Consider the following 111,316-nt stretch of genomic DNA (forward strand, 5'->3'; position numbering starts at 1 on the left):
TAGGGTTCAGTCGGACACGCCTTTCCGACTCCTCCATTCGGCGGGTGCTGTTAAGGGAAGAACGCTTAATGGTGGCTGTGCATTCAAGTCATCAAGTGGCTTCAATGCAGAGCGGTGTCTCGCTGGAGCAACTGGTCAATGAAAGTGTGTTTTTATATCCACGAACCAACGGTCCTGGTTATTCCTCTCAGATCAAAGCATTATTTACAGAATACGGTCTGGAACCGAGGCACTTACGTGAAGTCAGGGAAATACAGTTGGCCTTGGGTCTTGCAGCTGCAGGAGAGGGAATCTGCATTGTGCCGGAAAGTGCTCAGATGATGCATTTCAGGCATTTAAGCTATGTGCCGTTGCTTGAAGATGCAGCGGTCAGCCCTATTTTTCTGACCATGAGAGACATGGATGAAAGTGAAGATATCCGTGCGCTGCTGGATTGTGTATATCAGGTATATGATCTTGAGGCGATCAGATATGATCGTGTGATTTTATAAGTGATCTTTAAACTGAATTAAAGATCACCTTCTGTCTTGATGGATTAGGCAATTGACTTTAAGAACCTGGAGATTTCAGAACGGAATTTTACCGGTTCAGTAATCAAAGGTGTATGTCCTGATTTTTTAAAGATCACCTGTCGTGCATTCAGCATACTGTCAGCAATAATTTTCTGTCCTTTTGCTGGATATAAAACCGATTCCTGTCCTGTAAAAAACGTTGTTGGACAGGTCAGAGTGGAAATGGCACTCCGATAATCTTCATTGTGATGTAAATAATTGTTTACATACCACTTTAAATAATCCAGTCGCTGAACAGGCAGAATGTAAGGCTGAAGTTTCGGACGGTTCAATGCAATACCAAACAGATAAGGAGCAACTTTATTGCTCGCCTGAAGTTTAATAAAATCGAGCCATAATTCAACCAGACTTCTGCGGTCAGTGTCATCCAGTTCCTTCAGCAGTTTTTTGTCTGTGTGTGCGTTGAGCAGCTGAGATATTTCTTTAAGCAAGTGACGGAATTCAAACTGCTTTTTACCAAAAAGACCATAATTCCAGGTTTCATCGACACGAATTTTTGGGGTCTGGTCAATATGCAGATAATGGGAGATTTTATCGCCAAAATCACCATACTGCATGCCGTGCATGGCAGTTGTCGCACCCATTGAATAAGCAATGACGGCAAAAGATGGCAGTTCCAGCTGTGTGATCAGGCTGTCAATATCACGCCAGTGACTGGAAATTGCATCCATTTCAGGAATGGCGCAGCGGTTTGATCCGCCAAAACCACGCCAGTCAGGAATAATAAATTTATATTTCTGGTTAGGCAGTAAAAATGGAATCCATTGCCAGCTCTGCATACCTAAACCTGAAAGTACAAGTACGGGCTCTCCCTGTCCAATTTCACGGACAAATAATTTTTCACCATCAGGCATGTTGTAATATGGCATAGCTTACCTATTTCGGGTCATTTTCAGCGAATTTCTGAAGCGGAGGAATAAGTTGTTCAAGCCAGTGAATCCAGCCTTTCTCCAGATCAATTCCCAATTGTAAGATCATTTTATGAATAAATAATGTTCTATTTTGTTCATCTGCATGAGCAAAGTCTTTGGCAAAAATCTGTTCATAGACAATTAAATTGTCACGATGAATTTTCAGGTGTCTGTGCAGTTCAGGCAAAATACTGTTTCCACCCAGTTGTGCCTCAGCACGCAGGCGCACCATAATTTCTTCACGTAACTGGGCAGGCTGTCCCTGTTTGCTCATCCATTCGGTCAGTTCGATACGACCAGGTTGTTCCACCTGATATGTTTTTTTACGTCCGGTATCGGCTTCATCTTCCAGTGTGGAAATCCATCCTTTTTTTTGCATGCCATTCAGTTCACGATAAATCTGCTGATGGGTTGCATTCCAGAAGAAACCCATGGAACGGTCAAAACGTCGTGCAAGTTCAAAACCTGTACTTGGTTTTTCCATCAGACTGGTCAGTAAAACATGGGCTAAAGACATGGCTGTAATATTTCACAAAAAATGAAGCTTGAGTCATTATGCAACATGTTGCATAAAAATCAAATCTCGCTTATAAATAACACATGAATTTATGCAACAAGTTGCATTAAGCAAAAATACAATTGAACATGAGCAAGCGTATCGCAAGCCAAGGGAGTACACATGTCAAATTATCCACATTTACTTGCGCCTTTAGATTTAGGCTTTACTACATTAAAAAACAGAGTGTTAATGGGTTCTATGCACGTAGGACTTGAAGAAGTGGATGGTGGTTATGACCGTATGGCTGCTTTCTATGCAGAGCGTACAGCAGGCGGTGTAGGGCTGATCGTAACAGGTGGTATTTCACCGAATGATCATGGGGTGACATTTTTCGGTGGTTCGAAACTGGATACTGTAGAAGAAGCAGAAAAACATAAAGTCATTACCCAGGCGGTACACGATGCAGGCGGGAAAATTGCATTACAGATTTTGCATACAGGGCGTTATTCTTATCAGCCTGAAAATGTTGCACCATCAGCAATTCAGGCACCAATCAATCCAACTAAACCACATGCTTTAACGTCTGCGGAAGTACAGCAAACGATTGCTGACTTTGCCAATTGCGCAAAAATGTCACAGATTGCAGGCTATGATGGCGTGGAAATCATGGGTTCAGAAGGTTATCTGATCAATGAATTTATCGCAGCGCGTACCAACCATCGTGATGATGAATGGGGCGGTAGCTATGAAAACCGTATTCGTTTCCCGATTGAAATTGTGCGCCGTACCCGTGAAGAAGTGGGTGAAAACTTCATCATTATCTATCGTTTATCTATGCTTGATCTGGTTGAAGGTGGTTCAACCCTTGAAGAAGTGATTCAGCTTGCTAAAGAAATCGAAAAAGCAGGCGCAACCATTATCAATACAGGGATTGGTTGGCATGAAGCACGTATTCCAACGATTGCGACCAAAGTGCCTCGTGCAGCATTTACATGGGTCACTAAGAAGTTAAAAGGTTCGGTGAATGTGCCTTTAATTACCTCAAACCGTATCAATACCCCTGAAATGGCTGAACATGTTCTTGCTCAGGGCGATGCGGATATGATCTCAATGGCTCGTCCAATGCTTGCAGATTCGCACTTTGTCGCAAAAGCTGAACAAGGTCGTGCAGATGAAATCAATACCTGTATCGGTTGTAATCAGGCGTGTCTGGATCATATTTTCTCTATGAAAATTGCCACTTGTTTAGTGAATCCACGTGCATGTTATGAAACTGAACTGATTTTTAAAGATTCAGCGAATGTTAAAAATATTGCGGTGATTGGCGCGGGTCCTGCGGGTTTAAGTTTTGCAACCTATGCGGCTGATCGTGGTCACAAAGTCACGATTTTTGAAGCATCAAATCAGATTGGTGGTCAGTTCAATATTGCGAAAACCATTCCAGGTAAAGAAGAGTTCTACGAAACTTTACGTTATTTCAAACGTAAAATTGAACTGCAACCGAACATCAAGCTGGTATTGAATCATACTGCGACTTACGAAGAACTCAGTGCGGAAAACTTTGATGACATCGTGGTCGCAACAGGTGTAACACCACGTCATTTAAATATCGAAGGCATTGATCATCCAAAAGTATTGTCATATGTCGAAGTGTTGCGTGACCGTAAGCCAGTTGGTAAAAAAGTCGCGATCATTGGTGCGGGCGGTATTGGTTTTGATACTGCAGAATATTTATCGCATGAAGGCGAAAGTGGCAGTCTGAATCCTCAAAAATTCTATGATGAATGGGGTATTGATACCACTTATGAGCATGTCGGTGGTTTGAAAGCACCTGAAGTTGAACAGTCTCCACGTGAAATTTATTTACTACAACGTAAAACCAATTCTGTTGGTGCAGGCTTAGGTAAGACCACAGGTTGGATTCACCGTACAGGTTTAAAACACCGTCATGTCAATATGATTTCAGGTGCAAGCTACGACAAAATCGATGATCAAGGTCTACATATCACAGTGGGTGAAAAAACCATGATTTTAGATGTAGACAATGTGGTGATCTGTGCAGGACAGGAACCGTTTACTGCAATGTTTGATCAGCTTCAAGCCGATGGTAAGTCTGTGCATCTGATTGGTGGTGCGAAAGAAGCGGGCGAGCTGGATGCAAAACGTGCCATTCGTCAGGGTGCTGAACTGGCGATGGTGATTTAACGGTAAGCTCCCTCTCCCTTTGGGAGAGGGTTGGGGTGAGGGAGTTAAGGGTTTTAAAGTCATGATTTTAGTTGTTTTAAATTAAAGATTGAAATAGAAACTTTTATCTTCTTTTAAAAGCACCTCTCCCTTGCGAAGTACACTTCTCATCTCCTGAAAGGAGAGGGAATATCACGTATTTTTAATGTGAGATTCTCCCTCTCTTGCGCCATATATGGCTCAGGGAGAGGGACGGGGTGAGGGGAAAATCAATTTAAAAGGACATAAAATGAGTTACAAAAACACCAAACCAGCCATTCAAAAATGGCACGAAATGATCAAAACACGTGACATGAGCATCCTCAGTGATTTACTCGCTGATGATGTGGTGTTCCGTTCACCTGTGGCGTTTAAGCCTTATGAAGGGAAACAGGTGGTTTATTTTATTTTGACCAATGTGATTCAGGTCTTTGAAAACTTTACCTATCACCGTGAATTTTTTACTGAAGATGAGCAAAGTGCGGTACTTGAGTTTTCAGCGGTTGTTTCAGAAAAACAACTGAAAGGCATTGATATGATTCGTTTCAATGAACAGGGTCAGATTGTTGAATTTGAAGTCATGATTCGTCCGCTCAGTGGCTTACAGGCACTTGGGGCTCAGATGGGCGAACGTATAACAAAGTATCAGCCCTAACAGTGCTGTTATTGAATAAATAGCCTAAGTTAAGTCCAGGCTGAACAGTTCACCTGTATCATCCTGATATGTACATCATGTCAGGGTGAAGCGTTGTAAACCAAGTTAAAACCGTGCGTTTGTGTACAAAGTCAGAGATATTGTTATGCCTATTTTGAATAAATTTAATCAATTTACCCAGGCGGTACTGGATCAAATCACAGGAGCAGAGCAACCCAAACTTTATTACAACACGCATGGACAGATTAAGCATGTACTGGATCATCTGCCACAATTGCACCAGAAATATCGACCTACACCGTGGTTAAGCAACTCTCATGTACATTTGCTGTATTTTGATGTGATTAAAAAGAAAACCATCAAACTGAAGTATGACCGCACAGACCAGCTGACCATGCAGGATGGTGGTGTTACGGCAGTCACCTGGCTGGGTTATGATTTACCGCAGAATGTCCCGACAGTTGTGATTATGCATACCATTACAGGTACACCTGAAAGTATGCGTGAACTGGTAAGAGATCTGCACGAATATACAGGATGGAGAATTGCGCTTTGTCTGCGCCGTGGGCATGCAGGTTTGCCGATGCCTGTGCCGCAGATGTCGATTTTTGGTTCAGTGTCAGATTTACGGGAACAACTTGATTTTATTCAGCAGACATTCCCTCAGTCAGAACTTTATGCTGTTGGTTCATCGGCAGGTACGGGATTACTGGTGCGTTATCTTGGTGAGGAGGGACTCGATACTCCGTTTAAAGCTGCTTTTGCCATGTGCCCAGGTTATGACACAGAGCTTGGCTTTAAAAATGTTCATCCTTTTTATACCAAAATTATGACTAAAAAACTGGTCAAGGCATTTATTCAACCCTATGAGCAGACCTGGAAAAAGGTCAGTTCCGTTCAGGCTGTGCTGAAAACAACAACGCTTGAAGAATTTCAGAATGAATATTATGAAATGGCAGGTTTCACTGATTATCAGCAGTATTCTCAGGCAACCAACCCCATTTATGTTTTTGAAAATGTAAAAATTCCTTTAATGGTTTTAAATGCTGAAGATGATCCTGTCTGTTCGATCAAAAATTTTGAGCCATTTAAGCAGACCGTACAGCAGATGGAAAATATTGTCGTTGTTACCACCCGTAAAGGCAGTCATTGTGGTTTTTACGAGGGCTTACATACCCGTTCGTGGGCATCGAAGTTAATGGCAGATTTTTTAAAGTTATATTGATTTAAAATTGATTTAAAATTGATTCAAAAGTGTTAAAAATAAAGTCTGTTTCTACAGACTTTATTTTTTAGGATAAATATTCAGTGGTGTTTTTATGATTCAGTACATTTTTGTAATGAAGTTGTACTTACATTATCATGCTGCATCTGAATAAAAACGAGGATCAATGCAGCCAGGCTGAGTCCTGCACCAGTAAATGAAACAATATGATAGCCAAAGCCCTGATTCAGCACGTATGCGCCTGCCACAGCACCTAAAGCATTTCCAAGATTAAATGCGCCGATATTGACTGATGAGGCAAGACCTGGAGCATCGTGGGCAACCGCCATTACCCGAATCTGCAATGGTGGAACCACAGCAAATGCCGCTGTACCCCATAAGATCAGTGCAATTGCAGCTCCTGTTGCTGTCGTTGCCAGTAAGGGAAACAGCAGCATCATCGCAGTGAGCATCAACAGAAAACCGATCAGGGTTTTATTGACAGACAGATCTGCAAACTTACCACCCAGGTGATTACCCACACTGAAACCTATACCGATCAATACCAGCATCAGGGTTATCAGCAAAGGAGAGGCATGTGTAAAGGTTTTCAGACTGGGTGCAATGTAGGTGTACAAAGTAAACATCGCACCCGCACTCATGACCGTAGTCAGCAGTGCCAGCAGAACAGGTTTACGTCCCAGTACTTTTAACTCGGACAGAATATCTGTTTTTTCGGTGTTTTTACCTTCGGGAATGGCTTTCCATACTGAAAACATGGTCAGTACGCCCAACAGGGAAATAGCTGTAAATGATATGCGCCATCCAATATTCTGACCTATCCAGGTCGCAAGTGGAACACCACCAATATTGGCAATCGTCAGTCCCATAAACATTGTCGCAACAGCCGATGCCTGTTTGTCTTTAGGAACGACACTTGCTGCTACAACGGAGCCAATTCCAAAAAATGCACCATGATTCAGACTGGTCAGGATACGTGCTGCCATCAGACTTAAAAAGTCAGGTGCAAACGTCGCATAGATATTGCCGACGGTAAAAATACTCATCAGTAATATCAGAGCAGTACGTTTGGAGTACCTGTTCAGTAATAACGTCATGACAGGTGCAGCAATCATCACACCTATGGCGTATGCGCTGATCAGCAGTCCTGCCTGAGGAATGGAAATGGAAAGATCTGAAGCTATTTCAGGTAAAAAGCCCATCGGTGAAAATTCAGTGGTCCCAATGGCAAATGCACCAATGGCAAGCGCGAGAAGTGGATAATTGATTTTCATATCAGTCCCACTGCTCAGGTGCCAGTTCGGAAGGATTGACTTCCCGGCCATTACGCTCCAGTTGCGTAATTAACTGCATTTCTTCGGTACTCAGCTGAATGTCCACAGCTTTGAGATTTGCAGCCAGGTGTTCGCGTCTGGTTGAAGAAGGAATAACGGCATAACCTTTCTGTAAGGCCCAGGCGAGGGCAATCTGTGCTGTGGATGCCTCATGCTGTTGTGCAATACTGTGAAGCACAGGATCGTTCAGTACTTTTCCATACGCCAGTGTCATATAGGAAGTTACATCAATCTGCTGTGATTTCAGGAACTGACTCAGTTTTTCATTCTGAAGATAAGGGCTCAGTTCAATCTGACTGGTGGCAATATTTTCTGCTCCAACACTGTCTATTGCCTGTTGTGTCAGTTCAATATTGAAATTCGAAATACCAATATATTCAGTCAGTCCCAGTTTTTTTGCCTCAAGCAGATTCTGCATCATGTCATGAACAGAAATTCCAGACTTAGGTGCCGGCCAGTGGATTAAGGTCAGATTGACTGCATCTGTACGCAGTTTTTGCAGGCTGTCTTTTAAACTCGGAATCAGTTTTTCAGCTGAGAGATTTTCCGTCCATATTTTTGTGGTGATAAAGAGCTTTTCACGGGATATATGGCTTTGCTGAATGGCTTGTCCAACTTCAGCTTCATTGCAATAAATCTGAGCGGTATCAATGGCGTTATAACCCATTTCAAGTGCCATTTTTACAGAATCAATGACAGTCTGTCCTGTGAGTCTGAAGGTGCCAACGCCAGTTTTTGGAAGAATCATGTTTTAAACTCAGTACAAATTTTCAATGACGCAATTCTGCATTTTCTTAACTTGATTAAAAATGGGTTAATCTGCAAAATATTATTGACTAAAATTCAATAATGAATCAATGAAATCAACATTTGAAGAATTACAGGCTTTCGTAACTATCGTGGACAGTGGTTCGATTGTTGCTGCTGCGGAGCATCTGAGCCAGACAACTTCCGGTGTAAGTCGTGCTTTAAGCCGACTGGAAACCAAACTGAAAGTGACTCTGATTGAGCGTACAACCCGAAAACTGAAACTGACTCAGGAAGGGCAGCTGTTTCTTGAAAAAGCACGTAAAATTTTACATGATCTGGCAGAAGCTGAAGATTCATTGCTGAAATCGGATGAGGATATTTCAGGTTTGATTCGGGTGGATTCTGCCACGCCATTCATTCTGCATGTCATTGTGCCGCTGATGCATGAATTTATGCAGAAATATCCAAAAATTGAAATTGAACTGAATAATCATGATCAGATCATTGATTTACTGGAACATAAAACAGACGTTGCGATTCGTTTTGGTGAACTGAATGATTCAAGTTTACATGCAAAACTGTTGTGCAGAAGCAGACTTTATCTGGTTGCAAGTGCTGAATATATAGAGCGACATGGGCGTCCTTTAAAAACAGAAGAGCTTGTTGAGCATTCTCTGATTGGTTTCAGTCAGTCTCTGCATCTGAATACCTGGCCTGTTGAGTTAAACGGTATGCCATATACAGCACGACCCGTCATCAAAGCATCAAATGGTGAAACAGTACGTCAGCTTGCCCTGGAGGGTCTGGGAATTACATGTCTGTCACGCTTTCTGGTACAGGATGACTTAAACTCGGGCAGACTGGTCGCATTGCTTGAAGATCAGATCAAAATTGAATATCAAAAAATACATGCTGTGTATTATCAGCGTGAACATTTACCGAAAAGAGTGCGGTTGTTTATTGAATTTCTCGCTGAAAAACTGAAATTCTATCTGTAACACAAGGGGCTGTTATTTTTATGACCAATAAAAAAACCGACAGTTGTCGGTCTTTTTACAGGATATATAAAGATCAGTTATCCAGTGCAGGTGTTGCAGCAGCAATTGCAGCAGCGACAGCATCATCCTCAGTCTGAGCACCTGAATTGTTTGGTTTAGGTTGTATCGCCTGAGTGGGTTTGTCTTCTGCTTTAACAGCTTCAGCTTTTACAGTAGGTCTTGTCTGCTCAGCTGCATTGGCTTCTGTTTGTGCAGGTCGTGTTTCACGACGGATTTCAGTTGTCGTGTTTTCAGTTTCATGACGTTCCACTTCTACATGCTCAGGAATCTCAGCAGCAGGCTCCGGGTCTACAGATTCAAGCGGTTCAAACTGAGCAGGTTCAGAAGCAGCAGCCTGTTGATTTTCAACCTGTTCCTGTTCGTCATCCTTAGGTGTCTCTTTCTTAACACATGCTGTAAAAAGAAGAGCCGTGGCAATTGCGCCACAAATTAAAAGTTTTTTATTCATAATTGCACTTAAACTAAAGCTGTAAAACGATGTCCGTAGTATAACAGCAAAATAGAATATGAAAATCATCACAGCTTGTGCAGTTTTTTTATCGGAAATGCTGATAGAATAACCAATTGTTTATTGTTCTATGAATTGATGTGAATTGACTTTGCTTTCCTGGTACAAGGTAAAGTAAAATCGCACAACATTGTAGGCCAATTTAGGCTCCATTGTACGAGAAACTTAATGACCCATTTTATATTCGTGACTGGTGGTGTTGTATCATCGCTGGGTAAAGGTATTTCAGCTGCTTCTGTTGCTGCACTTTTAGAAGCCCGTGGTTTAAAAGTAACCATGGTCAAAATGGATCCATACATTAATGTCGATCCTGGGACTATGAGCCCATTCCAGCATGGTGAAGTATTCGTCACTGAAGATGGCGCTGAAACAGATCTTGACCTGGGTTATTACGAACGTTTCTTACGTCGTGCGAAAATGACCAAACTGAACAACTTCACATCAGGTCGTGTGTACCAGGATGTTCTGAACAAAGAACGTCGTGGTGACTATCTGGGTGGTACAGTTCAGGTTATTCCCCATATTACGGATAATATTAAAGAACGTGTTCTTCGCGCAGGCGAAGGCTATGACGTGGCTATCGTGGAAATCGGTGGTACTGTAGGTGACATTGAATCTCTCCCATTCATGGAATCTGTACGTCAGCTCATGGTTGAACTGGGTCATAAGCGCACTATGCTTATGCATCTGACCCTTCTTCCATACATCAAATCTGCTGCGGAACTTAAAACCAAGCCAACTCAGCACTCTGTAAAAGAACTGCTGTCTATTGGTATTCAGCCAGATATTCTGATCTGTCGTACTGAACACGATGTTGATGCTGACACAACCCGTAAAATTGCACTGTTCACCAATGTTGAAGCGCGTGCAGTTGTCGTCTGTAAAGATGCCCGTTCAATCTACCAGATTCCACGTACATTCTATGAGCAGAATGTTGACGATTTAATCTGTGAGCGTTTCGGCTATAACGATTTACCAGAAGCTGATCTTACAGACTGGGACAATGTTGTAGAAGCACTGTTGAATCCTGAATATACCGTTCGTGTTGCGATGGTCGGTAAATATGTGGAACTGCCAGATGCATATAAATCTGTCAATGAAGCACTTTTACACGCAGGCGTTAAAAACCGTGTAAAAGTTCAGATTGATTATGTCAACGCTGAAGAACTTGAAAGCCAGAACCCTGCTGAAGTATTGAAAGATGCTGATGCGATTCTTGTACCTGGTGGCTTTGGTGAACGTGGTACAGAAGGTAAAATGCAGGCAATCCAGTATGCACGTGAAAACAAAATACCGTTTTTAGGTATCTGTTTGGGTATGCAGCTGGCTGTGATCGAATATGCACGTAATGTTGCAGGTATCAAAGATGCAACTTCAACGGAATTCAACCGTTCAACTAAATCACCATTGATTGGTCTGATTACAGAATGGCTGGATGAACGTGGTGAAGTACAGCAGCGCTCTGTAGAATCTGACCTTGGTGGAACCATGCGTCTGGGTGCTCAGAAGTCTGAACTGGTTGCAGGTACAAAAACTGCTGAAGTTTACGGCAAAGCGGAAATTGTTGAACGCCATCGCCATCGCTATGAAATGAACAACCGTTTCATTCCTGCGCTTGAAGCTGTGGGTATGAAAATTTCAGGTTATTCTCCTGTACAGCATCTTGTTGAAACAGTAGAAATTCCTGACCATCCATGGTTTATTGCTGTACAATTCCATCCGGAATTTACAAGTTCACCTCGTGATGGACATCCATTATTTGCAGGCTTTATTGATGCTGCGAAAAAACAGTATCAGAAAGGCAAATAAGCTTTTAGCCCATTAAACCAGGAAGTTTAAATGTCACAATTAAAAGCACAGGAAATTGTACGTTTAGGCGATATACAGATGGCAAATCACTTGCCATTTGTATTATTCGGCGGAATGAATGTACTCGAGTCAAAAGATTTAGCTTTTGAAATTGCAGAAACTTATGTAGATATCTGCACACGTTTAGGAATTCCTTATGTGTTCAAAGCAAGCTTTGATAAAGCCAACCGTTCAAGCCTGCATTCTTTTCGGGGTCCAGGTCTTGAAAAAGGTGTAGAGTGGCTGGCGGACATTAAAAAACATTTTAATGTCCCGATCATTACGGATGTACATGAGCCATATCAGGCAGCTCCTGTTGCTGAAGTTGCTGACATTATTCAGCTTCCTGCTTTTTTAAGCCGTCAGACTGACCTTGTTGAAGCAATGGCAAAAACGCAAGCCATTATTAACATCAAAAAAGCACAGTTTCTTGCACCACATGAAATGCGTCATATTCTGCATAAGTGTCTGGAAGCAGGCAATGACAAGCTGATTCTTTGTGAGCGTGGTTCTGCATTTGGCTACAACAATCTTGTTGTGGACATGCTGGGCTTTGACATCATGAAAGAAATGGAAGTACCGGTTTTCTTTGATGTAACACATGCTTTACAGACACCAGGTGGTCGTGCAGATTCTGCCGGTGGCCGTCGTGCGCAGATTACAACATTGGCACGTGCAGGAATGGCAACAGGACTTGCGGGTCTGTTCCTTGAAGCACATCCAGATCCTGAGCATGCGAAATGTGATGGTCCTTGTGCTTTACGCCTGTCTCAGCTTGAACCGTTCCTGGCACAGATCAAGGAACTGGATACGCTGGTCAAAGGCTTTAAAAAACTGGATACACACTAAAAATTTAACCTTGTGCTGCGTACTGCGCAGTCTATATTAATCAACCGAGGAATTGTTCATGAGCCAAATCGTTGACATTCGTGCACGTGAAATTTTGGACTCTCGTGGTAACCCAACCATCGAAGCAGACGTAATCTTAGACTCTGGCGTTGTTGGCCGTGCATGTGCACCATCTGGTGCTTCAACTGGTTCTCGTGAAGCTTTGGAACTTCGTGACGGCGACAAATCACGTTACTTAGGTAAAGGTGTCCGTACTGCTGTTCAAAACGTAAATGGTTCAATCAAAGACCTGTTAAAAGGTCAGAACGTATTTGAACAGAAAGCGCTTGATGACAAAATGATCGCGCTTGATGGTACTGAAAATAAAGAAAAATTAGGTGCTAACGCAACTTTAGCAGTTTCTCTGGCTGCTGCACGTGCTGCTGCAACTGAAAAGAAAACTGAACTGTTCCAGTATATCGCTGACTTACGTGGTCAGACGACTCTGTCTATGCCTGTACCAATGATGAACATCATCAATGGTGGTTCGCATGCGGACAATAACGTTGATATTCAGGAATTCATGATTGAGCCAGTAGGTTTTACATCATTTGCTGAAGCTTTACGTGCAGGTGCTGAAATTTTCCATTCATTAAAATCAGTTTTAAACAAAAAAGGTTTAAATACTGCTGTTGGTGATGAAGGCGGTTTTGCTCCGAACTTACGTTCAAACGAAGAAGCAATCACTGTAATTCTTGAAGCGATTTCACAGACTGGCTATAAAGCTGGTTCTGATATCATGCTGGCACTGGACTGTGCATCTTCAGAATTCTACAAAAATGGTCAGTACATTCTTGCAGGTGAAGGCAACAAAGCATTCACAAGCAACCAGTTTGCAGACTATCTTGCAGGTCTGGTAAATCAGTATCCAATCATCTCGATTGAAGATGGTCTGGATGAATCTGACTGGGAAGGATGGTCTTATCTGACATCTGTTCTTGGTGACAAAATCCAGCTGGTTGGTGATGATCTGTTCGTTACAAATCCTAAGATTTTACAGCGCGGTATTGATGAGAAAGTGGGTAACTCCATCCTGATCAAATACAACCAGATCGGTACATTGACTGAAACTCTGGATGCAATCTATCTTGCGAAAGCAAATGGTTACTCTACTGTTATTTCTCACCGTTCAGGTGAAACTGAAGATTCTACGATTGCGGATCTTGCAGTAGGTACAGCAGCAGGTCAGATCAAAACTGGTTCACTTTGCCGTTCTGACCGTGTAGCAAAATATAACCAATTACTTCGTATTGAAGAATTGACTCATGCTGCTTATCGCGGTAAAGCTGAGTTCAAAGGTTTGAACTAAGCGATTGAATGCCATTTATGTTAAATGTCTTCGGCTCCACAGCGAGCAAAATGTTACTGGGCCTTGCGATCATTCTGATCGCAGGGTTTCAGTACCTTTTTTGGTTTGGTGAAGGTGGTTACCGTGAACACCAGCAACTTTCTCAAAAAATACAACAACAGACAGAATTAAATAATGAGCTTAAGGAGCGTAACCGCGTTCTGGCGGCAGAAGTGTATGATCTGAAAAATGGCGTGGAAGCCATTGAGGAACATGCCCGTTTAGATCTCGGCTTGATTAAGCCACATGAAACATTTATTCAGATGAGTACGATCAGTACACAGTATCGACCGATATATATAGATCCAAATTCCAAAGTTGATTTAAGAACCAATGAAGATGGTTCAGCAGAACTGGCGGCACCACTGGATGAGTGGTAATCTTTGGGGCATTGTCCCTGCCGCAGGGTCTGGAAGCCGTTTCTCTGCTACAGCGTTAAAACAATATCAGAAGATTCAGGACAAGACTGTTCTTGAACATACGATTGATCGTTTAAATACTCTGGAACTCACGGGTTATGTGATTGCAATATCTGAAAATGATGTGCTCGCAAAGACACTGGCATTCAGTCATCAGGAGCGCGCCCATTTTTGTTCAGGTGGACAGGAAAGAGTTCATTCAGTACTGAATGCCTTGAATTATCTGAGTCAGTTTGCATCCGACGATGATCTGGTTTTTGTTCATGATGCTGCTCGTCCCTGTGTGACCGAGAGCTGTCTCAGAGAGCTGGTTCAGACAGCACAGCATGAGCAGAGCAGTGCAATTCTTGCGATTCCTGTCCGTGATACACTTAAACTTGCCAGTCAGAATGAAATTCAGCAGACTGTGAGTCGTGATCATTTATGGCAGGCACAAACGCCTCAGATTTCTAAAATTGGTATTTTAAAAGCTGCGATTGAGCATGCATTGCAGAATGGTTTAAATATTACTGATGAAGCCAGTGCGCTTGAGTTTTCAGGTCATCCTGTAAAAATTGTACATGGTCGGTCAGACAATATTAAAATTACTTATCCAGATGATCTGGAACTCGCGGATCTGATTCTCAGTGCACAGCACTGAGGTTGTATGACTCAGATTCTTCCTGTTTGATGACACAAAATTATCAAGCTTTGTGATTTTCAGTCCGTAATTTTAATTTTATAATTTCGGATTGGTTTTTGTTGAAATATTTCAGATGATCCCTTCACAGCAGTATCGTTTTTTGCGTCAGGCTTTGCGTGACGGAAGAAGCATAAAGACAGACTCTTCCCGGTGGACAAAACTGCACCTGGACCCGTGGTTATTGTGCTTTCTGATTTTGAACTCGATACTGGGATTGATGGTGATCTACAGTGCAACTGCTGCTGACACTGCAATGGTCATGCGTCAGGCAATCAGCTTTGGTGTTGGTTTTACACTGCTGTTTATCTGCGCTCAGATACCTCCCAAGGTCTATCAGACCATCTGCCCTTATCTGTACATGATTGCGATATTTTTATTGCTCGTGGTTCTTGCTGTCGGTGAAACCCGAATGGGGGCAAAACGCTGGATTTCATTGCCCGGCATAGGCAGTATGCAGCCCAGTGAGTTTATGAAATTTGCATTGCCCTTAATGATGGCATGGTATTTTTCCAAATATGCTTTTCCACCAAAGTTTGTCAATATTGTTGTTGCTTTGGTCATGATGCTGGTACCGTTTATACTGGTTGCTTTACAGCCTGACTTAAATATCGGTTTGATTATTCCCGGTATTTTTGTACTGTTTTTAAGTGGTATGTCATGGTCACTGATTCTGGGTTCGCTCTCTGCTCTTGCGGTAGCAGCACCATTTTTATGGATTTTCTTTTTACAGGAATATCAGAAAAAGCGTGTGCTGACACTGTTTGATCCTGAGTCTGATGCACTTGGTGCGGGCTGGAACATTATTCAGTCCAAAATCGCGATTGGTTCTGGTGGTATTTCGGGCAAAGGATATCTGTCCGGTACACAGTCACATTTGGGGTACTTACCTGAACATCATACTGACTTCATCATGTCGACCTATGCTGAAGAGTTCGGATTTATTGGTGTTTTTATTTTATTCAGCCTGTTTGCAGCTATTATTATCCGTTGTCTGATGATTGGATTGAACTGTTTTCATAATTTTGGACGTCTGTATGCTGGTGCAGTTGGTCTGACATTTTTCTTCTTTGTATTTTTAAACTCAGGTATGGTCAGTGGGATTTTACCTGTGACTGGTGACCCATTGCCTTTGATGAGCTATGGGGGGACAGCGGTGATAACCATGCTGGCGAGTATGGGGATTGTGATGTCCATACATACACATAAGTAGCAGACTGTTATATTTTAAAGCCTCATTCTGATGAGGCTTTTTTATTTGTAGTATTGAATTCAGATCAGAATATTCTGTTCAAATCAGATCAATACATTCCGTTATTTCAAAATATGAAAAGGATAAAAGATGCAGGGCTTAAGAACTGATCAGATGAATTATCTGCATTTCGGAAAATAACACTTCACTTTGTACAAAATATGGCATATACATTGCTATACAACAAGGAAGAATTATTGCAGGAGAGAAGTCTTCTGTAGACTCGCCGAAGGAGCAACGACCCCGGAAACTCTCAGGCAAAAGGACTGTAATAATTACAAAAAATCTGGAGAGAAGTCACTGTAAATCATACAGATGGCTCACCGAAGGGGATGGGGTTATTCAAAATCAGTTGAATAACATCCGAAGCTCTCAGGTACCAATGACAGATGGGGCATGCTTGAAAAATTGCATAAAAACCATGCATTTCAAAGGAGTGTGCGTATGTGTCATGTGGTCGTTATTGGTTCAGGAATTACAGGTGTAACTTCTGCTTATGAGCTTGCCCAGCTGGGTTATCAGGTTACGGTTATTGATAAACATCTGTTTCCTGCAATGGAGACTTCTTTTGCCAATGGCGGGCAGTTATCTGCCTGTAATGCAGAAGTCTGGAATCAGAAATCCACGGTGCTCAAAGGCATAAAATGGATGTCGCGCAAAGATGCCCCACTTTTGCTCAACCCATCTTTTGATCTGCATAAATATGCATGGTTAATGGAATTTCTTGGAAATATTAAACATTATCAGTCCAACACACATGAAACTGTGCGTCTGGCGCTGTTGGCGCGTGAGCGTCTGTTCAGTATTGCTGAACAGGAAGGGATTGATTTTAATCTGGAAAAAAAAGGTATTCTGCATTTTTATCATACCGAGCAGGATTATGCAGTAGCGACCAGTGTCAACAATATGCTCTGTGATGGTGGGCTTGAGCGATATGCCGTGACTCCTGAAGAAATGAAATCGATCGAACCGACCCTGACAGGGGAATATTATGGTGGATTTTATTGTCCAGGAGATGCCACTGGTGATATCCATAAATTTACAACGGGACTTGCAAAAGCCACCGAAAAATATGGTGTGAAATATTTATTTGGTATGGAAGTGGTTGATGTGCAGCACCATTCAAAGGGTGTCACCATTCAGTATCGGGCAAGTATGGAAAATATGCAGGGTGGAGCTGCTGCTTTTGAAGAATTACAGGCAGATGCTGTTGTCGTCTGTGGTGGTGTGGGGAGCTATGAACTGGCAAATAAACTTGGAGATCGGGTGAATGTATATCCCGTGAAAGGGTATTCAATCACTGTCCAGCTTGATGATGAGCGAAGTATAAAAGGTGCTCCGTGGGTGAGTCTGCTGGATGAAAGTGCCAAAATTGTTACTTCACGACTCGGTGAAAACCGTTTCCGTGTCGCAGGTACTGCTGAATTTAATGGTTATAACAGAGATATCCGTTCTGACCGTATCCAGCCTTTGATTGACTGGGTGAATAAAAACTTTGATATTTCGACTGAGCACAGCGTTCCCTGGGCAGGTTTAAGACCGATGATGCCCAATATGATGCCAGTGGTCAGACGAGGAAAGCGGGAGCGGGTTTTTTATAATACAGGACACGGTCATCTGGGATGGACACTTTCAGCAGCAACAGCGGTGATGATCAGTCAGGAAGTCGCCAGTTATCATCCTGTCTGATTTCAGCTGATATGCAGAAAACAGCGATTTACGTATGTTTTCTGCAAAATCGGATCATGTTTTTCAGGATTTATTTGTGATGGCAATACGCATCAGACTTTCCTGAGTACAGCTGCATACAAGGAGACCATTCTGCCAGAACTGCCCTGAATTCATTCCCCGTGCGTTTGAACTGATTGTGGACTCAATACTGTATTTCAGCCATTGATCAGCAGCGACTGGATGATGGAAATACAGACTGTGATCCAGGCTTGCACTGATCAGTCCAGGAGACAGGTAGCTCATTGCATGTGGTTTCAGTGCGGCAGTGAGTAATTCATAGTCAGACATATAGGCAACAATAGCCTGATGGAACATGGTCTGGTTATATTCTGGCGGTATATCTTCGAGTGTTTTTAAGTACTCGATATGCCCTGTAACCGCATGTGGAAGAATAACAAAACCGGCTGTACTGACAGGTCTGATTTCAATGTTGAATGGTGTCAGAAATGTTTTACGATAAGGCTCTGGAACCTGATCTGCATATTCTGCTTTCCATTCTTCTTCTGTTTTTAAAGCCTTGGGAGTAACGGCTTCTGGTTCAGCCTGTTGATAATGTGGTGCATCCTCAGGATCACAGTGGGAAATAAAAGCTGAGAAAATGATTTCGCCATGCTGAAATGCTCTGATTTGCGCAGTATAAAAAGCCGGACTTTTTCTGAGCTGCTGAACCTCATAAAGGACTGTACTGTCTGCATCTCCTGCTTTGAGGAAGTATGCATGCAGTGAGTGTACCGGTTTATTACAGAGACTGGATGAGGCAATAATAGACTGGGCTAAGAGCTGTCCTCCAAAAATACGGGAACCGAATAAGGGCAGGCTTGGTGCTTTAAAAAGATAGCTGTCTATTTTTTCAAGTTTCAGTAAATGGAAAAGTTCATGTGTTAAAGCATCCATAGAGAACGGCATCCCCAAAAGTTGACCAATGATTTGCAGTCTCCCAGGGGCTTAGTCATACAGACGGTAGACTCCTGCAAATCTCTCGCATCCTTTCTGTTCTGTTTTTATTGATAATATCGCTTTACTGTAATTGAACTGATAAGCGCAGTCATGTTCATTGTCTGTAATATTGTTCTTTTTTTCCGGTGTGGTGTAAGCAAGAAAGGAAACAGTCTGTGTTTCCAGTTTGTTGTTGGGACTGCGATAAGCCAGTCCTTCGATTTTAATGCTGTCTTTACTGAGCTGATGTACCTGTATATGAACAGGTGAGGGCGCGAGCTGTCCGTGTTCAAACTTTAAATAGTGTGAAGTCAGTGTCTGATTGAGTGAGGTATAAAAATTCAGATCATCGGTACGGATTTCAAACTGATTTTTAAAGCAGGTCATACTTTTACATTGCTGAAGCCGTTTGAACCACAGAGTGTGAGTGTCCTGCAAAAGTTGCAATGGCGCATCGCTGACATACAGTGCAGTCTGATAATGGGTTGCAAGTTTTTCACGGATTTCATCAAACTCTGAAGAACAGATTTTTTTAAGTGCAGAAGATGTTTTATCTGTGCAGTCAATTTCCTGACTGTACGCCTGGCTGGTACATAAAAAGCCCAGAAAGAACAAAGTACCTAAAGATTTGATGATTTTAAAGTCGGTTTTCAACAGCATGATCGCTTATACTTTCACTACGTTGTACTGAGCTAACTATAGCGAATCAGCGAGCTTGAATACAAGATTTCAATCATATATTTCTGAGGGAAATAACAGTGGTCGCACAGATAAGAATAGGTCAGGGACTTGATGTTCATGCTTTTGAGGAAGGAGATTTCGTCACACTTGCGGGCGTGAAAATTCCGCATACCCATGGTTTAAAAGCACATTCTGATGGTGATGTGGTGCTGCATGCACTGTGTGATGCTTTACTGGGGGCTTTGGCACTGGGAGATATCGGGCAGCATTTTCCAGATACAGATGCTGCTTTTAAGGGGGCAGACAGCCGGGTATTGCTGAAACATGTGTATCAGCTGATTCTGGACAGAGGTTATGTGTTGAATAATGCTGATATTACTGTGGCTTGTGAACGCCCAAAGCTGGCAAAGCATAATGCTGAAATGAGACAGAGTATTGCGGATGTACTGAATGTAAATATCAATCAGATCAGTATAAAAGCAACGACGACAGAACAGCTTGGCTTTACAGGACGCCAGGAGGGAATCCTCTCCACAGCAACCGTTCTGATCTCGCATGCATGAGAGTCACTTTCGGGCTGTGCTGGATTGATGATAAAAACCCTTTTAAGTAAAGGGTTTTTTATTGAACGGATATATCTGGCTGGGAAATCTGTTCGGATCGTCTGGAGTTCTCAGGAAAAATGATCCGCATGCATTAAGGAATGCTGAAGTTCACGTGTGGCTTTACGACCCTGTAGCTGTAAGGATACGGCATGGATTAATCCCGTCCAGGTCTCGTTGGGTTCCCATATTTTATGCAGTTGCTCCTGAGCATCCGGCATTTCTATATCCATGTAATACTGTCGGTACAGATACATGAGGCTGGCAACGCGATGATTTTCTGTACAGTGCAGCCAGACGGTCTGCTCCTGAACCAGATGGTCTATCATATCCAGTACAAGCAGGCACTGGTCATCTGATGGGGTATCCCATGAAATTGGTACCTGAATATAGTGCAGTCCAACTTCAAGGCAATTACGGTCTTCGTGGAGCAGATGGTTTTCATCATCGGTTAATGCCAGATTAATGATGGTATTTACACCATATTCTTTAATCAGTTTCAGCTGTTCCGCTGTTGGCTGACCGGATGTAAACAGGTGTTCGTGTATAAACTGGAATTTTTTAATCTGGCAAAGACTGTTTTCAATCTCATTCATGGCATGTTGTTCTAAAGTAATAGCCTCCACTATAAAATAAAAACGCCATCATGACGATGGCGTTTTTCACTGTTTAGCGATTTGGCAGTATGTCTTTTAAGGCATCATGCATTTCAAGCAGGGCTTTTTCAGTGGTTTCCCAGTCAATGCATCCATCAGTCACGGATTTTCCGTATTCGAGGTCACACAGATTTTCAGGAATATCCTGACGACCACCTTTTAAGTGGCTTTCAACCATAATACCAACAATGGATTTGTTACCTTCCAAGATCTGTTCTGTAATATTTTTCAGTACCAGAGGCTGTAGGTATGGATCTTTGTTTGAGTTGGCATGACTGGTGTCAATCATGATTTTAGTGCTGACTTTTGCTTTAGCTAAAGCATTTTCTGCTTCTGCGACAGAGCCTGCATCATAGTTCGGTTTGCCGTTACCACCACGAAGAACAACGTGGGCATAAGGGTTGCCGTTGGTACGGATGACAGAAACCTGACCTTCGTTATTTAAGCCCAGGAAGCTGTGACCGTGTTTAACAGACTGCATTGCGTTGGTTGCAACTGTTAAGCCACCGTCAGTACCATTTTTGAAACCGACAGGAGAGGAAAGTCCTGATGACATTTCACGGTGTGTCTGGCTTTCAGTAGTACGTGCACCAATAGCAGACCAGGAAATCAGATCCTGATAATATTGCGGTGAGTTTGGATCAAGTGCTTCAGTTGCACATGGCAGACCTTTTTCGTTCAGTTCCAACAGAAGCTCACGACCCAGGCGTAATCCTTTTTCAATATTGAAAGAGTCATTCATGTCCGGGTCATTGATCAGACCTTTCCAGCCCACTGTAGTACGTGGTTTTTCAAAATATACGCGCATAACGACATAAATGGTGTCTTTGATTTTTTCACTCAGTACTTTCAGACGGTCTGCATACTCATGTGCTGCTGTAGTGTCGTGAATAGAGCAGGGACCAATGACAACAAAAATACGTTTATCATTGCCATCCAGGATATTTCGGACGGTTTCACGACCTTTCAGAACAGTTTGGTAGGCTTTTTCATTCAGAGGTAACTCTTTTTTCAGTTCTGCAGGAGTTACGAGTGGCTGAATGCTTTGAACATTCACGTCATCAATGTCTGATTGTGTAATAGGTGTAGACTGTATTGTATTCATCGCCGTCACTGGTATTAGAAGGTGGTACAGATGTGTTTCGGTTGCCCGAATATAACATGTTTTGATCAGTTTATTACTATAAATAAATCATTAAATACTTACACAGTATTCATAATAAATAGTTATGAATCAGACTGTCTGCTGCTGATTGATCTGCACTGTCATGACAGTCTGAGGTTTTTCCACAGGTTTGGTTTTAACTGGATGTAAAATAAAGTTAATTCCAAGAGCAAACAGTGTAATTCCCAGGATTTTACGGATCAGTTTTTCTGGTAAACGTGAGCTGATCAGTGTGCCGACAATAATCGCTGGAATTGAACCCAGTAACAGCCATCCAAGCAGATGAAAATCGACATTTCCCGAAGTCATGTGAGCAAATCCTGCTACAGAAGTCAGTAAGACTGCATGTACGACATCTGAACCGATAATGCGGATCATCGGCAGATTTGGGAACATCAGAATCAAAGCCATAATACCAAAAGCACCAGCACCAACTGAAGACAGGGTGACAAATACTCCAAGTACGATGCCCATAATTACAACATAAGTCTGTTTGCCCTGGATGTTGAACTCGACCTGTTCCTGCTGTTCAGAAAGCTCACTTTTGCGGAATTTTGCAAAAAAGCGTTCGATCTGAGAGCGGAAAATAATGGAAATCCCTGTCAGTGTCAGCATAAAGCCAAGTACTGTGGTCAGTACCATTTTATAATGCGTGGACTGACTCAGATAGTTGTCCAGAATCCAGTGGGTGATGAATGATGCAGGAACACTGCCCAGTGCCAGCCATAAAACAATAGGCCACACAATATTCAGTTTTTTGGCATGCACCAGAGAACCACAGAATTTTGAAATAGCAGCGTAGAGCAGATCTGTACCAATCGCGATATGAGGCTCAATACGGAAAAGACTGATGAGTATGGGTGTCATTAATGAGCCTCCACCTACACCAGTAATCCCAACACAGAAACCAACCAGAACGCCTGCCAGAATAAATTCAATAGGACCAAACATCACAAAAACCAGATATCAGAAAACAGGCATATCTTATGACTATTTCATATAAGTGGTTGTCTTGATTATTGATTTGCTTATTCAAAAAAATGCTAAAGTTTTTGTGGGTCAGTGGCACAGTTCTGAATAACTTATTCACGCTGTAACAGAGCTGAATGATCGGCAGCATCTGAATTGTTTTGATATTTTCCTTTGAGCGTTTAAAAACACAGTATTCAGCTGCTTCACCATATTCATCTGTAGATGCAGAAAAAGCCGATGAGAGTACGCATCGTAAGCATACAGGGAAACTTTGTGCAGTTTTGAAATGCGCTATGTTATGATTCCTGCAAAACAATTTGAGGCGAAGGCTCTTGCTGAACAGAAAACTGAAAATCGGAATGGTGGTGGGAGAAGTTTCTGGTGATACACTGGGAGCAAAACTTATTCGTCGTTTTCGTGAGCAGGGAATTGAAGCAGAGTTTGAGGGAATTGGTGGTCCTCAAATGATCGCTGAAGGCTTTAAAAGTTATTATCCGATGGATATTCTTTCGGTCATGGGTATTGTTGAAGTTCTCAAAGACCTGAAAAAACTGTTTGCTGTCCGTGATGGGCTGGTGGAGACATGGAGTCAGAATCCAGTTGATGTCTTTATTGGTATTGATGCACCGGATTTTAATTTACGGCTTTCTAAAAGTTTAAAACAGAAAAATCTCCCTATAAAAACAGTTCAGTATGTCAGTCCATCTGTATGGGCATGGCGCCAGGGTCGTGTACATGGCATAAAGGCAAGTATTGACCTCGTGCTGTGTCTGTTTCCATTTGAAAAAGCATTTTATGGAAAATGGGGAGTTCCTGCGGCATTTGTCGGACATCCTCTGGCATCACAGCTGCCTTTACAGAATGATCTGCTGGAAGCAAAACAGGAACTTGGTCTGGAACTGTCACAGAAGCATATAGCATTGTTGCCTGGTAGCCGTCGTGGTGAAATCGAGCGACTTGGTCCTGTTGTACTGGGTGCAGCAGAAATACTCAATAAAAAATATCCTGAATATGAATTTCTGATTCCTGCAATCAATGAAGCCAGAAAACAACAGATTGAAGCATTGCTGACGGGTTATTCAGATGCTCTGAAATCCCGTGTCCGTATCATGGAAAATACAGATATTGAATCCCGTATTGGACGTCAGGTCATGAATGCATCAGATATTGTGGCACTGGCATCCGGTACTGCAACGCTTGAGGCAATGCTGCTGCATAGACCAATGGTGACTTTTTACAAACTGAACTGGCTGACCTATGTGATTGCAAAAATGCTGATAAAGATTCCTTATTATTCTTTACCTAACATCATTGCAGGCAAAAAAGTCATTCAGGAACTGATTCAGTCAGATGCGACACCTGAACAGCTTGCTGCTGAAATAGAAAAGCTGATGAATGTGGAAACTGCACAGATTCAGGTGATGCAGCACATCACCATGCATAAGCAGTTACTGTCAGGAAACAGTGAAGACCCGGTACAGGCAGTTCTGAGTATTCTGTCATTCAGCTGAGTCAGGACTGATGATGCTGTCGGTACTGTGTTGGCGTCAGTGTAGTCTGTTTTTTAAATGTCTGGCTGAATGCAGTTTCGGATGAATATCCTACCTTATGTGCAATTTGCTGAATGGACAGCTGTCCCTGACGCAGCATCTGTGAAGCCAGGCGCAGCCGATGCTGCTGTAAATAGGCAAGTGGTGTTTCACCAATAATCTGGCTGAATAAACCTGCAAATTTTGAGCGTGACATACAGCACTGTTCTGCCAGGCTTTCAACCGTCCAGGCTTTTTCAGGCTGACCATGAATGGCGGCCAGTGCACTGGAAAGCTCAGGGTGTGTCAGCGCATTCAGCCAGTTACCGGCATCATTCAGCTGAGTAATAAAATCCCGGACACACTGAATCATTAAAATACTGACCAGATGGTCGAGGATTTTATCTCTGCCAGGACGGATCTGATGGGCTTCAATGGCAAGAAAATGTAATCCAGTCTGGAGCCACTCGGGGGCAGAGCTGCCTGTAATATGATGTATGTGCATAAAGGCAGGCAATGCATTAAATAATGGACGTGCCATGATTGAGTCGATATGCCCACGCACCGCAATAATAAAACAGTTATTTTCCTGAAGATCAGTATTTCCCAGTTCGATGGTTTTATGTCGCTTTTCATCAAATAAGGTTGAAATGTCTGTGGCTTCAAGCAGCGTTTTTTCCTGGTCTGAACAGCCATAATGAGACTGTCCTGAAGGAATCAGCACCAGGTCACCAGCTTCAATCAGACGCTTCTGTCCATCATCCAGCTGTAAATGGATTTTTCCCTGAAGTACGATATAGGCTGCAATAGCACCCTGTTCCTGATAACGGAAAGCCCAGTCACCAGACAGGTTTAAATAAATATATTCAGACTTATTCAGATGTATATCTTCAAAAATTTTACTCAGGGCATCCATAGTGCAAATCTTGTGTCTATTCTGTATTTGAGCATGCGTAAAATTATGACCTTTGTAAATATGTGTTTTCAGGACAATTTCTGTCTAATGAAGACAAAGACTTCTGCATAGGATTTCTGGACGATTACAACTGTTATCACATGCCTTAATCGTCAAATATATAAAAATGAAATGAATAGGGATGATAATAAAATGAATGCCCCAGTAAAAATGGATCAGCAATCTCTTTTGGCAGCGCCTGTAAAGTCAGGACTGGCTCTTGATAAAAAACGTTATTTATGGGCAATCAGCCCATCATTACCAGTTATTGGTATTGGTATTCTGGCAGGTTATCAGTTTGCACCGAAGCCATTAAAAAAAGTATTTGCGCTGGGCGGTCCAATTGTTCTGCACGTTATCATTCCTGCGATAGATACAGTGATAGGTAAAGACTCGAACAATCCTACAGCTGAAGATGTTCGACTGCTTGAACAGGATCCGTATTATGCACGGCTGGTAAAAACCTTTATTCCTTTGCAGTATATTGCCAATGTTTATGCCTGCTGGCTTGTGAGCCGTGAAAATACCTCTTTGCTAGATAAGATATTACTAGGTATTTCCATGGGAGCGATCAATGGTATTGCGATCAATACCGCACATGAACTCAGTCATAAATCAGAACGGATGGATCATATTCTGTCGCATCTGGCATTGGTACCATCGGGATATAATCATTTCCGTATCGAACATCCATACGGGCATCATAAGCGTGCTGCGACACCTGAAGATCCTGCATCCTCAAAAATGGGTGAAACTTTTTATGAGTTTTTACCCCGTACAGTGATTGGTTCCTTTAAATCTGCGATTGAAATTGAAACCCGTAGATTAAAACGTAAAGGGCTTTCGTTCTGGTCTAAGGACAATGAACTGCTGCAAGGGTGGGGAATGACTGCTGCTTTTCATGGCAGCATGCTGAAACTGTTTGGAAAAGGTATTTTGCCTTATCAGGTTGCACAGTCTTTTTACAGTATCGGTTTATTTGAAATCATCAATTATATTGAACACTATGGACTGTTGCGTCAGCAGGATGAAAATGGAAAATACGAACGGACGATGCCTGAACACAGCTGGAACAATAATAATATTGTGACCAATCTGTTCCTGTATCAGTTACAGCGCCATTCAGACCATCACGCATACCCGACACGCCCATTTCAGGCACTCAGACATTTTGATGAAGCGCCTGAACTGCCAAGTGGTTATGCCAGTATGCTGCTGCCGGCTCTGATTCCGTCTTTGTGGTTTAAGATGATGGATAAGCGTGTGTTTGATCATTATAAAGGTGATCTGAACAAGGCAAATATTTTTCCAAAACGACGTGCCCGTATTTTCAAAAAATTTGGCGTGGTGGATAAACTTTTAAATATTGCCAAAGACTGATTTTTTAAAGTAAAAAAGCCCTGATATTCAGGGCTTTTTGATTTTATTGTTCAAATAATCATAAGATTTTCATCAGTACGCTACGGTAAAGCGCTCTTTAATGAACTGTCCTTTTTCAAGTTCATCAATCAGGGCTACTGCAAGGTCAGGTGCTGAAATGGTACCAGGTTGATCACCATCCATTAATGGAAAATCTGTACCCAGTCGGTACTGTCCTGTCCGGGTACCTGGGTGATGGATGGAAAATGCAATGGGTGGACTGATCATGGTCCAGTTCAGGTCGTGTTCCTGCTTCAGCTCATCCAGCAGAACTCTTGCACCATTTGCACCGTTATAAATTTCTTTTGGAAAATTCGGTGAATCAATCAACTGTTCACCTGGTGCAATATACAGACTGCCTGCACCGCCAACAATCAGTAAGCGTTTAACATCTGCGGCTTTGGCAGCATTCAGAATGTTGTGTGAACCCTGCATAAAATCGTTGAAAATATTCGGATTGTCCCAACCTGGGTTATAAGCACTGATAACCGCATCCACATCTTCAAATGCCTGTTCAAGCTGCTTTTCATCCAGCACGTCTGCGACTGTGGGCTGAATGCTTTCAGTTGCTGCAATACGACCTTCCTGACGGACAATTGCTTTTACCTGATAGTTACGTTTGACCAGTTCCTCAAGCAGTGCTGAGCCTGCATATCCTGTCCCGCCAATCAGTGCAATTTTCATTAGTTACCTCACTGTGTTCAGATTCATTCTTTCGATGGAAAAATAGTATTTGATTACAGTATTTAAAAATAGTAGGGTTTTAAGACAATCATTTTGAAGCTGTAGTTTAAGATGGATCATTACAAACGTATGGCAATTTTTGCCAGAGTTGTTGAACTGGGGTCAATGAGTGCAGCAGGACGATTGCTGGATGTGTCTCCTTCAGCTGTCAGTCAACAGATCCGTTTTCTTGAGCAGCAGAGCGGAATTACACTGCTGCACCGTTCAACCCGAAAGCTGTCCTTAACTGAACTGGGAGAGCGTTATTATCGTTATTGTCAGGATTTATGTGCAGCGGCAGAGCAGGCGCAAAGCCTGCTTGAATCTGAAATTGAACTGCCTGTAGGTGAGCTTCGACTTGCTGTTCCTGTCGGGGTTGCGCGTTATCTTTCTGATGGACTGGGAGCATGGGCAAAGCAGTTTCCAGACCTGAGTCTGAGCCTGAACGTGGATGATGAGCATATCGACCTGATCGAGCAGCGTATAGATCTGGCAATCCGCGTTGGAGAAATGCCTGATTCCAGTTTTATTGCTTCCAAAATCTCTGAAATGCAGATGGGGCTGTATGTTTCACCAGAATGGCTGAAAGCCAATGCAGAACCTGAGAGTCCTGAAGATTTACAGCAGTCTGAATGGTTAAATCTGTTGAATGGACACTTAGGAACAGGTCTGAAACATTTCTGGAATATGAACACACTTGAAAGCAGGAAAATTGAGACCAGGTCAAAATTCAGTATCAATAATATTCTGATCTTACAGCAGATGTGTGAACAGGGTTATGGCGTATGTGCGCTCAGTACATTTGAAGCTCATGATGCAGTAAGGAAGCAGAAACTGGTCAGAATTTTACCGGACTGGCATGTTGGACAGCTGAATATCTGGGCTGTCACCCCTCAGCGAAACTCAAAATCAGCAAAAGTCAGACAAGCGATTCAACTGATTCAGAGTTGTCTGAATTCTGCTGTAAACTGAGAATGAGCAGGTCTGTATGGAGTATTTATAAGATTTTTTCCATCCAGATTTCACAGGCATGACTGTGACCGGTATTGCCTTTAGGTGCTTTCAGATGTTGAAAGCCCAGTTTTTCGTACAGTTTGACGGCTTGCCATAAAGCTGCTGTGGTTTCCAGATAGCAGGATTTAAAACCATGCTGTCGTGCAAAATCAAAAGCATTTTCCAGTATTTTCTGAGCAAAGCCATTGCCTCTGATTTCAGGCAGAAAATACATTTTCTGAATTTCAAGTATGGATTCTGCACCCTGTAAAGGAGAGAGTCCGCCACCGCCATAAACCTTTCCGTATTCATCAGAAATTACCCAGTAAATGGCATTTTCCTGGTGGTAAACACTGTACAGGTTGTCCACAACAGGGTCTGCTACGGCAAAACCTGATTCAGCTGCCAGTCCAAACTCATGGGAAACTTTTCGGATAATGGATGCCAACGCAGGGTTATCCTGTGGCTGAATGAGGCGAAGCTGATACATGTATTTAAAATAAAAAAAGAAAGATGGACTTTTATAATATGAAAAATCATATAAATCCATCTTTCTTCGGTATTTAAAACATCATTCAGCGATCTTTCGAAGGCGTATCTGAAAGATCACAAAAGGGTTATTTCAATTCACTGGATGATTTACCCAGTTCACGACGGGCAATAATCAGTTGCTGAATCTGCTGTGTGCCTTCAAAAATATCCAGAATTTTGGAATCACGTGCCCATTTTTCAAGTAATTCATCTTCGTTGTAGCCAACACTTGCCGCAAGTTCAAGGCATTTCAGTGTAATGTCATTACAGATTCGACCTGCTTTGGCTTTGGCAATCGATGCCTCTTTTGAGTTTGGCTTACGGTTATCTGCCATCCATGTTGCACGTAAGGTCAGTAAACGGGCAGCTTCCCATTCTGCTTCCATACGGTAAATCTGCGCTGCAATATTGGACGTCTGCAAATATGGCGTGCTGTAATCAGGATCAAGTTCATCTTTAAAGATTTCCTTGATGCGCTCAAGAGATGCTTTGGCGCAACCGACAGCCATAGCAGCAACAAGCGGGCGCGTATTGTCAAAGGTTTCCATCACACCTGCAAAGCCTTTAGCAACATCAATTTCGGCATTGCCCAGCAGATTTGCGGCTGGAACACGGCAGTCTATAAAGCTGATCGCAGCTGTGTCAGATGCTTTAATTCCCAGTTTATGTTCAAGGCGTTCAACCTTCATGCCTGGCGTATCTTTCGGAACAACGAAAGATTTAATGGCAGCACGCCCCACTTTTTTGTCCAGTGTTGCCCAGACGACAACAGAATCTGCACGTTCGCCAGACGTTACAAAAATCTTTTCACCATTTAAGATGTAGTCATCGCCATCTTTGGTTGCGGTTGTACGGATTGCTGCGGAGTCTGAACCACAGCCTGGCTCTGTAATCGCCATTGCTGCCCAGGTACCTTTAAAGCGTTCCAGCTGTTCGTCATTTGCAACGGCTGCAATGGCAGAGTTCCCAAGCCCCTGGCGTGGCATGGACAGCAGTAGACCTGTGTCTCCGTAGCACATTTCAATGACACCAAGCGCCGTGGACATGTTTACGCCATTTTTATTGCTTGTATCAGTATCACCACGTTTATTTACGGCTGCTCCCGCATTAAGACCATCACCGCCATCATTCATACCATCGAGCAGGGAAGCCAGCATATCCAGTTCTTTTGGATAGGCATGTTCAGCTTTGTCGTATTTACGGGAAATCGGGCGTAATACATTCAGCGCAGTTTCGTGAGCCTGATCGACCAGCATTCTGAATTTTTTAGGATTCTGTAAATTCATGATTAATATTCCTTATTTATTCTTTGATGATCAGGCATGTAATGCAGAATGCATGACGGCAGTTGCGCGTAAATCACGATACCAGCGTTCTGCAGGATGTTCTTTGGTAAAGCCGTGCCCACCCAGAATCTGAACCCCGTCTGTACCGATTTTCATTGATTTTTCAGCACAAAGCAGGCGTGCGAGATATGCTTCACGGTGGAATGGTTTTCCTGCTTCAGCCAGGCTTGCAGCATTTAAAATCAGCATATGCATGGCATCAATTTCAATGGACATATCTGCAATCATGAACGCAACACTCTGACGGTGTGAAATAGGTTCACCAAACGCTGTACGTTCATTGGCATATTTTACGCAGTACTCTTTAACAGCCTGGCAGGTTCCAACGGCCAGTGCACACCACATCAGGTTTCCAAGATCGAGGAAAGCAGAGTAGTTAAAGTCATCATCACCCAGCAGAACAGCAGGTGTGTCTTTGAATATCAGATTAACTGTTTCAGCTGCTTTTAGACCCATTGCCGGAGTTTTGCGGGCAGTGATGGATTCATCTCGTTTGACCACAAATACTTGAGGCTGTCCGTTCAGTTCAGCTGAAACCAGCAGCAGATCGGCAGTAGCACCTAATAAAACCAGTGTTTTTTCACCATTGATCAGATAGTGATTTCCTGTGCTGGTAGCTTTGGTTTTCAGCTTATAAGGGTTAAATGCGGCTGTATTTTCCTGCACAGCAAAAGTCGCAAGAATATCCGTATCTTCTGCAAATACAGGAAGGAATGTAGACTGAACCTGTTCAGAACCCCACTGTGTAATGGCATTGATGACGCTGAATGTTGAAAGAAGCCCCGCAGATAGGCTGAAATCACCTTTTGCCAGAGTCTCAGCAATTAAAATATTACTGATAATGTTTTTTTCTGATGCAACTCCACCCAGAGCTTCCGGCAAAGCATAGAAGTTCAGTCCCAGGTCAGTGCTGTGCTGCCATAACTCCACAGGGAAAGACTCATCATGATCAGCCTGATGTGCCAGTGGATACAGCACCTCAGATGCAAACTGACTCATGGCATCGACGGTCATCTGCTGTTCTTCAGTCAGACTGAGGTCAAACAGCGACTTTTCCTGATTTGGTAAACGTTGTTTTTTGACGCCTGCATCTGATTTAAATACTTTCTGAGTTTTACTCAGTGTTTTAAATCCAGCTTTTGACCCCTGATACAGTGACTTTTCAACCAGTTTTCTTAATTTGAACTGATCCAGAAGATCGCTTCCTGCAATTTTTGTAATAAAAGACAGCCCAAGTCCTTGAGCCTTGTTTACCATATTGGACATTTTTATTTCCCGCGAATGGAGTTTTGTGTTTTTATGCTGACATGCCTGAAACAGAAAAACTATGTCGGAAATGACATGCTGGATTGTCGGTGATGAATGGTGTTTGGTGGGACTGATTTTTAATTAATATATTGTTATTTATTGAATTATTTTTTTGAAAAAAATCGGTTTTAATGTGGAATTGACTGAGATGACATTTGCCATCTCAGCCTGACTGAATTAAATGAAAACTTTAATCATGTTGCGGACATTGGTTTTTGCATCTATCACTGTCATAAATGTATATGCACCAATAAATTTGCGGCTGATGAACATAAATTCTTTAGGCGGCACACTGAAATAGCGTGAAGCCATGGACTTGGAAGCCTGTTGCATCACTCTGCTGTGTAACTGACTTTTTTTCCAGTCATAGCGGTTTTCACTGTCCATCACACCTTCAGGAAGCTCTTTATTGTTTTCAGGGCTGCTGAATGCTTCGGTTGCCAGTAAAAACACTTTCGCCATATCGGGTTTAATGCTTTGCGGAATTGAATCAAAGAAATCATAACCGGTCATGGCACTGACCATAGACTGTGGATCATGGTAGTAACCTGCTTTAATCAGGTTACGGGCAACAGTCAGCAGATGCTCATCAAACTGACGGATGGCACCGAAGTCGAGCAGAATAATTTTGTCTTTAATATCGTTGCCATTGCCCAGTCGAACCAGGTAGTTACCAAAGTTCGGGTCAGTCTGCATTTCACCCCATTCAAAAAGCTCACGGACAGCAATTTCAAGTGATGCCTCACCTAGTGCATTACGGCGTTCCTGAGGTAGAGACAGCATGACAGGGCTGTTAATCGGTACACCACGTTCAAAGGTCATGCACAGTACCTGATCAGTGCAGTATTCATCAATGATCTGTGGGACTGCATAACGGCTGTCATTACGCAGACGCTCTGCAAAACGGCGGGTGGTTGCAGCCTCTATGCCATAATCCACTTCGCGGTGCATCATTTCACGGACTTCATCAAACCACTGATCAAACTCACGGGTCTGCGGAACCATACGTGTCAGTTTCAGCATGTTGCGGAACAGACTCATATCGGAATCAATGGCAGCAGCCACACCTGGATACTGAATTTTGAGGACCAGTTCCATGCCGTCAGATTTGCGTGTTGCGCGGTGAACCTGTGCCAGCGATGCCGTTCCGAGAGGTTCATGATCAATGGTCAGATCATCGAGTTTCGATCCCAGCTGACTGACAAGTTGCTGTTTAATTGCAGGCCATGCAAGTGCAACAGTCTGATTGTTCAGCGTGTTCAGCGCATCTGTAATTTCTTTGGGTAGAAAATGCTCACCATACAGTGCCATCATCTGACCAATTTTTACAATTGAGCCTTTCAGTTTGCCTATTTCGGCAACCAGATAGTCTGCCTGTTCCTTCATCGCTTTCTTACGTTTTTTTTCTTTTTCTTCTTCACTGGAAAAGATTGAACCCGCACTTGATGCAGCCCAGCGGGTACCCGCTAACAGGGACGCCTTAGCAATGGATAAACGGCGGTCCATTGAGGAGGTTTTGAGCTGTTTAAGCTTATCGTTCTGATCTGACATGAAGGGAAATCCTTGAAAGCGCGATGAGGACTGAAAATTAATTGTAACGGATATTACAGGTTCCTACCGTATTAAAACAGTTCAACTTATCGAAATATCAGTGTATTTAAGGTCAGTAAAAAGACTGGCGTTGTTCGCTGTACATTTACATGCGGAACTGAATTTTAAGTTCCTGTTTGTTCATCAGGTCCTGTCTGTTGTCCTGAATGAAGTTCGTGATCATATGCTGGACAGCTGGATTTTTAAAACCCAGTGCATAACCTTTCACAATAATGATACTGGGAAGATTGAAAAAAAAGTAACGGGCATCCTCCTGAGAGGGACTTTGAAATATGCCATGTTCGATCAGGGTGTGCTGGAAAAACTGTTTTTCATCAATAACTGCAGGGGAAGTATTGTCATTCCAGTAATTCTGCCGAATAGCAAGCAGATTGTTGTGTTTATAGCTCATAAAAATGAATCATTAACAGGTCGATGAATATATAGTGATCTTTATCTCATAAATCAAGCCTGAATTGTATAGAACATGAATAGTTAAGCAATTGCATGAACATCTGCTGATATGATGAGCCGTTTTGAATACAGGGAAATAATCATGAAAAAATGGCTCCTTGCGGGTTCGGTGACAGTTTTATCAGCCATAACACAGACTCATGCAGAAACCTGTACATTCAGTGGTTTTAAAAACCATCAGTCCTGTGCAATTGAGGAAAAATATGTAAATGGCGCTAAACAGGTCAATATTGAGACAGATCAGACACAGGTCGCAGTGAAATTTGAATCCTGTGAAAATGAACTTTCAGAAAAACTGTGTGACACAGCTCAGGTGAGTATCAATCATGGGAAGATTCTGAAAGCAAAATCTTATCTGAGAGATGCTGTGTCGGGTAAAATAATCGCAGATGAGCAGTGGCATCCAACTGCATTTGAGTGTGTGCGAACATCAAACAGATCCAGTGAAGTCTGCTGGAATCTATTGTAAAAAGCACATATTTTTAATTATTGACCTGAATTTATATTGATTTTTCAGAGCCTGACGATTTAAATACTGACGGACAATAATAATCTTTTTTGATTATGATTCAGTTGCTCATGTTACTTGCAAAACAGCACTGGTGTGTTGATTGATCGGGTGGAGTTTCAGTATGGCCTGCACTCAGACAGTCTGTCTGCATCTGTTCATGTAAAAAATTAATCAGCTGTAATTTAATGAAGGCAAGGGGAAGCCATGAAAATTTTAATGCCAGTGGTCGTGGTGTGTTGTGTGTTTGGAGCAGGTTCTGCATCTGCAAAAGGTTTTTCCAAAGAATATACACGTTGTCTGAATACCTCTTATGGTAATAATGCAACAGTCAAAAAATGCGCTGAGAAAGAATATAAAGAGCAGGAAAAAAGACTGAAGGAAACTTTTAAAAACTATTTAGGTAACAGTGGCAGTAACCAGCAGAACATCATGGTGCAGCATAAGTTGTGGGAAAACAGAGTTCAGCAGCAATGTTATTTCAAAAGTTCTTATGAGTTTGCTGAAGTTCAGAAACTCAAATGCGTACTGGCAATGACAGTAAATCAGGCTGATTATTATCAGACAAAATTTATAACAGCCAAATAATTGGTTTCAATGTGACAGGCACGTTATAAAAACTGTCAAAACAAGGTATCATAAGGCGTTTAAAAATTTACCCTGGAGACGCCTTAAGTGGATCGACCGACTATAAGCCCTGAACATTTACAGGAAGCCGCTGAAAATTTAACAACCATTCGTGACTTTATCCGTTTCGGTGTTACAGCTCTACGTCAATACGATGCACATCTGGGTCAGGGTACTGAAGATTATTTTGCAGAAAGTTCTGCACTGGTGTTACAGACCATGTCTCTTGAATGGAAAGCAGATGCTGAAATTCTGGATGCAAAACTGTTACCAAGTGAAAAAGCTGAGTTCCTTGCGTTACTCGAACGTCGTATCAATGAAAAAGTTCCGACATCTTATCTGCTGAATCTGGCTTACTTCTGTGACAAACCTTATTATGTGGACGAACGTGTTCTGATTCCACGTTCACCGATTGCTGAACTGATTAATCAGCGTTTTGCGCCATATTGTCTGGATGAAAATGGTGAAGCCCGCGAAGGTCTGAATAATTTACCTGAAAATGCTCAGCCTAAAACGCCACAGCGTATTCTGGATATGTGTACAGGCTCTGGCTGTATTGCCATTGCACTGGCTTATGCTTTCCCTGATGCTGAAGTGGATGCAACTGATATTTCAAAAGAAGCGCTGGAAGTGGCTTCCATCAATGCTGAACATCATAACAAACAGTATCAGGTGGCACTGCTTGAGTCGGATCTGTTTACAAAAGTTCCTGCTGAAAATCAGTACGATTTGATCGTATCCAATCCACCGTACGTAGATGCTGAAGACATGGCAGACCTGCCGGAAGAATTCCACCACGAACCTGAGCTTGCACTGGCAGCGGGTCAGGATGGTCTGGATCTGGTGCGTAAAATGCTGGCTCAGGCAGCAGATTATCTGACAGAAGATGGTCTGATTGTGATTGAAGTGGGCAACTCAGAATGGGCTATGCGTCAGAATTTCAATACGGTTGATTTTTACTGGCTACAGTTCCAGAAAGGTGGTTCAGGTATTTTTGCCCTGACCGCTGAACAGTGTCGTAAATACCGTGAATTATTTATTCAGTCAGTTAAATCATAAGGAGTCGTGAACATGGCAGGTAACAGCATAGGACAGCTTTTCCGGGTCACGACTTGTGGTGAATCTCATGGCGCAGGTTTAATGGCAATTGTGGACGGTGTTCCACCAGGGCTTGAACTGTGTGCAGAAGATTTACAGAAAGATCTGGATCGTCGTAAACCAGGAACATCGAAATTTGCCACTCAGCGCAAAGAGCCTGATGAAGTGGAAATCATCTCAGGTGTATTTGAGGGTAAAACGACCGGTACATCCATTGGTTTGCTCATACGCAATACTGACCAGAAATCTAAAGATTATGGCAACATTGCTCAGACTTTCCGTCCAGGTCATGCAGACTATACCTATACACAGAAATACGGTTTCCGTGATTATCGTGGTGGTGGTCGCTCAAGTGCCCGTGAAACTGCTATGCGTGTTGCAGCAGGTGCAATTGCCAAGAAATATCTTGCTGAAAAGTTTGGCATCGATATTCGTGGTCATGTCACTCAGATCGGTACTGAAGTTGCTGAAAAGTTAGACTGGAATGAAGTGCCAAACAACCCATTCTTCTGTGGTGATGCAGATGCAGTACCACGTTTTGAAGCTCTTGTTACTTCGCTGCGTGAACAGGGTACAAGCTGTGGTGCGAAGTTGGAAATTCTGGCAGAAAAAGTACCTGTAGGTTGGGGTGAGCCTGTCTTTGACCGTCTGGATGCGGATATTGCGCATGCCATGATGTCCATCAACGCCGTGAAAGGTGTGGAAATTGGTGATGGCTTTGCGGTTGCAGAACAGTTTGGTCATGAAACACGTGATGAACTCAGCACAGATGGTTTCCTTGCCAATCATGCAGGTGGGATTCTGGGTGGTATTTCCAGTGGTCAGACGATTCGTGTTGCGATTGCTCTTAAACCAACGGCATCTATCACTACGCCAGGAAAAACCATCAGTATTGAACGTGAAAATACGGATGTACTGACCAAAGGTCGTCATGATCCTTGTGTCGGTGTTCGTGCTACACCTATTGCAGAAGCAATGCTGGCGATTGTTCTGATGGATCACTTTATGCGTCATCGTGCGCAGAATGCAGATGTGGTTGCTCCATTTGCACCAATTGAGCCGAAATAAGCCATGCTTTAACAGTATGCTGAAAATACCGGGTCTGAGACTCGGTATTTTTTTGCAAAGAATATGAATCAGAAATTAAAGGAATAAAATGACTGATTTTATAATAAGAAAATTTGCTGAGCAGGACAAAACTGCAGTCGTAAACCTGCTGAATCAGGCGTACAGAGAAAAATCCTCATCATGGACAACTGAATATGGTCTGGTTAATGGTGCAAGGATTAATGAACAGCAGCTGGACAGTTTTACAGGTGATATCCGTAACCACTTTTATGTCATGGAACAGGCGTGTTTAAATGACGCAACTGTTTACATAATAGGTTGTATTGGGATTACGGAACTTCATCAGGCAGTGGAAATAGGGACTTTCTGTGTAAAACCGAGCAGGCAGAACGCAGGGCTTGGAAAAGTGCTGCTGGAATTTGCAGAGCAGACAGTGCTGAATGAGTTTGATGCAATCAATGAATTTCAGATGTATGTTCTGGATGTCAGAGCAGAACTGATAGAATACTATGCACGTCGAGGCTATGTACAAACAGGTATTACAGAAGAATATCCTGTGCATGCAGATGTAGGTGTTCCATTACAGTCCATCATGTTGCTTCAGTTGAAAAAAACAGTCGAAAAATAAAAACCGTTCTGATGATTAAAAAGATGCCAGAAGTAAGCTCTCCTCCTGGCATTGACTGGAAAAGTTTCAGAATGACTGAAATTTTAAACGGCAAGCTGATCCTTGATGACATTCCATAGGTTCTGATGAGATTTACGGAACATCAGCATGTGCCCAATACTTTTGTGGTTATATGTTTCCGGTTTGAGTTCAATCATCCTGGTTTCTGCATTTGGATACAGTCGGAGCAGATCTTTGACATTGGCTTCGGTTGCAATTTCATCGTCAGTTGACCATAGAGCAGTCACAGGGACGGTAATCTGATCATGATAATGTTCATTGACAGTTTTCCCAATCGCATTCATGACATAACCAGGTTTGCTGCAGAACTGAGCCCATTCTCTTGCAACATCTTTGGGCAGATTTTCACCCATACCGACAGCTTTGGTTGGTCCATAGCCAATGGTGTAACGTGCAGCGGGGAAAACCAGTTTAAAGAATATAGGTGCCATAATGCGGGTCTGACCTTTCAGTCCTTTGATATGACCTGTTGAGCCTGATACAGCAATGACCTTGGCGACTTTTTGATAGTCAGGGTTAATGCCCAGCAGCTGACCGCCTGCACTGTGTCCCAGCAGTATGATTTTGTCTGAGTGAGTTTTTTCCAGTAAAACCTTCTGAGCCGCAGGAATATCAAGCTGTCCCCACTGGCTGATTGAAGCTGTGGATTTACTGACTGGACCATAAAGTGACTCACCAATGCCCCTAAAGTCAAAGCTTAGTACATTAAAACCCTGTAAGCTCAGCCATTCAGCAAATGCATGATAAAACCCCTTGGTGATACCTGTGGCTGGGCATAACAGGACAGGGTATGGTTGTTGGAGAGCATCTGTGCTGGCTGCATAATAGTTAGCGCTTAGAATATAGTTATCCTGGCAACGGATCTGGAGTATTTCTGGATTTGTCATCATTCAGTATGTTCTGTTGAGGAATTTATGGATACTTTACACAAGTTCCAAAAAGAAACTTGTAAAAGTAAATGACTGAAAAGTCAGACTGGAAAAATCATTATAAAAAGGAAGGTATATGGACGGATTACAACTGGCGTTGTCTGTAAGACTGGCTATCGTTTTCAGTGGGATATTTTTATGGGTGGGGATGCTGACAGGTGTCTGGAAATACTTACAGATCAGGCAGTCAGAACAGTCCAGAGCGCATTATTATGTCGATATCGCACATCGGAGCAGTTTGCTTTATGCACCTGCATCACTGATTCTGGCAGTATTAAGCTATATTTCAGCCTGGACTGAATTATGGAATCTGGTGTTTGTGATTCTGAATCTGATCTTTTTCAGCTTTTCAGTTTTAAGCTATATATTACATGGCTTGCTCAAAGATACGACTAATCAGTTCAGAACACCTCATCAGATGGGACGGTTTCACCTGCCGACATGGATGATGACTTTTGCAATGCTGTTACTCGTACTGGCAGAAGTTGGCGCGACAGGAATGCTGTTACTTGGATCAGTGATAACACTGTTGTAATGCAGACAGAATGAATGATGAATACGTTTGAATGGAATGATAGAAGAGTGGTTAATTAAAAAACGATTTTTATTGTTTTTTTTGAAGATGGATGATAAATCATCCATCTTTTTATTCAGCTAATTGCGCTTTTTGCTGTTTACGATGTTTATGGTCAACGACGTCCCATGCATAAAAAGCAAAAGAGACCAGAACTGCGTAAAGGAAAAATTCAGGTTTGAGATTACTTTGAATCAGCCCATGAATCAGTATCATCAGCATAAGACCAAAAGTGGTGCTCAAATAAATAATTAAACTTTTATTTGTCTTCAGAGCGTTAATGAAGACTTGCTTGTTGAAATGTATTGATAACATCTCCATCCCTCCTGTGGTAATCACTAAAACTGAGTGTTTTAGTCAGTTTTCATACTATTGTTGTACTTCTTATTGAAAGGTATTTCAATAGTTGATGTCATTATTTTGTAAGAAAAGTATGCTACATCATAAAATCTGTATGTTTGCTTTATTTTTTTACAAAATATGATTCATTTTTTAGTGATATATGTAAGTAAAAGTAAACATTTCCGTGTTCACATAAAGACTATAGCTTAAGTTCTATGCTTTGTGAATTGGCTGGATCTTAATCTTTGGTCTTATAAATTGCTAATTTAACGAAATTTTTATACGGATTATAAAATGTGCGAAAATCCGTGCGGTTATTCTTTGTTTAGATTATTTTGCCTGTAAATCTGCCATGCGGTTTTATGGTGCTGTTTTTATCAGATCAGACAGGAGCGTATATCTTTTCTGCACGAACTGGCAGTCATTGTTTTACAGTGCCTGTGTTCGGCACGTATAATGTGCCAAATTTTTTGAGTGATGGGAAAAGAATTGTGAGTATTATTGTTGCCCTGGATGCAAAAAGCCAGAACGATGCTTTAGCTATCGCAGATCAGCTTGATCCATCACTGTGTCGTGTAAAAGTGGGTAAAGAACTGTTTACTCATGAAGGTGCTTCGATTGTGAAGGCATTGCACAACAGGGGTTTTGAAGTTTTCCTTGATCTTAAATTTCATGATATTCCGAATACAACCGCTCAGGCTGTCTGTGCAGCAGCAGATATGGGTGTGTGGATGGTCAATGTTCATGCTTCTGGTGGACGTAAAATGATGGAAACCTGTGTTGAACGCTTAAAAGCAGGCAACTATCAGACGCAGTTAATTGCGGTCACTGTTCTGACTTCAATGGGTCGTGAAGATTTACGTGATATTGGTCTGGATATTGAACCTTTTGAACAGGTACAACGTCTTGCAAAACTGACGAAAGAAAGTGGGCTGGATGGTGTGGTCTGCTCAGCACAGGAAGCAAAAATGCTTCGTGAACAGCTTGGCGCAGATTTTTCACTGGTGACTCCAGGGATTCGCCCTGAGGGTTCGGATGCGGATGACCAGAAACGTATTGTGACACCTAAACAGGCGATGCTTGATGGTTCAACACATCTGGTGATTGGTCGCCCAGTGACTAAGTCTGCAAATCCTGGTCAGACTCTTAAGGATATTCTTGCAACACTGTAAAATGTGATGTAAGTGATATAAAAAAGCCTTTCATTTGAAAGGCTTTTTTTGTTTTATACAGATACAGGTGTTGTCAATTGCTTACAGGGCAGCCAGTACACTCACAACGATTGGTGCCAGCACGGAAAGAATGAATCCGCTGACCATGGCATGCGGAATAAAATCATTGCCGCAGGCTTGTTTAACCATAGGTAACGTGACATCCATAGCTGTTGCACCTGCTGCTGAAATGGCAGAACGTGGGTATCTCCAGCCGATAATGTACATGAACAGAATGGCGAAAATTTCTCTGAACAGATCATTAATCAGGGCAATGCTGCCCAACTGAGCATTTTTAAGTTCAGTAACCACAATACCTGTCATGGAGTAGAAGCCATAACCCTGTGAAAGCATGATCAGATCCTGAATGCTGATATTACTGATTAAAAGTGATGCAGCCAGAGCTCCTATGATAGAGCCGATAATACAACCGACAGGAACCAGTAAAATTTTCCAGTTCAGCCATGAGCGGTCAAGTGGAGAGTATGCCAGGTCCAGTCCAATCAACAGCATATATACAAGCAGTAAATCCCAGGTGCTGATATGCAATGGGAAGCTGTACAGGCTGGCAAGTTCAGCCAGACCATAACCTGCTGCAAGTGCAATAAAGGCATAGCTGATATTCAGCAATGATCCGAGTAGCAGTTCGGCAGATACTTTGCCCTGCATGGGTTTATAGCCAATACTCTTAAACAGCACATAACAGCAGAGAATTGCGCCCAGTGATGTGGTCAGGGCAATGGTGACTGCGCTGGATAGAATCTGCCCGGGGCTGCTGATATTGTGCAGGGTCTGAGAAAACTCTACAGCAATTGCGATCAGGAGGATATAAGTGAAATATGGGAGTATTTTGAACGCCAGTTTTTCAAGCCACTGTGGAAGTCTCCTTGCCAGTATAAAACCTAAAAAAAGACAGAACAGTAATTGGAAAATAAGCCACAGAGATTGCATAAAAAAAGCAGGTTATTGAATACCTGCTCATTATGACAACTAAATGTTTAAGCTGCACGACTTCCGGCAGTTTTATTCATTAATTTGTAATCAGCTGGATTGAGTCTGCGGGTACGTAGCCAGTATTTCCAGGTATAGGTTGGCCAGAGTGCAAAATTTTTACCACCATCCTGCTGATACCAGCTGACACAACCCGACTGCCAGACCGTTCCTTTCAGCTGTTCCTGGATGTCATGGTTAAATGCTGCCTGTACATCGTCTTTAACTACAATGGCATCACAATGACTGCGGTGAACCAGCTGAATCATCTGCAAAATATAGTTGACCTGAGATTCAATCATGAAAATAACAGAGTTGTGTCCAAGAACTGTATTGGGTCCAAGCAGCTGGAAAAGATTAGGGAAGTTTTTGGTGCTGATACCATAATAACTTTCAGCACCATCTCTCCATGCATCTTTAAGTTCCAGTCCACCCATGCCGTAACAGTTGAAAGATTTGAGGTAAATGCGCGGGTCAGTAATGAAGCCTGTGCCATAAATCAGGCAATCCAGTTTTCGCTCTTTTCCATCCTGCGTTACGATACCATTTTCAGTCATTTCCTGAATACCATCGGTAATCAGTTCGACATTTTTACGGTTAAAAGCAGGGAAATATTTGTTGGAAATCAGAATGCGTTTACAGCCCATAATATAGTCTGGTGTCAGCTTTCTGGCAGTGTCTTTATTTTTGACCTGGTATCTGATAAATGCTTCAGCCAGTTTTTGCCCGTATTTCATAATCTGTGGTTTTACAATAGGGACAACACGAGACTCGTTTGACCAATACAGACGTGTGCGATGCAGTTTTCGGAACCATTCAAAGCGGTTGAACAGTTTTTTATCCAGGGCATTGTAACTGCGCTCATCACGTGGAATAACCCAGGCTGCAGTACGCTGAAACACATACAGTTGATCAGTTTCAGGAGCAATTTCAGGAATATACTGGATGGCACTGCCACCGGTACCAATTGAAGCCACTTTTTTATCTTTCAGGCTGTATTCATGATCCCACTGGGAGGAGTGGAATACTTTGCCTTTGAATTTTTCAATGCCTTTAATCCGTGGAATCTGAGGCACATGCAAAGGTCCTGAAGCAAAAACGACAAACTGAGCTGACAGCGTTTGCTCATCTGACAGTTCAAGTTTCCATTCGCACTGCTTTTCATCATAAGTTGCAGACAGGACTTCACTGTTGAAGCGACAGTATTTTTTCAGATCAAAATCCTGAATCAGGCTCTGAATATAAGAGTATATTTCCGGTGCTTCAGCGTAGCGCTTACTCCAGTCAGTTTTCGGTGCAAACGACAGAGAGTACATGTGTGACTGTACATCACATGCAGCTCCCGGATACTGGTTTTCACGCCAGGTTCCGCCCACATCACTGGCTTTTTCAAGAATAATAAAGTCATGAATGCCGGACTGTATCAGGCGGATTGCCATCGCAAGTCCGCCAAATCCTGCACCGATAATAGCGACAGTTGTTTTCTGAGTGTTCTGGATTAGTGAAGCATCACGCATATTATTGTATTCCTGGTATGCATATTTTGGCACAGCATAAAATATAAGCGGAATGGATGATATGATGTGTATGACATTAAAATTGATATATTCGGCAATTTGCATTTGTGACTGAATATAGTAAAAAATATCAGGTATTGGATTTTTAACAGATTATGAAACGATCAATTCTGGGCTTGTTGTATCTGATTCAGGGAATGCGAAAAGCAGGTGTAGACGTTGATTCCAGGCTTGAGGGGATTGGTATTCATGCCGATGCACTTGATCCGGCAGCAGTTATTCATCCTGATCTTGAAAAAGATGTGTTTCGGGTGATTGGTGATGGTGTTGCTGCAGAAGCTGGGCTTGAAATTGGTCAGCATTATGCATTGGCAGGTTATGGTCCTTTACTGATGTTGCTTGTCACCAGTCAGAATATTGAAACTGTTCTGAATAAAGGAATTGAATATCAAGGATTGACACACCTGACAGGCAGGCTGAGTCTGAAGCACTCGGGTGATAATGTTGCACTTTGTTACAGCCCTGAAGATCTGATCAGTCCATTGGGTAAATTACGTGCTCAGTGTGAAATATCCGGTACCTATAAGTTTATTCAGGATTTATATCGGATGATGAGTCTGAGTGCTCCTCAGATCAGAATTGAACTGCCATTTCCTGAACCATCAAATCAGGACATGTTGCAGAAATACAGATTTTATTATGGAGCCGATCTGGTTTTTGGTAGTTCCAGTGCCGCTTTCTGGTTCAGAAATGATGTTGTTCAACTGAAAATACCTTCAGCTGATCAGATTACTTTCCGCGTCTATGAAGACAAATGCCGGACAGAACTGCAAAAACTCGGTGCAGATATACAGGCACCAGGTCTTGTGCAAAGAATTCATGACTATCTGGATCTGCAGCAGGGCGTTATGCCAACTATGGCTGAAACGGCTCAGGCATTACAGATTCCAGAAAGAACATTGCGTCATCAGTTGCAGCAGTTGAACAGCAGCTATAAACAGATCCGTGAAGATCTGATTAAGCATAAAGCACTGAAACTGATGGAATATAAGGAGTATTCAATAGAAATGATTGCAGAATTACTTGGATATTCTGAACCTGCGGCATTCAATCATGCCTTCAAACGCTGGTTTGGTCAGAGCCCAAGGCAGTATACAAAATAGCCTAAGTGTTATATCCCAAAGTTTTATATATTACGGTTCAAACTTCGCTATACTTTGTATAGCCCTAAATAGTATTCAAAGATATGTCAGATTTAAACACGCCTCATACCGCTTTTACACCATTGTCTCCTGCTGAACGCTATGCGCAGGCTTTATCATCAGGACAGTTTATGCCTGATGACGCTCAGGCGCAGGCTGTGCATGAACTGGATCGGGTGTGGCAGGAACTGATTCAGCGTTATAAAGCATCTAAGAAAGCTTTTCGCCGTTTCCGTCGTCAGACTGCTCCGCAGGGTGTGTATATGTGGGGTGGTGTCGGTCGTGGAAAGACCTGGCTGATGGATCAGTTTTATGAGTCCATTCCATTCCGTCGTAAAACACGGATGCATTTTCATCACTTTATGCAGTATGTCCATAAAGAGCTGAATAAACTGTCAGGGCAGAGAAATCCGCTGGATCTGGTTGCGGATCAGATCTATAAAGAAGCCGTGATCATCTGTTTTGATGAATTTTTTGTATCCAATGTCACGGATGCCATGATTCTGAGTGATCTTTTCCAGAAACTGTTCACACGTGGTATTACCTTGATTGCGACGTCCAATATTGCACCAGATGGACTGTATAAAAACGGTATTCACCGGGATCGTTTCATGCCTGCCATTGAAATGGTCAATAAACACTGTGTTGTGCTGAATGTGGATGCAGGTGTGGATTACCGTCTGCGTGTGCTGAAACAGGCTCAACTGTTCAAATCACCACTGACGCATGAAAACAAACTGTGGCTGTCTCAGCGTTATACCGCATTAACCAGAACTCAGGCTCAGTCACAGGAGCCGATTATTATCAATAACCGTATTGTTGAAACAATCAGCCATACTGAAGATGTGTTGTGGTGCGAATATTCAGAACTGTGTCTGAAGCCACGCAGCCCAGCTGACTTTATTGAAATTGCAAATATCTATAATACTGTTCTGGTCAGTAATGTGCCTCATCTGACTGATTATCTGTCAGAAGGGACACGCCGTTTTATTTATCTTGTCGATGAGTTTTATGATCGTGGTGTGAAACTTTTGCTGACTTCTGAAGATTCAATCATTGATATCTATCAGGGGGATAAGCTTGCTTTTGAAATTGAACGTACCCGTTCACGTTTACTTGAAATGCAGTCAGATGAATATCTGAATTCAGCACACCGTCAGATTCATTCGAGTGCAGACGAGCTGAAAGTCGAATGATAAATCCTGAATGGATTTGAGAAAGCCTGAAGCCGACATCATGTCGGCTTTTTTATGAAAATAATAAAGTCGTTCAGTTTTTGATTAGATTCAGATAGAAAAGACGATCAGCTTCCTGCATTGGCAAATCATTCAGGCTTAATTCGGTTCTGTATGTTTCATTTCGACAGTAATTTTTTTTGGTTACGGTATTATTTGGATGTGCCAGTGCCAGATGCAGTTTCTGTATATCAGGGTGCTGATAAACTTTAACACCATTCAGAAAACTGTGTTCCTCTGCAAATTTTGCGTCATCTGAATATTTTCTGCCTTTTAATGCTTCTGCTTTATAGCAGAGGACACCATTGCAGCTGGTATATTCACGCACTGCGGGTATTTTCAGTATGTCACCATTACTGATATTCAGGTAATAATCGTCACCGGAACCGGTAAAAAGAATCTCATCGGAAGAACACAGAAGTTCGGACATTTCCTTTACATAGTCAGGACCATACCAATCATCATCATCCATACTGCAGATAATATCAGCTCCCCAGAGTACCGCCTGTTCATTCAGCAGGTTGCGCTTTTTCCCTAAAGGAATTTTTTCATTCAGCCATTCATAATGGATCTGTGGGTAATTTTCAAAGGTGTCAGCATGTCTTGAAGATTCAGGTGAATCATCCAGTATGAACCAGTGGATTTCCCAGGGTGCTGACTGTTGAAGGACATACTGCAATGTCTGAATCAGAAATGCATCACGTAAATATGTAGGGGTGACAATTGCGACTTTCATTGATTTATCTGAGCTGTGCATAGAAGAATCCGCATGATTCAGTTGTCATGTTTTTTAATAATGATCAGCTCAGTATACGAATAATCACGGATAAAACGAATACAAATATCTTCAATTTTCATGCATGAATTATCTGTTGAAATTATCGACATTCAGATGGATTCGTGGCTTAATCTTTAAGTTCGGATCAAAGGGAAAGGCGTTTGTTCGGTTTTAATACAGAACTCTGAACTTAAGTCTAATTTCGACAATACAAAAATTTTATACACTGTAGATAAGGTATTCACGCTGTTTATATTGTCGCATTGGTGATCTTCATTTAATTTCATGATGAATGCATTTATCCTGTTTAAAATGATCACTATTTAGCAATGTGATAATGCTATTCAGTTGAGTATAAATCGGTATACTAGAATCTCTTGTTATAAAAAGTAGCAATATCAGGAAAGACAATGACTGCACGTATTCAAAAAGGCAAGTTAGCGATTGCTAAAGAACTTTACGATTTCATCGAAAATGAAGCACTGCCAGGTTCTGGTTTGGACAGTGAACAATACTGGAAAAACTTTGAGCAAGTCGTTGTTGATCTTAGCCCTAAGAACAAAGCGCTTTTAGCAAAGCGTGATGACCTTCAGGCTAAAATTGATGAATGGCACCGCAACAACAAATTTGAATTAGGGGCTTACAAAGCTTTCCTTACAGAAATTGGCTACTTATTACCAGAAGTAGAAGATTTCCAGATCAGCACAGAAAATGTAGACGAAGAAATCGCATTATTGGCTGGTGCTCAGCTGGTAGTACCTGTGCGTAATGCACGTTACTGCTTAAACGCTGCAAACGCTCGTTGGGGTTCTTTATACGATGCGCTTTACGGTTTTGACGTGATCCCTGAAGATGGTGGCGCGGAAAAAGGTAAGGGCTATAACCCTGTACGCGGCGACAAAGTTATCGCATTTGCTAAAAATTTCTTAAATGAAACTTTCCCATTGGCAAATGGTTCACATGCAGATGCAACTAAATATGCTGTTGAAGGCAAAAAACTGGTTGTCAGCTTAAAAGACGGTTCAACAACGACGCTTGCTAAAGAAGCTCAGTTTGTTGGCTTTAACGGTGATGAAGCTGCACCTGTAGAAGTTGTACTGTTGAATAATGGTTTACACGTAATTATCGAGGTGGATGCAAACAGCCCAATCGGTAAAACTGACGCAGCTGGCGTAAAAGACCTTGTTCTTGAAGCTGCTGTAACGACCATTCAGGATCTGGAAGACTCAATCGCAGCTGTAGATGCTGAAGAAAAAGTTGAAGGCTACCGTAACTGGTTGGGTCTGATGAAGGGTACGCTTGAAGAGTCTATCGAGAAAAACGGTAAAACTGTTACTCGTACACTCAACAAAGACCGTACTCACAAAAACCTGATCGGTGGTGAAACTAAACTTCACGGTCGTTCATTGATGCTGCTTCGTAACGTGGGTCATTTGATGACTAACCCTGCGATCCTTGTAGATGGTGCTAAAATCTACGAAGGTATCATGGATGCACTCATCACTCCGTTGCTGACGTTTGCTGACATCAAAGGCGAAAACGAAAACAAGAACTCCCGTAAAGGTTCTATGTACATCGTTAAACCAAAAATGCATGGTCCAGAAGAAGTTGCTTTTGCTGTTGAGCTGTTCGAACGTGCTGAACAGGCGCTTGGCTTACCTGCAAAAACTTTGAAAATCGGGATCATGGATGAAGAGCGTCGTACTTCTGTGAACCTGAAAAACTGTATCGCGCAAGCAAAAGATCGTACGATCTTCATCAATACAGGTTTCATGGACCGTACAGGTGATGAAATTCATACCTTCATGGAAGCTGGCCCATTCGTTCGTAAAGGCGAAGTAAAAGCTCAGATCTGGTTCCCAGCTTATGAAAACCGTAACGTCATGGTTGGTTTACAGTCTGGTTTACGTGGTAAAGCACAGATTGGTAAAGGCATGTGGCCAAAACCAGACATGCTTTTAGACATGTACAAAACTAAGATTGAACATCCAGAAGCGGGCGCAAGCTGTGCATGGGTTCCATCTCCGTCAGGTGCTGTGATTCACGCGATCCATTACCATCAGTGCAACGTTTCTGCACGTCAGCTCGAACTGTTAAAAACTGATGCATTGCCATTGGATGATCTGTTAACACCGCCTTTAGCAACAGATACAAACTGGACTGCTGAAGAGAAAACCAAAGAGCTTGAAAATAACCTTCAGGGTATCCTGGGTTATGTAGTTCGTTGGGTTGACTTAGGTGTAGGTTGTTCTAAAGTTCCAGACATCAACAACGTTGGTTTGATGGAAGACCGTGCAACTCTGCGTATCTCTTCTCAGCACGTTGCGAACTGGTTACGTCATGGTATCGTGACTAAAGAGCAGGTTGAAGAAGTGATGCAGCGTATGGCGAAAATTGTGGATGAGCAGAATGCGAGCGATCCACTGTATACGCCTATGGCACCAGGTTTTGATGGTTATGCTTACCAGGCAGCGTATGATCTGGTATTCAAAGGTGGTGAGCAGCCATCGGGTTATACAGAGCCGCTACTGCACGCTTACCGTTTAAAATTAAAAGGTTATACAGGCGATTAATTCCAGCTTGTAAACTGTAAAAGAAAGCTCCTTCGGGGGCTTTTTTTATCAATATTTTCTGTTGTTACAGGGTTTTGATTTGTTGTTTAAATACTGATTATTATCATTGGTTTTATTTTACTTTGCGGTAAAAATTTTATATAGAGTCATCATATTTTATTAATGATGTAGTTTATTATGCGATTACAGCACAGTATTAATAATTAAAAACAGAAATCTGATATTTATTTTATAGATGAAAAAACCGGAAGACACCCACCCCAGGTGTTTTCCGGTTTATTCTGATTATTATCAGCGAGCCAGGTTATTAAAAATCTGACGTAAACTGTCAATCATCTTTTCTATCTGAAGAGGAGTCAGACCATCAAATGACTGCTCCAGTACGACACTGGTTAAATCATTAATCTTGTCTGTCATTTCTTTTCCTTTTGCTGTGAGTAGTACACGGGTAATCCGTGCATCATCCTCACAGGAGTAGGTTTCTACAAGTCCCTCGTCTTTGAGACGATAGACAATCTTAGTGGTAGTGGACATTTTAGAAACCACCATCTCAGACAGATCTGAAACACTTGCATCGGGCTTTGATGCCAGAGCAATTAAAATACGGCGACGGGAGTTGTCGACACCATATTTTTTCAGAACAGAGTCAACATTTTGCACATATTGGGAGTGCACTTGAGTAATCCAGTAAAATGGAAAATTTTCAAGGTTAAAGTCGTCTGTGGATGGTAGAAACTTAGAATACTTCTTGGACATGCAATTCCCCGCATCGTTCTAATTGTAATTTAATTATTGTTTCACATTTTATGTGAAAACTTATGGTATATGCAATATAGTTGGTCTGTTTATTATAAATATACTTGGAATTATTTTAACCCCATAATTTTTTAATAAAAATACCTGGTTTTTGTGATTGCGTAATTTATTAAAAAGTATTATTCAATATTTTGAATAAAAGCATTTTTCATGAATCATATTGAAATTGAAAATAAAACTGGCGGATAGTAAAATATGACTTTCAGCCCCAGAACTATTTTTTATGTTCAAATGAACGTTATTCTGTATTTTGGTATGAAGTTTTTTATTCATAATTTTCAAATAATCCTTACATTATTTTAATATGGATTTGTCATTTATATTTTCTGTGTCTCTCTAAGAAATTGCCGCAGCAATTTATGTTTGGGCGCTATCTTAATAAAAAAAATAAAAAATAAACATATGGTTTTCAAAGTTTTTTTATAAAAAGGAGATCGTATGATGGAATAATCAATAAACTTTTGGTGTGATTTTTTTATTAATATTTATAATTAACAAAATGTTAATCAGGAAGTATATGAAATATAAGCGACCAGAAAATGATATGACTGCTCAGTACATTTCTATAGGCATGCATCAATAGATCTTTATATGTGTATTTCTGAAGGGGCTTATGGTCTGGAACGTTATTTTAAAATTCTGAGTGGGAATGCTGTGACTTTTTGATCGCTGTTGCAAAAAAGCTTCAAAAAAAATAATTACAAATAGCGTAGTTTATGCATAATAAAAGTAACGCATTTACATAGGTTAAAAACATGGATCCGTCGCCGTGCGCAGGTCTTAACATCTTTTCTTTCAACAATCTGTCTGGAGGTCTGAATTCATGGAATTCTTAATGGACCCTGGTATTTGGATTGGTCTTCTTACTCTTATTGTTCTTGAAATTGTACTGGGTATTGATAACTTAGTATTCATCGCTATTCTTGCTGACAAACTTCCACCTGAGCAACGTGATAAAGCACGGGTCATTGGCTTATCTTTAGCTTTGATCATGCGTCTGGGGCTGTTATTTGCAATTTCCTGGTTGGTTACATTAACCAAACCACTGATATCCGTATTTGACTGGACTTTTTCCGGTCGGGATCTGATTCTCTTATTTGGTGGTCTGTTCCTGGTCTATAAGGCTGTAACAGAGTTACATGAAAAAATGGAAGGGAAGCCTGAAGTTAAAGTCACCAGTAATGTGGTTTATGCCGGTTTTACGGCAGTTGTTGCTCAGATTGTGATTCTTGATGCTGTCTTTTCACTGGACTCTGTGATTACAGCCATCGGTATGGTTGACAATATTTATGTCATGATGGCGGCGATGATCGTTGCAATGGTCGTGATGCTGATAGCTTCCAAACCATTAACGACATTTGTAAACCGACATCCAACAGTGGTTATTCTGTGTCTGAGTTTCCTGTTGCTGATTGGTATCAGTTTGATAGCCGAAGGTTTTGGTTTCCATATTCCTAAAGGATACATCTACTCAGGTATTGGTGTTGCCATTGTTATTGAGGCTTTCAACCAGTTCTCTAAACGCAATGTTGAAAAGCATGAATCAAAGATACCTTTACGTCACCGTACTGCAGATTCGATTCTGAGACTGATGGGTGGGAAGGTTGAAGATGATTATGATGTTCGTGCTGGAGAAGCTCAGGAAGCCTTTGCTGATGAAGAGCGTTATATGATTGGTGGTGTTCTGACACTGGCTGAGCGTTCTGTTGCATCTATTATGACCCCAAGAAACCAGATTTCATGGGTGAACCTGGAGGATTCTCCAGAGCAGATCCGTGAACAGGTACTGGCTGTTCCGCACAGTCTGTTTCCTGTCTGCAGAGGCAGTCTGGATAAAGTGATCAGTATTGTCCGTGCAAAAGAGCTGCTGGATGTGGTTGATGACAGTGAGGGCTTAAAAGATCTGATCAAGCGACAGCGTCCGATCTATATTTTCGAAAAAATGAAAGTGATTGATGCGATTAACACTCTGAGAACTTCCAAAGGTTCACTGGTTATGGTCAGCGATGAGTTTGGTAATGTTCAGGGGCTTATATCGCCATTGGATGTGTTTGAAGCAATTGCGGGTGAATTCCCTGATGCTGACGAGCAGCTGGACCTGGTCAGAATTGATGATGAAACCTGGAAAGCGACAGGTATGCTGGATATTTATCAGCTTGAGCTTGAACTGGGTATGCTGGATCTGGTTGAGGAAGATGAAGGTTATATCAGTGTGGCGGGATTGATCCTGGAAAAAACTCACGGCACTGTAGAAGTGGGTACACAGCTGGATTTTAATGGTGTACATTTTGAAGTGACGGAACTTGATGGAAACAGAATCAAGACTGTAATGATTAAATACCGTTAATTCTGGTCTGTATTATAAAAAGCTCTGTTCATACAGGGCTTTTTTATTTTTAGCAGTTAAATCTGTCAGAGATAATATACCTGTATTTTTTATATAGGCAGTTTATATCGTTGATGAATCTTTTAACTGGATCAAAAAAACAGGTAACTGGAATTACCTGTTTTTTTAAGTCATGTCAGAAAGACTAAGCTTAGATTCAGGTTTTATTCATACGGCGAATAAACAGTTTGTAGGCATTGGATTGTTTGCCGTTATTCAGAAGATAATTGGTTATTTCACCTTTATTGGTGGAAAGTTTCAACTGAACATTTTCTGCATCTTTCAGTCGTTTGAGGAAGCTGAAAGGAACTGAAACATAGTTTGATGAATCAATGACTGTAGATTCTGGAACAGTGCGGTATTTTGTGGAAAATTCAGGAATATAAGGGTAGTTTTGTCCATCAATGATGAAAAGAAACTTTTGAATGTCATATTTTTCTTTGTCATAAATATCAATGTTGATTTTATAAAGCTGGTCAGCAGTCTGTTTCCAGTCGACTGAAAGTTCTGGACAGATTAAACCAGGCTCACAGGTCACCTGACCACGTGTAAGTACTTTGGTTGGGTCTGCAGGCATTTCAAAGCTGCTGTTCGCAATCTGAGCGTACTTGCCAGTTGGCTTGCTCGAAGTGACAATACATCCTGACAGTGCTAAAGGCAGAGCAGCTGCTGCAATATAGAATAATTTCATTATGTTGTTCCTGTTCGTTTATTGTATTTAACAAGTTGTTTTAATTGTGCTTACTATCTTACATTTTTAACTTTATGTAAAGTATGTCACAAAGTTATTTTTCAATTTAAGATGAAGGGTGCTTTTTTATTTATGAAAAATAAAGGGCACATAAAATGCGCCCTTTATTTCAGTTTTCATGTTAAGTGATTAACAGCACTTAACTTAAAAACCAGGTGTAATAGCCCCAGATCATCAAAGGCCATGCAACCAAAGGACTGAATAACCATTTCCATAGACTGAAACGGGGTATAAAACCTACACCGTGTATAAAGCCTCCAGATATTCCTATCATGATCAGCATCATTGCACGGTGGCTGTATGCACCATTGGCATCCAGCATTGCTGCCGGATGTACCAGTAAGACAGCTGCAAGTGGCAATGCCAACAGAAAAGAGATGGCCATTGCTATTTTATTTGGCGACTTTGTTTCCTGGTTCATTGCTGCTTCAGTCATCTTTTATTCCTCATCCATATCATGATGATGTTCAATATACAGTGCGCTGAGTACACCTGCGAAACATGCCATCAAAATACCGAGAATCCAAGCGAAATACCACATAATACGTTCTCCGTGCATAGCCCTTAGTACAGGCTATGCGTATTTTCCTGAATATGTTTTTTAGTAATAACGCCCCACATTTTATAGTAGCACCATGTTGTGTACAGTAGAATGAGTGGAACGAAAATACATGCCGCAACAGTCATTACAACCAGTGTATTTTTACTGGAAACAGCATCCCACATGGTCAGACTTACAACCGGGTTGATGCTTGATGGCATCAGGAATGGGAACAGGGCAAACCCTGCAGTCAGAATTGCACCGGTCACTGCCAGGCTACTGCCAGTGAAAGCAAGACCTGCTTTATTTTTACCACCTGCCAGAATAATGATCAGTGCGCCCAGAATTGCCATAACAGGTGCAATGATTGTTACAGGGTAAGTACTGTAGTTGTTCATCCAGCCTGGGTTTGCATCAGTTAATACCTGTTTTGCAAATGGGTTGGCAGCGCCATTGGTATCAAATGGAGTAACCAGTGTGTATCCCTGGATATTGCCAAAATAGAGCCATGCACCCGCTGCAAGGAAGCAGACCAGGAAAACAATACCCATGATCTGAGTTGCTTTAGCAGAGCGCTGGCGCAGGTCACCATCAGTACGAAGCATTAACCATGCACCACCATGAGCACATAACATGGACAGGCTGACAATACCGCAAATGAGCGCAAATGGGTTGAGCAGGGCAAAGAAACTGCCTGTGTAATGTGAGCGGACTGTTTCATCCAGGGTAAACGGAACACCCAGGAACATGTTTCCGAATGCAACACCGAAAACCAGTGCAGGTACAGCACCACCGATACACAGACCCCAGTCCCATGAAGTACGCCATTTCGTATTTTCAAGTTTGGAGCGGTAGTCAAAGCCTACAGGTCGTAAGAACAGCGCAAACAGAACCAGTAACAGTGCCCAGTACATGCCTGAGAATGCAGTTGCATAAACCATTGGCCATGCTGCGAACAGTGCGCCACCAGCGGTAATAAACCAGACCTGGTTGCCGTCCCAGTGTGGAGCAATCGTGTTGATTGCTGCACGGCGTTCTTCGTCATTTTTTCCAACGAATGGCATGATTGCCATCGAGCCCATATCGAAACCATCGGTCAGAGCAAAACCAATCAGCAGTACGCCAACAAGTACCCACCAGATAATTTTGAGAAGTTCATATTCGATCATGATTGAGCCTCCTCAGTCGCATTGTTTTGTGCTTCAAGTTTTTCGAAATGATATTTACCGGTATGCAGTGAACTTGGACCCAGACGAGAGAATTTAATCATCAGGTACATTTCAATAATCAGCAGAACAGTATAGAAAGTTGCCAGGGCAGCAATTGAGCCCATTACATCACCAGTACTTAAGCTTGATGCTGAAAGGTGTGTAGGCAGAACTTCACCGATAGTCCAAGGCTGACGACCAACTTCTGCAACGTACCAGCCTGTCTGTGCAGCAACCCACGGTAACGGCAAAGAGAACAGCGCAAATTTAAGTAACCACGGTTTATTTTCTGCATTACGTTTTGCCACAGCAACAGTTGCAATAATGAACAGAAGCAACATAAGGAAGCCTGAAGCAACCATTGCACGGAATGCCCAGAACAGACTTGGAACATGTGGAATGGTGTCCTTAGCAGCAGATTTGATGTGAGCATCAGTAGCATCTACAACATTTGGCGTGTATTTTTTCAACAGTAAGCCATATCCGAGGTCTTTCTGAGACTCTTCAAATGCAGCTTTCAGTTCAGCTGATGTATCACCTGCACGCAGTTTTTCCAGCTGTGAGTATGCAACCATACCGTTACGGATACGACCTTCGTGTTCCACGATCAGATCTTTAATACCCATAACCTGAGTGTCAGTTGAACGTGTTGCAATCAGACCCATCACATAAGGAATTTTGACTGCATAATCAGTTGTCATGGTTTCCTTGTTAGGAATACCGAACAGTGTAAATGCCGCTGGAGCAGGATGAGTATCCCATTCAGCTTCAATTGCAGCCAGTTTGGTTTTCTGAACGTCACCAATTTCATAACCTGATTCATCACCGAGTAAAATGACGGATAATGTAGATGCAAGACCAAAAATTGCTGCGATAGCAAAAGAGCGGCGTGCAAAAGGAACATCACGTTTTTTCAGGAGATAGAAGCTGGAAATCGCAAGGACGAAAATTGCACCTGTGACATAACCTGCAGAAACAGTGTGTACAAACTTAACCTGTGCGACAGGGTTAAAAATCAGTGCACCAAAGTCCACCATTTCCATACGCATGGTTTCATAGTTGAACTTGGAGCCAACAGGGTTCTGCATCCAGCCGTTTGCAACCAGAATCCATAAAGCAGACATGTTTGAGCCGAGTGCCACCAGCCACGTTACTGCAAGATGCTGAACTTTGGATAAGCGATCCCAACCAAAGAAAAACAGACCAATAAAGGTGGACTCAAGGAAGAATGCCATCAGGCCTTCAATTGCCAGGGGAGCTCCAAAAATATCACCGACATAATGTGAGTAATATGCCCAGTTGGTACCGAACTGGAATTCCATGGTCAAACCGGTAGTAACACCTAAAGCGAAGTTAATACCGAAAAGTTTTCCCCAGAATTTAGTCATGTCTTTATAAATTTCTTTGCCTGAAATCACGTATGTGGTTTCCATGATGGCAAGAATAAAGGCAAGGCCTAAAGTCAGTGGAACAAAAATAAAGTGATACATCGCGGTCATAGCGAACTGGAACCGCGAGAGATCGACCACGCTTTCAGAAATCATCAACGTGTCTCCTTGATTTGGGAAGGACTGCCGGCAATACGCTCAGCAACTTGGTTATCAAAATTTTTGGGAATAGTGGGCGCGTCGAACCAGATGTGTTTGATGGTCAGTAAAATAACAACCTTAATAATTAAAATGACTGTTATTTCACGAATGAAGCGACGGTTTAAATCTTTGGGTATTAAGCTCATGTAGACAAGCCTATTTTAAAACTTATGAGATATTATTAAACAAATTCATACAAAAAGGAAATAGCTAATACACTTAAAATAAAAATATATTATTAAGTTGTTTTAAAACAATATACTATTTGTTTTTGTAGTTAAAAAATAAACAGAAAAATGCGTGATTATTTCCTGACTAAAACGGTTGTATTTATATAAATTAATTCTGACTAAAATGCTTGTATTTTTAAATTTAAACCAGATTTTTTTAGTCGGATTTAACTTGTAAAACCAATCAGAATACCAGGATTAAAATATGAGTAATATTTAAAAACGATTGCAGACTGCTTGTTAGAATGGTCTGGTATCAGGCAGTTTGTGTGTTTACTGGTCGAAAACCTGGTTGCCAGCTGGAGAGGAAATGATCGTTCAGGTATGTGTCCGTTGTATGCGGTAGTGTAATTGGTGCTCTACAGGTTTACTGTTGTACAGCTGATCGGATCTTTCAGGTGAAACCTTCATTTATTATCTGAATCTTAGCAACAGCTAGCTGTATTTTTAGAGTGGGCAGAAAGTAGCTAAGCCTGTCAATGTCATCTGAATGGCTGATGGGATCAGAGTAAGCTGTCACTCTGAAAAAGTGAGTTGGATTTTGAGATTCGTTTAGCGATGTAGTGTGATTTTCTCTGGCGTATCAGAATGATCTGAGCCTGAAACTCCAGTTCACCAAATTCAGGTTCGACCTGGACATAGTGCAACTGACCGAACTCATCCCGCACACGAGCCTGAGCGGAGAAACCCGGGCGGGCATTTCCACTGGAAATGGTCGCCAGACGCCCCAGAAGATCAGCCTGTTTGTGAATCTGATCCGGTTTGATCACCTGATCCAGACAATGAATCATAAACACAGTAAAGAAGATCGCAATAATCAGGGCAGGTAAAATCAGGTAATAGGAGGAGATAAAGTGCTGTTTCTGAGAAAAGACCAGGAACTCTAAAAAGTAACCTGCAAAGCTGAAATTCATTAACAGAAAGACAAGAATCAGAGTTTTGGAAAATTTAACATTCAGCAAAGGTGAGCTGACAATTTTACCCGGGAAAAGCCGGTTGAAAATCTTGCTGGGCTGAGCTTTAAAATAATAACCAATGGTTTCCACCATGCTGAGTACAACAAGAAGTATCAGGCTTAAATGAAACGGCATTAAGTCGTGATTGTTGAAAAAATCCAGCATGGTGTCAAATCCAGTTGTTTTTCTTAGGTCAGGTAAATACCGCCATCAGAATGCACGGTTATTTCAACCTTTTCAAGAGATTCACCGAGGCAGGGACCTGAAATGCATTCACCTGACTCCACATTGAACAGCGCTCCGTGAGTTGAACACTCGATGTATTCACCATCACGGTCAAGGAACTGATTTTCCAGAAATTCAAGTTCAGTCTGCAGGTGTGGGCAGACATTGTTGTAGGCAAAAAATGCACCGTCACGCTGAGTGATGAAAATTGTTCTGCCATCATCTGTATCAAAGGCACGGGCTTCACGTTCTGGAATTTCTTCCATCATTGCAATTCTATTCATTTATGCGCATTCCTTTTGAAAACTTTCCAACAGTGTTGCGTATGATTTTATATCAAGTCGTGGACCAAACTGTGCAACAACTTCACTGGAAATAAGTACCGCCAGTTCTGCGGCAGCTTTCAGACTTTCGCCCTGATTCAGAGCATAGAGGAAAGCACCTGCAAAAGCATCACCAGCACCATTTGCATCTACAGCAGTCACCTGACGACCAGGAACCTGAAAGCTGTGTTCAGTATCAGAAATTAATGCACCTTCAGAGCTTAATGTAATGACAGTGTATTTGCTTTTTAAGTGCAGTTTAGCTAAAGCCTGTTCAATATTGTCAGTTTCTGTGTACATCAGTGCTTCCTGCTGATTGCAGAACAGTAAATCCACACCATCATCGAGCAGTTCATCCAGACCTGTGCGTGCATACTGAACCATAGCAGGGTCTGAAAGTGTCAGCGCAATTTTTACGTTGTTTTCACGGGCAATCTGGCGAGCCTGTTTGACAGCCTGGCGAGCTGAGTCGCTAGTGGACAGATAACCTTCAATATACAGCCACTCAGCTGTTTTCAATGCTGTGAAATCAATCTGCTGATCTGTCAGTTCAGCTGTAATGCCCAGATAGGTATGCATCGTCCGTTCAGAATCAGGGCTGACCAGTACCATGCAGGTTCCTGTTACACCTTCGCTTACAGATTTTCCAGCAGTCTGAATGCCTGCGTCATTTAAGCCGTCCAGGTAAATTTTTCCCAGATCATCATTGCCTACACGGCAACCATAAAATGCAGTTCCACCCAGAGCAGTGAATGCAACTGTAGTATTTGCAGCAGATCCACCTGAAGCCTGACCTTTGTATAGTTGTGTTTCTTTGAGTTTGTTATATAAATGAGCCTGACTGTCACCATCAGTCAGTTGCATGGTCCCTTTTTGCAGGTTTTGTTGAAGTAGGAAGTCATCAGATACTTTAAATTCCTGGTCAATCAGCGCATTGCCAATTGCAAAAAGATCAACAGTTGCCATGTTTCCGTTCACATTTCAAAATAAAGCATTTAGTTTACACCAATGCTCAGTATTGCTGTAGATTTGTGAATAAAATTCAATATATGCTTAAGTGTTTTTGTGGAAAATATGGCGAATACAGGGTTCAAGGATTTTAGATGAATATTGAGATCAAAACAGCAGAGGAATTGCCAGGACAGATTGGTGAGCTTGCACAACAGGCAACCAAAGAAGGCTTTAATTTTGTAGAAAGACTGATTGAAGAATTCAAAAGTGGTAAAAACCGTTTTGATCAGCACGGCGAATTTTTACTTTTTGTTTATGATGATCATAAACTGATTGCATGTGGTGGTCTGAATCAGCAGTGGAATGAAAATGATGTGGAAAACCGTATCGGTCGTGTCCGCCGTTTTTATGTACTTCCTGAATACCGTAAACATGGAGTGGGTAAGCAGCTGTTACAACATCTGGAACAAAAAGCCCGAAAAGATTTCTCTGCATTGTGTCTGAATACTGAAATCAAATCTGCAGCGCATTTTTATCAGAAACAGAACTATGTATTTGTCGAAAATCATCCGAACTACAACTATTTTAAATATCTGGTTTAGGTAAAAATTTTCAGTCCCGATCGTCAAATGTTTTGAGATATGAAATCATGATGAATGAATCCAGTGTTTTATTCCCGATTGTGGGTGTGGGTATCATGATTCTGGATTGTGAAAACCGCGTGTTGCTGGGGCACCGCATTAAAGCCGGTGAGACACCATCATGGTGTTTTCCCGGTGGTAAAGTTGACGCACAGGAAAGTCTTGAGCAGTCAGCAGCACGTGAAATATTCGAAGAGACACATCTAAGTCTGAGCTCTGATTTACTCAAACCAGTTATAGTGCTCCTCAATCGCGCTAATCCACACGTGAATATGACTACAGGACTGTATATTCAACTGCAATCAGATGAAATAAAAGCAGATTTAAAAGTCACAGAACCACATATCTTTGAGTCATGGCAGTGGTTTGATTTAAATGAATTGCCATGTCCTTTATTTCCGGAAACTGAAGCTATGTTGCAGTACTGGATGCAGCAAACGGTAAATAAACAGTTTGCTGTCTATCCATTAAAATAATCTGTTAAAAACAGCCTAAGAAATTCACCACTTTGTATTACATCTATACAGCATTCTATTTCTCAAAATATTTGTGATGATTATCACGGTTTAATTTTGCTTTAAGTCTGGTCGGTAAATATAGTTTCATTGAAATGCTTGCTGATCCAAGCCATGAAGCAAAATGATTTAAATGAACTGTTGTCTAAAGTGCCGCAAGTAACGCTGTTATTCTGGATTACTAAAATCTTTGCAACGACATTCGGTGAAACGGCAGGTGACGCTGTTTCAATGTCACTGAATTTAGGATATCTGGTCAGTACCTTTATTTTTGCCTTTGTATTTATTGCCTTTGTCATTTTCCAGATTCGTGCAGAAACATATCGCCCCTATTTATACTGGTTCACGATTATCGCCAGTACCACCGTTGGTACGACTTTAGCCGATTTTGTCGATCGTTCTCTTGGGATTGGTTATCTCGGAGGGAGTAGCTTATTACTCAGCTTGGTACTGTTATCACTATACAGCTGGTATAGGGTTGAAGGCTCAATTTCTCCACATATTCAAAAGCCCAGGGCAGAGCTGTTTTACTGGATCACTATTACATTTTCACAGACACTGGGTACGGCATTGGGTGACTGGTCATCCGATACGGCAGGGCTGGGCTATACAGGCGGAATCATGCTGTATGTAGTGTTGCTGTTGATTGTGACTGGATTGTACTTCTTTACTAAAACATCGCGTGTTCTGTTGTTCTGGACAGCATTTGTTTTAACACGTCCTTTAGGTGCCGTGGTCGGCGACTTTCTGGATAAACCGATTGATCATGGTGGTCTGGCATTGAGTCGGTCTGCTGCTTCGGCTGTATTGATGATTGCAATTCTGATCTGTATTTATATCTCCGGTCGGGTCAATGGACAAAAAGTGATAGAAGCCAAAAGTCATTAATCAGGAAGCGTTCACTCAAAATTTCTGAATTTAGTTTGACGGTGATGGTCACTGATTTTGATCATCACTTTTTATTGCTGAATATCTGTTCTGTGTTTGCTGAGGTTACAAAACAGAATATTGTTTTTGCCATGACCATGCTAATGATGAGTTTTCACAAAAATAAAAGAAACCACGATGACAGATCAGAACGAAATTCTTGAGCGTTTAGGTGAGGATGAGCTGTTCGAAATTGCTGAATATGGTATTCAGTCTCGGATTGATCTGCGGCTGGAAGGAACGGTGAATGATGATCCGCAGTTTTTATATGATGCACTGGCTACCATCGAAGACATGAATGCAGAACAGTTAAAAGCATGTATCCGTGAGAACTCTTTAAAATATCAGCAGGAAAAATAATCTGTTTATCATCAAAAAATGACCGATATAAACAATCGTTAAATCCAACGGTTAAGATCTGAATTAATACCAGGAATGAATCGCATTTGTCTGAGTTTGGGTTATACTTGAAGCCTATAGAAAAGTATCAAATTACTGGAGATCGCATGACTGTAGATGTCACTGAAACCTTAGCCCAAACTGTACATCCTGCGTTTCAGCTGGTACGTCAACACCATGTAGAAGCTTTAGACATTTCAGTGTCTGAATATAAACATAAAGTGACTGGTGCAATGCACTACCATTTAGCAACAGAACATGATGAAAATGTTTTTCTGGTTGCATTCCGTACTCAGCCTATGGATTCCAAAGGTGAGGCACATATTCTTGAACACACGGCATTGTGTGGTTCAGAAAAATTCCCTGTACGTGACCCATTCTTCTTAATGATCCGCCGTTCATTGAACACATTTATGAATGCGTTTACCGCAGCGGACTGGACAGCCTATCCATTTGCAACACAGAATAAAAAAGACTTCCAGAACTTACTTGAAGTGTATATGGATGCCGCTTTTGCAGCCAACCTGAATCCTCTGGATTTTGCTCAGGAAGGTATCCGTATTGAGCTTGAAAATGGTGAACCGGTTTATAAAGGTGTGGTGTTCAATGAAATGAAAGGGGCGATGAGTTCTCCTTCAGATCAGCTGTACCATCAGCTAGCTCATCATCTGTTCCCGAAAACGACTTATCACTACAACTCAGGTGGTGATCCAAAAGATATTCCTGATTTAACTTACGATGAGTTAGTGGCTTTCTATAAGTCGCATTATCATCCAAGTAATGCAGTGTTTATGACGTTTGGTAATCAGACGGCATATCATCTGCAGGAGCAGTTTGAAACGCTGGCATTGTCCCGTTTTGAAAAAGGTGAAACGCTTTATTCCAAAGCTGAACAGCGTCTGACAGCACCCCTTGAAGTAACAGAAAGCTATGCGGTGGATGCTGAAGATTTAACAGATAAGACCTATCACATTATTTCGTGGCTGTTACCGCAGGCAAGTGATATCAAACTCCGTCTGGGCATGCGCCTGGTGGAAGGTATCCTGCTGGAGGATTCAGCATCACCATTACGTCAGTACCTTGAAACCTGTGGCTATGCGCAGTCTACTGGTCCAATCCTGGGTGTGGATGATTCCAACTATGAAATGACATTCTTCTGTGGTGTGCAGGGTTCAAATCCAGAGCATGCTCAGGAATTTAAAAACGGCGTGTTTAAAATTCTGGAAGAAGTGGCTTCAAAACCGGTTGATGCTGAAATGATTGATGCAATTTTGCATCAGATCGAACTGCATCAGCGTGAAATCAATGGTGATGGCACACCTTATGGACTGACACTGATTTTAAATGGTCTGGCGAGTGCAATTCACCACAATGATCCTGTTCATGTATGGGATGTGGATACTGCAATTGCAGAAGTCAAAGAAGAGCTGAAAGATCCGATGTGGCTGTCCAGTCTGATCAAAGAACATCTGATTGACAACCCACACCGTGTACAGATGACACTGGTTCCTGATGCAACAAAATCTGTAAAAGATGCAGAGGAAGAAAAAGCCCGTCTTGCAGCGATTGGTGAGAAACTGACAGAAGCAGATAAGGCTGAAATCCTGGCTCAGACTGAAGCTCTGAAAATCCGTCAGGATACCCCTGATGACATGAATCTGTTACCAAAGGTTGGACTTGAAGATGTACCGGCTGCGCTTCAGATCGTACAGGGGCAGTTACGCGAAATTATCAGTAACAATATGGATATGCCATTAAATCTGTATCATGCTGGAACCAACGGTATTTATTATCAGCAGGTGCTGATTAAGATTCCTCAGGAAGTGGTGCAGTCACCCTATTTCAATCTGCTTTCCATTCTGTTTGGTGAAGTAGGCGCAGGTGAGTATAACTATCTTGAACTGCAACAGCTTCAGACCGCTGTCAGTGGTGGTCTGGGAATGGGAGCTTCATTACGCTCACGTGTGGATGACAAAGGTCAGATCAGTGCATGGATGACACTGACCACCAAATCACTGGTGAATAATTTTGAAGCAATCCGTTTGCTTAAACTGACCTTTGAGAAACTGCGTTTTGATGAGAAAGACCGTATCATAGAGCTGCTGCAACAGCGCAAAACACGCTGGCAGTCCCGTATTTCAGGGTCTGGTCACAGCTATGCGATGCAGGTTGCTTCACGTAATCACAGCGCACTGGCACAGCGTGACTATCAGAATACCGGTCTGGGTGCGCTGAACTGGATGAGCGCACTGGTGTCTTCAGTTGAAAATGATGAAACAGCTTATGACGCTCTGATCAATGAGCTGAAAGCAGTGCATCTGAAACTGCTGCAGGCACAGAAACAGTTTCTGCTGGTCTGTGAAGAACAGATGTCTGAACAGCTAGTTGAGGAAGTTCAGAATGTATGGGATAAAGTCGATATTCTAAAAGAACAGCCTCAGTTACTGGCAGTTCAGACAGAAAACACAGATAAAGATGAAGCATGGCTGATTCAGACCAATGTTCAGTTCTGTGCATCAGCATATCCAGCAGTGGAAGTTTCTCACCCTGATTCTGCGGCATTGATGGTGCTGGCAGCTTATCTGCGTAACGGATATCTGCACAGTGCGATCCGTGAAAAAGGTGGTGCTTATGGTGGTGGGGCAAGCTATGATGGAAATGCATGTTCTTTCCGTTTCTACAGCTATCGTGATCCCCGTATGGCAGAAACGTTTAAAGATTTTGAAGCCAGTGTGCAATGGCTGTTAAATACTGAACAGCAGGATTATCAGCTTGAAGAAGCGATTCTGGGTTTAATTGCAAGTATGGATAAACCAGGTTCTCCAGCTGGTGAAGCGATTACAGCTTGCTATGCATTACTGCATTCTCGTACACCTGCGTTCAGAAATCAGCTTCGTGAAAGATTGCTTTCAGTTACACTTGAAGATTTAAAACGGGTTGCTGATGTCTATTTACTGAAACAGACACCGTGTAAATCTGTTGTTGCGCCATTTGCCAGACGTGAAGAACTGGCGGCACTTGGTTTTGAAATCAAACAGGTCAATTAAAACAAAAACCAAGGATTCCACCATGGCATTCACCCGTTTTGGACGTACTGCTTTAAATCTGAGTATCTGTTTACTCGGTACAGCATCAACTGCTTATGCACAGGAGCAGCCTGCAAGTGCTGCAGCCTGTGCTGCTCTGGATTCAAATCCAGATCGACTGGCCTGTTACGATGCGCTGTTTAAAGTACCAGATCCGATACGCCCACAGCTTGTTTCGGAGCGCGAAGCTGCACTGGATATCAAACCCGCACCGACGCAGCCTGAAACGGTGAAGGAAAAAATCCGCCATGGTGTGGACAGTCTGTTTGCAGTTGAAGGACCGAAAATTGATCCGAATACTTCATTGCTGGATAAGCGCTGGGAGCTTTCTCCTGAAAGTAAGCTGGGAACCTGGAATATCCGGGCTTATCAGCCGGTTTATTTGCTTCCTGCATTTTGGACCAATGATAAAAACGAGTTACCTCACAGTCCTAATCCAACGAACACGGTTGATCAGGACCAGAACCTGAAATCCATGGAAGCCAAATTCCAGCTGTCCCTGAAAACCAAAGCGGTTGAAAATCTTTTTGGTAATAATGGCGATGTCTGGGTTGGCTATACACAGTCTTCACGCTGGCAGGTTTATAACTCAGATGAATCCAGACCATTTCGTGAAACAAATTATGAACCTGAAGCGAGCCTGGTATTCAGAACCAATTATGAAGTCTTAGGCTTAAATGCCCGTCTGCTTGGGCTGACTTTAAACCATCAGTCCAATGGTCGCTCTGATCCGCTTTCACGCAGCTGGAACAGGGTCATGCTGAACCTGGGTTTTGAGCGTAATAATTTTGCTTTAATGCTAAGACCATGGTATCGCATGGAAGAAGATTTCAAAGACGATAACAACCCTGACATTAAAGATTATGTGGGGCGTGGTGACATGACTGCTTTTTATCGGTGGAATGAGCATGAGTTTTCATTAATGCTCAGACATTCATTAAAGGGTGGGGATGATGCTCATGGTGCAGCTCAGTTTGACTGGGCATTCCCAATCAGCGGTAAACTTCGTGGACATTTTCAGTTATTTGATGGTTATGGTGAAAGCCTGATTGATTACAACCATCGTGCAACTTATGTGGGTTTGGGTGTTTCTTTGATGAACTGGTTCTAAGTCAGTTCATCTATAGTTTTATCAATAAAAAACCACATTGACTGTGGTTTTTTATGGTCTGAATGTTTTGAATCTCAGGAAGATTATCCAATCTGAATGTCAGTCTGAGGGTGCTTTAAGCGGCTCTTTCTTGGTGTTGCAATCAGATAGGCTAAGGTCAGTGGTCCCAGTCGACCTGCAAACATCAACAACATCAGAATCACCAGGCTTGCAGGCTGTAAATCACCTGTAATTCCACGGGAAAGCCCAACCGTACAGGCGGCAGAAACGGCTTCAAACATCAGATCTAAAAATCTATGTTTGGGTTCCAGTAGTAATAAGCTGAAAAATCCAATAAAAATCAGCATACTTGTGATGGAAATTACTGCCAGGGCTTTAAAAGTGGTTTTTTCTGAAACTGAATGATTAAACACACGGATTTCATCTGAACGACGTAAAAAAGTAATCACACTCAGCACAACAATAATAAATGTCCCAACTTTGATGCCGCCAGCGGTACTTAAAGAACCACCCCCAATAAACATCAGCAGCATAGTCACCAAAGAAGCGGCATCACTCATCTGCCCAACATCAATGCTGTTAAAACCGGATGAACGCGGAACGGTTGCATGGAACCAGGCATTCAGTGCCTGATCTCCGATACTCATGGAAGCGAGTGTATGTGGATTGGCTGCTTCCAGTGCCCAGATGACAATAAACGCAAACAGATTCAGTCCCGCAATTGTTGAGAGTATTAATTTACTGTTGGCACTGAGTTTTTTCCAGCTGCGGTTTCGTTTAATGTCCATCAGTACAATAAAACCAATCCCACCAATGATATAAAGCATACTGATGGTGAATGTAATGAAATAATGACCTGAGAAGCTCATGAGGCTGTTTGGAAACAGTGAAAAACCACCATTGTTAAATGCAGAAACGCTGTAAAAAGCAGCATAAAAAAAGGCTTTGGGAAAAGTATATTCCTGCATCCAGGCAATGGTCAGAATCGTTGTGCCAATGGCTTCAAAAAACAGGGAATAGAACAGTACCCCCTTTATGGTAAAGGAAACCCGGGATAAGCTGGTCTGTCCAATAATTTCCTGCGCCATCATCTGCTGTTTCAGCCCAATTTTGGGTGAAAGACTGAGTGCAGCCAGTATGGCAAAAGTCATAAACCCCAGTCCGCCACACTGGATCAGAGCCATTACGACGACCTTGCCAAAAACTGTCAGAGAGTCGCCCAGGTTTACAACGGACAAACCGGTGATGGTCACGGCGGACGTTGCTGTAAACAGGGCATCCATCCAGCTCAGATGTCCATAGTTTGCAAAGGGCAGTTTAAGCAGAACTGTTCCAAGTATGATGAAACTGAGAAATCCCAGTGCAAGCAGGCTGGGAGGGCTTAAATTAATACTGTTATGTGTTCGGTTAATCAGTTCTTTTTTATATAGTTTCATAATGATCTGATCATAAAAAACGTGAGGAAAGCTGTCGGAGCGACTCTAAAGGTCCCTCAATGATCAGAATATCTTTTTCCTGAAGGATAGTTCCAGGTGCAATCTCGTAAATCACATGTGAACCGCGTTGGAGCATAAGGGATTTGATTTCGGGGCTGTTATCCATCAGTGCCTGAAACTGAGCACCTTTTAAGGTGGTTGTGATTTCAGCTTTTACAATATAACGGTTATTGTTGAGTGCCATATAGCGACGTACCATAGGGTAGCTCAATGACTGTGCAATCCGGATACCCATATCTTCTTCTGGATGAATAATTTTAGTAATCCCCAGGTGTGAAAGTATCATATGGTGTGCTTTGGATTTGGCTTTCACCATAATTTTTTCAATACCCAGGTTTTTCAGATGCAGCACACATAAAATACTGGCTTCAATGTCATCACCAATTGCGACCACTACAGCATCACAGTTTTTGACATTCAGTTCATCCAGAACCCGCTCATCGGTTGCATCTGCAATCACCGCATGGGTAATTGTATCGGAAATACTTTCCACAAATTTTTTGTTGCTGTCTATTCCAATCACATCGTGATTCAATGCTGCAAGTTCAGTGGCAACTGTTGCACCAAAACTCCCAAGACCAATAACCGCAAATTGAGCCATTCAGTTTCCTTTCATCATGATGTCTGAATGAATCCAGACAGACTTATTTCACAGCCTTCATCATATCTTTTTTTGTGGGGATTTTAGAAGCCTGTTCGCTGGCAAAGTGTGAATTTACGGATATTCAGGCACAGAGGATTTCATCTGAATGACATAATGGCTGTTTATTCTTATAAAGTTAAGACGGTGATCATGGAATAATAAAAATGGATGATAAAAAAATATATAAAATCATGCAGAAATGGTTTCCTGAGTTTCAGGATCAGAAAATACCTCCAAAAAAAGAACGGTTCAGCTTTGAAAATTTCTATGTGTGGGGACAGCTGGTAAGTGGTGAGCAACAACCCTTGTATCTGATGCGGATTGACTTACTGGATTATCTGGACAACGGTATTCAGCAAAGTGCTGTGTTTCAGCGTAAGCGAGTGAACACTGCACTGGTACAGACAGTGATTGCTGAGAAAGTGAAGCCTTTGCAGGAACATTATGAAAAATATAAACAGATCATTGGTCATTATTACAATTTAAATGATCAGATTTATGATGTGGTTTTTGAAGAAATTTTAAAGTCAGCCAAATCCATTGGTTATGAAATGTTGCTGATATATGCGGACAGTTATTACTGGATTGCTGTGCCTGATGATGAGGTGCGGATTGAAAAGTTCATTAAACATTTTGAAAAGCAGTTTAAATCAGAAGATATTTCAATTGAACATTATGCAGTACTGGATTGTTCGGGAACGATTTAACAGGGAAAATAAAAAGAGCAGCTGAATAATGAGCTGCTCTTTTTATTGGTGAATAATCAGCTGATTATTTTAAAAAACGCTGATAACCAAGGTTGTTGGTGATTTCAACATATGGATAAGTGATACTTTCCAGTGTTTCAACCAGACCATCTGGGTTCTGCTGAGCATCTTCTGCTTCCAAGCCCACCAGCACACGACCTTCCGCAGCACCGTGGTTACGGTAATGGAACAGGGTAATGTTGTGTGTTGGACCCAGACGTTCCAGGAATGTCAGTAATGCACCTGGACGTTCAGGGAATTCGACACGGAACAGGCGTTCATTTTCAAGGTCTGCATGACCACCCACCAGATAACGGATATGCAGTTTTGCAACTTCGTCATCAGACAGATCATCAACATCATAATGTGCTTTGAGAAGCTCATGAATATCATGGCGTTCTTTTTCACCGGCTTTTAAGCTGATACCAACAAAAACCTGAGCTGCTGAAGAACTGCTTGCACGGTAGTTAAATTCAGTGATATTGCGACCTTGCAGGGCACGGCAGAAGTTGAGGAATGAACCTTTTTCTTCAGGAATGGTCACTGCAAAAATCGCTTCTTTACGCTCACCGAGTTCAGTACGTTCTGCGATATAACGTAAACGGTCAAAGTTCATGTTTGCACCACAAACAATTGACACCATGTTTTTATTTTCTAAGCCGTGTTCTTCAACATATTTTTTAATACCTGCCAGAGCCATCGCACCCGATGGTTCAACGATGCTACGGCATTCATCATAGGTGTCTTTGATAGCAGCGCAGATTTCATCAGTATTGACCAGTACAACGTTACGTTCAACGATTGGTCCTGAATTGTCAGATTTTTGTAAGCGAATGACTTCAAATGGTTTTTCGCCGATTTGCGCAACAGCCGTACCATCGGCAAATAAACCTACAGATGGAAGAATTACACGTTCATTGGCTTCAAAAGCTGCTTTTAAACATGCTGATTCATCATATTCCACAGGAATGACTTTAACATGCGGTGCAACATCACCTAAGTAAGCTGCGACACCTGCGATTAAACCGCCACCACCGACAGCAACGAATACATAATCAACATCACGCCATTGACGTAAAATTTCATTGGCAATGGTACCTTGACCCGCCATCACCAGTTCATCATCATACGGTGGAATAAAGGTCATGCCTTCGTCAGCAGCACGTTGAATGGCGTATTTATTGGCTACATCAAAAGAGTCGCCGTGCAGTACAACTTCACCACCTAAGCGTTTTACTGCCTGAACTTTAATATCAGGTGTGGTCTTGGGCATCACAATAATGGCGCGAATACCTAACTTTTGACCGGATAATGCCACGCCCTGAGCATGGTTACCCGCAGAAGCAGTAATAACGCCACGTTCCAACTGAGATTTCGGTAATTGACTGATACGGTTGTATGCACCGCGCAGTTTGAAAGAAAAGACAGGTTGTAAGTCTTCGCGTTTGAAGCGAATATTGTTGTTTAGTTTTTCACTAATTCGTGGCGCTGCTTCGAGTGGGGTTTCGATCGCAACGTCATAGACCGTTGCCTGTAATATTTGTCGAACCAAACGAGACAGCATGTTAATTTTCCATCTAACAGTTTAAAATGAGCGTCCATTGTAACAAACCACTGTACCTTTGCGTTTTAAAATTATGCAAAATGTGCAGTAAATTGAATATTTATTGAGAGATGTCATGAGCCTTTATGCAACCCAGGATGAGAAAAAACAAGCAGCAGCCCAAGCTGCTTTAAAACACTTACCAAAAGGGGGCATTTTAGGAGTGGGTACAGGCAGTACTGTAAATTTCCTGATTGAGCTTTTACCTGAGTTACAGCTTGAAGCGGCTGTGGCAAGTTCTGAAGCGACTGCCCAACGTCTTAAAAAACTTGGCATTGAAGTGGTAGATATGAACCATGTTGGTGGTCTGGATGCCTATGTTGATGGCGCAGATGAAATTGACCGTCACATGCACATGATCAAAGGTGGCGGTGCTGCTTTGACCCGTGAAAAAATTGTGGCTTCGATTGCGAAAAAGTTTGTATGTATTGTAGATGACTCTAAGTGGGTAGAGCAGTTAGGTCATGATTTCCCGCTTCCTGTAGAAGTGATCCCAATGGCACGTTCTGCTGTGGCGCGTAAAATTGTAGCTTTAGGTGGCGATCCTGTTTATCGTGAAGGTGTCGTTACTGACAATGGTAATGTGATCCTGGATGTACATAACCTGAATATTTTAAATGCTTTAGAGTTGGAAAAAACCTTGAATGATATTCCGGGGGTAGTATGTAATGGTATTTTTGCCATTAATAAAGCTGATATTGCAGTTGTTGCGACAGATAACGGTATTGAAGAACGTACTGCGGTTTAGTTAGTTGTAAGTTCCCTCTCCTTTAAGGAGAGGGTTAGGGAGAGGTAATTTTTTAAAGCCCCTCATCCTAGCCTTCTCCCCAAGGGAGAAGGGACTCCCGATACTTTTTTGAATACTGATTTAAGTTCCATTTTCTGAGTTTTTATAAAAATTTCAATAAAAGCACAAAATGACCCCAAACCTCCCCGAAATTCAGATCACCCATCATGCACGAGCAACTCGATTACGCTTGCGTGTAGAACCTACTCAAATTAAATTAACTGTGCCAAAATTTTGCACCAAACGTCAGATTCAGGATTTTTTAAAACAGTCTGAACAATGGATGATTGAAACCTGGCAAAAACAGCAGGAACAAGCAGGGCAGCTTGATAAAGAACTGCCTTTGGCATTAAAGCTGTTTAATTCAGCACAGCCTTTACAGATTGTTTATCGGACTCAGAAAAACTCTTATGTACTGGATGAAAAGAATCATCAGCTTTTCATCAGCGACCGTGAACCGGCACGTTATTTAAAAGCATTTGTGATTGCTTATGCAAAATATCATTTACCTGTTTATTTACAGCAGGTGAGTTATCAGACCGGTTTAAGGTTTGCTGACTGTTCGGTTCGTCAGCCTAAAACACGATGGGGCAGTTGTACAGCTCGGCATGATATTATGCTGAACAGCGCTCTAGTGCTTTGTGATCAGGCTGTTGCACGCTATGTCTGTGTACATGAGCTGGCACATACACGTTATTTTGATCACAGTCCTGCATTCTGGTCAGAAGTTGAAAAGCATGATTCAGATTATAAAAATCATCGGAAAATTTTAAAAAGTGGTGTGATGCCGTGGTGGTGGCATTGATCTGATAAGGTGGAGTATGTTTTTCTCAGGAGTTTTTTCAGTGTAAAAACCGACTGTTTCTGATCAGGCAGAATACAATAAAAGCAAGGATCAAAAAGAGAAAATACTCGGCTGAGTATGCATCAGCAAGATATAGCCTGTAATGATAAATAATAAAAAGGATAATGATAGCAGCAATAACAGGAAGCATGAGGTGGATTTGATTTTTAATATATACTTATGATAATAAATAAATTTTAATCTGTTTGAAAGCCTTGTTTTTTGTGCTTTTTAACCATGAAATGAAATTTTATAGATCACAGAGTTTGGCGTGCGTGCCGGATGTTGTGAAAAATAGCCTAAGCAATTCCAGTCTTTAAATATGACCAGGTATCCTCATCATCTGAAGTGATAAAACTGAATATTGATTAAGTACAGACAAAACATAAATAAAAATTTAATCCCAGGTAAAACAGTTCAGAAAATCAGAACTTCCTGTCATACTATGGGGCTGAAAATGGATACTTAAATTATAGAGGTAAAGCACGTGATTTCAGTGGGTATTGTTGGTGGAACAGGGTATACAGGCGTTGAATTGCTACGTTTGTTGCTGCGTCATCCAGATGTACAGGTCAATGTACTGACATCACGTACCGAAAATGGACGCCGTGTGGATGATATGTTCCCAAGCCTGCGTGGACATACTGACCTTTGCTACTCAGATCTGAATATTGACGAACTGAAAAAGTGTGATGTTGTATTTTTTGCAACACCACATGGTGTTGCTATGAAGCATGCAGAAGAATTGCTTGCAGCAAATACCAAAGTGGTTGATCTTGCTGCTGACTTCCGTCTGCAGGATCTGGAACAGTTTGAAAAATGGTATGGCATGCAGCATGCCTGCCCGGATGTTTTAAAAGATGCGGTTTATGGTCTGTCCGAACTCAACCGCGAAAAAATTAAAAAAGCACAGGTGATTGGTAATCCTGGCTGTTATCCGACTACAGTTCAGCTTGGACTTGCGCCGCTGTTCAACCAGGCTGAAACACTGGTGAAACCTGAAAGTATTATTATTGATGCGAAGTCTGGGGTATCAGGTGCAGGACGTAAAGCCAGCCTGGGTATGATCTATTCTGAAAATGCGGATAATTTCAAGGCGTATGGCGTTGCAGGACATCGTCATCACCCTGAAATTGTAGAAGCGCTGGAAAATATTTCAGGTCAGAAAGGCGTATTTAATCATATTTTATTTGTGCCACATCTTGTTCCGATGATCCGTGGCATGCTCAGTACGATATATGTTGATCTGACCGATGCTGGTGATGCTGCCGATCTGCAAAACTTATATGAAAAGTTTTATGCAGATGAATTGTTTGTTGATGTAATGCCTGCCAACAGCTTACCTGAAACACGTTCAGTACGTGGTGCCAACCAGCTGCGCATCGCATTGTATAAACCTCAGCCGAAGAAACTGGTTGTACTTTCTGTTCAGGATAATCTGGTCAAAGGTGCGGCAGGACAGGCAGTGCAGAATATGAACCTGATGTTTGGCTTTGCAGAAGATGCAGGTCTTCAGGGCATTGGATTATTACCATAAAAAACGATTTTCAACTTCACACACATTTAGCTTTGGAGTTAAATGTGTGTCATTGACTTCAGCAATGATCAGAGATGACGATGCAAAATACAGACTCAAATATCACGTCACAACAGACTGAACATAAGAAACAGCCTTTTCTGAGTAAAAATACACCTTTAGCAATTGGTGCAGCCATTCTTGTGCTTGGCAGTGGTGTGCTTGGATATACGGTTGGACACCGTCAGGGGTTAACAGTCGTTGGTTTTGATGCAGATGCTGAGCAGCTGGTCGATGTGGTTCAGAAGCAGAAAGCAAGCCTGGAAGGTCTGAATAAAAGCCTGAATACGGCTGTACAGGAGCGTGATGTTGCTGTCAGTAATTCAAATGACCTGTATAAGGCTCTGAATCAGGCCCGTGAAGATAAAGCACAGAATGACAGTATGAGCTTAACTTATCGGGAAGTGCTGCGTCAGCGTGGTGGACTGAGTCTGACTGTTCAGAATCTAGGTGTGAAATCCCTGCCTGAAAATGCTTATGAATATCAGGTGGATCTGGTGCAGGTCAGTCCAGGCAAGCGCCGTGCTTCAGGCTCTGTTGAAATCCGCCTGATCCGTGGAACTGAGGTGCTGGTGGTACCACTGGAAGATAATCAGTTCAATTTTGAAGATTATGAGCGACTGACCGGTCGATGGACGATGCCGAAAGGTTTTGTCCCTCAGTTCATTGAAGTACGTCTCACAGGTGCAACACCTGTGATCAAACGCTTCAGCTGGGCCCGTGGCGCCGCAGTGGAAGCACCATCCGCATTTATTGCTGAGATACCTCAAGCAGAAGCAAATGCTCAATAAATACGAAACAGAAACTTATGAGAACACTTAGACGTCAAACCTGCCTGAACGAAGTAAAAAACGCCTTTCATCAGTCTGGCTATGTGGACTGGCATCTCAGTCCACGTATGAGTGACGTACCTCAGGATGAGGATCACGGGGAAATTGCAGTACAGACAGCTCCACCGGAACTGAAACGTCCACCGATGTACGCTGTTCTTTTAATGAACGATGATTACACGCCAATGGACTTTGTAATTGAAATTTTACAACAATACTTTGCAATGAATCTTGACCAGGCTACTCAAGTAATGCTAACAGTACATTATGAAGGAAAAGGTGTTGCAGGCGTATATCCAAGAGACATCGCGGAAACGAAAGCGAACCAGGTCAATAATTACGCTCGATCACAAGGTCATCCATTACTTTGTCAGATTGAGCCAAAAAATTAAGGGGGTTGCATGCTCAGTCGTCAATTGGAAGTATCATTACGTTTGGCTGTCAGCATGGCTCGTCAGAAGAGACATGAGTTTCTAACGGTTGAACATTTATTACTGGCATTACTGGATAATGATTCTGCGGTCAATGCACTGAAAGCATGCGGAGCAGACATTATTGTGCTTCGCAAAGAGCTGGAAGAATACGTAGAACAACACACACCTAAACTTGGTGAAAACAGCGAACAAAACCCACATCCTACAGAAAGTTTTGATCGGATCCTGCAAAGAGCAATTTTCCATGTGCAATCCAGTGGTGGTGATCGCATGGTTGAAGGTGCAGACATTCTGGTTGCCATGTATTCGGAGCGGGATTCATTTGCGGTTTATCTGCTCAAACGTCATCAGATTAACCGTTTGACGCTGACTCAGTATCTGTCACACGGAACACGCAAGGAAGAAGTGCAGGCTGAAGAAGAAGTTGAAGAACTGGACGGAGAGTCTGCATCGTCAGCGAGCGCAGGTCCTCTGGAGCTTTATACAACAAATCTGAATACCGAAGCCCAGAAAGGTAAAGCTGATCCACTGATTGGTCGTGAGAAAGAGATTGAACGTGCCGCGCAGATTTTATGCCGTCGCCGTAAAAACAATCCATTGCTGGTCGGTGATCCTGGTGTGGGTAAAACCTCCATTGCGGAAGGTCTGGCATGGTTAATCGTAAACGGTAAAGCGCCAAAACCGCTGTTGAACGCAGAAGTCTACAGCCTGGATATTGGTGCGCTGGTCGCAGGTACCAAATACCGCGGTGATTTTGAAAAACGCCTGAAACAGTTGCTGAATGCATTGAAAAAGAAACCGGAAGCTATTCTTTTTATTGATGAAATTCATATGATTATTGGTGCTGGTTCAAGTATGGGCAGCACTATGGATGCTTCCAACTTAATCAAACCTGCTCTGGCAAACGGAACACTGCGCTGTATTGGTTCAACCACTTTCCAGGAATACCGTCAGGTATTTGAAAAGGATCATGCACTTTCACGCCGTTTCCAGAAAATTGATGTCAATGAGCCTTCACTTTCCGAATCCATTGATATTCTGCGTGGTCTGAAATCACGTTTTGAAGAGTTTCATCATGTGAAATATGATGATAAAGCTTTGGTTTCAGCTGTAGAACTGTCAGCAAAATTTATTAATGACCGTTTTCTGCCTGATAAGGCGATTGACGTCATTGATGAAGCTGGCGCACAGCGTCGTCTCAAGGCAGAACAGGACGATACACTGATTACGGTTGAAAATATTGAAGATATCGTTTCAAAAATTGCCCGTATTCCGCCAAAAACTGTTTCTAAAGATGATAAAACAGTCCTTGAGCATCTTGAGCGTGATCTGAAACGTGTGGTGTTTGGACAGGATGAAGCGATTGAAGCGCTCTCATCGGCTATTAAGCTGTCACGTGCAGGACTGAAATCTCCAGACAAGCCTGTCGGAAGTTTTGTATTCGCCGGTCCTACAGGGGTTGGTAAAACAGAAGTGACCAAGCAGCTTGCAAAACTGATGGGTGTTGAGCTCGTACGTTTTGATATGTCTGAGTACATGGAGCGTCATGCTGTTTCGCGGTTGATTGGTGCACCTCCAGGTTATGTTGGTTTTGATCAGGGTGGTTTACTGACTGATGCAATCCATAAAAACCCACATTGTGTGTTGCTGCTGGATGAAATTGAAAAAGCGCATCCAGATGTTTTCAATCTGCTTCTGCAGATCATGGATCATGGTTCGCTGACCGACAACAATGGGCGTAAGTCAGATTTCCGTAATGTGGTGATTGTACTGACCACCAATATTGGTGCAGAAAGTATTTCACGAGTCAGCATTGGCTTTATGGAACAGGACAACAGTCTGGACAATCAGGATGCAATGAAAAAAGCATTTTCTCCTGAATTCCGTAACCGCCTGGATGGGGTGATTCAGTTCAAGGCATTGCCAGTGACGATCATTGAAAATGTCGTGGATAAATTCCTGACCGAGCTTCAGGCGCAGCTGGATGAGAAACGGGTTATTCTGGAGGTGGATCAGGATGCACGTGAATGGATGGCTGAAAATGGTTATGACCGCCTGATGGGTGCCCGGCCAATGCAACGATTGATTCAGGAGCATCTGAAAAAGCCACTGGCAGAGATGATTCTGTTTGGTGAGCTGGCAGAACATGGTGGAAATGTTGCTGTTTCTGTGAAGAAAGAAGATGGCAGGGCTGTTGGTCTTAAGCTTGAAGTGTTTGAAGATGAGACAGCTGAACCTGCTTAACTGGTCATAAACTTAAGATAGAGACCCGTGTACATCACGGGTTTTTATTTATGAAGAACTTTAATACTGGTGATCCCTGGAATTTGAATGGACATTGATTTAACAAAGGTTTTGAGTACTTTTGCATTATTTGTGGTGACAGCTGTTGCGGAAATACTGGGCTGTTATTTTCCTTATCTGATTTTAAATCAGGGCAAAAGTCACTGGTTCTGGTTACCTACAGTTATTGCACTTGGCGTATTTGTCTGGCTGTTGACTTTGCATCCGGCAGCATCTGGGCGGATTTATGCAGCCTATGGTGGTATCTATATTTTTACCGCATTGATATGGCTGAGATTTGTCGATCAGGTTGAGTTAAGCCGATGGGATATTATGGGAGGCATGGTGGTACTGACCGGGGCTGCAATTATTATTTTACAGCCCAATGGGTTGATCAGGTAAAGTCCTTTATTTGTTGAAAATAGTACCTGATACCTGCCTGACACAGTTATTTGAACTGACATTCAGTATTTTTAAGTTTACTGATGTAAGTCTGCTTGTCTGAAGTCAGTGTCAGTTGAACATAGTAGGGATTTCGTTTTTGAAACTCATGCTCAAAAAACTGATTGCAGTTTTGCAGCATATTCTGATGTATCAGCTTTTTCACTTCTTTTTGACCGATATCTGCCGCAAACTGAGTAAAGTCGGATGATGTAATCAGACCTGTAAAATCAGTATGGTCTGCAAACACACGCATATCTTCAATAATAGTGTTTTGATCAATCTGATAAGGCATTGTTCGGGAATCTTCATCACTGATGACATCCAGTATTTCATTCAGTGCATCTGCATTTTTTATGACATGCTTTGAGTCAGTAATCTGTTTCTGGATCAGATAATGATCCAGTTCTGTAGGTACGGCAGCTGTATATGCAGAAATGCAAAGAGTAATCAGCCCCAGTAATGTTTTTTGTAAATGCATGATAAATCACTTATTAAAATTATGGATTAATTATACGCAAATTCAGTCAGATGTGTTGTGTTTTCCAGCGATAGAATGTATCTAAATCCAGTTCAATTTTTGCTTTTTCGGAACTGTAAGTCTGATCTTCTTCAACAATCAGATACGTGCCTGAACCATTGTTGATTGCAAGATAAGCTGCATGAGCAGCCACATCAACATGGATTGAGCCTTCTGATGCTTTATTGCAGCCTGTGGCAGGACCATAGAGTTTACCGTAGCGAAGAATTACATGGTTCAGCTGGCTTTGGTGAATTCTGGATTCCATATCTGAGATATTCAAAGCATTATATTTAATAATTTCATTGTCTGAACTGATGGCTAATGGGCTATCTTCATTTATTTTTGATGCTGATGGTTCATGAGCAAAGGCAATACTTTGGGCAATAAATTTTTGACATGAAATACTTTGTGCAGCTCCAATTAAATGAGCAGTACCTGTTTCACGAATTTTTGCATTACGCTTACATGTGATGAGTAATAAGATAAACCATAAAGAATGTTGATATAATTGTGGGTTATTTTAGGATTTGTTAGGATGTTACGGGATAGATTTTGAAATGCTTTTGCGTATGTTGTAATGAGCTCAGGCTAAAATATCATTCGATTTTAATATCTTTTAGCTTAAAAGGATCAATAGTAAATTCATTTTCATCTAAGTATTTACTATGAGAATGTGTGCCTGTAATTATAATGCTCTTATCTGCTTTTGCAGATAAAATTATACTGCCATTATTGCATGCATTTCTTGTTGAAAACCTTTTTGCGACAGCTAGGTCTGAAGTCCAACATAAGCCTATTTTGTTTTGTTTAAATCTTTCAATATTTTCCCCTCTATAAAGAGTTACTTCTTTTCCTTCATATGGAGGGAGTACTTCCCAAAGCATGTCTACAAGTTTTCTGTCATCATTAATTTGGCTACGTATGAATTCGCCACGTTCAATCCAAAAAAGATGAAATTCTTCTTTAAATCCATTTGTAATTACTTCATCAAACTTATAATTATCTAAAAAAAATTCCCAATAGTTATTCTCATGAATAAATTTTATGAATTCGTATTCAGCAGATTGCTGATTATTAAAAGCTAATTGATCCAGTAAATCATCAAAAGAAAGTAAACTCATTAGAGAAGCTCCTTAAAAAATAACTTTAAAGTATTGAAATAAATTATATTTTACATTAGAAAGCAGCTTTCTATTTTATTAAGTATCTTATCAGGGAATATTGCGGCGTTTAAGCATTATGATCGTACACACACGTTCTTCTATGCTGATTCAGTCTTATTGGCAGCTTACAGATTATGAAGTGAACTTCGGAATGGAGCGAGTGGTACCGTATACCTGATAATTGTGTTGTTTCAGTATTAAACAGAGTTTAAAACCAATTGCGCCTGTAGCACCCGCGACGAAAATGATGGGGCTGGTGTGACTGGATTTATTATTATCGTGTTTATTCAAAATATTGCCTGCACAGATCTTAATTTATAAAAAATATAATCTGTACAGGCAAATTGCAATTAATCTTTTTTCAGATTTTCATTGATCAGAAATTCAACCAGTGCTTTCTGTGCGTGTAAGCGGTTTTCTGCTTCATCCCAGACAACAGCATTTTTGTGATCGAGCAGGTTTTCAGAAATTTCCTCACCACGGTGTGCAGGCAAGCAGTGCATGAACAGACAGTCAGGATGAGCAAGATCCATCAGTTTTTCATTGACCTGATAGTCGGCAAATGCTTTTTCACGGATTTTCTGTTCTTCTTCCTGTCCCATGCTTGCCCAGACGTCAGTGACAATCAGGTCAGCATTGACTGCAGCATCTTCGGCAGAGTCCACCAGTTCAACACAGTGAGCAAATTCAGAGAGAAACTCAGGTTTTGGCTCATAGCCTTTAGGTGATGCGATTTTCAGGGTAAAGCCCCACATATGTGCTGCTTCAACATATGAATTACACATATTGTTGCCGTCACCAATCCATGCAACTGTTTTACCTTCAATTGAACCACGGTGTTCAATGAATGTCTGCATATCTGCAAGCAGCTGGCATGGATGATGGTCATCTGTCAGTGCATTGATAACAGGAACTTTTGAGTAGGAAGCAAAACGTTCAACAATGTCATGACCAAAGGTACGGATCATGACGATATCCAGCATGCTTGAAATCACACGTGCTGAGTCTTCAATCGGTTCACCGCGACCCAGCTGGGTATCACGTGAAGAAAGGAAAATAGCACTGCCACCAAACTGGCTCATGCCTGCTTCAAACGATACTCGCGTGCGGGTGCTCGATTTTTCAAAAATCATACCCATCACTTTACCAACAAATGGCTGAAACACTTCATTGTTATGCTGTTTGCGCTTGAGTTCGATTGCGCGTTGCAGAATCTGGTTCAGTTCCAGGGTTGATAAATCGCGTAAAGTAAGGAAGTGACGTAGAGCCATGGTTACTCCACAATAATTGCTGAATCAGAAAAGAACAACAATTAGTTGTTGGTTGGTTAATGGAAAAAAAGGAATCGGTAAATATACTATATGAACAGAAAAATGCAAAAAAAATTAGACCTATTGATGACCATCGAGGAATCTGTCCACGCAGTAATGGATATAGTTGATGGTTTCCTGTTCATCTTCATCAACTTTCATATTCATCAGAATACGCCATTCCAGCTCACGGATAATACCAAAATAAAACTGAGCCGAAAAATCAGGTCGAGGACAGTTAATGAGACCTGCTTCATGTGCCTGAGTCAGCGCATTGGAAATTGAACACTGGATATGCTTGGGCCCCTGTTCAATAATATAGTCTGCAAGTACTGAGTTTCGCTGTGCCTGTTCCAGAATCAGACGAAGAAATGCTGCATTTTGAGGTAATACAATATGTCTTTGAAAGTTAATCAGTGTCTGAATCAGGTACTGTCGTAAATCATCCAGTTCGCAGTTGAACGGTCGGCAGATGTCGGTAAAGAACTGTTCACGTCTGTAATCGCAGATCGCAGTAAATAAGCCTTCTTTATTGCCAAAAAACTTGTAGATGGATGCTTTTGATCCACCTGCATGATTGACAATATCATCAAGTGATACAGCGTCATAACCACGCTCCAGAAACAGTTCGTTGGCGCTGAGCAAAAGAGCAAGGCAACGTTCATGACCGCGCCGGGTCTGCGGCTGATCACGAGTGGTGTTAATGGTTTCTGGTTGAGTTGTAGACATATTCAATAGGACTTTACGGATAGAAGCTGAATGAAAACAATTGCAATTATAGCAAATGTATGTACACATTTCCTGAAATTAAAGCAATCTGAATCATTTACTCACAAATATGAAACTCCGAAATAACAATATATATTTGTTGAATATTTGACTAAAGTTTTAGAGTATAGATTCTAAAAAGTCATAGCTCGATAAAATTTTATGGATATACTCAAGCCTCAATAAATTGAAGTGATAACTGTGGAAGGGAATATGACAGAACAATCGTCTGCAGGTTTGCGATTCAGACAAGCGCTGGAAGTGGAAAAACCATTACAAATTATTGGCACGGTCAATGCTTATGCAGCAATGATGGCGAAGCAGGTAGGTTACAAAGCTATTTATGTTTCAGGTGCCGGGGTCGCAAACTATTCTTATGGTCTACCTGATTTAGGGATGACCAGTCTTGACAACGTACTGGAAGATGTCCGTCGTATTACAGAACGTGTAGATACACCATTACTTGTAGACATAGACACAGGCTGGGGTGGTGCATTCAATATTGCACGTACTGTGAAGCAAATGATTGCTGCCGGTGCTGCTGCTGTGCATATCGAAGATCAGGTGGCACAGAAACGTTGTGGTCACCGTCCAAATAAAGAGATCGTTTCCCAGCAGGAAATGGTTGATCGTATTAAAGCTGCGGTAGATGCAAAAACTGACTCCAACTTTGTGGTGATGGCGCGTACAGATGCACTGCAGAAAGAAGGTTTACAGGCTGTAATTGACCGTGCATGTGCATGTGTGGAAGCGGGTGCAGATGCAATCTTTGCTGAAGCGATGACTGATATCACGATGTATAAAACAGTCTGCGATGCAGTGGGTGTGCCGGTACTGGCGAACATTACTGAGTTTGGTGATACACCTTATTACACTACTCAGGAACTGGGCGAACAGGGCATTTCAATGGTGCTTTATCCATTGTCTGCAACACGTGCAATGCAGAAAGCTGCACTTGAAGTATTCCGTTCAATCCGTGAAAACGGTACGCAGGTCAATGTGCTGGATATTATGCAGCAGCGTAAAGAACTTTACGAATTCCTCGATTATCATACTTTTGAAAATACATTAGACAAACTGTTCACAGAAGGAAAATAAAAATGGCTGAAGGAAAAGTACTCACAGGCGCAGGATTGCGTGGTCAGGTTGCAGGTAAAACTGCATTATCAACTGTTGGTAAAAGTGGCGCAGGCTTAACTTACCGCGGTTATGATGTTCAGGATCTTGCAGAGAACTGCCAGTTCGAAGAAGTTGCATACTTAATTTTCTTTGGTGAATTACCAACGACTGAACAGCTTGCAGCATATAAAGCAAAATTAAAATCGCTTCGCCAGTTACCACAGGCATTGAAAGAAGTACTTGAGCGCATTCCTGCGGATTCACACCCAATGGATGTGATGCGTACAGGTGTATCCATGCTCGGTAACATCGAAACTGAAAAATCATTCGATGAGCAGCAGGATGTTGCAGACCGTATTCTTGCGACTTTACCTGCAATCATTTGCTACTGGTACCGTTACAGCCATGATGGCGTACGTATCGAAGAAAACACAGATGATGATTCAATCGGTGCTCAGTTCCTTCACTTACTTCGTGGTGAAAAACCAAATGAACTGCATGAGCAAGTGATGAATGTATCACTGATTCTTTATGCTGAGCATGAATTCAACGCATCGACATTCACAGCGCGTGTATGTGCATCGACTTTGTCAGATATGCATTCATGTATCACCGGTGCAATTGGTTCACTTCGTGGTCCACTTCATGGCGGTGCAAACGAAGCTGCGATGGAAATGATTGAAAACTGGACATCTCCTGAAGAAGCTGAACGGGAAATGCTGGGTAAACTGGAACGTAAAGAAAAGATCATGGGCTTCGGTCATGCGATCTACAAAGACAATGATCCACGTAACGGCATCATCAAAATCTGGTCTGAGAAACTGGCGAAAGATGTAGGTGATACAGTTCTTTATCCAGTATCAGTACGTTGTGAAGAAGTGATGTGGCGTGAGAAGAAACTGTTCTGTAATGCAGACTTCTTCCATGCTTCTGCATACCACTTTATGGACATCGCAACCAAACTGTTCACACCAATCTTTGTAATGTCGCGTGTAACAGGTTGGGCAGCGCATGTGATGGAACAGCGTGCAGATAACCGTATCATTCGTCCAAGTGCGGATTATACTGGTCCTGAACTGCGTAAAGTTGTACCGATTGCTGAACGTTCAGCTGCATAAATCATCATTTAAGATGTAAATAAAGCCTCATTTGAGGCTTTATTTTTGTCTTTTAAATACATAAAAAAGATTTTAACTGTCTAAAAATAAAATGCTTTTCAGTGTGATAGTGATATTTTATACCGAGTGTAAAGTTGAAAAGACTGATTGTCAGGAAATGACATAAAAATGTCTGAAAATGATAAACGTTTCTTTATATGATAGCCGTATTAAAGTCAGATACAGCAGATTTTCCCTGGTTTGATGTATCTGACTTTAATACATCAACTGAGCATTGATGATCCTTTATAGCCACTGAATCAGTGGCTTTTCTTTTTTTGAATGATCAATATTTTCAACTTCAGGATGTTGTGAGTTGTATGGTTTAATTCTGTTTTTTTGAAATATCTTTCATCAACACTTTGCAAACCTGCAAAATTCCTTTAGTTTTAAACCATCTGCAATATGGCACTGACGATATAAATGAAATGGGATGATGTGGGTGACCAACCGTGTTCGATTGCACGGACACTTTCGGTGATTGGTGACCGCTGGACAATGCTGATATTACGTAATGCTTTTATGGGTATTCGACGTTTTGATGATTTTCAGCAGAATCTGGGCGTGACCAGGCATGTACTGTCAGACCGCCTGAAAAGACTGGTTGAATATGAAATCCTGGTCAGAACACCATATATGGATAGACAGGAAAGATTTGAATATCGCCTGAGTGAAAAAGGACTTGAGCTGTATCCCGTATTACTGGGGATGGCCGCCTGGGGGGATAAATGGATGGATGAAGGAAAGGGTCGACCTGTAGATTTCATCCATAAAAGTTGTAATCATTCATTCAGCCCGGTGGTTGTCTGTTCAGAATGTGGTGAACCTGTTCACGCAAGACAGGTTAAACCTGTATTTACTCAGGTGTATCATCAGTTCGTAGCGAGCCGTGATAAACAGGCGTGAACAGCATGATCATGTTTCTATAAGCAGTTTGCAGGCTTAGGAATTCCAGCAAGTCTGCTTAAATGCCGTGCGACAAGTCCGGTGTTGAAGCGTTCCTGTAAAACTGCATTATCAATCTCAGGACCGACTGTTTTCATGAGAAATTTAATCAGAGGGCGGGTCGCAGGTGAATGTCCAAACTGTTGATAGAACTGTCGTACAGCCATCAGAATTTCGATATGCCATTCACTGAGTTCAAGATTCAGACTGTCAGCCAGTTCCTGAGCGACTGTCTTATCCCAGATGGTATGATCAATCAGATGACCATCCTGATCGAGTTCTAATTTCATAAAAAACCTTTATTTAAGTGTAATACACTGTTTGTGCTGAAGACACAGATCAGCAAATTCAGAATAATTTAAAATATTCAGATCAGTTGCCTGGCGGTCACAGAAGATTTCTGCATCATTTTCCAGAATGTAAATTTTTTTGAACTGTTTTAGAACTGTCAGGTCTGAGAAAAGTACAGCCTCACCCATCAGTACAACACTGTCGTCTGATGTATAAAGTTGCAGGACTTTATTCAGCATATTCGCTGTGTTGCTATAATCAGACTGAATCAGGTACAGCATTGGAGATATCATTAAAGTTTCCTGAAAAATTACCAATAAAGGACATGATCAAACTGTTGAATAAAATCATGATTAAATTCGATAAATTCAATTTCCTGCTGACTCTGGCTGACAAAGGGTGAAGGTCTGTCTTTGCTTTCAATATAGACAGGGGTCAGGTCATAAAATTCAAAGCTTTCCACCATTCCAGAGGCAACTTTAAAGGCGTGCTGAAGTGAGTTGAACTCAAGGTCTGTTCTGAGCAGGCTGAGAGCAGCATCCTGTAACAGAATCTTTACCTGGCTGCCAAAGGTTGCCAGTACCATTGCAGCAGACAGGCTTTCATGTACCTGAAGACTGTTCAGATTTGAATGGGTCAGAATAACAAGAACAGATTTCACACAATTCACCTTTGAAAGAACATATTTCATAAAAGAGACGGCTTAGAATTGAATCAGTCGCTGTGCAGATTCGACAGCATCAGCAAGTTCACCTAACCCAGTCAGCTCAAAACCTAGGCTTAGATTGTGCAGACTGAGTTGATGGCGTTGTGCATTTTCAGCATCAGTTATTCCTCTGCTGAGCGCAGCACTGACACACACCGGCAGGCGGATATCCAGTTTCAGCCATTCAGCTGTCAGATTCCGTTGGTCATCAGGCACCCAGTTCAGACTGTTGGCAACATTGACACCATCCTGATAAAAGAAGACTCTGAATTCTTCATTTTTTTCTTTGAGTGACTGTGCAAGACCAAGCGCATGCCAGGCATGAATGGAAGTGGGAGCAGCTGTAATCAGTAATAAAGTACTCATTGAATTTCACACAAAAGAGTGTCACTTTTACAGTGACGACAAGACTTTGATAAGAAGGGACAGTATACAATGATTTTAGGTGACAATTTACTACCTTAAGATTTATTTAATAAATAATTTAAAAAATAAACCAATAAAAACAATGTATTATAAATAAAAATAAATCCAGGTTGAAAAAATCATGCTTTTAAACTGGTGCATAATTGAGCGCATTTTGTACTTTTTTTCTAAATTTAAGTTAAAATAAAAGCAAATCTGCACCAGATCTACACCAGAAATGAAGCTACCAAAAGCAATTCAACGCGGGTCCAGTTGGCGGATCACAGTCACGTTTCAGAACAGACGTTACTCAGCTACAAGAGATACACCAAAAGAATGTGAGCACTGGGCATCACTGAAACTTCTGGAACTGAAAACCGGTAAGGCAGATCTGGATAACGGTATCAAACCGGCATACCCATTCAGTCAACTCTGTGAGAAATACTATCAGGAACATGGTAGACATATGCGGTCCGCTCGGACAATTATACTCAAAATAAAAAACCTTGAGCGGATTGCACCAAATATTGCTGAAAAATCTATCTATGATTTTAAACCTGCAGATATTGTGGAGTGGAGAAATAACCGAAAAAAAGTAGTTAAGGTTGCTACAGTCAGAAATGAGCATGCAATTTATTCAGCTATTTTTACCTATGCAATGAAAGAACTCTTTTTAATTGAGTCGAATGTCTGGCATTCAGTTCAGATGCCTAGTAAGGAAAAATCAAGAAATCAGAGAATGACACTGGAAGATCAGCAGATATTGCTTAAAGCTCTTGAGTGGAATGGTGATACTACACCGGTTAAGTCAAAGCATTATGTTGCCTGGGCATTTCTGTTTGCGATTGAAACGGCAATGCGACAGGGTGAAATCCTGGCTATGAGGAAGGCTGACTTAAGAGAGGGCTTTATTTATTTGCCTATGACCAAGAATGGTGAATCCAGGAGCGTACCATTATCCAGAGAGGCAAAACGGTTACTTTCACTGTTACCGGCTGATGCGGATGAACTTGTTCCACTGAGTAAGGATATCTGCTGTACAACCTGGGTAAGAGCGAAAAAGAGAGCAGGTCTGAAACATATTAACTTTCATGATTCAAGGCATGAGGCCATCACTAGAATGGTCAGGATCCGAAAGCTGCCTGTAGAGGTTCTGGCGAAAATTACCGGACACAAGACAATAGGGATATTGATTAACACTTACTATAATCCGGATGCACAGGATCTGGTTGAGATGTTCAATGACAGCGAGAGTTAATTAACTCTCGGTCTGCCTCTTTTACTTTTTGCTGTCAGTAATTCATGCGCCCGACGTGGGTCATATAGAGCTTTCCCTTGAGTACCCTGATTTATACTGGAAAGCTTACCCCGAATGGTTGCAGCGCAAAGATCATATTTTTCAGCCAACTTTGAAGCCGAAACAAGTTCAACCTCAATTTCTTTTAACTCTTTAACAATCCCGCCACCGATATTTTGGCCAAGTACAACATGAGGTGGTGCACTGGATTCAACTACAATCACGTATTTCTGTAATGCTCCCATTTCAGCTCTCCGGTCTCATGTGGTTTATTTTTCTATGGAGCCTTTTTGATTCAGCTACGGAATTCATTATGATCTCCAGGTGGCTTCTTTGAATTTTGCATCTGTGATCAGATGTTCAACTTCACTTGCATTTACGTTGTGAAAAATATGATCCATCTTTACCCCGAACACATGAAGTGTCCGGGTAATGGTTGAGTATGTGAATTTCATGAAACCACCTCAGTCGCTGTCTGAAATGCTGCAGTGGATTCAATTCCATTGGCCATTTCATTAATCATCCTGATTAACAGGTCTGCTGTAGCTTTGGGTGGTAGCGTACAAGAGGACAGGAAACATCCAATGGCGTTTCCACAGATGCAGAGTGCAAACTGATCTGCAATGATTGAATGATTCTTGCTGAGTTCGCCGTGTACAGGGGCAATGATCTTTCTGAAAATCTGCTCAGCGACCTGTTCAGGTGTACCTTCAAATTCAAGTTCAAATGATTTCATTTTTCTGTTCCCATACTGAGCTGATATTTAACGGCCATTGCTGTCCGATGTTCCATTTCATCCGTACAGCCATGTAAACTGAGCAGGGCAATGCTGAAGAAGCAAACAGCCACAATTGCACCGGCACAGATGTTTTTCAGTGTGGTGGAGAGGATATCTCTCCAGTCCAGTTTTACAGGTACAGAAGGATGCTGATAAAGGATCTGAGTTGTTTGACTTTTTGGGTGTATTTTTCGCATAATTATCTCGCTGTTAAGGCAAAGCACCCATGAGTTCGAAGGCAGGGGTGCTTTTTTATTGTTTACAAGCTTAATATAAGAAAACTTATTTTAAAGGTCAATACTTTTGTAAGAAAAATTGTTATTATTTTTTAGAAAACTTATTACATGCTTTAATATCGTGGAGGTTTCTTGAAAAATCGGGATGGGTCTTACAATGAATGTAAAGTGGCAGTCTTCAGAAAACTATGTGAACAAAGAATTTCTCGATAGAGCGGGAACTACAAAACTTATTAAGACTGTAGAGGTTGGTTATAAGGCTGTCAGCATTGGTACAGGCAGGAATAAAGATGGTGGTATAGAAATTAAAGGTTTTTCCTTTTTCTGTGATGATCTTATTGTTTATGCAGAAATGCCTCAGGATGAATTTATATTGGGTTTAAATAACCATACATATTTAGAATTTAAGCGTGTGGTAAGTGAGCGGAATGAACCTTTTAAAGACCGATTCCGATTGATTGGAGTGCGTTCGGTAGATTCTCTAGACCAGCATCAAGTAATTTTGTTGCAAGGTGTGTTATTAGATCAGACGGTAAATTATTTATCTCTGAAATAACAGAGCTCTTTTGATCTACTGTTAAGTTTGATGCCTCCACCTTGGAAATAAGCAGTGCTTTGAATTGCTCTTCATCAATTTTTATAAAAACAGTGTTGAGTTTTTTGTTAAGTTCGCATGTCAATCCACCATTTTTTTCAAGATAGTCAAAACCTTTTGCTGTTAATTCGGCATATCCAAAGATATCATCTAAATTTGTACAGTCCCTGATGATTAATCCATGCGTTATTAAATACTGTACGTTATATTTAATTTGATCTTCACTGAAATGTTCTGTTAAATCGTCAAGATACAGTGAGGAGCCATTTGATTGTTCATCACGGGTTAGCCTTAGTATTTTTATGAAAATTTCTTTGGTAATCAATTCTTATCTCCGTTGATCTGTTTTTAAGGTGTGGAATTTTTTTATAAATAATAAATTCTAACCTGAATTGACTGGGATATTTTTAACTCTTTCGGACTCGCTTTGATCGTGAACCACCTAATGGCCTAAAAGCATCAATCACAAGTCCTACGAGTTCCATGCCATCTTCAAATTCAATGATATTTGGTTGGAAGTTAGGATTAAGTGCCTGCAGATATCGACGATCATCACTTTCAATTACTAATTTCTTAAAAGTCGCATCTGCATTATTTCTTACAACAATAAGGTCGCCTGAAAGTAAATCAGAAACACTAAAATTAGGGTTTATTAAGATATAGTCCCCTTCAATGTATGTTGGATAATTACTGACACCCATCACTTTTAAATAAAAACAATCTTCAGGATCATCTGAGCTTAAAGGTGGCAACCATTCAGCTACTTCTACTGGATTTATTTCCTCAACCGAGGTCATTGAGCCAGCCTGAACCCATGACAGTACAGGCAACAGTCGTTTGGTTACAGGAGCTACATTTGACGAAGTACCAGGCGAGTCACCTTTACCTGTCAAAATATATTCAGTTGAAACATCAAACTCATTTGCCATTGCCTCAAGTGACGCAGCTTTAGGTAAGTAGCTGTCTTTCTCCCACTCTGTTACGGCAGGCGAACTTACTCCTGCAATCTTTGCTAATTGCGCTTGAGTTAATTTTTTCGAACGTCTAAGCGCACGGATGCGCTGACCAATAGTTTTGTTTTCCATATAAGTTATCTTACATATTGCTTTTATAAGATTTCTTTGATTAAATACTAAGAAATCTTATTAATAGGTGGTGAAATGACCAAACAAGAGGCCTTTAAGTTGCTCAAGGTCAATGGTGTTGGACTGGCTAATCTTTTGGGAATAGAGCCATCAGCAGTTTACCAATGGCCTGAAAATAAAATTCCTTTAGCGCGTGAATATCAAATTCGTGATTTGGCGAATGGTAAGGAACCGATTAAGCATCAAGCCACTTAAACGAATTATTGAACTTTCAGAAAACAAAATAAACGTGAAAAACTTCAAGGATTCACACATGACAGAGAAAACAATAAGTAAAGAGGCTCAGAACGGTCTGTTTCAAATGATCCGAAATACAGACAGGATCTCAACTTCTGATATTGCACAGGTTGTTGGTGATGTTCAGAACACCATCAGCAACTATGCAAACGTGAATATGCCGAATCATCTGCCGAGCTTAAGAAAGTTTGAGCAGATTCTTTATTACACCCGCAATCCCGCCGTGCTGAAAGTATGGGCGCATGAAATCGGATACATGCTTATTCCTTCAGAGCATACGCTATGTAACGCACGTCAGATTGGGGTGATTGAATCATTGCTGAACTTCAATGTCGGAAGTGGTCAGGTCAATCAGCACGTGCTTGATGCCTGGGCTGACGGGGTGATTACACCATCTGAACTGGCTGATACAGCCAATACTTTAGAAAAGCTTGAAGAAGATCTTCGGAGCCTAAGAAAGTCACTTGAGACTCAGGCTGCTAACTATCTAACGGCAATTAAAAAAGAAAAAGCCTGATCTCGGCAATCAGGCTTTTAGTAATTCAAAACTTAGGAGCATTGAATATGGAATCAACTGTAGCACAACAAAATAGTAAAGACAATCAACAGGATTTTATCGTCGGTGATGTGGTGGTGTTAAAGAACTATGTAACTGAACCCTATTGTAATGATTTGTTTACCGTCACCAAGGTTAAAGGGGATTATTTAGGTGATTGGGTAGTTATGTTGAACTTTAACAATGATGAGTGGACTAGTGGAACACAATATTTACGCTGCGCCACAGTCGCGGAGCTTCACGCTAAACGTCGCTTAACCAAAACTGAACAGGCTTTAGCGGAGGTTACATGAACAGTCATTTTCAAAAGCAGGCTGATCACCGTCAGCAGGCACAGATCCAGTCTTTTTATGATCCAGCACTTCACATCCTGAATGAAGTTTTTGAAATCAAAAGAAGCAATCTCAGAAGCAAAGGCTATGACGAGAAGAATGCTGCAGTGACTCGGATTGAACTGTCTCAGAAGATTGCCTCCAGATTGAAGATAACGATCTGGTTGGCAGAAAAGGTAATCACCAGTCTGATCAGAGCTGACAGAGTTATTTCATTTGGTGGGTATGTGAAACCAAAAGGAGAGAAGCCATGAGCCTTGATGCCACTACATGGGCATGGAGAGTAATCCTGAAAGAAAAACAGGGTGGTGCCCGTATACCGCTTAAACGTCTGGTTCTGCTTTCACTTGCTGACAGAGCCGGTGAAGATCATACCTGCTATCCAAGTATGCAGCGTCTGGAAAAGGACACAGGACTTGAACGTAAAACTGTTCTGAAGATCATTGCAGAGCTTCAGGAAGATAATCTGATTGCTGATACCGGTGAAAGAAAGGGAGCAACCCGCCGTGTCAAAGTCTACAAACTCAAAGGTGTAAAAGGCAGGGAAACAGTGCCAGAAACGGAACTGTTACAGGATAAAAATTTGTCTGAAACAGTACCAACAGCGGAACAGTACCAAAAACGGAATCATTCCGTTAACGGCACTTTGAATAGTGCCAATAACGGTACTTTGAATAGTGCCGTTAACGGGACACAGAATCTACCAAAGAATCTACCATTAGAATCTAAAAACAAAAAAGACTGGATTTGCCTAAAAACACTTCGTGAGGAAATTGTTCTTGCCGATCCCGACGTGGATGTCGAATGCATCCTGACTGCCACATGGGGGGACAGGGAAAAGCGGGCATTTGAAAATTACAACGCAGGAAAGAATCTCTGTGATTCTCTGATGAACTTCCACTTTGCTGACTGGCTGCTGAACGCATACAGAACCAAGTACTCAAAACCTGCAGGGACAGCACCATCAGGTTCACCTGCTGCGAAGATTCCTCAGGAACTCACGATCAAGCAGATTGTCCTGTTCGCTCAGAAACTTGCTCACCACGGCGAGTTTGCAGGCAAGTTCAGTGATCCTGGTGATACCTACGACAAACTGGTTTCAAAAATTGCGATGAAACTTGGAAACCCTGTTCAGGCAAAAAAATGGGAACCGTATCTGAGACAGGTCGGGTTTGAGGGTGTACTGCTGGGAGAAGCGTCATGATTATCGGAATAGATCCAGATCTTGAAAAATCAGGAGTGGCCATACTTGGAAACACATTGGAACTGAAAAATCTGAACTTTGCTGAAACCGTTGAGCTGTTCAGAACTCAGCAGGATCTGATCAGGAAAGTTGTGATTGAAGCAGGATGGCTGAACAGGAAATCAAATTTTCATGGAAACGGTAAACAATCCAAAAGCGCAGGAGAGCGCATAGCGAAGAACGTCGGAGAGAACCACGCTACAGGGAAACTTCTGGCGGAGATGGCTCAGTCACTTGGTCTGGCTGTTGTACTGGTTAAACCTGTACGGTCAAAACTGAATGCTGAGGATTTCAACAAAATTACAGGATGGCAGGGCAGATCCAATCAGGAACAGCGCGATGCAGGCATGCTGATCCATGGAATGAAATAAGGAGATGGGGATGAATGCGGCAGCAGAAATTGAAGTAATGGATTGGTCAAAGCGTTCAGCCCATCAGTGGCTTGAACAATATGGTATTTGGGTACGATCCGCTAAATCAGTGGTGTCAGCAAACCCTTTGGCAATGCTGATTGAAAAGAATGACACTACAAGAATCAGGGCAAGCAAAACATCAATGCCATGTGAAATTTCAGATTCAGAAGCTGTAGAGGTCAGCCAGTTGCTTGCGAAAATGCATAATGATAAAAGGGAGTATTTAGCAGAGCGGGCTTGGTTTTTGATTTTAAAGTTTGAAAATAACTGGTCTGATCAGACCATTGCAAATACACATGGATGCAGTCGAGCAAAAGTGCGTTCTGAAGCAGAAAAGGGCTTAGCTTATTTGGATGGAAAAATTGAAGCCTTATGTGGTTGACTTGGCAGCCATGTTTGTATAAATTTAGTGTATGGTGGCAAGTTGTTATGACCTGCACCAATATATAAAAGCTCGCCAAATGGTGGGCTTTTGTCTTTAATGCTTCACATAAATTGGGGATAATCATTATTTTTGAGATTTCCCCTGTATGCCTCTTATTAATGTTACAAATTTAGACAACTCCCTGAAAGAAACTCAATCGCAGGGTAAAAAGCCTGAAAAAATATTAATAGGCTATAAAGCTTATGGAGAACTAATGAATGATCGTAAGTTTTCAGATGAAGTGACTGGTTCTGCAATGGATCCAAATAAAAGGAAATACAAAAATATTAAAATTAAGGTGACGCAGGATTCTTATCAGCTTGAAATCAAAAGCTCAAGCAAGAGCGATACTCATCTTTAAAATCAGGCTCTTCGTGGATGTAAAGTTTATATACCCAGTCATAACAGAACGCTGGGTATTTTTTTATTCAGTTGATAAGACCACACCAAAGCCTGTAATTGTCAGGTCGAGTTGAAGCTGGCACAGTTGTTTGGTTGGTATGTCACCATATGGCAGTATGCCTGCTGTATATAGATAATTTCTTGTGATCCACATAGTATTTAAAGCTCACAGAAATGTGGGCTTATTTTAATGCTTAAAATGCTATAATGGAAATAAAACAAAGGTAGTTTTTTCCATGTCAGAATCTCATAAATATATTTACACTCAGTTCAGTACATTTGGTTCACTACCTACGCATAAGGTATATTTAGTTAATGCAGAAGGAAGAGCTAAATTTATATTTGCAGATAATACATTTATATATGGGAATATTTCGGATTGGGCACTAATTCATTCAGGCCTTGATTCAAGAAAATCATTATGGTCTGAAGAACCAGAATCCTTTTTGAAGAGTGAAAAAATCAGATTACAAAGATATAGAGATTTACATCCAACTTTTGTAACCGAATCTAATAATGGTCATATTTAGATAATTATTGATATAAAGTTTACCATCGGTCTTAATATTTGAAATTAAATTTGCTATGTAATGATTTAAAGCGTATAAAGTCACTTCGTTGATGCGGGATGGAGCAGTCTGGTAGCTCGTCGGGCTCATAACCCGAAGGTCGTTGGTTCAAATCCAGCTCCCGCTACCAACGAAAAAAGATTTAAAGTTTATAACTCAGATTGCTCAATGCTTTCTGGGTTTTTTTATGCCGATTGATTTTACTTGTAGAAGTTTAATTGATATGTTTTTTCATGCTGATTATTAATGATTTTTTCTTATATAATAATTAAATTTAGATTTAAATAGGTTATAAGGTAAGGATCTGTTATAGTGGGTTTGATCGAATCCGTAAGCGGAACGGTAGTGTTTGAGTTGTTATAGGAATTGCGTATTCCCTTCAAATATCAGGTGTTCGCACCGAATTCAAACAGTTAACGCATAGCATGAATTCGCATCATGCCGATCAAGGGAGGCCTGCTGCTATTTGTGGGTTTCCTTTAAACTATCTTCTCAAGATACTAATTTAATTTTTATATCTTTTTATTGATTTCACAGCTACTGTAAATTTCATAAGTTTAAATATCTTTTTGAGTGAATTATCCTCAACTTACTATTGGTTTTTATCTTTAAATACTTTGTTGTTTACAAAAGCTCATTATATGGGTAATTAAATGAACATTAAAAATGGCTGGACAACCGCCGCAGCTCCTAATGGCGATGTTATACGAGTAAACATCATCCCTTTAAATAAAGTTCAAAGCACAATGACTGGCATAACTTGGGTTGAGGTTGCAAAACAGGTTCAACTTGAGTCAGGCAAAAAAATTGAACTGAATTTAGATGGCAAATCTTTTTATACTGAAATGAATAAGCTTTATAAATTGTATTCTTAATTATTCAGTATTATTCAATTCATCATAGAGTAAGAGTTTTATTTTATTTTTTGTTTTTTTAATTTTATTAAACTTAAGGTATTTCAGCTTTTTCTCAATCACAATAATCTACAAGGGAAAATATATGTCTAATTTATCAACTGGCACTGTTAAGTGGTTCAATGATACAAAAGGGTTTGGTTTTATTGAGGGAGATAATGGCAATGAAGTTTTTGCTCATTTTTCTCAAATTATATCAAATGGCTTCAAAACATTAGCCGAAGGTCAACGTGTTCAGTTTTTAGTTTCTAAAGGACAGCGCGGCTTACAGGCAAGTGAAATTGTCGCGATTGAAAATTAAATTATGAATACTTCATTAGAAAAAGTGCTGGTAAATGTGGTTGATCAACACGGTGCTGTATACACAGTTGACGCAATGTGTGAAAGATCAAATGATGAGCCTAATAGTTTTGGTGATTGTATTCGCTGCATAAATATAGATGATGAAATAATTAAGCCTAGCTTGGATCTTCATTTCCATAGCAATAAAACTGGGAAAGTTTTTAAGTTATCTTGATTGTTTATTAACTGTAATTTGAATATGGCTACTACAATACTTCAAGTAAGGGAGAAGCTTGACCCTGTACAAGGGATATGGCATATTCCTTTCGTAGTGGACGGAGTTATTGTGGTCCACTGGATAAACCTCGCATTTGCGGGGTTTTGTTTTATAGGGATATGCTACAAATGAAATGGATTTTACCACTGACACTTATCGTGTTGTCTGGGTCAGGTTTTGCTTATGACATTACACATTACTCAGGCCAATGTTTTACAGTTGATGAGAAAAATGCTCAATCCTGTGCGATCCAGCGAGGGGTAGGTTCAGGTGGTGGCTTTATTTATCTGGAATTTGCTCAAAAAGAATACCTGATAGAGCAATCAACTACATGTGGTGGTAATTGTAAGCCCTATCTAGGTACAACTCCTGAGGATGTTCTTTCAGCTAAAAAATATAAGAAAGGGCAATGGAATTGTATAAAGCAGGAACAGGGCAGTATGAATGTTTGTTATACAGTTTCTAAATAGTATTAATGGTTGAAATATATGAATAGTATAATGGTGCTTTTATTGACAATGGGGTTGTCTGGTTGTGTTCTGTCACCCAGAATTATTTTGTCCTTTGACAGTGAATATTTCCATTGAAGAAAAAGATTGAATTTGAACTTTTGATCAATTTTAATGCTGACTTTGTGATTGAATTTACCTAATTTCAGTGAGATAACAATAATAAATAACTTACAAGAAGATTATTTATGACTTCTCCTGTCGAAAAGCGTTCTTTAGCTCAAATCTATTATTTTGTGAATGAAAAGCCTGGCTTTAGAGAGTTATCTAACTTTGATAAGGCTGTTATCTATTTCAAATGTCTCCACACGGGGAGTGATTCATCTTTCTTTGTAGAGACTGGAAAACATCTCTTACATGGAGATTTTGGTGGCATCAGAACTATTGCACTAAATTTCATACCAAATTTCTCAGACAATGCTGCATTTTTAACCTGGGCTTACAATGAGTTGTATATCAAAAAAAGATAATGAATCACATGAATTTTCCTTGAACATACATGCGGTATACATCTTTTGGTAAAGTCTGTATAATTTCAACCGCTTAACAGCACCTTGTATCAGCGCAAATGATAAAGGCGAAGCTCCGTAGATATCTATGGGGCTTTTTTTTAATGGGATGGAAATTTACAGAAATAAAAACAGTTTCTAATAAAAATATTAAGAATGCATTAAAAATCTTTATATTTTAATAAATTTAAATTTATAAACTTTATCCTTTGGTAAACTTTTATTTATGTTATAGTCCTGTTCAATTAAATCTTCAGGCTCCAGATATGAAAGTATGTATTGGTGGTGACCTCGCAGGTAAGATTGTTGATTTTGATAAGCAGTCTTTTAGTGCTGGGGAAGTTATAAAGGGTAAGAGATCCGAATACTGCAGACGATCTTTCCTTGTGGGAAGGGATGTATATTTTTTTTGGGTTTTAAAGGATCTGAAACTTTGGGAAGCTACTGACCTTGTCGAAAAGTATGTACAGGAATTAAAAAATTAAGTTCGTCTAAAGTTGAGCTTTTGCTTGTTTTAAAAATCACTTGATATGTCATAAAAATTTAATTAAAAATCAGGTATTAATACATTTACATTTTTTTGTCATGTGGTAGATTTAAATTTATAACAAATATGATTATTTGTTATAAATTTGCATTTCATGACACCCATTGTAATAAGTATTAAAGGGGAAATTAAAATGGCGAAAATCAGCCTGGAAACTTTAAATAATATAGACGGTTTTGTTGTTGGTGCTCTTGTTGACAGTGAAAGTGGATTAATCCTGGCAGAACAGGGTTCGGGATTGAATCTTGAGCTTGCAGCTGCAGGTAATACTGAAGTCATTCGAGCAAAGAGAAAAACGGCTGCGACCTTAGGGCTTCAGGATCAAATTGAAGATATCCTGATTACTTTGGGTAAGCAGTATCATTTGATAAGACCGTTGGAATCTAACGATGCATTATTCCTTTATGTTGTGCTTGATCGTCAGAGATCAAACCTGGCCATGGCGCGACATGAATTGAAGCACTTTGAGAAAGCGCTTGATTTCTCCTGAAAGAACTAAGAAAAGAACCCTGCAAATGCAGGGTTTTTTATTGCCCGCAATTCAAGTGTGGAGCACCACTATGTCCTGCAAAGGGTGTGAAGAACGCCGTGAAAAAATGAGAGTTATGTATGAATACAGTAGAAAAAGGCTCAGAGACGTTATTGCTCATCTCACAGCTGATCAGTCAGAACAATCAGCTTATTCAGAATCAGAACACACTGATCGAACAGAACAGCCAGCTGATACAGGTAAACCTGGAGCAGGCAGCACAGATCAATGAAATGCTTGATCATCTTGACCTTGGTGATCAAAGGTCAGAACGGTATCTTGATGATGAGGACTGAACCATGGCACGACCTTGCAGAGAATACAACTGCTCAGGTGTGGTGAACTCACAGGCACAGAATGGTTATTGCGATAAGCATGCATCAAAGCGCAGTAACTGGAACAGGCGACAGGACAGATCAGGCTCAACCACTCAGCGTGGTTATGGTCATGCATGGCGTAAGCTTCGTGAACAGATCCTGAAGCGTGATGAATATTTATGTGTGATATGCCGTGCGGATGGCAGAACTACTGAAGCGACTGACGTGGATCACATTGTATCCAAGGCTCACGGCGGTACAGATGATCAGAGTAATCTGCAGGCGCTGTGCTCGCCGTGTCATAAGTCCAAAACAGCCAGTGAGAAAGGGAGGGGGAGGTCAAAAAGTTAAGCCTTTTCAGCTACATGACCGCCCACCTAGATACATTTTTACGCAAGCGAAATTAAAAGTTGAGGGTCTTGACAAATGGGTGGAGTTAAGGCAGTCACTGGTGTTGGTCGAAAGCCTAAAGTTAAGCCAGCTGGTGATACAGATTTCGAAAATGTATTCAATATTGATGTTCCTGAGTATATGAACACCATGGATCAGGCAGTGGTTATGTGGAATTCAATCGTCCCTGAACTGCTGAAAAGAAAGGTTCTTAAACTGACAGATCTGCACAATATTGAGATGTTCTGTATGGCTTACCACAACCTAAGGGAGGCACAGAATGAAGTTGTTTTATATGGAGTTTCCATTCAGACAGATAGTGGACGAATTAAAAATCCAGCGCTCACCGCTGTAAACGAAGCATCAAAACAAATGGCCTCATTTGGTGCAATGCTTGGTCTTGATCCTGCCTCCCGTAACCGTCTGACAGGCACTGGAGGTAAGCCAAAGGAAAATGCGTTTGCAAAGGTGCTCAACATGTAAACTGGGGTAGAAATGACAGCTTTCCCTAATGTGGACATTGCAAATAAATGGGCTAAGCAAGTCGTCTCAGACAGAATTCCTGCATGTAAATGGGTGAAATTAGCCTGCGAAAGACACTTAAATGACCTGAAAAAACAGAAAAATCGGGATTTTTTATACAAATTTGACCCTAAATTAGCTGAAAAAAAGATCGCATTCATTGAACTTTTGCCACATACCAAAGGTGAATGGGCAATGAAACGGCTCACCATTAACCTGGAGCCGTGGCAGAAATTTGGAATTGCCTGCACTTTTGGCTGGGTGCGTAAAAAAGATGGATACAGACGCTTTCGCGAAAGCTACTGGGAAGTGCCGCGTAAAAATGGTAAGTCCGCCATTGCTGCAGGTGTTGCTCTGAATATGTTTGCCAATGATGGTGAGTTCGGCTCAGAGGTTTATGCAGGTGCGACGACAGAGAAACAGGCATGGGAAGTATTTAAGCCTGCCAGGCTGATGGCAATCCGTTCCCCTGACTTTGTTGAAGCTGCAGGTATACAGATTAATGCGGGTAGTCTTGAAATCCCTGAAGACGGATCTGTTTTTGAAACCATTATCGGTGATCCACCGGATGGTCAGTCACCACACTGTGCTGTTGTGGATGAATTTCATGAACATCCGACTTCTGCACTGTATGACACCATGCAGACAGGTATGGGTTCCAGAAGACAGCCGCTTATTTTTACGATTACTACAGCAGGATTCAATATCGAAGGTCCGTGTTATGACCTGAGGGTGCGGATTCAGGAGATGTTACTCGGTACTGTTCCTGATGATGAACTGTTTGGCTTTATATGGACGATAGATGACGATGATGACTGGACTGATCCCGATGTATTGAGAAAAGCAAACCCCAATTATGGGGTTTCTGTTTATTCAGACTATCTGGAATCACAGCAACGCCGTGCCATACAGAATGCTGCAAAGCAGAATGCCTTCAAAACAAAGCATCTCAATGTATGGGTGTCTGCTAAGTCGGCTTATTTCAATATGGAGCAGTGGAACAAGTGCAAAGACACCGCGCTGAAAGTTGATGACTTCCGAAATGATGCCTGCATGATCTGTGTGGATCTGTCTTCAAAGATTGATATTGCTGCACGGATTAACCTGTTCTACAGAATTATTGAGGGAAAGATTCATTACTACTGTATTTCGCCTCAGTTTTATCTGCCTTATGACACCGTTTACAACGGTGAGGAAAAGCAGGTGGTGGAGCGTTATCAGAAATGGATGAAGCTTGAACTGCTGAATGTCTGTGATGGATTTGAGAATGATTTGAATGAAATTGCTGAAGACATTATCAATGATGCAGAACATCTGTCCGTCAAGGAAGTTCCTTATGACGAATGGGGTGGCTTTCAGATTTCTAAACAGGTGGATGAAGCGGGTTATACCTCTATCAAGGTACCGAAAATCACCAAAGTCTTTTCACCGGCAATGAAAGAACTTGAAGCTGCTATAGCTGCAGGTCGGTTTCACCATGATGGTAATCCTGTGCTTTCCTGGATGATTGGTAATGTTGTATCCAAAACAGGAAAAAATGACACGGAATTCCCTGATAAGGAAAAGAGGTTCAAGAAAATTGACGGTGCAGTGGCCGTACTTATGGGCATCAACCGTGTACTGATCTTAACAAGTGATCCTGAAGAGGACGACTTATCGAAGCACATTGAAAAATACGGGGTTCGAAGACTCTAATGAGTATTAAAGCAAAAATTGGGGAGTGGCTTGGTTTCAAGTTCACTCCCCTGATTATTTCAGGACCTGATGACCTGGCGCGTATTTTCGGTGCTGAGTTTGTGACCGGAACAGGACAGGCGATTACACCATTGAGGGCAATGCAGCTCGCAATTGTCTTTTCCTGTGTACGGGTACTTTCTGAATCACTCGGTATGTTGCCATGCAGGTTGTATAAGCAGACAGGGAAGTTCAAACATCCAGCTACTGAACACAAGCTTTATGAGCTGCTGAGCATTGCACCGAATGACTATATGACAGCACAGGAGTTCTGGGAGCTTCTGATGGTCTGTCTGTGCTTACGGGGCAATTTCTATGCTTACAAAGTGTATGCCCTGGGGCAGGTGGTTGAACTGCTTCCTCTGGATCCATCTTCGGTCACGCCAAAACTGCGGGATGACTGGACTGTGGAATATGAAGTGAACTTTAAAAATGGTGGGTTGAGGACACTGACACAGGCAGAAATATGGCATGTGCGGTTATTCACACTGGATGGGCTTACAGGCCTGAACCCGGTTGCCTATGCGCGAAAAAGTATAGCCCTTGGTCTGGATACTGAAGAACATGGAGCAACACTGTTCAAGAACGGTGCTGTGACATCAGGTGTTCTTGAAACGGATGAATCTCTGACTGATGTTGCATTTTCCCGTCTGAAAAAAGAATTTGAGGAAAATTACACAGGTCTCGCCAATACCTACAAGCCGATGATTCTTGAACAGGGGCTGAAATGGAAACCGACAGCACTGAATCTGGAAGACTCACAGTTTCTGGAAACACGTGAATATCAGAAAGCAGAAATCTGTGGCTTATACAGAGTTCCACCACATCTTGTGGCGGCTATGGACAAAATGACACTGAACAATATTGAACATATGGGCATGAGCTTTGTGAACTATTCACTGGTGCCCTATATGACCCGTATTGAGTCCCGGATCCGGGTGGGACTGCTCAATGAAAAAGACCGCAAAACACATTATGCCAAATTCAATGCAGGAGCCTTACTCAGAGGTGACCTGAAGACCCGTTATGAATCCTATGGAAAAGGGATTCAGTGGGGATGGCTGAGTCCGAATGACTGCAGGGAGCTTGAAGATATGAACCCACGTGAAGGTGGCGACATCTATCTGACACCAATGAATATGACAACCAAACCTGAGGAGGATGGTGATGCAGATAAAGTATCTTAACGTCCCGCTGAACATTAAAAGTGTATCTGATACGGGTGAATTTGAAGGATATGCATCCGTTTTTGATGTGGTGGACAGCTATGGAGATGTGGTTGTAAAGGGTGCATTCAAAAGTACGCTTGAATCATGGTCAAAAAGAAATGACCTGCCTCCTGTGTTATGGCAGCACAAGATGTCCGAACCGATTGGTCCATTCACTGAGATGAAAGAGGATGATCACGGACTGTTTGTACGCGGAAAACTTCTTATTGAAGAAGATCCTCTTGCCAAACGTGCTCATGCTCATATGAAGGCAGGCAGTGTCAAAGGCATGTCTATCGGTTACATGGTCGTGGATGCTGAATACCATAAACAGGAGGACCTGTACTACCTCAAAGAAATTGATCTGTGGGAGGTGTCCATTGTGACTTTTCCTGCAAATACAGATGCAAAGATTACTGAAGTGAAAACAGCACTTCAGAAAGGTGATATTCCATCACCGACCACCGTGGAAAAAGCATTGCGCGATGTTATGGGTTTTTCACGAAAACAGGCCAAAGCTTTTATGGCTAAAGGCTACTGTGCACTGGATTCTCAGCGGGATGCTGAAAGTCAGGATGAGGCACTTCAATCATTTAAAGACTTAACAGCATTTTTAAGAGGTTAAATACTCATGGCTATTGATGAAAAAGATATTGGCGAAGTCGCCAAAGAGTTAAAGGGCGCATTTGAGGATTTTAAAAAATCAAATGATAAAGAACTTGAAGCAATCAAGTCTGAAAAGCAGGCACTTGAAGAAAAGACAGATAAGCTGAATGAAAAACTGGGTGAACTGGACAGCCTGAAAGAAGAACTTGAAAAGGAAATCAAGGCAGCCAAACGCCCTGGTGTAGCGGCTGGTGCTGAAGTAGATGCCCATAAAACGGCTTTCTATCAGTTCATGCGTAAAGGTATGGAAGATGGCTTAACTGAGCTTGAAGTTAAAGCGGTTCAGACCACGACCAGTCCTGATGGTGGCTATGCAGTACCGGAGGAACTGGATCGAACACTGCTTGAGCTTCTTAAGGATGAAAGTCCAATGCGAAGTGTATGTTCACAGATCACAGTGGGTTCACCTGACTATAAAAAACTGGTCAATCTGGGTGGTTCGGGTTCAGGCTGGGTGGGTGAAACGGATTTACGTCCTGCGACAGGGACACCGACACTTGCACAGCTGCAGGCGACCATGGGGGAAATTTATGCGAACCCTCAGGCTACACAGACTTCTCTTGATGATGTGTTCTTCAATGTTGAAAACTGGATTTCAACAGAAGTTGCCCGTGAGTTTGCTGAAAAGGAAGGTCAGGCATTCCTGCTGGGTGATGGTGTAAAGAAACCGAAAGGTATTCTTGCTCATACACTGACTGATGAAGTGGATAAAGAGCGTGACTTTGGAAAAATCCAGAAAATCAATTCGGGGCTGGCTGGTGGTTTCAGCGGTGATAATCTGATTGACCTGATCTATTCCCTGAAAAAAGGTCACCGAAACGGTGCTCTGTTCATGATGACCAATCTGACACAGGCAAAAGTCCGTAAGTTCAAAGACAGCGAAGGAAATTACTTATGGCAGCCTGGTCTGCAGTTGGGGCAACCATCCACATTGCTGGGTTATGGCATTGAAGAAAATGAAGATATGCCAGAAGCCGTGGCAGATGCAAATGCGGTCTTATTTGGTAACTTCAAGCGTGGCTATCTGATTGTTGACCGTATGGGAACACGTGTACTGCGTGATCCGTACACCAATAAGCCATATGTAGGTTTCTACACGACTAAACGGACGGGCGGTATGTTGCTGGACAGCAATGCCATCAAAGTCCTGACCCTTGCAGCTTAAATCAACAGTCAAAAATATGCCTCTTTCCTGAGGCATATTTTCAGGAGAAAGATATGCCGGTAATTACAGTCAGAGAGTTATTTGAAGTCGCCGTGGAAAACGGCAACAAGGTCATCACTTTTGAAGCTGGTGAGCATGATGTGGATGAGCGGGTTGCAGAAGTGGCTGTAAACCAGCTGAAGGTTGCAACATTAAAGGCCAAAGGAAAGCAGAATGAATCAGTTTCTAACGCTGGAACAGGCAAAACTACACCTTAAAATTGACCATGATGATGAAGATTCGGATATTCAGGCTTTAATTGATGCTTCATTTATCGCATTTGAGGAATCCACAAACAGGCAGCTGTTTCCTGAACTTATGGAAATTCCGGCTGATGTTAAGCATGGGATACATATCAATATGGCCATTATCCAGGGAGCTAAATTATTAATTGGCCACTGGTATCAGAACAGAGAAACTACGGGTAACTCACAGAATCTCCCATTTGCGACTGAATGGCTCTGGCGCAGACATCGTTTTATCAATGTGGGGTGACTTATGGGAATACAGGCGGGTAAACTCCGACACCGCATTACACTCCAGGAATACAGGTCTGAGCGGGATGGATACAACAATGAACTGGATCCAGTCTGGACTGATGTACGGAAACTCTGGGCTAAGGTTGAATTTCTCTCTGTAAAGGACACTTTAACAGCCAGAGCAGCTGGAACAGAGATAAATGCGAGGCTGATCATCCGGAAACGTTCAGATATTACGACACTGATGCGTGTTTTATGGGGTGGTTATGTTTTTCAGGTTATTTCACCTGCAAAGCCTGATAATGACGATGCTGAAACATATGCCACGTTTGAGCTTAAAGTCGTGGAGTAAGCGATGTCCAGTACTCAGTTTGATATTCAGGGCTTGAATGACATTGAGAAGAAGTTGAAAGCACTCAATAACCCTAAAAAAGTTAAGTCACTTGTTCGAAAGGCACTCAGGCAGGCAGCCAATGTGGTTAAAGATGCTGCCAGACAAAATGCTAAAGCAATTGATGATCCTGAGACCCGCGAAAAAATATGGAAGAATATTGGCGTGGCATCAGGCCGTTCCCGGAATTCAGGTTCTGAAATAATGCGGATCGGTGTAAGAGGTGGTGCCTCATTCTCTAATCCTGTTCCTCCCCGTTTAAGTGGTGGTGATACCAGACACTGGCGCTGGATTGAATATGGAAGCGTGAACACCCCATCGGTGCCGTTTATGCGTCCAGCATTATCAAATAATACTCGGCAAGTAACGGATACATTTGTGCGTGTGCTTAACGAAGAAATTGAAAAGGTTTTGTCATGAATATTCTTCCTGTAGTAGAGGTTTTATTTTCTTCACCTGTGAACAGCACATTACAGAACCGTATTTATGAGGATGTTGCTCCTGTTGGGACAACATTTCCTTATGTTGTCTGGTCAACTGTTGGAGGTATACCTGAACATAATATTGATTGTTCCCCACAAATTGATCATCTGACATTTCAGCTTGTTGTTTACGACACACAGGCGACAAGAGCTTCAGATATCAGAAAAGCAGTCAGCAGTGTGCTGGATCCGCTTTGTACAATCACAAATCTGCATCCAAACCATTGTGAAAAAACAGGTGATCAAACCATTTTTGGACGTGGATTTGATGCGAACTGGTGGCTTGATCGCTAATAAACAGTGATGAAACCAGATATTTGACCCTGCATTTTGCAGGTTTTTTTATGCCTGAAATTTGAGGAGTGAATACTCATGGCGAAAAAAGGTGTTTTAGGAAATGGTACTCATGTATGGATTTTGCACGGTACAGTACCAACCCTGACAAAAATGGCATGTATTTCGGAGCTGATCTTCGGTGATGACAGTGCTGCTGAGGTGGATAATACCTGTCTGGAAGAAGTAGAGGTTAGAACCAACGATTATGGGCTGAGCACACCAGGTGAAGGCAGTCTGAAAATCAACACAGACCCTAATAATGCGACCCATGTCATTGCACTGGATCTGGCTGACAGAAAGGAGCTGGTTGGAATATATGTGGGATGGGGTGATGGTGTCAGTATTCCAGCACTTACAGGTGGAATTGTAGAGCTGCCTGAAGACAGAACCTGGTCATGGTGTACGGCAATTCTACGTAAAAATTCAGTTGTAATCGGACTTGATGCACTGAATAACCATACTATTCCATTTAAGCGTCAGTCGAAAGTAACTGACGAATTCAGAGTAGGTTTATAACATGACAAAACTTACATTAAAAACTGCACAGACAGCCCTTGGGGTTGGTTCACTCGTGGAAAAGACCATCAGGTTCCGTGGAGCTGACGGAGGTGAGTTTGAGGGGGAGGTTTTTATTAAAATTCTTTCTCATGATGAAAAGGTCAATGCTATAGATGTCTGGGGGCTGAGTGATAAACACACTGCTACCGTGGATCAGCTGACCAAAGCTATCGTTTTTCATTCGGTATATGAAAGTGAAGGCAAACGTTTCTTTCCCAAAGTGCAGGATACCGGAAGTGTCTCAACTGAGTTACTGGATGCCATGTATAAAGCAGCAGATGCGGTGCTCGATTTTTCGGGAAAGTTCTGGATCTCGAAGCAGATGACGAATTCTGGTGTGAGCTCGTCATCAACGGAATCGGCGGACGAACCATTGCAGAAGCAAGAAGAAATCTGAGTCAGCCAGAGCTTAATTTATGGAGAGCCTATCGCAAACGCAGAGGCTCTTTATTTGTTGGGCGGAGAGTCGAGCAGGGATTTGGTAACTGGATGGCTCACTATACTCTATTTAAAGTCAAAGACCCTGAGAGTGTGGAAGCTCTATCCTTTATGCCGAATGAAGATCAGCCTGAAACCAGTTTTGAACAGGAACGTCTGAAATCAATCAGAAAGAAAGCAGCCTGGAGCTGAAAATGAAACATTACAACCGCCTCTCAGGCGGTTTTTTTATGCCTGGAGGTTTATGTGAGCAGCAAACTGGGAACATTAACACTGGATCTGATTGCTCGGATTGGCCAGTTCACTGAACCACTGGACAGAGCAGAGAAAAAGGTAAAATCATCTGCTTCAAAAATTGGGCAAGGATTTTCAGATTTAGGCAATCTGGCACAGAAAGCAGTACCAATGGTAGCTGGACTCGCGGGGACGATTGCTGGTGTAGCAGCCTCATATATCACGTTGGATAAAGTGATGGGTGCTCAGCGGGCTTATGATGTTCAGATTGCGGGGCTGGAAACGGCAACGAAGTCTGCTGAGAATGCTAGAACTGCTTATGCTGCACTTTCACAGTTTGCCAAAGAAACGCCATACAGTATGGATCAGGCAGTTGAAGGCTTTACCAAACTGGTCAATTTGGGACTGACCCCATCAGAGCGGGCGTTAAGATCATACGGAAATACTGCAGCTGCAATGGGTAAAGACCTGATGCAGTTTATTGAAGCTGTAGCGGATGCTTCCACTGGAGAGTTTGAACGACTGAAAGAATTTGGTGTTAAGGCAAGTAAACAGAGCGAAGACGTTGCTTTTACCTTTCAGGGAACAACCACTACTGTAAAAAACAGTGCGGATTCAATTGAAGAGTACCTGATGAAAATCGGGGAAAATGAATTTGCAGGTTCAATGGCCAAACGGATGGATTCTCTGGATGGTTCCATTGCCAATATGGAAGACAGCTGGAAAGATCTGTACCTTGCGATTTCAAGCGCAGGTGTGGGCGAATTAATGAGGGATGGGGTTGATCTTGCCAGTGATGGAATACAGGGCCTCACAGCATTGATATCTTCTGGTGCAATTGAAGCAGGGCTGGCAGGATTTGGTGTGGCATTCAGTATCTTTGGTGGTGATGCCCGTTCTGAAATGAAAAGTATTGCAGATTCATTCGGACTTACTTCAGATTTTCTGGTAGAAAAATGGCGAGCCACTATTGCAGAACTGAATGCACTTGGAAACACCTGGACTACGCTCAGATCATGGGTACAGAAAGCCAGTGTTTCTGTTGCTGCAGGTGTGGACATGATTTCGGATCCGTTTAATAAAAGATCCTCAAATGCTTCCAAACAGATGGCATGGGAAGACTCTATGAGGGCAATTGATGCTGAAACGATTGCCCGTACAGATGCCATTACAAAAGGCTTTGGTGCAGCGGAGAAAAAATATAACGAATTTATCGCTACTCAGAAAAAAGGCAACACCAGTGCTGAAGATGCTTTAGCACGTTATAAAATTCAGGCTAAATCGGGAGCAGCTGTTGCGACTGCAGGTGTGGCAAAAACCAACAGAGAGCTTGAGAAACAGAAAAAGCTGCTTGATGGTCTGGGAAATGGACTGGTCTCCAATTCACATTTACGTGGTTTGAATATCAAATCATCTGAATCTGTGGGCGGTGGTCAGATCAGAGGCTATACCGCTGAATTTGCACAACTAGCGAATTCTGCACTGGGCAATTCACTCAACCGTTTTACCGCTTTCAATGATCGTTATCACAAGGGAACAAACAGCAGGCATGCTACTGGTAATGCATTTGACTTTACACTGAAGAATGCCAAAGAAGCTGAAAGCGCTGTCAAAGTCCTTGAGGATGTTGCGAGACGCTACGGGTATTCAGTCAAAATACTGAATGAGTATAAGGATCCATCGAAACGGGCTACAGGTGGCCATCTTCATGTTTCAGTACTTGGGAAAAGTACAAAACTGGCATGGAAAGACGTTCAGGGTGAAGTGGAACTGATTGGTAAAGGCAATGATGAAATGTTGCGCCTGGCTGAAGACCTGAATAAACGTCGGAACAGTATTTACAGGATGTATGCCACGGATCTTCAGAAAATTGAACTGGATAACTCAGAGGCAATCAGGGAGATTGAAGAAGCATATAGCGTAGATGATACCAGCCGGCAGAAATACCTTGAACTGCAAAAGGCTGTGTATCAGCAAGACCTGGAAGAGTTCAGAAAAGTTCAGTTGCAGAAGCAGTTTGAACAACTTAATGCTGTGCAGAGCATGAATGCTCAGATTCAGGGTCTTTCTGGGAATTCGGAAGACATTATGGCTAAGGCCAGCATGTCGCCGCAGGACTTTGCTGAATGGAGTCTGGCGAGAGACAGGAGTAAAGCACAGCTTGACTTGCAGAACAGTAGAACATCGGTTGAACAGAACATTATGACCAATGATGTCTACACTTCAGATGACGAACGTTATGCAGCACTTTTACAAGCACATGAAGAATATCTGACTCAGAAAAATGCACTTGATGTTCAGTATGAGCAGAATCTGCAGGATGTAAGGGATCAATCCCAGGCTGCCACTTTAGCGGGCTATGGTGCAATGTTTGGGATGATGGGTTCATTACTGGAGAGTTATGGAGAAAAATCATCAGCCTCCTACAGACTTGCCTTTGCACTTCAGAAAGGTTTTGTTTTCTCAAGTGCCTTACTGAATGCAAAAGGGGCTGTGCTTGCTGCATGGAATGATCCATCCAATGTCACTTTACTGCAGAAAATTGGAGCTGCAGCTGCAACGGTCATACAGACCAATGATCTGATGTCAGCGATTCAGGGAGTTGCACTGACAGGTATGGCACATGATGGTATTGCGAATGTACCCAAAGAAGGCACCTGGTTGCTCGATGGAGGTGAACGTGTACTGAATCCACAACAGAACAAGGATCTGACCAGCTATCTTGCGAATAAAAGGCCTGATGGTGTGAATATTAATATCAACGTCCCTCAGGGTTACACCGCAGAACAGTCGCATGGAAGTGACGGTTCAGTGACTATTGATATTGTGCAGAAGGTGGCTCAACAGGAAGCAAAGCAGTCATGGATTCAACTGAGTAATCCAAACTCATTTGAAAGTAAGCAACTGAGAGCAAATACAACAGCAGGAGTAAGACGGTGAGTTTCTGAACCAGGGAAGAAAATAATTGCAGTCAGATCTGAACCCGATATGTATATCAGGATCAGATCTGACTCAAAAAATATTAATAAAAAGTATAATGTTAAACATGTCACGAAATTGATATTTTGTGTGAAATTTACTGGTACTTTAAAATGAAAAAAATATTATTTTTAACAATGATTATCTGTCTTTGTGGATGTACTGAGAACACTACAGGTTTGCAAAAAAAAGTAATCAATACGGGGTATGAGATGTGCAGTAGCCGTCTGAATACCTCCATGCAGACTGCTCATATCAATAATGTTGCTGTGTATGTTGGGAGACCGACGATTGATAATGTTTATAAAATATTTGGTGATCAGATCATTGAAGATGGCAAGATTATGGAAACAGTGATCAATAATGGAAGTCGATTCAGGGAAATGCTGATCGTAATCAACTATGGTATGAACAAAAATAAAGATAATGATCTGACAGGAAAGTATAAATGCAGGTATTTATATAGACTTAATAACGATCACAGATCTCCTGAACTGAAGGATGTATACCTGTACGGTACTATGGATAATGGTAAAGATAATGTACTGAATGAATATGTACGGATGGTTGATGCTGGTCAGCCCAGCTTTACACTTGGTATGAAAGCCAGCATAAACATGATGGATGGAGACAGTAAGTATGATGTGCGTGATGAAAAGCTGTATACGGCTCTTACCCGCTATCATAAAGCGAAACAGGAAATGTACTGAACAGTATCAGTCGATTTCACGAATTTAAAAGCAGACCTCCTTCGGGAGGTTTTTTAATGGGTCAGAATTATGGATAAATTCATGCTGTGTCCACTCCAGTCGGGATATGGTTTTGTACCAGGTGATAGGTTGCTTGAACAGCAGTTACTGGGTGGAATGCCCAGGCAGATGGGTACTTTTATAGGATCCGTACACAGAGTGACGGCTTCTGTGCTTTGTAGAACATCCCTTGAAAGAGATTATCTGTGGGCATTCTGGCGTAAAAAACAACGTGAACCTGAAAACTGGCTCTGGGCAATCCAGACAGATGCCTATGCGCTGGAAGAACACGAATGTCGTTTCGCCGTGGGTTCGCCACCGGTTGAACAGACCAGAAGCGGAAAGATTGTGCAGTATGGATTTCAGATCTGGGTGAAGCCATTGCACAGACCTGCGGATATTGACGATATGATTATTGATTACTGGAATTCAGGTATGAACCCTCAGGCTAAACTCCTGCTGGAGAAACTGGCGAATGAGTCTGTACCTGGAACAGTGAGGGGCATATGGCAGAACTGAATGAATTTTATCTTGATGCTTCTCCATCGGCTGTCATGCTGGAATGTGTTGAAATCAGCCACAGCTTATGGAGTCAGCCTTTAAGGTATGTACTGAATCATACGGACGGTGTAACTGTAATCCATGAAAATGGTGAGTCTGCTTTCTATACATTCATGCCCCTGCAGATCAAAAAAGGCGGTGCTGCAAATGATCTGGATCAGTCCATATCAGTGACCGTGGGTGATCTTGGGGAGCATGTACCCAGTCTGCTGAAAATGCTTGAAGATGCAGACAGTCGTGAACGTCCTGTGCTGATCTACAGAGCATATTCTTCAGAGGATCTGAATGATCCACTATGGGTGATCAATGGTCTGTTTGTGGATGATGAAAGCAGTGATTATCAGGGAACGACGTTCAGGGCAGCCACATCCAAAGCCAATTCAAATGGTACCGGCATGCGTTACACCGTGGATGAATTTCCAAGTTTAA

Annotated in this window: 130 protein-coding genes, 1 tRNA gene and 1 riboswitch (2 of these 132 running past the window's edge); of the genes, 81 read left to right on the top strand and 50 right to left on the bottom strand. The window is 41.8% G+C overall.

Annotated elements, in window-relative coordinates:
- Window positions 1-491, top strand: partial view of a LysR family transcriptional regulator gene (locus CDG61_RS07685; RefSeq protein ID WP_087550213.1) — the 3' portion only. Its footprint begins 424 nt before the window's first position; 491 of the gene's 915 nt are visible here — the last part of the coding sequence; its start codon lies off the left edge, out of view; the stop codon is at window positions 489-491.
- 44 nt (window positions 492-535) lie between these two features.
- Here the strand turns inward: CDG61_RS07685 and CDG61_RS07690 are convergent, their stop codons facing one another.
- Together CDG61_RS07690 and CDG61_RS07695 are read right to left on the bottom strand one after the other, a co-directional pair.
- Complete coding sequence (locus CDG61_RS07690) at window positions 536-1,441, bottom strand: alpha/beta fold hydrolase (protein ID WP_087550212.1); 906 nt, start codon at window positions 1,439-1,441, stop codon at window positions 536-538.
- Window positions 1,442-1,448: 7 nt separating this feature from the next.
- Complete coding sequence (locus CDG61_RS07695; protein WP_087511619.1) at window positions 1,449-2,000, bottom strand: PadR family transcriptional regulator; 552 nt, start codon at window positions 1,998-2,000, stop codon at window positions 1,449-1,451.
- A gap of 162 nt (window positions 2,001-2,162) precedes the next feature.
- Between CDG61_RS07695 and CDG61_RS07700 the strand changes: the two genes are divergently transcribed.
- From CDG61_RS07700 to CDG61_RS07710, 3 genes are all read left to right on the top strand, one after another.
- Window positions 2,163-4,187, top strand: coding sequence for an NADPH-dependent 2,4-dienoyl-CoA reductase (locus CDG61_RS07700; protein ID WP_087550211.1), 2,025 nt, complete (start codon window positions 2,163-2,165; stop codon window positions 4,185-4,187).
- Window positions 4,188-4,455: 268 nt separating this feature from the next.
- Window positions 4,456-4,860, top strand: coding sequence for a nuclear transport factor 2 family protein (locus tag CDG61_RS07705; RefSeq protein ID WP_087550210.1), 405 nt, complete (start codon window positions 4,456-4,458; stop codon window positions 4,858-4,860).
- 145 nt (window positions 4,861-5,005) lie between these two features.
- Window positions 5,006-6,085, top strand: coding sequence for a YheT family hydrolase (locus tag CDG61_RS07710; RefSeq protein ID WP_087550209.1), 1,080 nt, complete (start codon window positions 5,006-5,008; stop codon window positions 6,083-6,085).
- A gap of 92 nt (window positions 6,086-6,177) precedes the next feature.
- Here CDG61_RS07710 and CDG61_RS07715 read toward each other — a convergent pair whose 3' ends face one another.
- Window positions 6,178-7,359, bottom strand: a complete 1,182-nt coding sequence (locus CDG61_RS07715) for an MFS transporter (protein WP_087550208.1) — start codon at window positions 7,357-7,359, stop codon at window positions 6,178-6,180.
- A 1-nt stretch (window position 7,360) separates the two neighbouring features.
- Window positions 7,361-8,167 (bottom strand): 2,5-didehydrogluconate reductase DkgB, encoded by an 807-nt coding sequence (dkgB, locus tag CDG61_RS07720; protein WP_087550207.1) that lies wholly within the window; start codon window positions 8,165-8,167, stop codon window positions 7,361-7,363.
- A gap of 109 nt (window positions 8,168-8,276) precedes the next feature.
- Between dkgB and CDG61_RS07725 the strand changes: the two genes are divergently transcribed.
- Window positions 8,277-9,167, top strand: a complete 891-nt coding sequence (locus CDG61_RS07725) for a LysR family transcriptional regulator (RefSeq protein ID WP_087550206.1) — start codon at window positions 8,277-8,279, stop codon at window positions 9,165-9,167.
- A 73-nt stretch (window positions 9,168-9,240) separates the two neighbouring features.
- On the opposite strand, the gene CDG61_RS07730 is transcribed toward CDG61_RS07725, so the two are convergent.
- On the bottom strand, window positions 9,241-9,675 hold the full coding sequence (locus CDG61_RS07730; protein WP_087511626.1) for an internalin: 435 nt from the start codon (window positions 9,673-9,675) through the stop codon (window positions 9,241-9,243).
- A 228-nt stretch (window positions 9,676-9,903) separates the two neighbouring features.
- Between CDG61_RS07730 and CDG61_RS07735 the strand changes: the two genes are divergently transcribed.
- The 7 genes from CDG61_RS07735 (at window position 9,904) to CDG61_RS07765 (ending at window position 17,858) form a co-directional block, all read left to right on the top strand.
- Entirely contained in the window at window positions 9,904-11,544 is a 1,641-nt protein-coding gene (locus tag CDG61_RS07735) for a CTP synthase (RefSeq protein ID WP_087550205.1), read from the top strand.
- A gap of 30 nt (window positions 11,545-11,574) precedes the next feature.
- Window positions 11,575-12,432 (top strand): 3-deoxy-8-phosphooctulonate synthase, encoded by an 858-nt coding sequence (gene kdsA, locus CDG61_RS07740; protein WP_087550204.1) that lies wholly within the window; start codon window positions 11,575-11,577, stop codon window positions 12,430-12,432.
- 58 nt (window positions 12,433-12,490) lie between these two features.
- A complete protein-coding gene (gene eno, locus CDG61_RS07745) occupies window positions 12,491-13,780 on the top strand; it encodes a phosphopyruvate hydratase (protein ID WP_087550203.1) in 1,290 nt (429 codons plus the stop codon).
- A gap of 17 nt (window positions 13,781-13,797) precedes the next feature.
- Window positions 13,798-14,199, top strand: a complete 402-nt coding sequence (locus tag CDG61_RS07750) for a septum formation initiator family protein (protein WP_087550358.1) — start codon at window positions 13,798-13,800, stop codon at window positions 14,197-14,199.
- On the top strand, window positions 14,159-14,878 hold the full coding sequence (ispD, locus tag CDG61_RS07755) for a 2-C-methyl-D-erythritol 4-phosphate cytidylyltransferase (protein WP_416240711.1): 720 nt from the start codon (window positions 14,159-14,161) through the stop codon (window positions 14,876-14,878). Before CDG61_RS07750 ends, ispD begins: the two co-directional genes overlap by 41 nt.
- Before the next feature lie 115 nt (window positions 14,879-14,993).
- Window positions 14,994-16,130, top strand: coding sequence for a rod shape-determining protein RodA (gene rodA, locus CDG61_RS07760; RefSeq protein ID WP_087550357.1), 1,137 nt, complete (start codon window positions 14,994-14,996; stop codon window positions 16,128-16,130).
- Window positions 16,131-16,359: 229 nt separating this feature from the next.
- A riboswitch (glycine riboswitch) is annotated at window positions 16,360-16,448 on the top strand.
- Window positions 16,449-16,565: 117 nt separating this feature from the next.
- Window positions 16,566-17,858 (top strand): D-amino acid dehydrogenase, encoded by a 1,293-nt coding sequence (locus CDG61_RS07765; RefSeq protein ID WP_118847346.1) that lies wholly within the window; start codon window positions 16,566-16,568, stop codon window positions 17,856-17,858.
- Window positions 17,859-17,921: 63 nt separating this feature from the next.
- Here CDG61_RS07765 and CDG61_RS07770 read toward each other — a convergent pair whose 3' ends face one another.
- Window positions 17,922-18,794 (bottom strand): acyl-CoA thioesterase, encoded by an 873-nt coding sequence (locus CDG61_RS07770; protein ID WP_171405583.1) that lies wholly within the window; start codon window positions 18,792-18,794, stop codon window positions 17,922-17,924.
- Window positions 18,795-18,845: 51 nt separating this feature from the next.
- Window positions 18,846-19,496, bottom strand: a complete 651-nt coding sequence (locus tag CDG61_RS07775) for a hypothetical protein (protein WP_087550199.1) — start codon at window positions 19,494-19,496, stop codon at window positions 18,846-18,848.
- Between the two features lie 98 nt (window positions 19,497-19,594).
- Between CDG61_RS07775 and ispF the strand changes: the two genes are divergently transcribed.
- Window positions 19,595-20,080, top strand: coding sequence for a 2-C-methyl-D-erythritol 2,4-cyclodiphosphate synthase (gene ispF / locus CDG61_RS07780; protein WP_087511634.1), 486 nt, complete (start codon window positions 19,595-19,597; stop codon window positions 20,078-20,080).
- 110 nt (window positions 20,081-20,190) lie between these two features.
- Here ispF and CDG61_RS07785 read toward each other — a convergent pair whose 3' ends face one another.
- From CDG61_RS07785 to CDG61_RS07795, 3 genes are all read right to left on the bottom strand, one after another.
- A complete protein-coding gene (locus tag CDG61_RS07785; protein ID WP_087511635.1) occupies window positions 20,191-20,715 on the bottom strand; it encodes a protein tyrosine phosphatase family protein in 525 nt (174 codons plus the stop codon).
- A 73-nt stretch (window positions 20,716-20,788) separates the two neighbouring features.
- Complete coding sequence (locus CDG61_RS07790) at window positions 20,789-21,880, bottom strand: 3-deoxy-7-phosphoheptulonate synthase (RefSeq protein WP_087550198.1); 1,092 nt, start codon at window positions 21,878-21,880, stop codon at window positions 20,789-20,791.
- Window positions 21,881-22,009: 129 nt separating this feature from the next.
- On the bottom strand, window positions 22,010-22,891 hold the full coding sequence (locus tag CDG61_RS07795) for a sulfite exporter TauE/SafE family protein (RefSeq protein WP_087550197.1): 882 nt from the start codon (window positions 22,889-22,891) through the stop codon (window positions 22,010-22,012).
- 353 nt (window positions 22,892-23,244) lie between these two features.
- Here CDG61_RS07795 and lpxB point away from each other — a divergent pair, with 353 nt between their 5' ends.
- A complete protein-coding gene (gene lpxB, locus CDG61_RS07800; protein ID WP_087550196.1) occupies window positions 23,245-24,423 on the top strand; it encodes a lipid-A-disaccharide synthase in 1,179 nt (392 codons plus the stop codon).
- A gap of 1 nt (window position 24,424) precedes the next feature.
- On the opposite strand, the gene CDG61_RS07805 is transcribed toward lpxB, so the two are convergent.
- On the bottom strand, window positions 24,425-25,357 hold the full coding sequence (locus CDG61_RS07805; RefSeq protein ID WP_087550195.1) for an AraC family transcriptional regulator: 933 nt from the start codon (window positions 25,355-25,357) through the stop codon (window positions 24,425-24,427).
- Window positions 25,358-25,549: 192 nt separating this feature from the next.
- Between CDG61_RS07805 and CDG61_RS07810 the strand changes: the two genes are divergently transcribed.
- Window positions 25,550-26,776 carry an alkane 1-monooxygenase gene (locus tag CDG61_RS07810; RefSeq protein ID WP_087550194.1) on the top strand — a complete coding sequence of 409 codons (1,227 nt, stop codon included), beginning with the start codon at window positions 25,550-25,552 and terminating at the stop codon, window positions 26,774-26,776.
- A gap of 72 nt (window positions 26,777-26,848) precedes the next feature.
- Here CDG61_RS07810 and CDG61_RS07815 read toward each other — a convergent pair whose 3' ends face one another.
- Window positions 26,849-27,499: an NAD(P)-dependent oxidoreductase gene (locus CDG61_RS07815; RefSeq protein ID WP_087550193.1), complete on the bottom strand. Its 651-nt coding sequence runs from the start codon at window positions 27,497-27,499 to the stop codon at window positions 26,849-26,851.
- Between the two features lie 111 nt (window positions 27,500-27,610).
- On the opposite strand from CDG61_RS07815, the gene CDG61_RS07820 reads away from it, so the two are divergent.
- A complete protein-coding gene (locus tag CDG61_RS07820; protein WP_087550192.1) occupies window positions 27,611-28,510 on the top strand; it encodes a LysR family transcriptional regulator in 900 nt (299 codons plus the stop codon).
- A 25-nt stretch (window positions 28,511-28,535) separates the two neighbouring features.
- Here the strand turns inward: CDG61_RS07820 and CDG61_RS07825 are convergent, their stop codons facing one another.
- The 5 genes from CDG61_RS07825 to CDG61_RS07845 all read right to left on the bottom strand — a co-directional run bounded on the left by CDG61_RS07825 (window position 28,536) and on the right by CDG61_RS07845 (window position 33,718).
- Complete coding sequence (locus tag CDG61_RS07825) at window positions 28,536-29,021, bottom strand: GNAT family N-acetyltransferase (protein WP_087550356.1); 486 nt, start codon at window positions 29,019-29,021, stop codon at window positions 28,536-28,538.
- Window positions 29,022-29,148: 127 nt separating this feature from the next.
- Window positions 29,149-30,348: an acyl-CoA dehydrogenase family protein gene (locus CDG61_RS07830; protein WP_087550191.1), complete on the bottom strand. Its 1,200-nt coding sequence runs from the start codon at window positions 30,346-30,348 to the stop codon at window positions 29,149-29,151.
- 30 nt (window positions 30,349-30,378) lie between these two features.
- On the bottom strand, window positions 30,379-31,674 hold the full coding sequence (locus tag CDG61_RS07835) for an acyl-CoA dehydrogenase family protein (RefSeq protein ID WP_087550190.1): 1,296 nt from the start codon (window positions 31,672-31,674) through the stop codon (window positions 30,379-30,381).
- A gap of 219 nt (window positions 31,675-31,893) precedes the next feature.
- Window positions 31,894-33,267: an ABC1 kinase family protein gene (locus CDG61_RS07840; RefSeq protein ID WP_087550189.1), complete on the bottom strand. Its 1,374-nt coding sequence runs from the start codon at window positions 33,265-33,267 to the stop codon at window positions 31,894-31,896.
- 145 nt (window positions 33,268-33,412) lie between these two features.
- Window positions 33,413-33,718, bottom strand: coding sequence for a hypothetical protein (locus CDG61_RS07845; protein ID WP_087550188.1), 306 nt, complete (start codon window positions 33,716-33,718; stop codon window positions 33,413-33,415).
- A 144-nt stretch (window positions 33,719-33,862) separates the two neighbouring features.
- Here CDG61_RS07845 and CDG61_RS07850 point away from each other — a divergent pair, with 144 nt between their 5' ends.
- The 5 genes from CDG61_RS07850 to CDG61_RS07870 all read left to right on the top strand — a co-directional run bounded on the left by CDG61_RS07850 (window position 33,863) and on the right by CDG61_RS07870 (window position 37,709).
- Window positions 33,863-34,249 carry a hypothetical protein gene (locus CDG61_RS07850; RefSeq protein ID WP_087550187.1) on the top strand — a complete coding sequence of 129 codons (387 nt, stop codon included), beginning with the start codon at window positions 33,863-33,865 and terminating at the stop codon, window positions 34,247-34,249.
- A gap of 246 nt (window positions 34,250-34,495) precedes the next feature.
- Window positions 34,496-34,876 carry a lysozyme inhibitor LprI family protein gene (locus CDG61_RS07855; RefSeq protein ID WP_087550186.1) on the top strand — a complete coding sequence of 127 codons (381 nt, stop codon included), beginning with the start codon at window positions 34,496-34,498 and terminating at the stop codon, window positions 34,874-34,876.
- 87 nt (window positions 34,877-34,963) lie between these two features.
- Window positions 34,964-35,974, top strand: coding sequence for a 50S ribosomal protein L3 N(5)-glutamine methyltransferase (gene prmB, locus CDG61_RS07860; RefSeq protein WP_087550185.1), 1,011 nt, complete (start codon window positions 34,964-34,966; stop codon window positions 35,972-35,974).
- A gap of 12 nt (window positions 35,975-35,986) precedes the next feature.
- On the top strand, window positions 35,987-37,081 hold the full coding sequence (aroC, locus tag CDG61_RS07865; RefSeq protein ID WP_087550184.1) for a chorismate synthase: 1,095 nt from the start codon (window positions 35,987-35,989) through the stop codon (window positions 37,079-37,081).
- An 88-nt stretch (window positions 37,082-37,169) separates the two neighbouring features.
- Window positions 37,170-37,709, top strand: a complete 540-nt coding sequence (locus CDG61_RS07870) for a GNAT family N-acetyltransferase (protein ID WP_087550183.1) — start codon at window positions 37,170-37,172, stop codon at window positions 37,707-37,709.
- A gap of 83 nt (window positions 37,710-37,792) precedes the next feature.
- Here CDG61_RS07870 and CDG61_RS07875 read toward each other — a convergent pair whose 3' ends face one another.
- Window positions 37,793-38,656 carry an alpha/beta fold hydrolase gene (locus CDG61_RS07875; RefSeq protein WP_087550355.1) on the bottom strand — a complete coding sequence of 288 codons (864 nt, stop codon included), beginning with the start codon at window positions 38,654-38,656 and terminating at the stop codon, window positions 37,793-37,795.
- 118 nt (window positions 38,657-38,774) lie between these two features.
- On the opposite strand from CDG61_RS07875, the gene CDG61_RS07880 reads away from it, so the two are divergent.
- The gene (locus tag CDG61_RS07880; RefSeq protein WP_087550182.1) at window positions 38,775-39,233 is read left to right on the top strand and encodes a hypothetical protein; all 459 of its coding nucleotides are present in this window, start codon (window positions 38,775-38,777) and stop codon (window positions 39,231-39,233) included.
- A 111-nt stretch (window positions 39,234-39,344) separates the two neighbouring features.
- Here the strand turns inward: CDG61_RS07880 and CDG61_RS07885 are convergent, their stop codons facing one another.
- Window positions 39,345-39,587 (bottom strand): hypothetical protein, encoded by a 243-nt coding sequence (locus tag CDG61_RS07885; RefSeq protein ID WP_087511653.1) that lies wholly within the window; start codon window positions 39,585-39,587, stop codon window positions 39,345-39,347.
- Between the two features lie 518 nt (window positions 39,588-40,105).
- On the opposite strand from CDG61_RS07885, the gene pyrF reads away from it, so the two are divergent.
- Window positions 40,106-40,786 (top strand): orotidine-5'-phosphate decarboxylase, encoded by a 681-nt coding sequence (gene pyrF, locus CDG61_RS07890; protein WP_087511730.1) that lies wholly within the window; start codon window positions 40,106-40,108, stop codon window positions 40,784-40,786.
- Between the two features lie 81 nt (window positions 40,787-40,867).
- On the opposite strand, the gene CDG61_RS07895 is transcribed toward pyrF, so the two are convergent.
- Both CDG61_RS07895 and CDG61_RS07900 read right to left on the bottom strand, forming a co-directional pair.
- Window positions 40,868-41,776 carry a lysine exporter LysO family protein gene (locus CDG61_RS07895; protein ID WP_087511654.1) on the bottom strand — a complete coding sequence of 303 codons (909 nt, stop codon included), beginning with the start codon at window positions 41,774-41,776 and terminating at the stop codon, window positions 40,868-40,870.
- A gap of 47 nt (window positions 41,777-41,823) precedes the next feature.
- Window positions 41,824-43,332 carry a flavin-containing monooxygenase gene (locus tag CDG61_RS07900; RefSeq protein WP_087550181.1) on the bottom strand — a complete coding sequence of 503 codons (1,509 nt, stop codon included), beginning with the start codon at window positions 43,330-43,332 and terminating at the stop codon, window positions 41,824-41,826.
- Between the two features lie 155 nt (window positions 43,333-43,487).
- On the opposite strand from CDG61_RS07900, the gene CDG61_RS07905 reads away from it, so the two are divergent.
- Entirely contained in the window at window positions 43,488-44,495 is a 1,008-nt protein-coding gene (locus CDG61_RS07905) for an AraC family transcriptional regulator (protein WP_087550180.1), read from the top strand.
- 83 nt (window positions 44,496-44,578) lie between these two features.
- Entirely contained in the window at window positions 44,579-45,730 is a 1,152-nt protein-coding gene (gene zapE / locus CDG61_RS07910) for a cell division protein ZapE (protein ID WP_087511657.1), read from the top strand.
- Window positions 45,731-45,803: 73 nt separating this feature from the next.
- Here the strand turns inward: zapE and CDG61_RS07915 are convergent, their stop codons facing one another.
- Window positions 45,804-46,526 carry a glycosyltransferase family 2 protein gene (locus CDG61_RS07915; protein ID WP_087550179.1) on the bottom strand — a complete coding sequence of 241 codons (723 nt, stop codon included), beginning with the start codon at window positions 46,524-46,526 and terminating at the stop codon, window positions 45,804-45,806.
- A 431-nt stretch (window positions 46,527-46,957) separates the two neighbouring features.
- On the opposite strand from CDG61_RS07915, the gene CDG61_RS07920 reads away from it, so the two are divergent.
- A complete protein-coding gene (locus CDG61_RS07920) occupies window positions 46,958-49,120 on the top strand; it encodes a malate synthase G (protein ID WP_087550178.1) in 2,163 nt (720 codons plus the stop codon).
- Window positions 49,121-49,411: 291 nt separating this feature from the next.
- Here CDG61_RS07920 and CDG61_RS07925 read toward each other — a convergent pair whose 3' ends face one another.
- Window positions 49,412-49,876, bottom strand: a complete 465-nt coding sequence (locus CDG61_RS07925; RefSeq protein WP_087550177.1) for a MarR family winged helix-turn-helix transcriptional regulator — start codon at window positions 49,874-49,876, stop codon at window positions 49,412-49,414.
- Window positions 49,877-50,759: 883 nt separating this feature from the next.
- On the opposite strand from CDG61_RS07925, the gene CDG61_RS07930 reads away from it, so the two are divergent.
- Window positions 50,760-52,283, top strand: coding sequence for a TerC family protein (locus CDG61_RS07930; RefSeq protein ID WP_087550176.1), 1,524 nt, complete (start codon window positions 50,760-50,762; stop codon window positions 52,281-52,283).
- A 196-nt stretch (window positions 52,284-52,479) separates the two neighbouring features.
- Here CDG61_RS07930 and CDG61_RS07935 read toward each other — a convergent pair whose 3' ends face one another.
- The 9 genes from CDG61_RS07935 to CDG61_RS07975 form a co-directional block, all read right to left on the bottom strand.
- Window positions 52,480-53,013 carry a hypothetical protein gene (locus tag CDG61_RS07935; RefSeq protein ID WP_087550175.1) on the bottom strand — a complete coding sequence of 178 codons (534 nt, stop codon included), beginning with the start codon at window positions 53,011-53,013 and terminating at the stop codon, window positions 52,480-52,482.
- A 199-nt stretch (window positions 53,014-53,212) separates the two neighbouring features.
- Window positions 53,213-53,509, bottom strand: coding sequence for a cyd operon YbgE family protein (locus CDG61_RS07940; RefSeq protein ID WP_087550174.1), 297 nt, complete (start codon window positions 53,507-53,509; stop codon window positions 53,213-53,215).
- Between the two features lie 3 nt (window positions 53,510-53,512).
- Window positions 53,513-53,614: a cytochrome bd-I oxidase subunit CydX gene (gene cydX / locus CDG61_RS07945; RefSeq protein ID WP_087511731.1), complete on the bottom strand. Its 102-nt coding sequence runs from the start codon at window positions 53,612-53,614 to the stop codon at window positions 53,513-53,515.
- A gap of 23 nt (window positions 53,615-53,637) precedes the next feature.
- Complete coding sequence (gene cydB / locus CDG61_RS07950) at window positions 53,638-54,783, bottom strand: cytochrome d ubiquinol oxidase subunit II (RefSeq protein ID WP_087550173.1); 1,146 nt, start codon at window positions 54,781-54,783, stop codon at window positions 53,638-53,640.
- Complete coding sequence (locus CDG61_RS07955; RefSeq protein WP_087550172.1) at window positions 54,780-56,366, bottom strand: cytochrome ubiquinol oxidase subunit I; 1,587 nt, start codon at window positions 56,364-56,366, stop codon at window positions 54,780-54,782. Before CDG61_RS07955 ends, cydB begins: the two co-directional genes overlap by 4 nt.
- Entirely contained in the window at window positions 56,366-56,557 is a 192-nt protein-coding gene (gene cydP, locus CDG61_RS07960) for a cytochrome oxidase putative small subunit CydP (RefSeq protein ID WP_087511666.1), read from the bottom strand. Before cydP ends, CDG61_RS07955 begins: the two co-directional genes overlap by 1 nt.
- Window positions 56,558-57,144: 587 nt before the next feature.
- Window positions 57,145-57,762, bottom strand: a complete 618-nt coding sequence (locus CDG61_RS07965; RefSeq protein ID WP_087550171.1) for an OB-fold-containig protein — start codon at window positions 57,760-57,762, stop codon at window positions 57,145-57,147.
- Window positions 57,763-57,785: 23 nt separating this feature from the next.
- Window positions 57,786-58,091, bottom strand: a complete 306-nt coding sequence (locus tag CDG61_RS07970) for a Rieske (2Fe-2S) protein (RefSeq protein ID WP_171405495.1) — start codon at window positions 58,089-58,091, stop codon at window positions 57,786-57,788.
- Between the two features lie 15 nt (window positions 58,092-58,106).
- Window positions 58,107-59,111 (bottom strand): adenosine kinase, encoded by a 1,005-nt coding sequence (locus CDG61_RS07975; protein ID WP_087550170.1) that lies wholly within the window; start codon window positions 59,109-59,111, stop codon window positions 58,107-58,109.
- A 137-nt stretch (window positions 59,112-59,248) separates the two neighbouring features.
- Here CDG61_RS07975 and CDG61_RS07980 point away from each other — a divergent pair, with 137 nt between their 5' ends.
- From CDG61_RS07980 to CDG61_RS08005, 6 genes are all read left to right on the top strand, one after another.
- Window positions 59,249-59,698 (top strand): GNAT family N-acetyltransferase, encoded by a 450-nt coding sequence (locus CDG61_RS07980; protein ID WP_087511670.1) that lies wholly within the window; start codon window positions 59,249-59,251, stop codon window positions 59,696-59,698.
- A 47-nt stretch (window positions 59,699-59,745) separates the two neighbouring features.
- On the top strand, window positions 59,746-60,213 hold the full coding sequence (locus CDG61_RS07985; protein ID WP_087550169.1) for a nucleotide triphosphate diphosphatase NUDT15: 468 nt from the start codon (window positions 59,746-59,748) through the stop codon (window positions 60,211-60,213).
- A 153-nt stretch (window positions 60,214-60,366) separates the two neighbouring features.
- Window positions 60,367-61,140, top strand: a complete 774-nt coding sequence (locus CDG61_RS07990; protein WP_087550168.1) for a hypothetical protein — start codon at window positions 60,367-60,369, stop codon at window positions 61,138-61,140.
- Window positions 61,141-61,317: 177 nt separating this feature from the next.
- Window positions 61,318-61,539: a hypothetical protein gene (locus CDG61_RS07995; RefSeq protein ID WP_087550167.1), complete on the top strand. Its 222-nt coding sequence runs from the start codon at window positions 61,318-61,320 to the stop codon at window positions 61,537-61,539.
- Between the two features lie 146 nt (window positions 61,540-61,685).
- On the top strand, window positions 61,686-64,625 hold the full coding sequence (locus CDG61_RS08000; RefSeq protein ID WP_087550166.1) for an insulinase family protein: 2,940 nt from the start codon (window positions 61,686-61,688) through the stop codon (window positions 64,623-64,625).
- 22 nt (window positions 64,626-64,647) lie between these two features.
- Window positions 64,648-65,775, top strand: coding sequence for a phospholipase A (locus CDG61_RS08005; protein ID WP_087550165.1), 1,128 nt, complete (start codon window positions 64,648-64,650; stop codon window positions 65,773-65,775).
- A gap of 83 nt (window positions 65,776-65,858) precedes the next feature.
- Here CDG61_RS08005 and CDG61_RS08010 read toward each other — a convergent pair whose 3' ends face one another.
- Together CDG61_RS08010 and CDG61_RS08015 are read right to left on the bottom strand one after the other, a co-directional pair.
- Window positions 65,859-67,211, bottom strand: coding sequence for a TrkH family potassium uptake protein (locus tag CDG61_RS08010; RefSeq protein WP_087550164.1), 1,353 nt, complete (start codon window positions 67,209-67,211; stop codon window positions 65,859-65,861).
- Window positions 67,212-67,221: 10 nt separating this feature from the next.
- Window positions 67,222-67,872 (bottom strand): potassium channel family protein, encoded by a 651-nt coding sequence (locus tag CDG61_RS08015; RefSeq protein WP_087511677.1) that lies wholly within the window; start codon window positions 67,870-67,872, stop codon window positions 67,222-67,224.
- Window positions 67,873-68,078: 206 nt separating this feature from the next.
- Between CDG61_RS08015 and CDG61_RS08020 the strand changes: the two genes are divergently transcribed.
- A complete protein-coding gene (locus CDG61_RS08020; protein ID WP_087550163.1) occupies window positions 68,079-68,621 on the top strand; it encodes a hypothetical protein in 543 nt (180 codons plus the stop codon).
- 64 nt (window positions 68,622-68,685) lie between these two features.
- On the opposite strand, the gene ilvA is transcribed toward CDG61_RS08020, so the two are convergent.
- A complete protein-coding gene (gene ilvA / locus CDG61_RS08025; RefSeq protein ID WP_087550162.1) occupies window positions 68,686-70,224 on the bottom strand; it encodes a threonine ammonia-lyase, biosynthetic in 1,539 nt (512 codons plus the stop codon).
- Window positions 70,225-70,339: 115 nt separating this feature from the next.
- Here ilvA and rpiA point away from each other — a divergent pair, with 115 nt between their 5' ends.
- The 7 genes from rpiA (at window position 70,340) to CDG61_RS08060 (ending at window position 77,419) form a co-directional block, all read left to right on the top strand.
- Window positions 70,340-71,011 (top strand): ribose-5-phosphate isomerase RpiA, encoded by a 672-nt coding sequence (rpiA, locus tag CDG61_RS08030; protein ID WP_087511681.1) that lies wholly within the window; start codon window positions 70,340-70,342, stop codon window positions 71,009-71,011.
- Window positions 71,012-71,180: 169 nt separating this feature from the next.
- Window positions 71,181-71,855: a SprT family zinc-dependent metalloprotease gene (locus tag CDG61_RS08035; RefSeq protein ID WP_087550161.1), complete on the top strand. Its 675-nt coding sequence runs from the start codon at window positions 71,181-71,183 to the stop codon at window positions 71,853-71,855.
- Window positions 71,856-72,381: 526 nt separating this feature from the next.
- A complete protein-coding gene (gene argC / locus CDG61_RS08040; protein ID WP_087550160.1) occupies window positions 72,382-73,431 on the top strand; it encodes an N-acetyl-gamma-glutamyl-phosphate reductase in 1,050 nt (349 codons plus the stop codon).
- 80 nt (window positions 73,432-73,511) lie between these two features.
- Window positions 73,512-74,261: a DUF6776 family protein gene (locus CDG61_RS08045; protein ID WP_087511732.1), complete on the top strand. Its 750-nt coding sequence runs from the start codon at window positions 73,512-73,514 to the stop codon at window positions 74,259-74,261.
- 17 nt (window positions 74,262-74,278) lie between these two features.
- Entirely contained in the window at window positions 74,279-74,692 is a 414-nt protein-coding gene (gene clpS / locus CDG61_RS08050) for an ATP-dependent Clp protease adapter ClpS (RefSeq protein ID WP_087550159.1), read from the top strand.
- Between the two features lie 9 nt (window positions 74,693-74,701).
- The gene (clpA, locus tag CDG61_RS08055; RefSeq protein ID WP_087511685.1) at window positions 74,702-76,978 is read left to right on the top strand and encodes an ATP-dependent Clp protease ATP-binding subunit ClpA; all 2,277 of its coding nucleotides are present in this window, start codon (window positions 74,702-74,704) and stop codon (window positions 76,976-76,978) included.
- A gap of 87 nt (window positions 76,979-77,065) precedes the next feature.
- Window positions 77,066-77,419, top strand: a complete 354-nt coding sequence (locus CDG61_RS08060) for a YnfA family protein (RefSeq protein ID WP_087550158.1) — start codon at window positions 77,066-77,068, stop codon at window positions 77,417-77,419.
- Window positions 77,420-77,465: 46 nt separating this feature from the next.
- On the opposite strand, the gene CDG61_RS08065 is transcribed toward CDG61_RS08060, so the two are convergent.
- The 5 genes from CDG61_RS08065 to CDG61_RS08085 form a co-directional block, all read right to left on the bottom strand.
- Window positions 77,466-77,939 (bottom strand): hypothetical protein, encoded by a 474-nt coding sequence (locus CDG61_RS08065; protein ID WP_087550157.1) that lies wholly within the window; start codon window positions 77,937-77,939, stop codon window positions 77,466-77,468.
- A gap of 46 nt (window positions 77,940-77,985) precedes the next feature.
- Complete coding sequence (locus tag CDG61_RS08070; RefSeq protein WP_087550156.1) at window positions 77,986-78,246, bottom strand: hypothetical protein; 261 nt, start codon at window positions 78,244-78,246, stop codon at window positions 77,986-77,988.
- 331 nt (window positions 78,247-78,577) lie between these two features.
- Entirely contained in the window at window positions 78,578-79,102 is a 525-nt protein-coding gene (locus tag CDG61_RS08075) for a hypothetical protein (RefSeq protein WP_087550155.1), read from the bottom strand.
- Window positions 79,103-79,494: 392 nt separating this feature from the next.
- A complete protein-coding gene (gene argF, locus CDG61_RS08080; RefSeq protein ID WP_087511688.1) occupies window positions 79,495-80,415 on the bottom strand; it encodes an ornithine carbamoyltransferase in 921 nt (306 codons plus the stop codon).
- A gap of 120 nt (window positions 80,416-80,535) precedes the next feature.
- A complete protein-coding gene (locus CDG61_RS08085) occupies window positions 80,536-81,183 on the bottom strand; it encodes a TetR/AcrR family transcriptional regulator (RefSeq protein ID WP_087550154.1) in 648 nt (215 codons plus the stop codon).
- 252 nt (window positions 81,184-81,435) lie between these two features.
- On the opposite strand from CDG61_RS08085, the gene prpB reads away from it, so the two are divergent.
- The 3 genes from prpB to CDG61_RS08100 all read left to right on the top strand — a co-directional run bounded on the left by prpB (window position 81,436) and on the right by CDG61_RS08100 (window position 84,404).
- Complete coding sequence (gene prpB / locus CDG61_RS08090) at window positions 81,436-82,320, top strand: methylisocitrate lyase (RefSeq protein WP_087514408.1); 885 nt, start codon at window positions 81,436-81,438, stop codon at window positions 82,318-82,320.
- A gap of 2 nt (window positions 82,321-82,322) precedes the next feature.
- Window positions 82,323-83,459 (top strand): 2-methylcitrate synthase, encoded by a 1,137-nt coding sequence (prpC, locus tag CDG61_RS08095; protein ID WP_087550153.1) that lies wholly within the window; start codon window positions 82,323-82,325, stop codon window positions 83,457-83,459.
- Window positions 83,460-83,921: 462 nt separating this feature from the next.
- On the top strand, window positions 83,922-84,404 hold the full coding sequence (locus CDG61_RS08100) for a winged helix-turn-helix transcriptional regulator (protein ID WP_087550152.1): 483 nt from the start codon (window positions 83,922-83,924) through the stop codon (window positions 84,402-84,404).
- A gap of 17 nt (window positions 84,405-84,421) precedes the next feature.
- Here CDG61_RS08100 and CDG61_RS08105 read toward each other — a convergent pair whose 3' ends face one another.
- Genes CDG61_RS08105 through tusD form a run of 4 tightly spaced genes read right to left on the bottom strand, consistent with a single transcriptional unit; the run spans window position 84,422 to window position 85,806 of the window.
- A complete protein-coding gene (locus CDG61_RS08105; RefSeq protein ID WP_087550151.1) occupies window positions 84,422-84,733 on the bottom strand; it encodes a TusE/DsrC/DsvC family sulfur relay protein in 312 nt (103 codons plus the stop codon).
- 9 nt (window positions 84,734-84,742) lie between these two features.
- Window positions 84,743-85,027: a DsrH/TusB family sulfur metabolism protein gene (locus CDG61_RS08110; protein ID WP_087550150.1), complete on the bottom strand. Its 285-nt coding sequence runs from the start codon at window positions 85,025-85,027 to the stop codon at window positions 84,743-84,745.
- Between the two features lie 17 nt (window positions 85,028-85,044).
- Window positions 85,045-85,395, bottom strand: coding sequence for a hypothetical protein (locus tag CDG61_RS08115; RefSeq protein ID WP_087550354.1), 351 nt, complete (start codon window positions 85,393-85,395; stop codon window positions 85,045-85,047).
- A 42-nt stretch (window positions 85,396-85,437) separates the two neighbouring features.
- A complete protein-coding gene (gene tusD, locus CDG61_RS08120) occupies window positions 85,438-85,806 on the bottom strand; it encodes a sulfurtransferase complex subunit TusD (RefSeq protein ID WP_087550149.1) in 369 nt (122 codons plus the stop codon).
- 277 nt (window positions 85,807-86,083) lie between these two features.
- Between tusD and CDG61_RS08125 the strand changes: the two genes are divergently transcribed.
- Window positions 86,084-87,103, top strand: coding sequence for a tyrosine-type recombinase/integrase (locus tag CDG61_RS08125; RefSeq protein WP_087550148.1), 1,020 nt, complete (start codon window positions 86,084-86,086; stop codon window positions 87,101-87,103).
- Here the strand turns inward: CDG61_RS08125 and CDG61_RS08130 are convergent.
- From CDG61_RS08130 to CDG61_RS08150, 6 genes are all read right to left on the bottom strand, one after another.
- Window positions 87,100-87,387, bottom strand: coding sequence for a DNA-binding protein (locus tag CDG61_RS08130; protein ID WP_087550147.1), 288 nt, complete (start codon window positions 87,385-87,387; stop codon window positions 87,100-87,102). The genes CDG61_RS08125 and CDG61_RS08130 overlap by 4 nt on opposite strands.
- Before the next feature lie 66 nt (window positions 87,388-87,453).
- Window positions 87,454-87,597: a hypothetical protein gene (locus CDG61_RS17455; RefSeq protein WP_171405584.1), complete on the bottom strand. Its 144-nt coding sequence runs from the start codon at window positions 87,595-87,597 to the stop codon at window positions 87,454-87,456.
- Complete coding sequence (locus tag CDG61_RS08135; protein ID WP_087550146.1) at window positions 87,594-87,878, bottom strand: hypothetical protein; 285 nt, start codon at window positions 87,876-87,878, stop codon at window positions 87,594-87,596. The genes CDG61_RS17455 and CDG61_RS08135 overlap by 4 nt, the downstream gene beginning before the upstream one ends.
- Window positions 87,875-88,117 (bottom strand): hypothetical protein, encoded by a 243-nt coding sequence (locus CDG61_RS08140; RefSeq protein WP_087550145.1) that lies wholly within the window; start codon window positions 88,115-88,117, stop codon window positions 87,875-87,877. The genes CDG61_RS08135 and CDG61_RS08140 overlap by 4 nt, the downstream gene beginning before the upstream one ends.
- A 476-nt stretch (window positions 88,118-88,593) precedes the next feature.
- A complete protein-coding gene (locus CDG61_RS08145; protein ID WP_118998482.1) occupies window positions 88,594-89,076 on the bottom strand; it encodes a hypothetical protein in 483 nt (160 codons plus the stop codon).
- An 82-nt stretch (window positions 89,077-89,158) separates the two neighbouring features.
- Window positions 89,159-89,836 (bottom strand): LexA family protein, encoded by a 678-nt coding sequence (locus CDG61_RS08150; RefSeq protein ID WP_087514396.1) that lies wholly within the window; start codon window positions 89,834-89,836, stop codon window positions 89,159-89,161.
- Window positions 89,837-89,911: 75 nt separating this feature from the next.
- Here CDG61_RS08150 and CDG61_RS08155 point away from each other — a divergent pair, with 75 nt between their 5' ends.
- The 36 genes from CDG61_RS08155 to CDG61_RS08330 all read left to right on the top strand — a co-directional run.
- Window positions 89,912-90,091 carry a Cro/CI family transcriptional regulator gene (locus CDG61_RS08155; protein WP_087514395.1) on the top strand — a complete coding sequence of 60 codons (180 nt, stop codon included), beginning with the start codon at window positions 89,912-89,914 and terminating at the stop codon, window positions 90,089-90,091.
- A 58-nt stretch (window positions 90,092-90,149) separates the two neighbouring features.
- On the top strand, window positions 90,150-90,650 hold the full coding sequence (locus CDG61_RS08160; RefSeq protein WP_087550143.1) for a phage regulatory CII family protein: 501 nt from the start codon (window positions 90,150-90,152) through the stop codon (window positions 90,648-90,650).
- A gap of 47 nt (window positions 90,651-90,697) precedes the next feature.
- Window positions 90,698-90,982: a hypothetical protein gene (locus CDG61_RS08165; RefSeq protein ID WP_087550142.1), complete on the top strand. Its 285-nt coding sequence runs from the start codon at window positions 90,698-90,700 to the stop codon at window positions 90,980-90,982.
- A complete protein-coding gene (locus CDG61_RS08170; RefSeq protein WP_087550141.1) occupies window positions 90,979-91,275 on the top strand; it encodes a hypothetical protein in 297 nt (98 codons plus the stop codon). The genes CDG61_RS08165 and CDG61_RS08170 overlap by 4 nt, the downstream gene beginning before the upstream one ends.
- Complete coding sequence (locus CDG61_RS08175; RefSeq protein WP_087550140.1) at window positions 91,272-92,225, top strand: helix-turn-helix domain-containing protein; 954 nt, start codon at window positions 91,272-91,274, stop codon at window positions 92,223-92,225. Before CDG61_RS08170 ends, CDG61_RS08175 begins: the two co-directional genes overlap by 4 nt.
- Complete coding sequence (locus CDG61_RS08180) at window positions 92,222-92,635, top strand: hypothetical protein (RefSeq protein ID WP_087550139.1); 414 nt, start codon at window positions 92,222-92,224, stop codon at window positions 92,633-92,635. Before CDG61_RS08175 ends, CDG61_RS08180 begins: the two co-directional genes overlap by 4 nt.
- Window positions 92,636-92,645: 10 nt before the next feature.
- Entirely contained in the window at window positions 92,646-93,059 is a 414-nt protein-coding gene (locus CDG61_RS08185) for an antiterminator Q family protein (RefSeq protein WP_087550138.1), read from the top strand.
- A gap of 148 nt (window positions 93,060-93,207) precedes the next feature.
- Window positions 93,208-93,462, top strand: coding sequence for a hypothetical protein (locus CDG61_RS08190; protein WP_087550137.1), 255 nt, complete (start codon window positions 93,208-93,210; stop codon window positions 93,460-93,462).
- A 277-nt stretch (window positions 93,463-93,739) separates the two neighbouring features.
- The gene (locus CDG61_RS08195; RefSeq protein ID WP_087550136.1) at window positions 93,740-94,033 is read left to right on the top strand and encodes a hypothetical protein; all 294 of its coding nucleotides are present in this window, start codon (window positions 93,740-93,742) and stop codon (window positions 94,031-94,033) included.
- Window positions 94,034-94,125: 92 nt separating this feature from the next.
- Window positions 94,126-94,202, top strand: a tRNA-Met gene (locus tag CDG61_RS08200).
- Between the two features lie 523 nt (window positions 94,203-94,725).
- Window positions 94,726-94,947: a transposase gene (locus CDG61_RS08205; protein ID WP_087550135.1), complete on the top strand. Its 222-nt coding sequence runs from the start codon at window positions 94,726-94,728 to the stop codon at window positions 94,945-94,947.
- 124 nt (window positions 94,948-95,071) lie between these two features.
- Complete coding sequence (locus CDG61_RS08210; RefSeq protein WP_087550134.1) at window positions 95,072-95,287, top strand: cold-shock protein; 216 nt, start codon at window positions 95,072-95,074, stop codon at window positions 95,285-95,287.
- Between the two features lie 3 nt (window positions 95,288-95,290).
- The gene (locus CDG61_RS08215) at window positions 95,291-95,503 is read left to right on the top strand and encodes a hypothetical protein (RefSeq protein ID WP_087514353.1); all 213 of its coding nucleotides are present in this window, start codon (window positions 95,291-95,293) and stop codon (window positions 95,501-95,503) included.
- 170 nt (window positions 95,504-95,673) lie between these two features.
- Window positions 95,674-96,015 carry a hypothetical protein gene (locus CDG61_RS08220; RefSeq protein ID WP_087550133.1) on the top strand — a complete coding sequence of 114 codons (342 nt, stop codon included), beginning with the start codon at window positions 95,674-95,676 and terminating at the stop codon, window positions 96,013-96,015.
- A 227-nt stretch (window positions 96,016-96,242) separates the two neighbouring features.
- A complete protein-coding gene (locus CDG61_RS08225) occupies window positions 96,243-96,524 on the top strand; it encodes a hypothetical protein (RefSeq protein WP_087550132.1) in 282 nt (93 codons plus the stop codon).
- A 305-nt stretch (window positions 96,525-96,829) separates the two neighbouring features.
- Window positions 96,830-97,048: a hypothetical protein gene (locus CDG61_RS08230; RefSeq protein ID WP_087550131.1), complete on the top strand. Its 219-nt coding sequence runs from the start codon at window positions 96,830-96,832 to the stop codon at window positions 97,046-97,048.
- A gap of 195 nt (window positions 97,049-97,243) precedes the next feature.
- Window positions 97,244-97,600: a hypothetical protein gene (locus tag CDG61_RS08235; protein ID WP_087514348.1), complete on the top strand. Its 357-nt coding sequence runs from the start codon at window positions 97,244-97,246 to the stop codon at window positions 97,598-97,600.
- A gap of 119 nt (window positions 97,601-97,719) precedes the next feature.
- Window positions 97,720-97,935 carry a hypothetical protein gene (locus tag CDG61_RS08240; RefSeq protein ID WP_087550130.1) on the top strand — a complete coding sequence of 72 codons (216 nt, stop codon included), beginning with the start codon at window positions 97,720-97,722 and terminating at the stop codon, window positions 97,933-97,935.
- Window positions 97,936-97,938: 3 nt separating this feature from the next.
- Complete coding sequence (locus tag CDG61_RS08245; RefSeq protein WP_087550129.1) at window positions 97,939-98,307, top strand: HNH endonuclease; 369 nt, start codon at window positions 97,939-97,941, stop codon at window positions 98,305-98,307.
- Window positions 98,308-98,382: 75 nt separating this feature from the next.
- Window positions 98,383-98,829 (top strand): phage terminase small subunit P27 family, encoded by a 447-nt coding sequence (locus CDG61_RS08250; protein ID WP_087550128.1) that lies wholly within the window; start codon window positions 98,383-98,385, stop codon window positions 98,827-98,829.
- 12 nt (window positions 98,830-98,841) lie between these two features.
- A complete protein-coding gene (locus CDG61_RS08255; protein ID WP_087550127.1) occupies window positions 98,842-100,563 on the top strand; it encodes a terminase large subunit in 1,722 nt (573 codons plus the stop codon).
- Complete coding sequence (locus CDG61_RS08260; protein ID WP_087550126.1) at window positions 100,563-101,789, top strand: phage portal protein; 1,227 nt, start codon at window positions 100,563-100,565, stop codon at window positions 101,787-101,789. Before CDG61_RS08255 ends, CDG61_RS08260 begins: the two co-directional genes overlap by 1 nt.
- Window positions 101,770-102,435: an HK97 family phage prohead protease gene (locus CDG61_RS08265; protein ID WP_087514342.1), complete on the top strand. Its 666-nt coding sequence runs from the start codon at window positions 101,770-101,772 to the stop codon at window positions 102,433-102,435. The genes CDG61_RS08260 and CDG61_RS08265 overlap by 20 nt, the downstream gene beginning before the upstream one ends.
- 6 nt (window positions 102,436-102,441) lie before the next feature.
- Window positions 102,442-103,641: a phage major capsid protein gene (locus tag CDG61_RS08270; protein WP_087550125.1), complete on the top strand. Its 1,200-nt coding sequence runs from the start codon at window positions 102,442-102,444 to the stop codon at window positions 103,639-103,641.
- Window positions 103,642-103,694: 53 nt separating this feature from the next.
- Complete coding sequence (locus CDG61_RS08275) at window positions 103,695-103,898, top strand: hypothetical protein (protein ID WP_087514340.1); 204 nt, start codon at window positions 103,695-103,697, stop codon at window positions 103,896-103,898.
- Entirely contained in the window at window positions 103,855-104,175 is a 321-nt protein-coding gene (locus tag CDG61_RS08280; protein WP_087514339.1) for a head-tail connector protein, read from the top strand. Before CDG61_RS08275 ends, CDG61_RS08280 begins: the two co-directional genes overlap by 44 nt.
- 3 nt (window positions 104,176-104,178) lie before the next feature.
- Window positions 104,179-104,511: a phage head closure protein gene (locus CDG61_RS08285; protein ID WP_087514338.1), complete on the top strand. Its 333-nt coding sequence runs from the start codon at window positions 104,179-104,181 to the stop codon at window positions 104,509-104,511.
- A 3-nt stretch (window positions 104,512-104,514) separates the two neighbouring features.
- Entirely contained in the window at window positions 104,515-104,970 is a 456-nt protein-coding gene (locus CDG61_RS08290; protein ID WP_087550124.1) for an HK97-gp10 family putative phage morphogenesis protein, read from the top strand.
- On the top strand, window positions 104,967-105,326 hold the full coding sequence (locus tag CDG61_RS08295) for a DUF3168 domain-containing protein (protein WP_087550123.1): 360 nt from the start codon (window positions 104,967-104,969) through the stop codon (window positions 105,324-105,326). Before CDG61_RS08290 ends, CDG61_RS08295 begins: the two co-directional genes overlap by 4 nt.
- Before the next feature lie 78 nt (window positions 105,327-105,404).
- Window positions 105,405-105,884, top strand: coding sequence for a phage tail tube protein (locus CDG61_RS08300; RefSeq protein WP_087550122.1), 480 nt, complete (start codon window positions 105,405-105,407; stop codon window positions 105,882-105,884).
- A gap of 1 nt (window position 105,885) precedes the next feature.
- Window positions 105,886-106,323 carry a phage tail assembly chaperone family protein, TAC gene (locus CDG61_RS08305; RefSeq protein ID WP_087550121.1) on the top strand — a complete coding sequence of 146 codons (438 nt, stop codon included), beginning with the start codon at window positions 105,886-105,888 and terminating at the stop codon, window positions 106,321-106,323.
- Window positions 106,324-106,415: 92 nt separating this feature from the next.
- Complete coding sequence (locus CDG61_RS17800) at window positions 106,416-106,556, top strand: hypothetical protein (protein WP_416240702.1); 141 nt, start codon at window positions 106,416-106,418, stop codon at window positions 106,554-106,556.
- Between the two features lie 54 nt (window positions 106,557-106,610).
- Window positions 106,611-109,538 (top strand): tape measure protein, encoded by a 2,928-nt coding sequence (locus CDG61_RS08315; RefSeq protein ID WP_087550119.1) that lies wholly within the window; start codon window positions 106,611-106,613, stop codon window positions 109,536-109,538.
- A gap of 251 nt (window positions 109,539-109,789) precedes the next feature.
- Window positions 109,790-110,287: a hypothetical protein gene (locus CDG61_RS08320; protein WP_147387779.1), complete on the top strand. Its 498-nt coding sequence runs from the start codon at window positions 109,790-109,792 to the stop codon at window positions 110,285-110,287.
- 69 nt (window positions 110,288-110,356) lie between these two features.
- Window positions 110,357-110,845, top strand: coding sequence for a hypothetical protein (locus tag CDG61_RS08325; RefSeq protein WP_087514330.1), 489 nt, complete (start codon window positions 110,357-110,359; stop codon window positions 110,843-110,845).
- On the top strand, window positions 110,833-111,316 hold the 5' portion of the coding sequence (locus CDG61_RS08330; RefSeq protein WP_087550118.1) for a DUF1833 family protein. 14 nt of this gene lie beyond the right edge of the window; 484 of the gene's 498 nt are visible here — the first part of the coding sequence; it begins with the start codon at window positions 110,833-110,835; its stop codon lies off the right edge, out of view. The genes CDG61_RS08325 and CDG61_RS08330 overlap by 13 nt, the downstream gene beginning before the upstream one ends.

This window comes from Acinetobacter sp. WCHAc010052, assembly GCF_002165295.2.
GTDB classification, from domain to species: Bacteria; Pseudomonadota; Gammaproteobacteria; order Pseudomonadales; family Moraxellaceae; genus Acinetobacter; species Acinetobacter chinensis.

What these genes read in the sequence shown, in the direction of transcription:
- CDG61_RS07805 (WP_087550195.1), bottom strand. Translation starts at nt 25,357, where the DNA reads ATGGATGCCCTGAGTAAAATTTTTGAAGATATACATCTGAATAAGTCT.
- CDG61_RS08000 (WP_087550166.1), top strand. Translation starts at nt 61,686, where the DNA reads ATGACTGTAGATGTCACTGAAACCTTAGCCCAAACTGTACATCCTGCG.
- CDG61_RS08250 (WP_087550128.1), top strand. Translation starts at nt 98,383, where the DNA reads ATGGGTGGAGTTAAGGCAGTCACTGGTGTTGGTCGAAAGCCTAAAGTT.
- CDG61_RS07885 (WP_087511653.1), bottom strand. Translation starts at nt 39,587, where the DNA reads ATGTTATCAATACATTTCAACAAGCAAGTCTTCATTAACGCTCTGAAG.
- argF (WP_087511688.1), bottom strand. Translation starts at nt 80,415, where the DNA reads ATGGCTCTACGTCACTTCCTTACTTTACGCGATTTATCAACCCTGGAA.
- CDG61_RS08060 (WP_087550158.1), top strand. Translation starts at nt 77,066, where the DNA reads ATGGACATTGATTTAACAAAGGTTTTGAGTACTTTTGCATTATTTGTG.
- CDG61_RS07790 (WP_087550198.1), bottom strand. Translation starts at nt 21,880, where the DNA reads ATGAATACAATACAGTCTACACCTATTACACAATCAGACATTGATGAC.
- kdsA (WP_087550204.1), top strand. Translation starts at nt 11,575, where the DNA reads ATGTCACAATTAAAAGCACAGGAAATTGTACGTTTAGGCGATATACAG.
- CDG61_RS07855 (WP_087550186.1), top strand. Translation starts at nt 34,496, where the DNA reads ATGAAAATTTTAATGCCAGTGGTCGTGGTGTGTTGTGTGTTTGGAGCA.
- CDG61_RS07830 (WP_087550191.1), bottom strand. Translation starts at nt 30,348, where the DNA reads ATGAATTTACAGAATCCTAAAAAATTCAGAATGCTGGTCGATCAGGCT.
- CDG61_RS07690 (WP_087550212.1), bottom strand. Translation starts at nt 1,441, where the DNA reads ATGCCATATTACAACATGCCTGATGGTGAAAAATTATTTGTCCGTGAA.
- CDG61_RS08175 (WP_087550140.1), top strand. Translation starts at nt 91,272, where the DNA reads ATGAGCCTTGATGCCACTACATGGGCATGGAGAGTAATCCTGAAAGAA.
- CDG61_RS07870 (WP_087550183.1), top strand. Translation starts at nt 37,170, where the DNA reads ATGACTGATTTTATAATAAGAAAATTTGCTGAGCAGGACAAAACTGCA.
- CDG61_RS08020 (WP_087550163.1), top strand. Translation starts at nt 68,079, where the DNA reads ATGGATGATAAAAAAATATATAAAATCATGCAGAAATGGTTTCCTGAG.
- CDG61_RS07895 (WP_087511654.1), bottom strand. Translation starts at nt 41,776, where the DNA reads ATGCAATCTCTGTGGCTTATTTTCCAATTACTGTTCTGTCTTTTTTTA.
- CDG61_RS07840 (WP_087550189.1), bottom strand. Translation starts at nt 33,267, where the DNA reads ATGTCAGATCAGAACGATAAGCTTAAACAGCTCAAAACCTCCTCAATG.
- CDG61_RS07955 (WP_087550172.1), bottom strand. Translation starts at nt 56,366, where the DNA reads ATGATTTCTGAAAGCGTGGTCGATCTCTCGCGGTTCCAGTTCGCTATG.
- CDG61_RS08185 (WP_087550138.1), top strand. Translation starts at nt 92,646, where the DNA reads ATGAATGCGGCAGCAGAAATTGAAGTAATGGATTGGTCAAAGCGTTCA.
- CDG61_RS08255 (WP_087550127.1), top strand. Translation starts at nt 98,842, where the DNA reads ATGACAGCTTTCCCTAATGTGGACATTGCAAATAAATGGGCTAAGCAA.
- CDG61_RS07710 (WP_087550209.1), top strand. Translation starts at nt 5,006, where the DNA reads ATGCCTATTTTGAATAAATTTAATCAATTTACCCAGGCGGTACTGGAT.
- CDG61_RS08215 (WP_087514353.1), top strand. Translation starts at nt 95,291, where the DNA reads ATGAATACTTCATTAGAAAAAGTGCTGGTAAATGTGGTTGATCAACAC.
- CDG61_RS08085 (WP_087550154.1), bottom strand. Translation starts at nt 81,183, where the DNA reads ATGTCTACAACTCAACCAGAAACCATTAACACCACTCGTGATCAGCCG.
- CDG61_RS07700 (WP_087550211.1), top strand. Translation starts at nt 2,163, where the DNA reads ATGTCAAATTATCCACATTTACTTGCGCCTTTAGATTTAGGCTTTACT.
- CDG61_RS08065 (WP_087550157.1), bottom strand. Translation starts at nt 77,939, where the DNA reads ATGCATTTACAAAAAACATTACTGGGGCTGATTACTCTTTGCATTTCT.
- CDG61_RS08295 (WP_087550123.1), top strand. Translation starts at nt 104,967, where the DNA reads ATGAATATTCTTCCTGTAGTAGAGGTTTTATTTTCTTCACCTGTGAAC.
- CDG61_RS07985 (WP_087550169.1), top strand. Translation starts at nt 59,746, where the DNA reads ATGATGAATGAATCCAGTGTTTTATTCCCGATTGTGGGTGTGGGTATC.
- CDG61_RS07765 (WP_118847346.1), top strand. Translation starts at nt 16,566, where the DNA reads ATGCTTGAAAAATTGCATAAAAACCATGCATTTCAAAGGAGTGTGCGT.
- CDG61_RS07705 (WP_087550210.1), top strand. Translation starts at nt 4,456, where the DNA reads ATGAGTTACAAAAACACCAAACCAGCCATTCAAAAATGGCACGAAATG.
- tusD (WP_087550149.1), bottom strand. Translation starts at nt 85,806, where the DNA reads ATGAGTACTTTATTACTGATTACAGCTGCTCCCACTTCCATTCATGCC.
- CDG61_RS08110 (WP_087550150.1), bottom strand. Translation starts at nt 85,027, where the DNA reads ATGATATCTCCAATGCTGTACCTGATTCAGTCTGATTATAGCAACACA.
- CDG61_RS08070 (WP_087550156.1), bottom strand. Translation starts at nt 78,246, where the DNA reads ATGGAATCCAGAATTCACCAAAGCCAGCTGAACCATGTAATTCTTCGC.
- CDG61_RS07735 (WP_087550205.1), top strand. Translation starts at nt 9,904, where the DNA reads ATGACCCATTTTATATTCGTGACTGGTGGTGTTGTATCATCGCTGGGT.
- CDG61_RS08220 (WP_087550133.1), top strand. Translation starts at nt 95,674, where the DNA reads ATGAAATGGATTTTACCACTGACACTTATCGTGTTGTCTGGGTCAGGT.
- CDG61_RS08100 (WP_087550152.1), top strand. Translation starts at nt 83,922, where the DNA reads ATGAAATGGGATGATGTGGGTGACCAACCGTGTTCGATTGCACGGACA.
- CDG61_RS08035 (WP_087550161.1), top strand. Translation starts at nt 71,181, where the DNA reads ATGACCCCAAACCTCCCCGAAATTCAGATCACCCATCATGCACGAGCA.
- CDG61_RS07975 (WP_087550170.1), bottom strand. Translation starts at nt 59,111, where the DNA reads ATGGCAACTGTTGATCTTTTTGCAATTGGCAATGCGCTGATTGACCAG.
- CDG61_RS07815 (WP_087550193.1), bottom strand. Translation starts at nt 27,499, where the DNA reads ATGAAAATTGCACTGATTGGCGGGACAGGATATGCAGGCTCAGCACTG.
- CDG61_RS07995 (WP_087550167.1), top strand. Translation starts at nt 61,318, where the DNA reads ATGACAGATCAGAACGAAATTCTTGAGCGTTTAGGTGAGGATGAGCTG.
- cydP (WP_087511666.1), bottom strand. Translation starts at nt 56,557, where the DNA reads ATGAGCTTAATACCCAAAGATTTAAACCGTCGCTTCATTCGTGAAATA.
- CDG61_RS07990 (WP_087550168.1), top strand. Translation starts at nt 60,367, where the DNA reads ATGAAGCAAAATGATTTAAATGAACTGTTGTCTAAAGTGCCGCAAGTA.
- CDG61_RS08240 (WP_087550130.1), top strand. Translation starts at nt 97,720, where the DNA reads ATGAATACAGTAGAAAAAGGCTCAGAGACGTTATTGCTCATCTCACAG.
- CDG61_RS17800 (WP_416240702.1), top strand. Translation starts at nt 106,416, where the DNA reads ATGGCTCACTATACTCTATTTAAAGTCAAAGACCCTGAGAGTGTGGAA.
- CDG61_RS07900 (WP_087550181.1), bottom strand. Translation starts at nt 43,332, where the DNA reads ATGCGTGATGCTTCACTAATCCAGAACACTCAGAAAACAACTGTCGCT.
- CDG61_RS08285 (WP_087514338.1), top strand. Translation starts at nt 104,179, where the DNA reads ATGGGAATACAGGCGGGTAAACTCCGACACCGCATTACACTCCAGGAA.
- CDG61_RS08225 (WP_087550132.1), top strand. Translation starts at nt 96,243, where the DNA reads ATGACTTCTCCTGTCGAAAAGCGTTCTTTAGCTCAAATCTATTATTTT.
- CDG61_RS08105 (WP_087550151.1), bottom strand. Translation starts at nt 84,733, where the DNA reads ATGAAATTAGAACTCGATCAGGATGGTCATCTGATTGATCATACCATC.
- rodA (WP_087550357.1), top strand. Translation starts at nt 14,994, where the DNA reads ATGATCCCTTCACAGCAGTATCGTTTTTTGCGTCAGGCTTTGCGTGAC.
- CDG61_RS07875 (WP_087550355.1), bottom strand. Translation starts at nt 38,656, where the DNA reads ATGACAAATCCAGAAATACTCCAGATCCGTTGCCAGGATAACTATATT.
- CDG61_RS08305 (WP_087550121.1), top strand. Translation starts at nt 105,886, where the DNA reads ATGACAAAACTTACATTAAAAACTGCACAGACAGCCCTTGGGGTTGGT.
- CDG61_RS08130 (WP_087550147.1), bottom strand. Translation starts at nt 87,387, where the DNA reads ATGGGAGCATTACAGAAATACGTGATTGTAGTTGAATCCAGTGCACCA.
- CDG61_RS07880 (WP_087550182.1), top strand. Translation starts at nt 38,775, where the DNA reads ATGGACGGATTACAACTGGCGTTGTCTGTAAGACTGGCTATCGTTTTC.
- CDG61_RS08300 (WP_087550122.1), top strand. Translation starts at nt 105,405, where the DNA reads ATGGCGAAAAAAGGTGTTTTAGGAAATGGTACTCATGTATGGATTTTG.
- aroC (WP_087550184.1), top strand. Translation starts at nt 35,987, where the DNA reads ATGGCAGGTAACAGCATAGGACAGCTTTTCCGGGTCACGACTTGTGGT.
- CDG61_RS08180 (WP_087550139.1), top strand. Translation starts at nt 92,222, where the DNA reads ATGATTATCGGAATAGATCCAGATCTTGAAAAATCAGGAGTGGCCATA.
- eno (WP_087550203.1), top strand. Translation starts at nt 12,491, where the DNA reads ATGAGCCAAATCGTTGACATTCGTGCACGTGAAATTTTGGACTCTCGT.
- CDG61_RS08325 (WP_087514330.1), top strand. Translation starts at nt 110,357, where the DNA reads ATGGATAAATTCATGCTGTGTCCACTCCAGTCGGGATATGGTTTTGTA.
- CDG61_RS07845 (WP_087550188.1), bottom strand. Translation starts at nt 33,718, where the DNA reads ATGAGCTATAAACACAACAATCTGCTTGCTATTCGGCAGAATTACTGG.
- CDG61_RS07725 (WP_087550206.1), top strand. Translation starts at nt 8,277, where the DNA reads ATGAAATCAACATTTGAAGAATTACAGGCTTTCGTAACTATCGTGGAC.
- CDG61_RS08075 (WP_087550155.1), bottom strand. Translation starts at nt 79,102, where the DNA reads ATGAGTTTACTTTCTTTTGATGATTTACTGGATCAATTAGCTTTTAAT.
- CDG61_RS08270 (WP_087550125.1), top strand. Translation starts at nt 102,442, where the DNA reads ATGGCTATTGATGAAAAAGATATTGGCGAAGTCGCCAAAGAGTTAAAG.
- CDG61_RS08190 (WP_087550137.1), top strand. Translation starts at nt 93,208, where the DNA reads ATGCCTCTTATTAATGTTACAAATTTAGACAACTCCCTGAAAGAAACT.
- CDG61_RS07825 (WP_087550356.1), bottom strand. Translation starts at nt 29,021, where the DNA reads ATGTATCAGCTTCGCCTCATTCAGCCACAGGATAACCCTGCGTTGGCA.
- CDG61_RS08010 (WP_087550164.1), bottom strand. Translation starts at nt 67,211, where the DNA reads ATGAAACTATATAAAAAAGAACTGATTAACCGAACACATAACAGTATT.
- CDG61_RS08160 (WP_087550143.1), top strand. Translation starts at nt 90,150, where the DNA reads ATGACAGAGAAAACAATAAGTAAAGAGGCTCAGAACGGTCTGTTTCAA.
- CDG61_RS07935 (WP_087550175.1), bottom strand. Translation starts at nt 53,013, where the DNA reads ATGAAATTATTCTATATTGCAGCAGCTGCTCTGCCTTTAGCACTGTCA.
- CDG61_RS07980 (WP_087511670.1), top strand. Translation starts at nt 59,249, where the DNA reads ATGAATATTGAGATCAAAACAGCAGAGGAATTGCCAGGACAGATTGGT.
- CDG61_RS08015 (WP_087511677.1), bottom strand. Translation starts at nt 67,872, where the DNA reads ATGGCTCAATTTGCGGTTATTGGTCTTGGGAGTTTTGGTGCAACAGTT.
- CDG61_RS08275 (WP_087514340.1), top strand. Translation starts at nt 103,695, where the DNA reads ATGCCGGTAATTACAGTCAGAGAGTTATTTGAAGTCGCCGTGGAAAAC.
- CDG61_RS07930 (WP_087550176.1), top strand. Translation starts at nt 50,760, where the DNA reads ATGGAATTCTTAATGGACCCTGGTATTTGGATTGGTCTTCTTACTCTT.
- CDG61_RS08245 (WP_087550129.1), top strand. Translation starts at nt 97,939, where the DNA reads ATGGCACGACCTTGCAGAGAATACAACTGCTCAGGTGTGGTGAACTCA.
- zapE (WP_087511657.1), top strand. Translation starts at nt 44,579, where the DNA reads ATGTCAGATTTAAACACGCCTCATACCGCTTTTACACCATTGTCTCCT.
- CDG61_RS08170 (WP_087550141.1), top strand. Translation starts at nt 90,979, where the DNA reads ATGAACAGTCATTTTCAAAAGCAGGCTGATCACCGTCAGCAGGCACAG.
- CDG61_RS07730 (WP_087511626.1), bottom strand. Translation starts at nt 9,675, where the DNA reads ATGAATAAAAAACTTTTAATTTGTGGCGCAATTGCCACGGCTCTTCTT.
- CDG61_RS07750 (WP_087550358.1), top strand. Translation starts at nt 13,798, where the DNA reads ATGTTAAATGTCTTCGGCTCCACAGCGAGCAAAATGTTACTGGGCCTT.
- prpC (WP_087550153.1), top strand. Translation starts at nt 82,323, where the DNA reads ATGGCTGAAGGAAAAGTACTCACAGGCGCAGGATTGCGTGGTCAGGTT.
- CDG61_RS08125 (WP_087550148.1), top strand. Translation starts at nt 86,084, where the DNA reads ATGAAGCTACCAAAAGCAATTCAACGCGGGTCCAGTTGGCGGATCACA.
- CDG61_RS08235 (WP_087514348.1), top strand. Translation starts at nt 97,244, where the DNA reads ATGGCGAAAATCAGCCTGGAAACTTTAAATAATATAGACGGTTTTGTT.
- CDG61_RS08210 (WP_087550134.1), top strand. Translation starts at nt 95,072, where the DNA reads ATGTCTAATTTATCAACTGGCACTGTTAAGTGGTTCAATGATACAAAA.
- clpA (WP_087511685.1), top strand. Translation starts at nt 74,702, where the DNA reads ATGCTCAGTCGTCAATTGGAAGTATCATTACGTTTGGCTGTCAGCATG.
- CDG61_RS08140 (WP_087550145.1), bottom strand. Translation starts at nt 88,117, where the DNA reads ATGCGAAAAATACACCCAAAAAGTCAAACAACTCAGATCCTTTATCAG.
- CDG61_RS08135 (WP_087550146.1), bottom strand. Translation starts at nt 87,878, where the DNA reads ATGAAATCATTTGAACTTGAATTTGAAGGTACACCTGAACAGGTCGCT.
- CDG61_RS07810 (WP_087550194.1), top strand. Translation starts at nt 25,550, where the DNA reads ATGAATGCCCCAGTAAAAATGGATCAGCAATCTCTTTTGGCAGCGCCT.
- CDG61_RS08195 (WP_087550136.1), top strand. Translation starts at nt 93,740, where the DNA reads ATGTCAGAATCTCATAAATATATTTACACTCAGTTCAGTACATTTGGT.
- CDG61_RS08280 (WP_087514339.1), top strand. Translation starts at nt 103,855, where the DNA reads ATGAATCAGTTTCTAACGCTGGAACAGGCAAAACTACACCTTAAAATT.
- ilvA (WP_087550162.1), bottom strand. Translation starts at nt 70,224, where the DNA reads ATGCTGTCTCGTTTGGTTCGACAAATATTACAGGCAACGGTCTATGAC.
- rpiA (WP_087511681.1), top strand. Translation starts at nt 70,340, where the DNA reads ATGAGCCTTTATGCAACCCAGGATGAGAAAAAACAAGCAGCAGCCCAA.
- CDG61_RS07970 (WP_171405495.1), bottom strand. Translation starts at nt 58,091, where the DNA reads ATGATGGAAGAAATTCCAGAACGTGAAGCCCGTGCCTTTGATACAGAT.
- CDG61_RS07940 (WP_087550174.1), bottom strand. Translation starts at nt 53,509, where the DNA reads ATGACTGAAGCAGCAATGAACCAGGAAACAAAGTCGCCAAATAAAATA.
- clpS (WP_087550159.1), top strand. Translation starts at nt 74,279, where the DNA reads ATGAGAACACTTAGACGTCAAACCTGCCTGAACGAAGTAAAAAACGCC.
- CDG61_RS07915 (WP_087550179.1), bottom strand. Translation starts at nt 46,526, where the DNA reads ATGCACAGCTCAGATAAATCAATGAAAGTCGCAATTGTCACCCCTACA.
- CDG61_RS08205 (WP_087550135.1), top strand. Translation starts at nt 94,726, where the DNA reads ATGAACATTAAAAATGGCTGGACAACCGCCGCAGCTCCTAATGGCGAT.
- cydX (WP_087511731.1), bottom strand. Translation starts at nt 53,614, where the DNA reads ATGTGGTATTTCGCTTGGATTCTCGGTATTTTGATGGCATGTTTCGCA.
- CDG61_RS08005 (WP_087550165.1), top strand. Translation starts at nt 64,648, where the DNA reads ATGGCATTCACCCGTTTTGGACGTACTGCTTTAAATCTGAGTATCTGT.
- CDG61_RS08155 (WP_087514395.1), top strand. Translation starts at nt 89,912, where the DNA reads ATGACCAAACAAGAGGCCTTTAAGTTGCTCAAGGTCAATGGTGTTGGA.
- CDG61_RS07770 (WP_171405583.1), bottom strand. Translation starts at nt 18,794, where the DNA reads ATGGATGCTTTAACACATGAACTTTTCCATTTACTGAAACTTGAAAAA.
- CDG61_RS08265 (WP_087514342.1), top strand. Translation starts at nt 101,770, where the DNA reads ATGCAGATAAAGTATCTTAACGTCCCGCTGAACATTAAAAGTGTATCT.
- CDG61_RS07695 (WP_087511619.1), bottom strand. Translation starts at nt 2,000, where the DNA reads ATGTCTTTAGCCCATGTTTTACTGACCAGTCTGATGGAAAAACCAAGT.
- CDG61_RS08230 (WP_087550131.1), top strand. Translation starts at nt 96,830, where the DNA reads ATGAAAGTATGTATTGGTGGTGACCTCGCAGGTAAGATTGTTGATTTT.
- CDG61_RS07965 (WP_087550171.1), bottom strand. Translation starts at nt 57,762, where the DNA reads ATGCTGGATTTTTTCAACAATCACGACTTAATGCCGTTTCATTTAAGC.
- ispD (WP_416240711.1), top strand. Translation starts at nt 14,159, where the DNA reads ATGGTTCAGCAGAACTGGCGGCACCACTGGATGAGTGGTAATCTTTGG.
- CDG61_RS07775 (WP_087550199.1), bottom strand. Translation starts at nt 19,496, where the DNA reads ATGCTGTTGAAAACCGACTTTAAAATCATCAAATCTTTAGGTACTTTG.
- CDG61_RS07715 (WP_087550208.1), bottom strand. Translation starts at nt 7,359, where the DNA reads ATGAAAATCAATTATCCACTTCTCGCGCTTGCCATTGGTGCATTTGCC.
- CDG61_RS08320 (WP_147387779.1), top strand. Translation starts at nt 109,790, where the DNA reads ATGTGCAGTAGCCGTCTGAATACCTCCATGCAGACTGCTCATATCAAT.
- CDG61_RS08150 (WP_087514396.1), bottom strand. Translation starts at nt 89,836, where the DNA reads ATGGAAAACAAAACTATTGGTCAGCGCATCCGTGCGCTTAGACGTTCG.
- CDG61_RS07905 (WP_087550180.1), top strand. Translation starts at nt 43,488, where the DNA reads ATGAAACGATCAATTCTGGGCTTGTTGTATCTGATTCAGGGAATGCGA.
- CDG61_RS08045 (WP_087511732.1), top strand. Translation starts at nt 73,512, where the DNA reads ATGCAAAATACAGACTCAAATATCACGTCACAACAGACTGAACATAAG.
- CDG61_RS07795 (WP_087550197.1), bottom strand. Translation starts at nt 22,891, where the DNA reads ATGTTTGGTCCTATTGAATTTATTCTGGCAGGCGTTCTGGTTGGTTTC.
- prpB (WP_087514408.1), top strand. Translation starts at nt 81,436, where the DNA reads ATGACAGAACAATCGTCTGCAGGTTTGCGATTCAGACAAGCGCTGGAA.
- CDG61_RS07835 (WP_087550190.1), bottom strand. Translation starts at nt 31,674, where the DNA reads ATGTCCAATATGGTAAACAAGGCTCAAGGACTTGGGCTGTCTTTTATT.
- CDG61_RS08290 (WP_087550124.1), top strand. Translation starts at nt 104,515, where the DNA reads ATGTCCAGTACTCAGTTTGATATTCAGGGCTTGAATGACATTGAGAAG.
- CDG61_RS07920 (WP_087550178.1), top strand. Translation starts at nt 46,958, where the DNA reads ATGACTGCACGTATTCAAAAAGGCAAGTTAGCGATTGCTAAAGAACTT.
- CDG61_RS07925 (WP_087550177.1), bottom strand. Translation starts at nt 49,876, where the DNA reads ATGTCCAAGAAGTATTCTAAGTTTCTACCATCCACAGACGACTTTAAC.
- CDG61_RS07850 (WP_087550187.1), top strand. Translation starts at nt 33,863, where the DNA reads ATGAAAAAATGGCTCCTTGCGGGTTCGGTGACAGTTTTATCAGCCATA.
- CDG61_RS08165 (WP_087550142.1), top strand. Translation starts at nt 90,698, where the DNA reads ATGGAATCAACTGTAGCACAACAAAATAGTAAAGACAATCAACAGGAT.
- CDG61_RS08260 (WP_087550126.1), top strand. Translation starts at nt 100,563, where the DNA reads ATGAGTATTAAAGCAAAAATTGGGGAGTGGCTTGGTTTCAAGTTCACT.
- cydB (WP_087550173.1), bottom strand. Translation starts at nt 54,783, where the DNA reads ATGATCGAATATGAACTTCTCAAAATTATCTGGTGGGTACTTGTTGGC.
- CDG61_RS17455 (WP_171405584.1), bottom strand. Translation starts at nt 87,597, where the DNA reads ATGAAATTCACATACTCAACCATTACCCGGACACTTCATGTGTTCGGG.
- CDG61_RS07820 (WP_087550192.1), top strand. Translation starts at nt 27,611, where the DNA reads ATGGATCATTACAAACGTATGGCAATTTTTGCCAGAGTTGTTGAACTG.
- dkgB (WP_087550207.1), bottom strand. Translation starts at nt 8,167, where the DNA reads ATGATTCTTCCAAAAACTGGCGTTGGCACCTTCAGACTCACAGGACAG.
- CDG61_RS07785 (WP_087511635.1), bottom strand. Translation starts at nt 20,715, where the DNA reads ATGAATGAGATTGAAAACAGTCTTTGCCAGATTAAAAAATTCCAGTTT.